We start from the raw sequence: 115,343 nt of genomic DNA, 5'->3' as shown, positions 1-115,343 counted from the left end.
GCATCAGCTACCTTAACGACCACCTGGTGCAGGTGCGTGAAGCGATTGATGACGGCGTTGAGGTGATGGGGTATACCAGCTGGGGGCCAATCGACCTGGTGAGCGCGTCTAAAGCTGAACTCTCCAAGCGCTACGGCTTTATTTACGTCGATCGCGATGACAGCGGTAACGGCACGCTGGCGCGCAGCCGTAAGAAAAGTTTCTACTGGTATAAAGAGGTGATTGCCACGAAAGGGGCTTCGCTGAAAGCCTGATATTAATGACGTTGCCCGGCTCTGAGCCGGGCAAATAGATTAGAAAATCATCTTGAATACGCCGGTAACCACTAAGAGCCCTATCAGAAATATAATTAAAATAGCCCACAGTAATATTTTCATTCCTTTCTCCCGCTCATGTATGTCCTGAATAAGTGTAGCAGCGTATTTATATTTGGCGTGAATGCATTGAATTTAATCATTCTCTTCGGGAATAAATTTCCGGGTATTAAAATGTATGACAATTTGCGGATTGCCACGCGTTACTAAAAAAATGAACGATATCGAGCGTAACGTGCGCCTTTATTTTTTGAGTGTATGGCGTCATGAAACGTTCTCTTATTTTATCTCTGAGCGCACCCTTCGCTTTTATTCTGGCAGCCTGTGCGCCTGAACATGCCACGGTGTCTCCCATTAAAACGCAAACCGCTGCGGCGTCGGTGAATACGGTTCTGAATCATCAGGACTGGCCGAAGAATGAGTGGTGGAAAGCGTATAACGATCCCCAGCTTAACGGGCTGATTGCGAAAGCGTTGAGCGATGCGCCGGATATGCAGATTGCCCGTCAGCGCATTACGCTTGCCGAAGCCCAGGCCAAAGCCGCAATGGCCGCTGACGGTCCGCAGATTGATTTTTCCGCCGATGCGGAACGCCAGAAAATGTCCGCCGAAGGGCTGATGGGGCCTTTCGCCCTTACCGACCCGGCTGCAGGCACCACCGGGCCGTGGTACACCAACGGCACCTTTGGGCTGACCGCAGTCTGGGATCTCGATCTGTGGGGAAAAAATCGCGCCCGGGTCGAGGCCCGGATTGGCAAAGTGAATGCGCAAAAAGCGGAGCTGGAGCAGACCCGCCAGCTGCTGGCCAGCAGCGTGGCGCGGCTCTACTGGGAGTGGCAAACTCAGGCCGCAGCGGGGGAGCTTCTCGCGCAGATCAAACATGAGCAGGACAACATAATCGGCGCCGACCGCGAGCTGTATCAGCACGGGATCACCTCGTCCGTTGAAGGGGTGGAAACCGATATCGACGCCAGCAAAACCGAAGAACAGCTGGCAGAAGTCAACGGGAAGATGAAAGCCGTTGAGGCGCGTCTGGTCGCGCTGACGAATTCTTCCTCCGTAACGCTTACGCAGCATGCGCTGCCGACGGTTGACGCCGCGTTACCGCCGACGCTCGGTTATGAGCTGCTGGCACGCCGTCCTGATCTCCAGGAGGCGCACTGGTATATCGAAGCCTCCATGAGCGAGGTGGAGGCCGCCAGAGCGGCTTTCTATCCTGATGTGAACCTGATGGCGTTCTTACAGCAGGATGCCCTCCATCTGAGCGATCTGTTTCGCGCTTCAGCGCAGCAGATGGGCGTGACCGCCGGGCTGACGCTGCCGATCTTCGACAGCGGCAGGCTGAACGCCAGCCTGGATATCGCCCAGGCGCAGAACAATCTCTCGGTCTCGAACTACAACAAAGCGGTGGTCGAAGCGGTCAATCAGGTGGCGCGCACGGCCAGCGAAGTCGAAACGCTGACGGCGAAGAACCGCCATCAGCAGCAGGTCGAAAAAGATGCGGCGCGGGTTGTGGCGCTGGCGCAGGCGCGTTTCAGCGCGGGGATTGTTGCGGGCTCGCGGGTCAGTGAAGCCAGGATCCCGGCCCTCAGGGAAGACCTCGCCGGATTGTTGCTGAAAGGCCAGTATGTCGACGCCACGCTGCAGCTGACGTCGGCGCTGGGCGGCGGCTATCATCATGGCTAAAAATGGTCATTATCTATACTTACCTCTTTGCAGTTTTTCAGGAGGTGAGTATGACCAGAGTAGCGATAGTGACCGCATCGGATTCCGGGATTGGTAAAACCACGGCGCTGATGCTCGCAGAGCGCGGGTTTGATATTGGCGTCACCTGGCACTCGGATGAAAAAGGGGCGCTGGAAACCTGCCGCGAAGTCGAAGCGCAGGGGCAGCGCGCAGAGGCTATCCATCTTGATTTAAGCACGCTGCCGGATGGCGCAAACGCTATTGAAACGCTGATTGCGCGTTTCGGGCGGCTGGACGTGCTGGTCAATAATGCGGGTGCGATGACCAAAGCGCCGTTCCTTGAGATGCCGTTTGACGACTGGCGGAACATTTTCACCGTCGACGTGGACGGCGCGTTTCTCTGTTCACAAATTGCCGCCCGGCAGATGGTGAAGCAGGGGAAAGGGGGGCGGATTGTGAATATCACCTCGGTGCATGAGCACACGCCGCTGCCAGAGGCCAGCGCCTACACGGCGGCAAAACATGCGCTCGGCGGGTTAACCAAATCCATGGCGATGGAACTGGTTAAGCACAACATTCTGGTGAACGCCGTCGCGCCGGGCGCCATTGCCACACCGATGAACGACATGGACGACAGCGAAGTGAAGGAAGGCTCAATGCCGGAAATCCCGCTGGCAAGACCGGGCCACACCAGAGAGATTGCCAGCCTGGTGGCATGGCTGTGCGACAGCGACGCCAGCTACACGACGGGGCAATCGTTTATTGTCGACGGGGGCTTTATGCTGGCGAACCCACAGTTTAAGCCGGAGGGGTAGTTTTCCCTCACCCTAACCCTCTCCCAAAGGGAGAGGGAACTAAAAACACCCTCTCCCTTTGGAAGAGGGCCGGGGTGAGGGGAGGAGACCGCACTCACTCCTTATCCCGCGTCTTATCCCGGTGCTTCAGCCATAGCCTGACCCCGATCACCGCCGCAACCACCAGAATCAACCACGCCCAGTGCTTCAGGTGCTGGTCGAGATTATGCAGCCACGGGCCAATCACTTCGCCCCCGACGTAGCCGAGCGTCGTAAAGATCAGCGCCCAGGCTATCGCACCAAGAACATTGAGCGGCAGGAAAATTTTTGGCGGCAGATGGCTGGCGCCAATCAGTATCGGCCCGATAATGCGAAAGCCATACATAAAGCGCGTGCCGATGACGAACAGATAGGGATGACGCTGAATGAGTCGTTGAGCACGACGGATTTTCTTCTGATGCTTTGCGAAACGCTTAAGCAGCGTTGGCCCGAAGCGCAGCCCGAGAAAGTAGAGCAGCTGATCGCCAATCATTCCGCCGAGCGCGACCGCTGCGACGACCAGCGGGAATTTCAGTAAGCCCTGATGCGCGGCGACGCCGCCTAACAGCGTGATGGTTTCACCTTCTGCCACGCTACCGACGACCAGCGCGGCATATCCATATTGTTCAATAAGTGCGTTAATATCCATTACGTAAATGTTATCTCCCTCAGCGTACCTCGTTTAATCATATACCCCATGAATCAACAGCGGGGAAATCAACGGAAATTTCCCACTGTACATAAAATAATCTAAAGCCTGCATTATACTTAAGGTATCGCTGACGGGCCGACAACAAGGGGGCGCTATGAACCATGTCTGGGGACTTTTCTCCCATCCCGATCGTGAGATGCATGTCATTAAAAGTGAGAACGAAACGGTCTCGCATCATTACACGCACCACGTGCTGCTGATGGCTGCGGTGCCGGTAATATGCGCTTTTATCGGAACAACACAAATCGGCTGGAACTTCGGTGACGGCACCGTGGTTCAGCTTTCCTGGTTTACCGGACTCTATCTGGCCATCGTTTTTTATGGCCTGATGCTGGCGGGTGTGGCGGTAATGGGGCGCGTCATTCACTGGATGGCGCGTAACTACCCGCAACGTCCATCGCTGGCGCACTGTATGGTCTTTGCCGGATATGTCGCGACCCCGCTGTTCTTAAGCGGTATTGTTGCGCTCTATCCACTGGTCTGGCTGTGCGCGCTGATCGGTACCATTGCCCTCTTTTACACCGGATATCTGCTGTATCTGGGGGTTCCAACCTTCCTGAATATCAATAAAGAAGAAGGCCTGAGTTTTTCCAGTTCAACACTCGCCATCGGGGTGCTGGTGCTGGAGGCGCTACTGGCGCTGACGGTTATTCTTTGGGGTTACGGATACCGTCTCTTCTGAGTTCACTGCATTGCTGGCGTAAATGCCAGCAATGCAGCATCTGTTCACGATTATCCGCTGGCGACAACGCCCGGTGACCGCTATGATGCCGAAGCCAGCCTGTGTTTATCCGTTGATACAGGCGGTGTACGTCATGACGTGCGTGAATAATTATCAGAAGTCTCACCATGCTGAAATTCCGAGTCTCTTTACTTAGTCTGGCGCTGCTGCTGGGCGCGTCCGCTGCCGTGCCGGCCGTCGCTAAAACGCCCGCGGTGACCGCCGCTGCTGCTCAGCCGCAAATTGCGTCCGGCAGCGCGATGATTGTCGATCTCAACACCAATAAGGTGATCTACGCCAGCCATCCGGACCTGGTGCGCCCGATCGCCTCGATTACCAAATTAATGACCGCGATGGTGGTGCTTGATGCACATCTGCCGCTGGACGAAAAATTGAAAGTGGACATCAGCCACACGCCGGAGATGAAGGGGATCTACTCCCGCGTGCGGCTGAACAGTGAAATCAGCCGTAAAAATATGCTGCTGCTGGCGCTGATGTCGTCTGAAAACCGTGCGGCGGCGAGCCTGGCGCACCACTATCCGGGCGGCTATGACGCCTTTATCCGCGCGATGAACGCGAAAGCCAAAGCGCTGGGGATGACCAATACGCATTATGTTGAACCGACGGGACTGTCGATCAACAACGTCTCCACGGCCCGCGATCTGACGAAACTGCTGATTGCCAGCAAACAGTATCCGCTGATTGGTCAGCTCAGCACCACCCGTGAAGAGATGGCGACCTTTGCGAACCCGGCCTATACGCTGCCGTTCCGCAACACTAACCATCTGGTATACCGCGATAACTGGAATATTCAGTTAACCAAAACCGGCTTTACCAACGCGGCAGGACACTGTCTGGTGATGCGCACCGTGTTTAACGGTAAGCCGGTGGCGCTGGTGGTGATGGATGCTTTCGGCAAATATACCCACTTCGCGGACGCGAGCCGCCTGCGTACCTGGATTGAAACCGGGAAAGTGCAGCCCGTTCCGGCCGCAGCATTGACGTATAAAAAGCAGAAAGCGGAACAGATGGCGACGGCGCAGAACGACTGAGTCGTTTGTGCGCGCTGATGCCCTCACCCCGACCCTCTCCCTGTGGGAGAGGGGAAAAACACTAAAAACGGTAACCCAGGTTACCGTTTTGCGTTTATTCCGGCAGCGTCCAGTCCCCATCGTTGAGCGAGCGCTGCATAATCACCGTATCCCGCCAGTCGCCTTTCTTATACCCCACGCTGCGCAGCTGACCGACAATATCGAAGCCGTGCTTTTTATGCAGCCGCAGCGAGCCGGCATTATTGTTGCCATCGCCTACAACGGCAATCATCTGCCGCCACGGGCCTTGCTCGCAGCGGGCGATCAGCGCATCCATTAATGCCGAACCAAAACCGCGCCCGGTAATGCTGGCATCCACGTAAATCGACTCTTCCAGGGTATAGCGGTAGGCGTGTCGCGGGCGGTAAGGCGTGGCGTAGCAGTAGCCCACCACGATGCCGCGATACAGCGCGATAAGCCACGGCAAACCGCTCTCAGCCACGCTTTTCATACGCTGACGCATTTCGTCGATGGTAGGGGGGACTTCTTCAAATGACGCGCGCCCGTGCAGCACATGCCATGCATAGATGGCGGCGATGGCATGCACATCATCGGGAAGGGCATCGCGCACTTCCAGTTCGGTCTCGGATAAAACATCAACAGCCGACATGATGTGCCTGCTCCTCGTTATAGAAAGCCGGAGAAACGTTCCTCCGGCGTCAGACGGTTACTCTATTACGATTAAGGCGCGCTAAACAATCTCTCAAATTTGGCTATAGGAATTAATCAGACGCTTGCGTTACGCGCTGCTCCGCGTCCGCGCTCTCTTTCCAGTATTTCTTCCGCGTTGTTTTACCAATGCCGGGATTCATGCTGTTTGTAGGGTCATTCTCGCGATAAAACTGCTTAAGTGCGTCAGGGGCTTTATAAAGATGCCCGACGTTATGTTCCGCAGGATATTGTGCGCCGCGTTCACGCAGCAGGGCGAGCATCTGCTCCTTCAGTTCGTGCGGATCGACCCCTTTTTTGACGATGTAATCCTGATGGAAGACATAACACATAAAGTGGCCGTAATAGAGCTTATGCACCAGCTTGCTGTCGATTTCCGGCGGGAGGTGCTCAAACCACTCGGTATCATTACGTCGCAGGGCGATATCCAGCGCCAGAATGTCTTCCACCTCTTCGGAATGCACCGCCTGATAACGGATGGCGGCGCCCGCGGCGGCAAAACGGTGCAGGAACGCTTTGCTGCCCTCTTCAGGCGTACAGGCAAAGAAATCCCCTTCGGCGGTTTTGAAGAATTCGGTCAGCCAGGACCGCGCTTCGGTAATTCCGTCTCCGGCCATTTTCAGCAGCAGGTGGTGCTCATACTTATCGCGCCAGGTTTTCATTCGCTCCGGTAAGTGCGCCGGGAAAACGTTGCCCAGCTTCTGCATAAAGCGGTCGGTGAAGTGGGGTTTGAACAGCGACACTTTCTCCAGCATCGCGTCGGTGCGGCCCTTCATGGTGAAGAAGAACGGCATTTTGTCGGTGCCGAGCTTGTCGATCATCAGGAACGTATCTTTGCCGTAACGCTCGGCGATGTCGTAAATGTCCCGGTGCATGTACTCGCCCGCCACCGGCAGATGGGTGAATTCGCCCAGAATATGACGACGAATTTCGGTCAGAACCTCAGGCTGATTGGTACCAATGTAAAACACCTGCTGCTTTTTCTCCGCCGGGAAGGTATCCAGACGTACGGCAAACACGGCCAGCTTCCCGGCGCAGCCGGAGGATTCAAACAGGCGGTCCGGGTCGGCGTTGTAGCGCGCCGGCGTATCGGCGTCGATATCCCGCACGCGGGTGACGTAGTCGTGATCGTGCGCATGACGACCGTCGTGCTGAACGTCTTCGTCCTTCACGCGATCGTCGTCGAGCTTGCTGAGGATCTGTTCCGGCGTTACGCCGAGATCGATACCCAGATGGTTCACCAGCGTCAGCTTGCCGTTTTCGTCAATACGGGCAAACAGCGACATCTCGGTGTAGGCCGGGCCGCGCTGCACCAGCGAACCGCCGGAGTTGTTGCAGATCCCACCGACCACCGAGGCGCCAATGCAGGAGGAGCCAATCACCGAGTGCGGCTCACGGCCCAGCGGCTTAAGCGCTTTTTCCAGGGAGTAGAGCGTCGTGCCGGGGAACGCGAGCACCTGCTCGCCTTTATCCAGCAGGTGCAGTTTGTCGAGGCGCAGGGTGCTGATAATCACGATGTCGCGATCGTAATCGTTGCCGTTCGGCGTGGAGCCTTCGGTCAGGCCGGTATTGGCGGCCTGCATTAAAATAATCTTGTCGGCGGCGACGCATGCGCTCAGCACGCGCCACAGCTCCAGCAGCGTGCCGGGGAAGACCACCGCCAGCGCCTCGCCCTGACCGGAGCGGAAACCTTTGCGGTAGCGGGCGGTTTTGGCCGGGTCGGTAAGCAGGTGAGAGGAGCCAACCAGGCGCGACAGTTCGTTAATAAAAGTCGTGTTATCGTTTGTTCGAACAGAAGTCATCTTCCACTCCTTGTGGTGGGGCAAATTTCTCGCTGTAAAGCATAGCGCGATTAACTGTTAAGCGGTCGAGTATTCACGAGAAAAATCAGAGAATAACCCTGCAACGTTTCGAGGGTTTGTGGCACACTGCGCTTTTCGCACGGTATGGCCGAGATCGTCCGGCGGTTATTGATGAGAGAGTAAAACGACATGAAATGGCTATGTTCTGTAGGTGTCGCCGTCAGCCTGGCGCTGCAACCTGCGCTGGCAGAGGATTTGTTTGGTAATCACCCGCTCACGCCTGAAGCACGGGACGCGTTTGTCACGGAATTGCTCAAGAAAATGACGGTTGATGAGAAAATCGGCCAGCTGCGTCTTATCAGCGTCGGTCCGGATAACCCGAAAGAGGCCATTCGCGAGATGATCAAAGACGGGCAGGTAGGGGCCATCTTTAATACCGTCACCCGCCAGGATATCCGTAAGATGCAGGATCAGGTGATGGATCTCAGCCGCCTGAAAATTCCGCTGTTCTTCGCCTATGACGTGGTGCACGGCCAGCGTACCGTTTTCCCGATTAGCCTCGGTTTAGCCTCCTCCTTTAACCTCGACGCGGTGAAAACCGTCGGGCGCGTGTCGGCTTATGAAGCGGCGGACGACGGCCTGAACATGACCTGGGCACCAATGGTGGACGTCTCGCGCGATCCGCGCTGGGGCCGCGGTTCGGAAGGCTTTGGTGAAGACACCTATTTAACCTCCACGATGGGGAAAACCATGGTGGAAGCGATGCAGGGCAAAAGCCCGGCGGATCGCTACTCGGTGATGACCAGCGTCAAACACTTCGCGGCCTATGGCGCGGTTGAAGGCGGGAAAGAGTACAACACCGTCGACATGAGCCCGCAGCGCCTGTTCAACGACTACATGCCGCCGTACAAGGCAGGGCTGGATGCGGGCAGCGGCGCGGTGATGGTGGCGCTGAACTCGCTGAACGGCACGCCTGCGACGTCCGATTCCTGGCTGCTGAAAGACGTGCTGCGCGACCAGTGGGGCTTTAAGGGCATCACCGTTTCTGACCACGGCGCGATTAAAGAGCTGATTAAGCACGGTACCGCCTCCGATCCGGAAGACGCGGTGCGCGTGGCGCTCAAGTCGGGCATCAACATGAGCATGAGCGACGAGTACTACAGCAAATACCTGCCGGGGCTGGTGAAGAGCGGCAAGGTCACGATGGCGGAGCTGGACGATGCCGCGCGCCACGTGCTGAACGTGAAATACGACATGGGTCTGTTTAACGATCCGTACAGTCATCTTGGGCCGAAGGATTCTGACCCGGCAGATACCAACGCCGAAAGCCGTCTGCACCGCAAAGAAGCGCGTGACGTGGCGCGCGAAAGCGTGGTGCTGCTGAAAAACCGCCTCGACACGCTGCCGCTGAAAAAATCCGGCACCATTGCCGTAGTGGGCCCGCTGGCCGACAGCAAGCGCGACGTGATGGGCAGCTGGTCTGCGGCAGGCGTAGCCGATCAGTCCGTGACCGTGCTGACCGGGATTAAGAGTGCCGTGGGTGATAACGCGAAAGTGGTGTACGCCAAAGGGGCGAACGTCACCAACGATAAAGACATCGTCACCTTCCTCAACCAGTACGAGGAAGCGGTGAAGGTCGATCCGCGCACGCCGAAGGAGATGATCGACGAGGCGGTGAATACCGCGAAACAGTCTGACGTGGTTGTCGCGGTCGTGGGCGAAGCGCAGGGTATGGCGCACGAGGCCTCCAGCCGTACCGACATCACCATTCCGCAGAGCCAGCGCGATCTGATCGCCGCCCTGAAAGCCACCGGCAAGCCGCTGGTGCTGGTGCTGATGAACGGTCGTCCGCTGGCGCTGGTGAAAGAGGACCAGCAGGCTGACGCCATTCTGGAAACCTGGTTCGCTGGTACCGAAGGCGGTAACGCCATCGCCGACGTGCTGTTTGGTGATTACAACCCGTCGGGCAAGCTGCCGATGTCCTTCCCGCGCTCCGTCGGGCAGATCCCGGTCTACTACAGCCACCTGAACACCGGTCGCCCGTATAACGCCGACAAGCCGAACAAGTACACGTCCCGTTACTTCGACGAAGCTAACGGCCCGCTGTATCCGTTTGGTTACGGTCTGAGCTACACCACCTTCAAGGTTTCTGACGTGAAAATGTCGGCACCGACCCTGAAGCGTGACGGCAAAGTTACCGCCAGCGTCGAGGTGACCAACACCGGCAAGCGCGAAGGGGCAACGGTGATTCAGATGTACGTTCAGGATGTCACCGCCTCGATGAGCCGTCCTGTTAAGCAGCTGCGCGGCTTCGAGAAGGTCAACCTGAAGCCTGGCGAAACCCAAACCATCAGCTTCCCGATTGATGTGGATGCGCTGAAGTTCTGGAACCAGCAGATGAAATACGATGCGGAACCAGGCAAGTTTAACGTCTTTATCGGGGTGGATTCCGCCCGCGTGAATAAAGGCGAGTTCGAGCTGCTGTAACCTTCCTTCCTTTGCATCCCCCGGCTTCCGGGGGATGCGTCTTACGTTATGCTAAAAAGGCATTTTGCCGGGTAAATCCGCTGTTTTAAGCTACGCTTTTCTCTCAAGCCTCTGAAAAAGGCGATAAAAAAATGAGGATAGCGGAATGACGATTGCAAAGGGGATGTTGGGATCTGCGGTGCTGCTGGCGGCGCTAAGCCTGCCGTTACAGGCGGCGGAGCCGGTAAAAGTGGGCTCAAAGATCGATACCGAAGGCGCGCTGCTCGGCAATATTATTTTGCAGGTGCTGGAAAGCCACGGCGTGAAAACCGTCAATAAAGTTCAGCTGGGCACCACGCCCGTCGTGCGCGGGGCGATCACCTCCGGCGAGCTGGATATCTATCCGGAATACACCGGCAACGGGGCATTCTTCTTCAAAGATGAAAACGATCCGGCATGGAAAAACGCCAAAGCCGGGTATGAGAAAGTCAAAAAACTCGACGCGGAACAGAACAAGCTGGTCTGGCTGACGCCGGCCCCGGCCAACAACACCTGGACTATCGCCGTGCGCAAGGACGTGGCGGAGAAAGGTAAGCTGACTACGCTTGCGGATCTCAGCCGCTATCTGAAAGAGAAGGGCGACTTTAAGCTGGCAGCGTCCGCGGAGTTTATCGAGCGTCCTGACGCGCTCCCGGCGTTCGAAAAAGCCTACGACTTCAAGCTCGACCAGGCGCAGCTGCTCTCGCTGGCGGGCGGGGATACGGCGGTAACCATTAAGGCGGCGGCGCAGCAAACTTCTGGCGTTAACGCGGCAATGGCCTACGGCACCGACGGCCCGGTGGCGGCGCTCGGCCTGCAAACCCTGACCGATCCTAAAGGCGTACAGCCGATTTACGCCCCGACCCCGGTCGTGCGTGAGGCGGTGCTGAAAGCCTATCCGGAGATTGCCGACTGGCTCAAACCGGTCTTCGAAAAACTGGATGAAAAAACGCTGCAACAGCTGAATGCCAGCATTGCCGTCGAGGGGCTGGATGCCAAAAAAGTGGCCGCCGACTTCCTGAAACAACAAGGGCTTGTGAAGTAACGGGAAAGGGCTGTGCCAATAAAATGTCATAACCGCGTACTGCTGCTGTTGGCCTGCGTGGCCATCGCGGCAGTCGCGCTGCCGTTTGTGAATGTCGCCCCTAACCGCCTGATGTCAGGGGAAGGGCGCTCTCTCTGGGACGTCTGGTCCTTTACGCCGTGGTGGCTGACGGCGGCGCTGGGCGCGTGGGTTGCGCTTTCGCTCTGGCAAGGGCGCACGGCGCAGTGGCTGACGCTGCTCCTCTCTGAAGGGCTCTTCATCGTGCTGTTCTGGAGCGCCGGGCTGGCGGCGACCCATATGGCGTCGGCGGAAAGCCCGCTGGCGAGAACCACGGTGGGCAGCGGCCTCTGGCTGTGGCTGGCGCTGTGTCTGCTGGCCAGCAGCGACGCCATTCGTCGACTCATCACCAGCGCCGTCTGGCGCTGGGTGCTCAACGCGCAGATATGGTGCATTCCCTTGTTCCTGCTGTTCAGCGGTGAGCTGAACAATCTCTCGCTGCTGAAAGAGTACGCCAACCGTCAGGAGGTGTTTGATGATGCCCTGGCGCAACACCTGACGATCCTTTTTGGCACGCTGATCCCGGCTCTACTGATCGGGATACCGCTCGGCATGTGGTGCTATCGTCATCCTTCACGCCAGGGTGGGGTGTTTGCCGTGCTCAACGTGATCCAGACCATCCCTTCCGTCGCGCTGTTTGGCCTGCTGATTGCCCCGCTGGCGGGGCTGGTGAAGTCATTTCCGGTGCTGGGTACGCTCGGCATAGCCGGAACGGGGTTAACGCCCGCGCTTATCGCGCTGGTGCTGTATGCGCTGCTGCCGCTGGTGCGCGGCGTGGTCGCGGGGCTGGGTCAGGTCGCGCCGGATGTGCTTGAAAGCGCCCATGCGATGGGGATGAGCGCGCGGCAGTGTTTCTGGAAAATTCAGCTGCCGCTGGCGCTGCCCCTGCTGCTGCGCAGCCTGCGGGTGGTGGCGGTACAAACCGTCGGCATGGCGGTGATAGCGGCGCTGATTGGTGCGGGCGGCTTTGGCGCGCTGGTGTTTCAGGGGCTGCTCAGCAGTGCCCTCGATCTGGTGTTACTGGGCGTGGTGCCCACGATTGCGCTGGCGGTTGTCGTCGACGCGCTGTTTGCCTTATGGCTCGCGCTGCTCAGGAGAAGAGCCAATGATTGAATTTCATGATGTCAGTAAAACCTTTGCCGGTCGCCCGGCGGCGAGCCACCTGAATCTGAACTTTGCCGAGGGAGCGTTTTCCGTGCTGATTGGCACCTCGGGCTCGGGAAAATCCACCACCCTGAAGATGATCAACCGCCTGGTTGAGCACGACAGCGGGCTGATCCGCTTTGCCGGGGAAGAGATCCGCAGCCTGCCGGTGCTGGAGCTGCGCCGCCGTATGGGCTATGCCATTCAGTCTATCGGCCTGTTTCCGCACTGGACGGTGGCGCAGAACATCGCCACCGTGCTGCAGCTGGAGAAATGGTCGCGGGCAAAAATCGCTGACCGGGTGGATGAACTCATGTCGCTCCTGGGGCTGGAGCCCGCGCTGCGCGACCGCTATCCGCACCAGCTTTCCGGAGGCCAGCAGCAGCGCGTGGGCGTGGCGCGCGCGCTGGCGGCTAACCCGCAGGTACTGCTGATGGATGAACCCTTCGGCGCGCTGGATCCGGTCACGCGCGGGGCGCTGCAGGCGGAGATGACCCGCATTCACCGCATTCTCGGACGCACGATCGTTCTCGTGACGCACGATATTGATGAAGCTCTGCGCCTGGCCGACCATCTGGTGCTGATGGATCATGGCGAAGTGGTGCAGCAGGGCTCGCCGCTTGAGCTATTAACATGGCCGAAGAACGACTTTGTGCGCGAGTTTTTTGGCCGCAGCGAGCTGGGCGTGAGGCTGCTCTCCCTGCGGACGGTCAGCGACTATATGCGTCGGGAGGAGGTACCGGTGAGCGGCGAACCTCTACAGGCGCAGATGAGCCTGCGGGATGCCCTCTCGGCGTTTGTCGCGCGCCAGTGCGAGGTATTGCCCGTCTCGGACTCGCGCGGTACGCCGTGCGGAACCTTACATTTTCGCGATCTGCTGGCCGGGGAGGTGACGCGTGAAGGCACTGCGTGATCCGCTCCTCTGGCTGGTAGCGCTCTTTGTCGCCTTACTGTTTCTGATGCCCCACAGCGCGGCGCTGTTTAACGCTCTTTTCCCGGGGCTGCCGCGGCCGGTTTATCAGCAGGAAAGCTTTATTAATCTCGCCCTGGCGCATCTCTGGCTGGTGGCGCTCTCAAGCGTCATCGCGGTTGTGTTGGGGGTTGGGGCAGGCATCGCGGTCACGCGGCCTGCGGGCAAAGAATTTCGTCCGCTGGTGGAGACGATAGCGGCGATTGGCCAGACGTTTCCCCCGGTGGCGGTGCTGGCGATAGCGGTGCCGGTGATGGGCTTTGGTCAGCAGCCCGCCATTATTGCGCTGATTTTATACGGCGTATTGCCGGTGCTGCAGGGCACGCTGGCGGGCCTCGCGGCGGTACCGGCGTCGGTGCTGAGCGTGGCAGAAGGGATGGGGATGAGTCGCGGTCAGCGGCTGCGCAAGGTTGAACTGCCGCTTGCGGCACCAGTGATTATTGCCGGGATCCGTACCTCGGTGATTATTAACATCGGGACGGCGACCATTGCGTCTACGGTCGGTGCCAATACGCTGGGAACGCCGATTATTATCGGCCTGAGCGGGTTTAATACGGCTTACATTGTGCAGGGGGCGGTGCTGGTCGCGCTGGCGGCAATCGTCGTCGATCGCCTTTTTGAGCGGCTGGCGCTGTACCTCAGCCGACACCGCCGCGAACAATAAACGAGTATCCTGCCAGCATCACGCCGCCGATACCGCTCACGGCCATCAGGACAAAAAGGGTAATAATGGCCAGTTTGGTTGCCTTCATCATGTGCTCCTGTTGTTAACGGAACAATTATACGGTGAAGCGCAGCTGTTAATGAACCATTAAATGCCGTTATGGCTCATCCGGGCCAAGGGAATAAACCGGGTAACCATTCTCTCGCCATTCCGTCAGCAGCTGCTGCTGCGTGGCGGACGGCACTTCTCCACACCAGACTAGCAGGGTCTGACCGTCGAAAAACTCGGGCTTAAGCTGCGCCAGCGAGTGCGCCAGGACATCCACGCGCCAGCCCTTCTGGGTCGCAATCCACGCTTCCAGCCACAGGCGGGTGGTATCGTGCACGTTCCAGCCGACCACCAGCGCATCTTTTCCGGCTTTGTTCTTCGCTGAGGCAAGGCAGACGGCAATATAGTTGATCAGTACCCCGTCGAGCATGCTCAGCAGCGCCTGCAGGGTGGACTGCTGGCATTGCAGACGTCGACGGAGCGGAATGAAAAGATGGCTGATCAGCGTCTGTGCCGGATAGTCGCGGCCCTGCTCTTTTATCCATGCGCGCAGGCGCTGAAGATTTCCCGCCTGTAGAAGCCGCAGCAGGGTTTCCTGTTGTTCGCGCCAGAGGTGTTGCGTGTCCGGGTCATCATGGCTCAGCAGGGACTTCACTTTGCCGACCTGCACTCCGTTGTCGATCCAGCTTTTAATTTCGCGGATGCGGTCGATATCGGCCTCATTGAAAAGGCGATGCCCACCGTCGGTCCTCTGCGGTTTAAGCAATCCATACCGTCGCTGCCACGCCCGTAGGGTAACGGGATTGATATCACAAAGGAGTGCCACTTCACCTATCGTGTAAAGCGCCATATTCGCCCCCTGGCTTACGCGTTCCCAGCTTAACTGTAGACCCACTTTGGCGAACCAGGAAGGATTGATTGATTTTTGAACAAACAATGCGAAGCATGCGCGATATTCAGAAAAAGGTGTGATAACGGACACGATTTTGCGCTTTTTTGGGATGCTTCAAAGAAAGTAAACCCGCATCAGTGTATGTTACGCGTTTTTAGCGTGTGCGGTTTTGAGTATGTACGAGTTTAATCTGGTGCTGCTGTTGCTTCAGCAGATGTGCGTGTTTCTTGTCATTGCCTGGCTGATGAGCAAAACGCGCCTGTTTATCCCGCTGATGCAGGTTACCGTACGTCTGCCGCATAAGCTGCTCTGCTACGTTACCTTCTCTATTTTCTGCATTATGGGGACCTATTTTGGCCTCCATATCGAAGACTCTATTGCCAACACGCGCGCTATCGGCGCGGTGATGGGCGGGCTGCTGGGTGGTCCCGTCGTCGGTGGGCTTGTCGGCTTAACCGGGGGGCTGCATCGCTATTCCATGGGCGGGATGACGGCGCTCAGCTGTATGATCTCAACGATCGTGGAAGGGCTGCTCGGCGGCCTGGTGCACAGCTACATGATCAAACGCGGCCGCCCGGATAAAGTCTTTAGCCCGCTTACCGCCGGTGCCATTACCTTTGTGGCCGAAGTGGCGCAGATGGCGATCATTCTGCTCATTGCCCGTCCGTTTGAAGATGCGCTGCACCTGGTCAGCAGTATTGCCGCTCCGATGATGGTCACCAACACCGTAGGCGCGGCGCTGTTTATGCGCATTCTGCTCGACAAGCGCGCCATGTTTGAGAAGTACACCTCGGCGTTTTCCGCCACGGCGCTGAAGGTCGCCGCCTCAACCGAAGGGATCCTGCGCCAGGGGTTTAACGAAGAGAACAGCATGAAGGTCGCGCAGGTGCTCTACAAGGAGCTGGATATCGGCGCGGTGGCCATAACCGACCGCGAGCGGCTGCTGGCCTTTACCGGCACCGGGGACGATCACCATCTGCCGGGTAAACCGATCTCCTCAGCCTATACGCTGCGCGCCATTGAAACCGGTGAGGTGGTGTATGCCGACGGTAACGAAGTGCCTTACCGCTGTTCGCTGCATCCGCAGTGCAAGTTGGGCTCCACGCTGGTGATTCCGCTGCGCGGGGAAAATCAGCGGGTGATGGGGACCATCAAGCTGTATGAGGCCAAAAACCGTCTGTTCAGCTCCATCAACCGAACGCTGGGGGAGGGGATAGCCCAGCTGCTGTCCGCGCAAATCCTCGCCGGGCAGTATGAGCGGCAGAAAGCCCTGCTGACGCAGTCCGAAATTAAGCTGCTGCATGCTCAGGTCAACCCGCATTTCCTGTTTAATGCCCTCAACACGCTCAAAGCGGTGATCCGCCGCGACAGCGATCAGGCCGCGCAGCTGGTGCAGTTTCTGTCGACCTTTTTCCGTAAGAACCTGAAACGGCCGTCTGAGATCGTGACCCTCGCCGATGAGATTGAGCACGTGAATGCCTATCTCCAGATCGAGCAGGCGCGTTTCCAGTCGCGCCTGCAGGTGTCGCTCTCCGTTCCGGACGAGCTGGCGTATCAGCATCTCCCGGCCTTTACCCTGCAGCCTATTGTCGAAAACGCCATTAAACACGGCACGTCACAGCTTCTGGGAACGGGGGAGATAACCATTGCCGCCAGCCGTTTCAACCACCATCTGGTGCTGGATATTGAAGATAATGCCGGGCTTTACCAGCCTTCCGCCTCGGGCGGTTTAGGGATGAGCCTGGTGGATAAACGCCTGCGCGCTCATTTTGGCGACGACTGCGGCATTACCGTCGCCTGTGAGCCAGACCGATTTACCCGTATTACCGTACGACTGCCGCTGGAGGAAAACGCATGTTAAGAGTGCTGATTGTGGATGACGAGCCGCTGGCACGAGAAAACCTGCGCGTTCTGCTGCAGGAGCAGCCTGATATTGAGATTGTGGGGGAGTGCGCGAACGCCATTGAGGCCATCGGCGCGGTGCACAAGCTGCGCCCGGACGTGCTGTTCCTCGACATTCAAATGCCCCGCATCAGCGGGCTGGAGATGGTCGGCATGCTCGATCCGGCGCATCGCCCCTATATCGTGTTTCTGACGGCGTTCGACGAATATGCCGTTAAGGCTTTTGAGGAGCACGCGTTTGACTATTTACTCAAGCCGATTGAAGAGAAGCGTCTGGAAAAAACGCTCACCCGTTTACGCCAGGAGCGAACCGTACAGGACGTCACGCTGCTGCCGGAAAACCAGCAGCCGCTGAAGTTTATCCCCTGCACCGGGCACAGCCGAATTTATCTTCTGCAGATGGATGATGTGGCGTTTGTCAGCAGCCGCCTGAGCGGGGTGTTTGTCACCAGCGCGGAAGGGAACGAAGGGTTTACCGAGCTGACCCTGCGCACGCTGGAGAGCCGCACGCCGCTGATCCGCTGCCACCGCCAGTATCTGGTGAACATGGCGCACCTGAAGGAGATCCGCCTGGAAGATAACGGCCAGGCCGAGCTGGTGCTGCGTGCCGGGCAAACGGTACCCGTCAGCCGTCGCTATCTCAAGAGTTTGAAAGAGGCGATTGGCCTGTAAAACTGGTACACTGCGCGCCATTGCATCATCGACATTCGAAGGCTCTATGCTAAGTAACGACATTCTTCGTAGCCTGCGCTACACCCTGAAAGCAAACAACAACGACATGGTGCGCATTCTTGCGCTGTCGGACATGGAATCCACGTCTGCCGGTTTCGATACCTGGATGACCAAAGAAGATGAAGAGGGCTTCGTTCGCTGTCCGGACATTATTCTGTCGGGTTTCCTGAACGGCCTGATTTACGATAAGCGTGGCAAAGATCCGGCCGCGCCGGAGCTGGCACTGGAGCGTCGCGTGAACAACAACACGGTACTGAAAAAGCTGCGCATCGCGTTCTCGCTGAAAACGGACGATATCGTGGCGATCATGACGGAGCAAAAATACCGCGTATCCGTGCCGGAAGTGACCGCCATGATGCGCGCGCCGGACCACAAAAACTACCGCGAGTGCGGCGACCAGTTCCTGCGTAATTTCCTGCGCGGGCTGACCCACCGGGTGCATCACCCGAAGGCGTGATTGCGGAATGGGTGCGGCCTGATGCCCTCACCCCGACCCTCTCCCACAGGGAGAGGGAGAAAACAAAATGCCATAAAAAAAGCCGGAGATTATCTCCGGCTTTTTTGTTATTTCACCTGCTGGCCAGGCTTCGCGCCTTCATCAGGGCTTAACAGGAAGATATCTTTCCCGCCAGGGCCTGCGGCCATCACCATCCCTTCAGAGATGCCGAAGCGCATTTTGCGCGGCGCCAGGTTCGCCACCATCACGGTCTGACGACCGATCAGCACCTGCGGGTCCGGGTAGGCTGAACGGATGCCGGAGAAGACGTTACGCTTCTCGCCGCCCAGATCCAGCGTCAGGCGCAGCAGCTTGTCAGAACCTTCCACGAATTCCGCGTTTTCGATCAGCGCCACGCGCAGGTCGACTTTGGCGAAATCGTCAAAGGTAATGGTTTCCTGAATCGGATCGTCTGCCAGCGGGCCGGTCACCGGTGCCGCAGCCGCTTTAACCTCTTCTTTAGACGCTTCCACCAGGGCTTCAACCTGCTTCATCTCGATGCGGTTGTACAGCGCCTTGAAGGTGTTCACCTTGTGGCCGAGCAGCGGCTGCGCCATGGCATCCCAGGTCAGTTCGGTGTTCAGGAACGCTTCAGCGCGGGCTGCCAGCTGCGGCAGAACCGGCTTCAGGTACGTCATCAGCACGCGGAACAGGTTGATGCCCATGGAGCAGATGGCCTGCAGATCGGCATCACGACCTTCCTGTTTCGCGACAACCCACGGTGCCTGTTCGTCCACATAGCGGTTTGCCAGGTCGGCCAGGGCCATGATTTCGCGCACGGCTTTACCGAACTCGCGCGCTTCCCACGCGTCGCCAATGGTGGCTGCCGCGTCGGTAAAGGTTTTGTACAGGGCAGGATCAGCCAGTTCAGCCGCCATCACGCCGTCAAAACGTTTGGCAATAAAGCCCGCGTTACGGGAGGCCAGGTTCACCACCTTGTTGACGATGTCCGCGTTCACGCGCTGCACGAAATCTTCCAGGTTCAGGTCGATATCGTCGATGCGGGAAGAGAGCTTCGCGGTGTAGTAGTAGCGCAGGCTGTCCGCGTCGAAGTGGTTCAGCCAGGTGCTGGCCTTAATGAACGTCCCGCGAGACTTGGACATCTTCGCGCCGTTCACCGTCACGTAGCCGTGTACGAAAAGGTTGGTTGGCTTGCGGAAGTTGCTGCCTTCCAGCATCGCCGGCCAGAACAGGCTGTGGAAATAAACGATGTCTTTACCGATAAAGTGATACAGCTCTGCCGTGGAATCTTTCTTCCAGTATTCGTCGAAGCTGACGGTGTCGCCACGCTTGTCGCACAGGTTCTTGAAGGAGCCCATGTAGCCGATTGGCGCGTCCAGCCAGACGTAGAAGTATTTGCCCGGCGCGTTCGGGATTTCAAAGCCGAAGTACGGCGCATCGCGGGAGATATCCCACTGCTGCAGGCCGGATTCGAACCACTCCTGCATTTTGTTCGCCACCTGCTCCTGCAGCGCGCCGCTGCGGGTCCACGCCTGCAGCATTTCGCTGAAGGACGGCAGGTCGAAGAAGAAGTGCTCGGAGTCACGCATCACAGGCGTGGCACCGGATACCACGGATTTCGGCTCGATAAGCTCGGTCGGGCTGTAGGTCGCGCCGCACACTTCGCAGTTATCGCCGTACTGGTCCGGGGATTTACATTTCGGACAGGTGCCTTTGACGAAACGGTCCGGCAGGAACATGCCTTTTTCCGGATCGTACAGCTGAGAGATAGTGCGGTTTTTGATAAAACCGTTCTCTTTCAGGCGGGTGTAGATCAGCTCCGACAGCTCGCGGTTTTCGTCGCTGTGCGTGGAGTGATAGTTGTCATAGCTGATGTCAAAGCCAGCAAAATCAGTCTGATGCTCCTGACTCATTTCGGCAATCATCTGCTCCGGGGAGATCCCCAGCTGCTGTGCTTTCAGCATGATCGGCGTGCCGTGAGCATCGTCCGCACAGATGAAGTTAACCTCGTGGCCGCGCATTCGCTGGTAACGGACCCAGACATCAGCCTGGATATGCTCCAGCATGTGGCCGAGGTGGATTGAGCCGTTGGCGTACGGCAGTGCGCACGTTACCAGAATTTTCTTCGCGACTTGAGTCATAGTAGGCATTACTTCTTTTAACTGTGAAAAGGGTTTTCGATATTACCAAAAGGGGCATTATTAAGTAAGCACAAACCACGGCCTTTCAGGTAAACTTGTTCATCTAAGGTCTTATTCACAAGAACAAAGGAGTCGGGATGAGTTCTCAATCCCAGGCCAAATCACCGGAAGCCTTACGAGCAATGGTCGCCGGGACGCTGGCTAACTTTCAGCATCCAACCCTGAAGCACAACCTCACTACGCTGAAAGCGTTACACCACGTTGCCTGGCTGGACGATACCCTGCACATTGAGCTGCAGATGCCGTTCGTCTGGACCAGCGCCTTTGACGCGCTGAAAGAGCAGACCAGTTCTGAGCTACTGCGCATTACCGGTGCGAAGGCGATTGACTGGAAGCTGAGCCACAGCATCGCCACGCTGAAGCGCGTGAAAAACCAGCCTGGCGTGAACGGCGTGAAAAATATCATTGCCGTCAGTTCGGGCAAGGGCGGAGTAGGGAAATCCTCTACCGCCGTTAACCTGGCGCTCGCGCTGGCAGCGGAAGGGGCAAAGGTCGGCATTCTGGATGCGGATATCTACGGTCCGTCTATTCCTAACATGCTGGGCGCGGAAAACCAGCGCCCAACCTCGCCGGACGGGACCCACATGGCGCCAATTATGGCTCACGGTCTGGCGACCAACTCCATCGGTTACCTGGTGACCGACGATAACGCCATGGTCTGGCGCGGCCCTATGGCCAGCAAAGCGCTGCTGCAGATGCTGCAGGAGACGATGTGGCCGGATCTGGATTATCTGGTGCTGGACATGCCGCCGGGCACCGGTGACATTCAGCTGACGCTGGCGCAGAACATTCCGGTCACGGGGGCGGTCGTCGTGACTACGCCGCAGGATATCGCGCTGATCGACGCCAAAAAAGGCATCGTGATGTTCGAGAAGGTGGAAGTGCCGGTGCTCGGTATCGTCGAGAACATGAGCATGCACATCTGCAGCAACTGCGGTCACCACGAACCTATCTTCGGTACGGGTGGCGCAGAAAAACTGGCCGCGAAGTATCACACCCAGCTGCTGGGACAGATGCCGCTGCACATTACCCTGCGTGAAGATCTGGACAGCGGAAAGCCAACGGTGGTCAGCCGTCCGGACAGCGAATTTGCGGAAATGTATCGCCAGCTGGCGGGACGCGTTGCGGCGCAGCTCTACTGGCAGGGCGAAATCATCCCGGGGGAAATCGCGTTCCGCGCGGTGTAATTCCTCAGCTCCTAATTGCCGGGTGGCGCTTCGCTTACCCGGCCTACAAATGGGCACCATCACGTAGGTCGGGTAAGGCGAAGCCGCCACCCGACTTTAACTCAACCGATAGTGCATCAAATAATACTCTCCGTCCGGAGAATTACCCGTCGCCTCTATGTGCCAGCCGTGTCGCTGGTAAAACGCAATAGCCCGCGCATTCTTCACCAGGCACTTAAGTGAACCCGTACTGGTAAACGTCTTCTGTACGTGTTCAAGCAACTCATGCCCGACGCCCAGGCTCTGATACTGCGGATCGACAAACAGGTTGTGCAGGAAATTATCGTTCGTCCAGACGGAGGCAAAACCCAGGCGATGACCGTTCTGAACAGCAACCCAAATCACTTCGTCGCAGGTTGCCGCGTCAAAGTCTTCAAGCTGCCAGTCCGCGCTGTCCAGCCATGGCCAGGCTTCACGCCGGGCGTGGAGGTAGAGCGTGCGCAGGAAAGGGCGGTCGCTTTCCTGCCAGGGGCGAATCAGAATTGCGTTAGCGGTGATAGAAAATATCTCCATTGTAGGCTTTGTAGATCTTGCCATCAGCATCGCCGATCAGTACGTAGTTCTCACCCATGTAGGTCCAGTGGGTTCCGGCATCCGGAGCCGGCAGGTTACGCAGCTGGTACTGTTTGATGGTGTACTCCGGCGTTTGGTACTGCGCCGGCGCCGTGTCGCCAATCTTGAATTTCGTAAAGTCAGCGATGAACTCTTGTTCTTCATAGGCCTTGATGCCCGATGGCGCAGCGGCCGTTTGCGGGGCAGCGAATGCGGATCCCGCCAGAGACAGTAATACACCCAGAAGCAGCAATTTACGCTTAGCCATTTTTTCTCCAGTGATATCGTTACAGATACTTTTCGTCTGCAGGTCGTGCAAAGCGGAGCAGACAGTCCATTTTAAGTATCAACGCAGGGTATGTTTGAGAAAAAATGTAACAAAAGTGGACGGTTTTGTGTAGTCAAACTGGATGATGTTTATCATTGTGGTGAATATTTTCTGTGTAATGTATTTTTAATATTTATTATTTCATTCATCAATTCTAAAAATAACTTTCTAAGTCAAAATTGGACTTCTATACGAATGCTTTCTCACTCAACAAGATTTAATATCGTCGTCGGGTGAAACGTACTCACTTACTTTTTAGAAGACTGAGTATTCTCATTGTTTTTACTAGAGAGCTGATGGGTTGCGGTTAATTATGCCATAAACTCATGTTAAGGAAAATAAATAATTAAATTTCATGGTGTTAGCTCGAATCTCTTTGCAGGTTTAACAATAAACATAACGTTAAAAAACTAATATTTATATAAATGAAAAATATAACTGCATTTTCTCTTTTATTTCTTACTGTTAGTCAGTTGGCAGGGTGTGTTTTTTCCTCAGGTCAGAACTTAAGCGTATCCGGGAAAAAAGTCATTTCTGTGGAAGAGAACAATTATCAGCTTGATAAGCGCGTGGAGATTTTTCCACTGACGCCGGGATTAATTGAAAAACTACTTCCGACCGTGTCGAAATCTCAGGCAAATCCTAATCTGGATGAGCAGATCAAAAACTGGGAATACCGTATTGGCACAGGCGACATCCTGACGGTCACCGTCTGGGATCACCCTGAATTAACGACGCCCGCGGGACAATATCGTAGTGCGAGCGATGCCGGCAACTGGGTCAACGCCGATGGTACGCTCTTTTATCCCTACGTCGGTAAGCTGCGGGTGGCGGGAAAAACGGTTTCACAGGTACGTGAAGAGATTACATCTCGACTGGATAAAGTCATTGAGAGCCCGCAGGTGGACGTCAGCGTTGCCGCCTTCCGTTCCCAAAAAGCCTATGTCACCGGAGAGGTCGAAAAATCAGGCCAGCAACCCATAACCAATATTCCGCTGACGGTGATGGATGCGGTTAACGCCGCTGGCGGTCTTTCTGCGGATGCCGACTGGCGTAACGTCGTGCTGACGCATGATGGCAAGGACTCCCGCCTTTCGCTCTATGCACTGATGCAGCATGGCGATTTGATGCAAAATAAGCTGCTTTATTCAGGCGATATCCTGTTTATTCCCCGAAACGACGCGCTGAAAGTGTTCGTGATGGGCGAGGTGGTTAAACAGAGCACGCTTAAGATGGATCGTAGCGGCATGACGCTGGCCGAAGCCCTGGGCAATGCGGGGGGGCTTAACCAAAATATGGCTGATGCAACCGGCATTTTTGTTATCAGGCAGGTAACGGAAAAAGTCGACACGGGCAAAATTGCCAACATCTATCAACTCAATGCGGAAGATGCCTCAGCCATGGTGCTGGGTACGGAATTCCAGCTGGAACCGTATGACATTGTCTACGTCACCACGGCACCGTTATCACGCTGGAATCGCGTGATCTCCCAGCTGGTGCCTACCATCAGCGGCGTTCATGACCTGACCGAAACCGTTCGTTACATCAGATCGTGGCCGCAGTAATGTTCCAGTCAATCTTAGTGGTCTGCACCGGCAATATTTGCCGTTCACCGATTGGTGAGCGGCTGTTGCGACAGCAATTACCCGGCAAGCAGGTGAACTCGGCAGGTATTTTGGGGCTTGAGGGGCATCCGGCGGATGCGGCTGCGCAGGCTGTGGCCCGGCGTCATGGCGTTTCGCTGGAGGGGCATATTGCCCGCAAGGTGACGCGTAACCTGTTGCAACAAGCCGATTTGATCCTGGTGATGGGGCCGGAACACCTCCGTTTCATTGCCACAATGGCCCCGGAGAACCGGGGAAAATCGCTGCTCTTTGGACAATGGCTGGACATCAGGGACATTCCCGACCCTTACAACAAAAGTCGTGAAGCCTATGAATATGTTTTCGAGCAATTGGGAAAAGCCAGTCAGGAATGGGCTCGTCGTTTGAGTCAATAAGGAATGATGCCGTTATGTCGTCTTCTAAATCAGAGAAATATAAGGCTGCGACACCGCAGAATAATGAGATCGATCTTCTTCAGTTGCTTGCTGAGATGTTTGATCACCGGGTGACGATCGCGTGTGTCACGCTCCTGCTCACGGTATGTGCGGGGATATATGCGTTCAGCGCCACGCCAGTTTATCAGGCTGATGCCCTGATACAGGTTGAAGCGAAGCAGAATAACTCACTGCTCAAGAACCTGACTCCGTTCGGGCCCGATCTCTCACCTGACGTCGCGCCGGAACTTTTACTCCTTAAATCACGGATGATCCTGGGAGAAACCATCGATCAATTAGGGTTGACGTACTACGTCAGGCGGCGCGTGTTTCCCGTCATCGGGCCTTTGTTAGAATACGTGCAGGGACGTAAATCCGCTGAAATAACGATTGGCGCGCTGACTATTCCCCTTCTGGAAGGTAAGCCACAAACGCTTTTACTCACCGTACGGGAAAAAGGGCGATATCGTCTTGAGGGAAAAACGCTTGAAGCAGACGGCATCGTGGGGAAAACGCTGCTTAAAAATGGATTATCGCTTCTGGTGACATCCCTCAGCGCAGAACCAGGCACCCAATTTACCCTCGAAACCGTCTCAAGGCTTGACGCCATCAACGCCATTCAGAACAGGCTTACGGTTGTTGAGTCGGCGAAACAAAGCGGTATGATCTTATTAACGTTAATGGGTGAAGACCCCGCCAGGATCGCCACGGTACTTAATACCATTACTGAAAATTTTCTCAGCCAGAATATTGCGCGCCAGGAAGCGAAAGATTCCCGCAGCCTCACGTTCTTACAGGAGCAATTACCTAAGATCAGCCGGGAGCTGGATGAAGCCGAAGCGAGACTGAATGCCTACAGAGAGCAACGCGATTCTGTCGACTTATCTCTGGAGGCTAAGTCAGTGCTTGATCAGGTGGTTAACGTGGAAAACCAGCTTAACGAGCTGACGTTTCGCGAAGCAGAGGTTTCCCAGCTTTTCAAAAAGGACCATCCCACTTACCGTGCCTTGCGGGAGAAGAAACAAACGCTTGAGCGGGAGCGTGCGCGCCTGAATAACCGCGTCTCATCCATGCCTTCCACGCAGCAGGAAATCTTGCGCCTGAGTCGTGACGTTGAATCCGGGCGTACCATATATCTGCAGCTGCTGACGCGTCAGCAAGAGCTGAGTATCTCGCGCTCCAGCGCTATCGGGAACGTGCGGATTATTGACCCGGCCGTTACGAAGCCAGATCCGATCAAACCGCACAAAGCGCTAATTATCGTACTGGGTATGCTGATGGGGTTGATGCTCTCTGCCGGCATGGTTTTAATGCGCTCAGCCTTTAATCGGGGCATTACCTCGTCTGAACAACTGGAAGTGCAGGGGATACCGCTTCTGGCGACGCTTCCGCGCTCGGTATGGCTCTGGAAAAAAACGCACCTGCGCAGGAAAACCCTGTTTGCTTCCCGATGGAAGCACAGGACGTCGAATGTTCCTTTTTTGCCCGTTGACCGCCCGGCAGATATGTTTGTCGAGGCGGTGCGCGGGCTGCGCACCAGTCTGCATTTTACCATGATGGATGCCACAAACCGGATCGTCGTAGTGTCTGGCCCCACGCAGGACTGCGGAAAGACGCTGGTCAGTACTTCAATGGCGTCGATTGCCGCTCAGGCCGGACAGCGAGTGCTGTTTATTGACGCTGATATGCGCAAGGGATATGTCCACAATGTTTTCCAACTGCACAATCATCGTGGATTATCCTGCGTGCTCGGAGGAGCCGTTGAGTGGCAGGAGGCGGTTCAACGCGTCGAGAAAGGCGGTTTTGATGTATTGACCTGCGGACCCCAACCTTCACATCCCGTTGAGCTGCTCATGAGTGAACGCTTCCAGGCCGTAATGTCGCAGATAGACAAACTGTATGACATCGTGATTGTCGACACCCCACCCGTGCTTGCCGTAACGGATGCCTTGCTGATAGCCAGAGCAGCGGCGACCACGCTTCTGGTCGCCCGCTTTGGTAAAACCAGCGTCAAGGAGATCGAGAACTGCCTGAAGCGTCTGCAGCAGATGGGTGTGCAGGTGAATGGCGCGATCCTCAATGATATCGTGAAATCGGCTGCGCTCTATTACAACTCGGGATATAGCCATTACGACTACGGTTATACCCAGGAGTAAACCTGACGCGACATTTCTTTACAGCGTGATGGCGTATTGCCCGTTAAGATGACCTTCGTTGAAACATGAGGTCACAATGGATAACCGCAAAATCAGTCGACTGCGCCGCTGGGCGCGGGAAGGGATCATACTCGTTCTGCTGACGCTGGCCGTAGTGTGGGGTTTTGATCGGTACCGAAAACCGACACTCCCCGCCAGTTTTAGTGCAACCCCGATGCAGAGCATCGACGGCAATATTCACGATATCGCGGCGCTGAGCCAGGAACGCCCGCTGCTGATTTACGTCTGGGCCACCTGGTGCAGTATATGCCGTTACACGACGCCTTCGGTCAATAAACTGGCGAAAGAGGGGGGCAACGTCGTAAGCATTGCCATGCGTTCCGGCGATAACGCAAAGCTTGCGCGCTGGGTTGAAAAGAAACAGCTGAAAATGCCGGTGATTAACGATGAAAACGGTGCGTTGTCGCAGCAGTGGCAGGTGAGCGTCACGCCGACGCTGGTCATTGTGTCGAAGGGTAATGTGGTCAGCACCACGACGGGCTGGACGAGCTACTGGGGTTTAAAATTAAGGATGTGGTGGGTAGGCGTATAAAAATAACCCCTCTCCCGGCGGAAGAGGGGTGCTGTATTACTTAGCCAGAACTTCCTGCGCGGTGCGCTCCACCAGAGACAGCAGGATTTTAATATCTTCCAGCGTCACGGTTGGGTTCAGCAGCGTCAGCTTCAGGCAGGTGACGCCGTTGTGCTCGGTCACACCAACGTTCGCACGGCCGGATTCCAGCAGCGCATCACCAATTTTCTGGTTCAGCAGGGCGATGCCCGCGTCATCCATCTGAACCTGTCCGCGGAAGCGGAACAGAACGCTTGCCAGCTGTGGCTGCATAACCAGTTCCAGAGCAGGCTGCTCTTTCACGTAGGCCGCAACCTGCTGCGCCAGGGTCACGCCGTGATCGATGATCGCCGCGTATTGCTCCTGCCCCAGCGCTTCCAGGCTCATCCACAGCTTCAGCGCGTCAAAACGACGGGTGGTCTGCAGAGATTTTGACACCAGGTTAGGCACGCCGGCTTCTTCGTCGAACTCGGAGTTCAGGTAGGCCGCCTGATAGCGCATCAGCTCATAGTGACGCGCTTCTTTCAGCAGGAACGCGCCGCAGCTGATGGTCTGGAAGAACTGCTTGTGGAAGTCCAGAGTGACGGAATCCACCAGCTCGATGCCGTCCAGGTAGTGACGATACTGCTCAGACATCAGCAGCGCGCCGCCCCAGGCCGCATCAACGTGTACCCAGATGTTCTGCTTCGCGGCCAACTCTGCAATCGCACGCAGCGGGTCGATAGCACCGGCATCGGTGGTACCTGCCGTTGCGACGATCGCCAGAATCTGCTCGCCGTTCGCGTTGCACTGTTCGATTTTCGCCGCCAGATCGGTCAGATCCATGCGGGAGAATTCGTCCGTTTTCACCTGCACGACGGACTGGTAGCCCAGACCCATCAGCGCCATGTTTTTCTGCACGGAGAAGTGTGCGTTTTCAGAGCACAGTACGCGAATTTTGCGCAGATCGCCGACCAGGCCGTCCTGCTGAACGGAGTGACCCTGACGCGCGAAGAACGCATCGCGAGCCAGCATCAGGCCCATCAGGTTGCTCTGGGTGCCGCCGCTGGTGAAGACACCTGCGTCGCCGGCCTGATAACCCACGCGGGTACGCAGCCACTCGATCAGCTTGATCTCGATAATGGTTGCGGACGGGCTTTGATCCCAGGAGTCCATACTCTGGTTAGTGGCGTTGATCAGCACTTCCGCCGCCTGGCTTACGACCAGGCTTGGGCAGTGCAGGTGCGCCACACACTGCGGGTGATGAACGGACAAGCTGTCTTTCAGGAAGAACTCCACGGCGCGTTCAATCGCCGCTTCGTTGCCCAGCCCTTTCGGGTTGAAATCCAGCTTAATACGGTCGCGCAGCTCTGCGACCGTTTTGCCCTGGTACATCTCAGGCTGTTTCAGCCACTGCATCACAGCCTGAGTGCTTTGTTCGATCGCCTGCTGGTAAGCTTCAATGCTCTGCGCAGAGGAGAACAAAATTGGGTTTGAATCAGACATCGTAATCAATAACTCCGGTTACGCCGGGCGAACGCCCGCAGCAAGCAGTGCCTGCTCAAATTTATCCAGGAAGATTTTCAGCTCTTCGTCGCTGATCAGCAGAGACGGCAGCAGACGCAGAACGATACCGTTACGGCCGCCGCGCTCCAGAATCAGACCGGCTTCGAAGCACTTCTTCTGAATCAGTGCAGACAGCTCGCCGTCGCCCGGGAAGCAGCCCATGTGGTCAGCGGCTTCGTGTGGCTTAACGATCTCAATACCGATCATCATGCCCAGACCGCGCACGTGGCCGATAACAGGATAGCGTTTCGCCATCTCTTTCAGCTGGCCTTTCAGCCATTCGCCCTGAGCGGCAACTTTGCCCGCGATGTTCTGATCTTTCAGGATTTTCAGCGTGGTCAGGCCGGTCGCCATCGCCAGCTGGTTGCCGCGGAAGGTACCGGTGTGGTGACCTGGTGCCCATGCGTCAAACTGCTTTTTAATACCGAGAACGGCCAGCGGCAGACCGCCACCTACGGCTTTAGACATCACGATGATGTCTGGCTCAATGCCTGCGTGTTCGAAGGCGAAGAATTTACCGGTACGGGCAAAGCCAGCCTGAACTTCGTCGAGGATCAGCAGAATGCCGTGTTCCTGAGTCACTTTACGGATGCGCTGCAGCCACTCAGCCGGAGCCGGGTTCACGCCGCCTTCGCCCTGAACGGCTTCCAGAATCACCGCAGCAGGTTTACGCACGCCGCTTTCAACGTCGTTGATCAGGTTATCGAAGTAGTACGTCAGCGCTTTCACGCCCGCTTCACCACCGATACCCAGCGGGCAACGGTACTCGTGCGGGTAAGGCATGAACTGCACTTCTGGCATCATACCGTCAACCGCTTCTTTCGGAGACAGGTTGCCGGTCACGGACAGCGCGCCGTGGGTCATACCGTGGTAACCACCAGAGAAGCTGATGATACCGCTACGACCGGTCACTTTTTTCGCCAGCTTCAGCGCCGCTTCAACGGCGTCAGCACCGGATGGCCCGGTGAACTGCAGGCAGTACTCTTTGCCCTGACCAGGCAGCAGAGAGAGCAGGTATTCAGAAAACGCGTCTTTAAGAGGCGTAGTCAGATCCAGGGTATGTAACGGCAAGCCGCTGGTAATGACATTTTGGATGCTTTTCAGCACATCAGGATGGTTATGGCCAAGCGCAAGGGTCCCCGCGCCTGCTAAACAGTCAAGGTATTCTTTATTATCTGCATCGGTGATCCACACGCCTTCTGCTTTAGTGATGGCTAAAGGCAGTTTGCGCGGATAACTCCTGACGTTAGATTCAAACTCGGCCTGACGGGCCAGATAGGTTTCGTTGCTTTTGTGGGCATCTACGGTGTCAATACGGACTTTATCCGTCATCATATCACTCCTACAACCGCCGCTTCGTTATGAGCCACGATTGAATAAAAAGTTAAAAAACAGATGGGGGCCTGAAAAAAACGCCGCCAATATAGAGCCTTTTGCCACGGGGCTCAATGGTTAATTTGTTTACTGTTTTGTGACATGGCGCTCAGGGGAGGGGATATCCCCTTTTTAAGAAAGAAAATTGCACTTTATGGTAAAGAAAAACAGAATGTTACGTGTGTTCTGCCCTGACTGTAAATTCATAAAAAAGAGTGTGACAAATCGTGCCATTCGCTGACCGAAAAGGAGGCAGACTGCCTCCTTGTTCGCTTTATTTCTGCGACACCTGCAAAATGCCGTGGTTACGCCCCGTCGTCTTATTCCAGGACGCCGCCGTAATGCCGTTCTCATCAATGCTTAGCGATATAACAAAACCATTACCGTGGATCTCATAGAAATGAGCATTCAGACGCTTAACGGTGGCCTTTTTGCCGTTAATGGTGGCGTTAAAAAAGCCATTTGAAATCGTGGCGTTAACCGCATCCGATGTAAAAGTGGCTTCACGCAAAGGGTCGTGGCCCGCAGCTGTTGCGTGCTGCGCCGCATTTTGGGCTTTTGTTTTGTGGATATCACAAGAGCCGTCATTCGCGTTCATCTCAGTACATCCTGAACGTTCTAATTGAGCACGATAGTGCGCGTTAATCGCATGAGCCGGTGTTGTCGCTACCGTTAACATCAGTGCAATCCATATTAATTGAGTTTTCATGGCTAAACTTTTGTTCACCTTATAAAACGTACAGATAATAGGAGACGTACATCATGCCGATCCAAATACCGACGCCAATGAGCATCAGATACAGGGTCGCTGAAATAATGATATGTCTGAGCATGTTTTTTCTGTCATCGCTATTCTTGCCGGAGGCAAGGGGGTTATTAACGTAATGGCGCCGGTTAATAATGCTTAAGTTCTATATCGTTAAAAGCCCATTCCGACGCCAACTGACGCTCCCATATTATTGGCGGTATCATCAGAGAAGCTCACTTTCGCGATCACATGTGAACTAAAGTTAACGGATGCCCCAACGGCAAGGGCGCTTTCACTATTGTATGTGGCTCCGCCAGCAGAGAACATAACATGCTGATTCGTTTGTACCTGCGGTAATCCTGCCATCGCCATGGCACCTGAAATGCCGGCGTTGGCTTGCTTCTTATTATTATCTACTTCATCGTGCAGTGATTTAAATTGCTGGTTGGTATTGTTATTCATTGCCTGTAACGTCTGTTTCGTTGCCAGCAGATCCTGTGCGGTGGCGGTAACTGCCTGGGTATTATTAGCCACTTTAGTTTGTGTTGCTGCGTCTACCTGCATGTGCGTCACGGTGGTCGTCACGCCATCTTTACCATCTTTGCCATCTACGCCGTTAGTGGGTTTAGGGGCATTTTCCAGGCTATCAAGACGGTTATCTTGCACTTTGTTAACGTTTTCCATATTGATAATTTCTGTGCCGTTCGTCATAACGCCCTGTAAAGCCGCATCGCTTTTTTGATTGGCGGTATCTGCAAGCGCACCAGCAAGCAAGGCTTTTTGGTAAGCGTCATTTGTGGCTTGCTCAATAACCAAAACACCTAATTTAGTGGATTGAAGGTCGCTATCCACCTGCGTTAAGCGATTTTCAGTTGAGAGATCGCGAGCAATGCTATCGACCCTGTTTTGCGTAATTTGGTCTTGATGGTCATTCACAATATCTGTGATTGATGCGTCATCCCAAACGGCAGCAGCAGCGTTGGTAATATTCATGGCGCTACCGGCGACCACCCCAAATATAAAAACAGAAATAACAGATTTATTGAAAAGTTTCATTCGAAGGACTCACTTCATTAACGTATTAAAAAAACAAATTTAAGCAGAACAGTTTTGGCTTTAGTGAGCATGAAGATGTCTGTATTTTTGTATCTCAATACAGGACATTCATTGCCCAGACCTTTTTTAATCGCGTGAATAAACTATCAATTAAACTCAAATTTATGATTTTGATCTAAATCATAAATGATATGAATAAATGAAAGGGCAGGGTGCTGTATCGAGGAGGTATATTTAATGTATACATTAACTTATGGATTGTGCGATAAATCAAGGGAAGCGTTAAGCTATTGATGAAAGTACAAATGTTTAATAGAGTTAAATAAATTAATACTTTCTTATTCTTTCATGCGAAAGAAGTTTATCTATCTTATAAAAGCGGAATGAGCACGTAATAAAAAATAAAAATAATAGTCTCAGCAAAAGTACGTAATAAAGTTTTTCAATAACGTATTAACAATTACTGAACCAGAATTAACTAAAGCGTAATAAATATAGGCAAATGACGGGAAAGAGCGCCTGGAGATTTCCGCGGTGACAACGGCGTGATAAATCGAAACTTCTTGCGCCTGGCCTGGGGCCGCGGTTACACTACATAACGTTAATGAGTTTCATAACTCGCTGTTTTAAAAGTATTTTGACTCGGGGTGCCCTTCTTTGTGAAGGCTGAGAAATACCCGTATTACCTGATCTGGATAATGCCAGCGTAGTCCTGGCGATTATCCAAGATATAAATCAAAGAGTTGCGCGGTTTTTTCTCTTCATTTTGTTATGTTGTCACTCACAGAGACAAACAAAATGGCACACACACCGATCAATCACACCATCATCCGTAACGGGATCTACTACGTCAGCTTTCGCCTGTCGGGTCATAAATATTTCCGTCGGTCGTTAGAGACAGATAGCCACAGCCACGCGCAACTCTTGATGTCATTTGCATCTCCAGCCATTCCATTAGTCAAACGTGGAACCATTCACCCAGATCAGTTTGGTCAACGTCTTTCTGATTTCGGCAACCGCTTAAAGCAACAGAATGAACAATGGCTGGTTCAACAATTTCTCAGTGATGAACGGCACAATCTTCAGCCGATAGTTGTTCAGGAATACCGCGAGGTTGTTGCGACTTCAGAAGATGAGGAAGAACAAACAGAAGCACAGTCAAAGGATGTGTTAACACTGGCTGGCGCTTGGAATATGTACAAAAAGGAAAAAGCCCAAAACTGGACGAAGGCTATCTCACAAGCCAATGAGCGCTTTATGGAAGTGCTGTTAATTGTCCTTGGTACAACAACCGATGTCACGACCATCACCAAACAGGACATTAAGCAGGTGATGGAAGTTGTTGAAAACTTGCCTAAGCGTGTTGTTCAGCCTTACCGTTCGATGACTGTCCAGCAATTGATCGAGTGTGATGATATACCGCCTGAAGATTTGGTTGGCGCAGAGTCAATCCATAAGCATCTGAAGATTTACAAATCGCTGTTCAAAACCTTCCTGACCGATAACAAGGATATTCTGGAGAAGTCTCCGACTGATGGCGTTGTTGCTGCGCCATCTAAGGCGAGGTTTGGCGCATATAGTGCAGCAGAAATGAAAAAATTTGTTGGTTGGGCGCTCAAGCAGCCTGACGGCTGGGAGAAGTGGATCACCTTGTTGTTGGCATACACCGGAGCCAGAAGGGGAGAGATCGCCAAACTGGAGAAGTCACAGATCAAATATGACGAAGACAGCCAGCGACACTATCTGCTGATTGCAGAGGGAGGACAGGGAAAAACCGAGAACGCAACAAGACAGGTGGCGATCCATCCCAAACTGATCGAGTGGGGGTTCCTCGATTTTGTAAATCGCCAATGGAAAGAGAAAATCTTCTCGCCTGTGTCGGGTAAGAACATGCCCAAGATCGGCAAAGTGTTAGCTGACGTTCGCGATCAACTTGGTATTCCGTACCTTGATGATTATGGGCAGCGGCGGTTAGTTCACAGTTTCCGGCATACCATGATTTCAACCTGTTTAGCTGGCTGGGTTGGTAATCTGGCACACCTGCAACAGGTGGTAGGCCATGAGAAAAGCGGCTCAGGGATCACTAGACGCTACCTACACACGTTCCCTTTATCAACGATCTGTTATGTGATTGATGGGTTGGGTTGGGAATAGCTGTTTATTAATAAAAGAAAAGCACTAGAAATATTTCCTTTAGTAAGTTTTGGGTATCATTCGCCCCGTAATGGGGCGAAATCAAAACTAGCTATTCGGAAGTGACTTGGCTTTGCTTTTTTATCGTTCTGGTTTTCAACATTTCAATCTGGCCAGCTTCGGTTAATGACCAGAAAGTATTCATGCTGCCATTGGTGGTTTTTAAATATTCAATTTTTATCAAACCATATGCCCTAAATTGCACTCCTATCGTTTTAAGGTCTTGAGAAGACACTTTTGCTGATGTGCCTCCCTTGCCTGCGACCTTTTGAGCGCTTTTGGCAATTGTGTATGATACGCTTGATTCAGTATAATATTGAGTGAGATAGGGGGATATTGAGTGAAAAATATCCTTCCATTTCATTTTCACGGACCAGTGTTTTGTTCCACCGGGATCATACCCGATTCGAGGAAAGGTGGACTCACATCTAAATTCAAAATCATCATCAAAGTCAGCCAGATCCAGATCAAGTGTTTGATTAAGATTACTTGTGGCCTTGGCTAGTTCACTTTTTAACCATTCATTCTCTTTTTGTAAATCAACCATAGCACGTAAATCAGTTTCAGAAGACGTTAGGTTGGCTCTTACCCATCCGATTGCAGGATAAGTTTTCATCGTTTTACTCATACTTAAAGCAACCAACCCGGGTAAATCTTTGGCTGTTGCCCATGTTTTCCTGAGACGATTGGTTGAGGCCTTCTCTATGAATGCAGCTAGCTTCTCTCTGAGTTCAGAATCTTTTTCAGATTTGGCTAAAGGTAGATTTTCCGGATTCTCATGTACCAAAACAACGACGCGTAAACCTTTTGAAACTGCGTAATCAAATTCCTTTTCGGTGTAACTTAAACCATCTTCCGCGACAGAGCCATAACGACCACCAATGATCAGCAGATAATAATCACAGTCATCGATTACTTTTTTTATGAACTCCCATTGGCCTTCATCGATTGCTGGGAACAACTCCATGCCTGCTGGAATGCAATCCATTTCCATCAGAGTTTGTATGACGTGTTTTCGTTCTTCTTCTAAATCCGTAAAAGTTGAACTTACGAAAACCTGGTAACGTTTATCCATTTTTATCCCTTGAAAGAGGAAGGGGCATAAGCCCCTTCATTCAACATTAACCAGCGTGACGGTAGGATTCACGCACACCATCACGATAACCATCAGCAAACGCTGCTTGAGGACTTTTGTGGCGAACGGTACCCGCCTGGCTATCAGGTAAGGCGGCTAAGTCTACCCAAACCTGACCTGTGCGAGCCAAGCCAGCGCGGTAACCCTGATCGTAAGCGCAGCCACAACATTTATGGCGACCTTCACCACCTTGATCGTGAGGTAAGCTAATGAAAAGAGTGTTGTAACGGTGTGATTGTTTACAAATAGTCATGCATTGCTCCTTATGAGCGTCATTTTAAGGTTTACATGATCCTCTTTGCCTGGCACAATCAAGCCGTGAAAAATGAAGGCAAGGCTAAGATTCATACGAGTTTGGCGACTCGTATTGGTCATGCTTTGTGAGCCGGGTTCATGCAAATGAATCCGGTTTTTTTTACGCCTAAAATTCAGGCGCGGCACTACATGTGGGGGTGGTCAATCAATAGCGGCCCCACATAGTCGATATTCTAGTGATGATTCTTTTCTGCACAAGGGTTGATTTTGACGTTAAATTGAGGTTGTGAAAGGGTAAAAATGCAAAACCCTACACAGCATAAGGCCTGGAAGACATGTCAATGATTAAGAAAAAAAAATCAAAATTTGATCGAGTGCTGATTTCTTCAACGGGAGGGCAGAATTGCGCAACATGATATCGCGCAATCTTTATAAGAATAATGAATGTTGTCGGTGGTTTTGATAGTTGCGTGCAACATATAGATAACATATATATGTGCGTAAGGATGGAACTAAGAATGTACTCATAAGAGTTGGTGATCTGCTAGACCGCCAGCCTAGGCCCTCCCCAAAAGACGCTGATCTTCACCAAATATCTTAAGGATGTCTCATCCAGCCATGTGCTTAATCTTTCCGTGCTTAGCTTCACCAGCAAGAGAAAACTTGCTGTTACAAGGTTTTTTTCTGCTTAATTTTTGCTCCATTTAACATATGATCCATAAAGTGTACTTGACTGGAATGGTCAGGTATTGCTTTTCGGAACGTTGACGCGAAGCTGGGTACACAACAGCGATTTCACCAACAGAAGGAAAGCATTCAGGAGGATTCGAGGTGAGTTCTCTTGTTCAAGGATTTTGGATGAGTTTGCCTGGTCACCACACAATTTCAGGTTTCAGGCCTTTGAGGCTGCCAGTGTGTCAAACGCCATAAAAGCACTTTTTTCTGTTTACCAGCAGACACAAAGCCACTACACCGACGTTACCACAACGGGCTGAAGGTCTGCCATCACCTGGTGATATTCACCGAGCCTGACCGCCACTGTTTCGTACCATTTCCCACAACGATGTAAACAGCCAACCCACCAATCCCTCCTACGCTCAACCAGAAGCCCGTAGCGGCGTAATCTCTACACAATCGTGACTGACATACCGATAATCCACGACATCCCACAGCGCGATACAGCAGCCACCAGAGGGCATCTGTTTTAGTTTTAATGTGTCTTTTTTATTTTTTATAAAAAGATGGTTCAGAAAGGGTGTGAGGTTTAGCACCAACATGAGCGGCAGAATTGACGCACTCAGTATTGACGAGGCTTCGCTGCATACCTTACACCAGAGTGATCACAACATCTGCACACTGTCCAACACACCAGGCGGGGTATTACGAGGCATTTTCTATGATTTAACAGGCACTTAATTGCGATTAACACGATTTATTCACAACAGGTATTGACTTCCTTTCTGGAAAGTGTATCTTGGCGGTCCTTTTCTTTCTTCTTCAAACGCGAGGTAAACTCTAGATCCTCTATGGATCACCACATAACCGCTGTTAGAACTGCGGATGAGTCGATGACCATGATGATATTCATTTATCGTGAGGTTATCGGATTGAGTGTGGTCAGGAGTTTATCATCGATGCCGCAGTTTCTGCCGTCCCCTGAACTCCTCACCATACAATACTATGCCACAACTCTATCAGCGTCGGTTTAACTGTTACGGGAGAATGCAGGGTGTCTTCTGTCAGAGGGGAGGGGGGGTATGGTCACAGTGAACCCAGGGTAGGGTCTGTATGAACTGGTGGTGGGTCCACGGTGAACCCAGGGTAGGGTCTGTATGAACTGCAATAAGAACACCATAAAACCAACAATAAAAACACTCATAAAATCTTTAAAACAAAGGTCAAGGTCTGGAATAGACATGCGTCTATTTTGTTGGGGGTGTTAAAGGAGTGATGTCTTATCGCTCCGCTCTGAATGGCTCTGCCACTTCAGATATCTGTGTGGGTAATAGGTTATAGCGATAGCGTAAACTGACACGCCACCGCATACCCTATAACCCTCGTTAGCCCATCGCTTACGCTCTGTGACTCGGGTACCCGACAGGCTACGCCAACAGCGTTACACGCTGCTATGTGTGGGAGACAAGCGCGAGCGCGTCAGTACAATGTGAACGGAGCCGATTGGCGGCAGGGACAAGCTTGTTTACCCGATCTACTCCAGGACGGCGCGAGCATTCATTGATATCGTTCATTAACGGCCCTGTAGTGCTCTCTGTCGCGTTCTGAGCGTCTTTCTCCTGTTGCTGGTGACTTTGTGCCGCTTCGCTTGCAGCGTTGAAACTGGAGCCTCTGACGGCGTTTTATGATAAAGGAATTGACAAATAGAATCGTCCCATGTAAGGTTGCTGGGTGTTGACATATAACACTGCCATTAATGCGCCTTTAAAATGATAAATGATATTGACAATTATTCTCATTTGGTATAAAATATACATTATCGATTGAGGTGACTCAATGCAATGAACTGATTTTAACTACAAAAGGAGAACAAATGGGAAAACCTGCCAAATTTGATTATACACAGGATGCACAATCTATCGCATGGGCCGTATTAAACGGCGTTACATCTATCCAAAACCTTCACGCTTTTCGTAATCGTGTACCCGGCGGCGCAAGGCAGGCCGACAGGATTTATCCGGAGACGCGCGAAGCACTTCGATTAATTGGTGAGGAGCGTAAAAAGGCGCGTGATTGTAAAGCCTTCAAGGATCTTATCCGTCCGTTTTCCCAGAAATACGCCGCAGGGGAAACACTGACAGAGATTTTAGCCCCCGTGCTGAAGGGCTATCGCCAGATGTATCTTGAAAAGCTGGGTCTCGACCTTACTTATGAGCAGATAACCTTGTTGCTAATCGCTACGGATGGTGTGGAACAACTCGAAAAGTACGGTTATAGCGTAATCGGTGATTTTCCAACCGCTACAACTACCCGCCACTAATACCAATTCGGCGCGTCGCCGAACAGACCAGATAGCCGCAAACACGGCAAACCATACGAATAAATGCAGGCACAAAGCCAGCCAGAACCCTGATCGTTAATCCACGATTGCAGGGGCGTATTCCCATATCTGACAGACAGGAGAAAAGATGCATGAACATTTCGTTCCCGGATGAGACCTACCGCGCATTGCTGAAAGAGGCGAACCGGCGCGACATGCCAATGGCGAAATTATGCAGCGAATTGCTGCAAACGGCAGCAAAAATAATTGAAAAGAGCAAAACAGATAACCAGCGAGGATATAATGACGACCGAGAACGTAGAAACTAAAATTTACAAATCACTACCGCAGCCGAACGAAGACAAACCAATCACGGTTGATACATTTTCCCCCTGTCCGGTTCTACTTTCTCGAATCCGTGAATTTAATGGGGTAAAAATCGACATTAATATTGTCGCAGTATACGGCTACCTTCTGGGGTGGAAGAAAACCACTGGGCGAGTAACGGTATCAATCCCTCGGATCAGTGATGATTGCGCGGGGATCTCAGAATCTACGGTGAAACGTGCTCGTAAAGCACTTAAAAAAATGGGATGGATAGATTGGAAAACAATCCCTGACGAGGGCAAGAGCAACACTTCTCACTGTATCTATACCGTCAAAGATCCCGATGACATACTGGCTGAACTCAACGCTGGATTGTCACAGCAGGGTGATGCAGTAGTTACCATCGCAAAAAAACAAAAAGTTAAAACCGAAGAGAGCGGTAAGAGTGAGCAGAAACGTGATGTGGAATCTTTCGTGGTGGAATCTGCCGCGCCTGTTGCTGGAAAACCAGACGGTGTACCTGCTGTGGATATTCCTGTCGATGTTGATTTATCCGGTAGTGATGATCCATTACTGAGTGATTCAACCGGGAGAAATGTCGTTGAGTTCCCACGAAATGGTAGACCCAAACCTAGTTTTAAATCTGTATCCCCAGATGATGACGACCACGAGGAAATCCATCAGGGGCAGGAAACCTTTATTGAGCCAGTGGTTTGCTACGAACCACCGCCGGAAGAAATTGACGCTGCGGTAGCTAGCCTTTAATGGAGGAAAATTGTGTAATGCCACTAACAGCCTGACGGCTGAAACCCTTACGGTGCGAAGCACTTTACCAGAGGTAAACACCTCCGGTGCTGAACCCCCCGATTTGTCCCGTTTTTACAAATCCCGCTCTCGTGATACCTCGTTGATCGAGACTGCTAAAAAAATGCTCGTTCACGGTTACACCCCAGGCAAAACGGCGCTGCTCCTACGCTTGCCGTATGACCTGGTAAAAGGCCTTTACGATAACTCGTGGAATCCTCGCTGTCGCAAGATAAGCAATACAAGTCAGTACGCTACTAAGCGAATGGCCCGAATGTACTACGAATCCGGCGCAATGCTGGCAAAAATCTGTGCTGACCTTCAACTGCCTCTATTCACTGTGGTAACGCTGCTCAAGCGTGAAGGAATCACTGAAAAAGAAATGGCATCTCGAATGCCGGATCATACTGATCCGTTGTTTGTGGCCTATCGTGAAACAGTCGCCAGAAAACAGAAGAACCCACAGCGACGTTCACCACGCCTGCACTACTAACACCCTGAAAGGGTTAACAGCAAATGCCTTCAGCACTGAAGGTGTCTCGCTGCTGCGAGAGTGCTCCGCACCGTTAGCTGTTAATCGCCTTGCGATGCACTGACCCAACCCCAGCCGGGGAAACTTGACCCTATTTGAATATTTATCCTTTCTGCCGTTAGCGGTAGCCGGTTTTCTATGGCTCCGTGACGGCCTGGACCTCTACAGGAAACATAACAATATGAATAACATTGAAGCAATCCGCGCCAGTATCTGGGAAGCAATGACCGCAGGAACAGACGAACCGGAAGATCTGAACAAATCCGCTGAAGAAGCATTGGCGGAGGCGGTGCAGAGTTACCTGTCCGCTTCGACTACAACAGCCAGCGAGCCAGCCCCAAAAAGTGGCAAAACCATCAAGGAAAAAGGGATCGCTCTGTGCCACCAGGCCCAAGGTTATAGCGCTAATCTGCGTCCGGTAAGTCTCATGATGAAGGCAAGTCTTGATGAGCTAACACCTGAACAACGCGCTGCGCTTGAGCGTTTGGGCTACGTTATCAATCAGGGGGTGTAATGGCTAATGGCAACATTATTGTAACATCCACGATCAACCGTGTTAGCTGGCAGGTCGATCAAAACTCCTTCACCCGCGCCCGCAACAAAATCAAGAGCCTGAAAAAATTCGCGGAATCCGCAGGAAAATCATTCGACCAGGCGACACGAAAGCTACAGCAAGCCAACGGCAAGACCCAGCTACAGCAGGCGCGAGCAGAAACGCAGAGATTGAAGCTCAATCAGCGGTTAATCGCTGAAGCTCAGAAACAAAGTGCTATAAATGCACGTATGGCGACCAACGAACAGCGCCGCGCTCAACGTATGGCTGCGATTGCAGCACGTAACCCAGCGGCGGGCGGTCTTATTCCAAAAAGTGTCCGTGGTCTCAGTGAGGCAATCAAAGCACAGCGTGAACAGGCCGACCTAGAGAAACGCACTCAGCAGATCCGCACCAAAGGTATTCGCTTTAGCACTGCCACCAATGGTTACAACCTGACTCCGCGCCAGCGAGCACAAGCAATCAGCGACTTCGCTCAATTAACGAAACAATTTCATGCTGGTTCAATGGCGCTGGGCGAGTACAACGCCAGAGTAAGCAAGCTACAACAGCGGTTGAGGCAGCAGGGCGGGTTAATTAAAAAGCCGGTAACCATTCCCGTTAAAGCTAAAGTGACGGGCCTTGATACATCCCTTCTTGATCATGCTGGCACAGCGATCACCATTGGGGCCACTATTGGGATCGGCAAAACCATCATGCAGACCGGGCAAGACTTCGAATCAATGGCCTCTGGTCTCCAGGCGGTGACAGGCGACAGTCAGAAAGCCACTCAGGAAATGGCGTATCTCCAGAAACAGGCGCTTTCCCTTGGTCTTGACCTTCAACAGACCAGCAAGGACTACGTGAAGTTTTATGCTTCAGCCGCTGGCAAGGCCACAGACAGCCAAATCAAAAACCTCTTTGAAGGTGTCAGCCAGTACGGAACCGTATTAGGGGCCACTGGAGAGGAGCAGAGCCGCGCCTTGCTCGCGCTTAATCAGATGTACGCTAAAGGCACTGTGCAGGCTGAGGAGTTGAAGGGGCAGCTCGGGGACGCTTTACCAAACGCAGTCGGGATCTTCGTCAAGGCATTGAATCAGCTAAAAGGCCGGACAGACCTTACCGAAAAAGACCTCATGGCAATGATGAAAAACGGTGAACTGCTGGCGAAGGATATTCTTCCCCTTGTTGGTGATGAGTTCAAAGCGGCAGCACAGAAGGGCGGAGCTTTCGAGAAGTCACTGAAATCTAACCGTGTTGCTATGATGCGCTTGCGCACAACGATGCAGCTTGCACAGAAGAATTTCTTTGAATCGGGCTTCGGCAGTCAGCTTACCGATACGTTTAACGGTCTGACAGATGCAATTGACAGCAACCAGGATGCATTTAAGACGCTGGGAGCCATTGCAGGCAATGTGATTAAAGGTTTCACTGATGCGGGGTACACGGTCTATAACAGCTTCATTCTCATTGAAGCGCTGATCAAGAAGTATGCTCCCCAATTGTCCAAGACCTTCGAGGGATTCGGCAATACAGCAGCATATGCGGCAGGAATTGCGATCTTCACTGGGGCGATCTTCAAGTTAGCTGGCGCGTTGAGGTGGCTTGTCAGCTTCGCGAATCCGTTGAAAGGTCTGCTTGGTACGCTTGCCGGGATCGGCTCTCTTGGTGGTATTGCAACACCTGGAACAGACAACACCAAACCGGGAAAAGATGGCAAACCATCCAAAGGCGGGAGAGGTGGCGGCTTCTCAATCGGTCTTCCTGCAATCATTGCTGGTGTAAGCCTCAACAGTCATCTCGATGAGATTCAGGCTAATCCTGAGGCCTTTATGAAGAGGGTGCAGGCCAACAACGACAGGCCTACCCTTTGGACTGACATCAAAAACTTCTTTGCTGACCATGCTCAAGGTTTCACCAATGCGTTTGCGGGCATGAATACCTTACCCGGAATTCAACCAGCTACCGCAGGCATGGCACAACTACCGGGCATTGATAATCTTGCTTATGGTATGAACCTTGGCAAGCCATTCAGTATTGAAGGTAAGGCCGATCTGACTGTGACCAACGAGGTTAAACTCAGCATTGACGATAGCAAATTCAGCGATGCAATTAAGGCCGAAGTACAAGAGCAGGATAGGAGAAATACCAATCTTATCTTGGGAGTTACCCAGTAAATTATCGTTCCGTCAAAATGACGCAGCAAATTGGCCCACACGAGAGAGGGCCGTTAAATTCGCCATGTTATTGTTTTTGTTGTTGCAAATGATAATCATTTGTGTTAAAATAATTGCATAGGGTGATGATTTAAATTGTATGTGCGTACAAAAGCCGTTGTCATTCTTTCTCCTTACTTAAAGTGCCTGTGTGAACACCGTGCGGGCCTTTTCTCATACAGCCAATATCCGCACCCTCTCACGGTAAGGTTAGGCCATTGCCGCTGGCTGTATCAGAAAAGAATTTTCTCCGACCCTGGATCGGGGATTTGCCAAAGCCTTTCATCCTCGGAAGGCCGTCTTGCCAGACGAAAACTGGCATTGAGTGCGGCAGCGAAGATATGAGGTCTCCCGCTGCTGTGCTCCCTCATTCCTGAAGCGTGACCCACCGATCACGCTTTCCAAATATCTCCATCAGAAAACACCATCGTGAAGCGATTAGCAACGCATGTTGCTAACCCGTAAACGGGTGAAATTCATCTCTCCGATGATCTACCAACCGGGGCAGGCGCTTTCCTGCCTCCGGCTCTTTTTCTGTTGGGAACACGAATAGAAGAATGCCGTCCGATGGACGGTATTTTTTCAACTCTACCCGGCATATTCGCCGGATTATAAAAAATGTATGGAGATACAAAGTATGGCATTCGAATACGAAAGCAAAACCCCACAGGATGTATTGGTTTATACCCAAGATCCTGTATTTCACAAACGAGAAGTGATCCTTGATCTGGATGCTGACGTGACTTGTGGTGATGTGATTAACCCGACCACTGGCGCGGCATACGTTGCTGCCGATGCTGATAACTGTGCTGTAGCTCTGCAAAACCAAATTGCAGGTGATGCCCGTAGCCTGGTCATTTCAGACCGTGGCTGTGTGTTCAATCCATCTGGTCTGGTTGTCGCTGCTGCTGCAAAAGATGCAGCTTACGCTGCCCTTGTTAAGCAAGGCAACCGCATTGCTGACGCAAACACCGCAATCTAATCAAGGAGAGATAACAATATGAAATTAAGTGATTTTACTAACCTTTCCGGTCAGTTCGTGAAGCCAAGCGGCGAGGGGTTCATCTTGTCCAGCCTGGGGATCTTTACCAGCCGTCCAAGTGACACACAAATCATCGCGCTCGACACACTGGAGGACGTACAGAGAGAAATTACACAGAGCCAAGCTAGGTACGGTAGCGGCATGTCGGCGCTGAACTTCCCTAAAGCGGCTAACGTGACTGTTCAGGCCCCGCTCCATGTCTATAGTTCGACCATCAGCAGCCAGGATTGGCAGGGGAAACGTCAACCGGGAACAAACCGTCAAATGACCGCTGAAGATGTTGTTGCTAATCATGCCCTGAAGCACTACCTGCAAACCCGCCGTGACGTAGAATTCCAGATGGCGCAGAGTCTTCTGCATAACGTGACTGAAGCCACGCATTTACGCGAAGGCCCAACCATCCTTTGGAATGAGTTCTGGGGAATTGAGCAGCCGTCTACTGTGGTGAAAACTGGCACCAGTGCCAACGTCATTACTGAGATGCAGAACGCTGTCACGCTGCTGAAGAAAAATCTGGGTGGCTGGTCTTCCAGCATCAAGCAGGTTTATCTGCTAGCGAGTCCGAGTCTTTTCACCGCCATTCAAGGTAACCCAACCGCATATCAGGCCGCATTATTTGGAGCGACTTCCCGTGACATCATTTTCCCTGACACTTTGGGTGCATATGATCGATATAACATCGGGCGTGTAACAGTGGTGCAGGTTGACGATCCGCTATATGGCATTGCAGATGGTGAAGGCTACATGCTGGCGACGTTCTCCAATGTTGTTGAAGGCGACCTTTCACCTTATATGACTTACCAGACTCCGGCGAGCCGTCATGCTGAAGTTGCTAATGGTCCGGTTTATCCGTCTTACCATTACGTTCTGCGTGATAAGTTCATGAATTATGAGGTGGTCAGCGAGCTATCCCAGATTCAAATCCCAATGCGTCCTGACTTCGTTCTGAAGGTCACTATGGATGACGCAGCGTAAGACAGCGGATTTTGGGGGCGCATTGCCCCCGCTGCTGGCGAGGCAAAGAAGAGGAGATATACGGATACCCGTTACCGGGTTTGCCTGTGGCAAATCTCCAAAGGAGATACATATGAAATTAGCTTTGATCGGTACTGGCAACATGCCGCTGATGCAGTGGATTCTAGATGGCAAAGGCGATGATGCGATCATCAACATGTCAGCGTTAGCACGCAAGCTTGAGTGTAGTCGTTCCAGTCTACTTGATCGCATCCACACGCATGGATTCGATAGCGCGGTGAGGTACTACCTCAGCGAACAGCGACAACGAAAACTGAAAACATGAGAGCCGGGTTAATCCCGGCTTTTTTTATTGACTTCGTTAAAGTTAAAAAAATCGTCAAATTTTACAGTTTCCATTTCCGCGATAGCGTGATTAACGCTTTTCATTTTTTCACCATGTTTATCGTAAGCGTTTCTTATTTCCTCGAATTCTTCCGGTGTTATCTGTTCTTTAAGCAAAGCCTGCATGATCAAAGTCATTAATTCTGAAATGGCAATCTGCGTTTCACCAGCGGAGCGTAGAAGGGTGTTGAACGACTCCCAGGCTGTATCTTTAATCAAAACATTATAATGGCCCGCTTTGATGAAGGAGCTACCAATGCGAAAGGTATTTTCCGTCATATCTTTCAAGGATTCTTGAATATGATAATAGCTTTCTTCGTCGGCTCTTTGTCCTGATTTCGCCAGTGTGTCGAGAAAAGTCATAATGCGGTTTAAGTCAAAGCGCATACGATTGTAACGGCTTCTGGTGCCATCAATTTCTTCTTTAAGAGTGATTGCTGAATCTATTGCCCGCTCCATTTTTCTCGTCTTCACAATCTCCTGAAGTTTAACCCCTCCGAAGATGACGCCGCCAACCACACTCAACGCTGTTACAGCATTCGAAGCGATAGAGATAATGTTATCCCATGCTTGTAAATCCATCATGACCTCTTTTTTTATGCGGTAGTTGACGACTTAAGAGCATTCTACATGGCACACATTGTGTCACTCAACCTGTCACACGTAGACCAAAAGGGCCGCTTTTACCGTTTACAAGACTTCCCGCTGGCATTACTATCCTGATCAGGGATTAATGAGGAGCATTAATCGCAATCTTTTGATTTTGTAGTACATGACTCGGGGTGCCCTTCTTTGTGAAGGCTGAGAAATACCCGTATTACCTGATCTGGATAATGCCAGCGTAGGGAAGTCAGATGCCTTCCCGGTCATCGCTTCTTCACGCAAGGCAGGAGCGAACCCATGCAGCCTGACCTGCTCGATTTACACGTTTTACACCACTTCCGAACCCGTTCTCCACTGACCCACTGTATGACCAACGATGTCGTACAGACCTTCACGGCCAACGTTTTGCTGGCGCTTGGCGCCTCACCCGCGATGGTGATTGAGGCCGAAGAGGCTGAACAGTTCGCCGCCATCGCCGATGCGCTGCTGATTAACGTTGGCACGCTGACCTCACCGCGCGCCCAGGCGATGCGTCGGGCAATAGAAAGCGCGGTGGCGGCAGGCAAGCCCTGGACGCTGGACCCGGTTGCTGCGGGCGCCCTGACGTTCCGCACCCGTTTTTGCCATCAAATCCTTGCCCTGAAACCGGCCGCCATTCGCGGCAATGCCTCTGAGATTCTGGCCCTTGCCGGAATGAGCGCGGGCGGGCGCGGCGTCGATACAACCGATACCGCAGCCAGCGCGGTGCCCGCTGCACAGGCGCTGGCGCGCCAGACCAATGCCGTTGTGGTCGTCACCGGCGAGGTGGATTACATCACCGACGGGCAACGCACCCGCACGGTAACGGGCGGCGATCCGTTGATGACGCGCGTAGTGGGAACGGGATGCGCGCTTTCTGCCGTTGTGGCGGCGAGCTGCTCGCTGCCGGGCGACCGGATGGATAACGTCGCTGCTGCCTGCGGATGGATGAAGCGGGCCGGAACGGTGGCCGTTGCGCAGTCACGTGGGCCTGGCAGTTTTGCCAGCGCGTTTCTGGATGCGCTCTATACGCTGGAGGAGCAGGCATGAAACGGATTAACGCCCTGACCATTGCCGGCACCGATCCCAGCGGCGGCGCGGGTATCCAGGCCGATCTCAAAACCTTCTCGGCCCTTGGCGCGTACGGCTGCTCGGTCATTACCGCGCTGGTGGCGCAAAACACGCGCGGCGTGCAGTCGGTCTACCGTATCGAGCCGGATTTTGTTGCCGCGCAGCTGGATTCAGTGTTCAGCGATGTGCGCATCGATACCACCAAGATCGGCATGCTGGCCGAGACGGATATTGTGGAGGCGGTGGCCGAGCGGCTTAAACGCTATCAGGTGCAAAACGTGGTGCTGGATACCGTCATGCTGGCAAAAAGCGGCGACCCGCTGCTCTCCGTCTCCGCCGTGGAGACGCTGCGCAATAAGCTGTTACCGCAGGTGGCGCTCATTACGCCCAATCTGCCGGAAGCCGCCGCGCTGTTAGGCACATCGCATGCGCAAACTGAACGCGAGATGAAAGCGCAGGGAAACGCGCTGCTGGCGATGGGCTGCGGGGCGGTGCTGATGAAGGGCGGTCATCTGGATGACGCTGAAAGCCCGGACTGGCTCTTTACCCGCGACGGCGAAGTACGCTTTACCGCGCCGCGCGTGCAGACCAAAAACACCCACGGCACGGGCTGCACGCTCTCCGCCGCGCTGGCGGCGCTGCGCCCGCGGCATGAAGGCTGGGCCGATACGGTGTGCGAAGCGAAAACCTGGCTCTCGGCGGCGCTGGCAAAAGCCGATACTCTGGAAGTGGGTCACGGTATTGGGCCGGTTCATCATTTTCATGCATGGTGGTAACCCAGTATACTGGCAGGAAACACCACGCCTGAGAAAACAGAGATGGAACAAGCGCATACCCGGTTAATCGCTCAACTGAATGAACGGATCGCCGCGCCTGACAACACGCCGCTATACCTGAAATTTGCCGAAACGGTAAAAAACGCGGTGCGCAGCGGGGTGCTGGAGCACGGGAATATTTTGCCCGGCGAGCGCGATCTGAGCCAGTTAACCGGGGTGTCGCGCATCACCGTACGAAAGGCGATGCAGGCGCTGGAGGAAGAGGGCGTAGTTACGCGCTCTCGTGGCTACGGCACGCAAATCAACAATATCTTTGAATATTCGCTGAAAGAGGCGCGCGGTTTTTCCCAGCAGGTAGTGCTGCGCGGCCAAAAGCCTAATACGCTATGGGTCAACAAGCGGGTGGTGAAATGCCCGGAAGAGGTCGCAAACCATCTGTCGGTCCCTCCGGACAGCGAGGTCTTTTTGCTCAAGCGCATTCGCTATGTGGATGACGATGCTGTGTCGATTGAAGAGTCCTGGGTGCCGGTCGGGCTCATTCCCGATCCGGATGCGATTGGCATTTCGCTGTATGACTACTTCCGCAGTCAGAATATTTTCCCGCAGCGCACCCGTTCACGGGTTAGCGCCCGCATGCCGGACAGCGAGTTTCAGGCGCACATTAAGATGGACGAAAAAATACCGGTGCTGGTGATCAAGCAGGTTGCGCTTGACCAACAGCACCGGCCGATTGAGTACAGCATCAGCTACTGCCGCAGCGATCTATACGTCTTTGTGTGCGAGGAATAATTCGTCGCGAGTCGGGGCGCAGTCCCCGCCGCGGTGGCTGACCACCCAGGACGCCACGGCATTCCCCAGCAGAACGGCGTCTGCCAGCGTCCATCCCGCCGCCAGCCCGGCAAGCGTGCCGCCCGCGTGGCTGTCGCCAGCGCCAATGGTGTCCACAACCGTCGCCGGGAACGCCGGAACAACGCCCGCATCGTCGCCGTCATACCACGCGGCACCGTCTTTATCATGACGCACAATCAGCGCGGCGCCGAAGCGCTGCTGCCACTCCGCACCCAGGTTGTCAGCCGCTACGCCCAGTCGTTCGGCTGCGATCTCTGCTTCCTGACGATTAAGCGACACGATTGGCCTGCAGGCCATAATCCGCGCCATCAGCGCGTCGGGAATATCCGCGATGCGGGGGCCGAAATCGATAAAGACCGTCACGTCCTGTAATCCCTCCAGCCAGCGTGTCAGCAGCTCGCCGCACGGTGAGGCCAGCTGATAGCCGGATAAATAGACCAGGCTGTTCGACGGGATGTTAAGCACATCAAGCCAGCGCTGCTGCCACTGGTTCTCCACGCCGCTAAAGGACATAAAGGTGCGCTCGCCGTCTGGCTCCACCAGCGCCAGGCACCAGCCGTTGTCGCCGGTTTCGGCCTCAATGGCGCTGTGCAGATCCTGCTTCGCCATCGCGTTGCGGATAATATCCGCCCAGACGCCGTGGCCGACGGGCAGGGCGTTTTGCGACGCAATGCCGAGCCGTTTCAGGGCGATGGCAATGTTTAGCGCGCAGCCGCCAATATTCACGCCCTGCTGTTTGAGCTCGATATCGCACCCGCGCCAGGGCAGGGCGTAGGCGTCGGCGATGACGTCAATCACCGCCGCGCCCAGCACCGTTACCGGCCGCGCGGCGTGCAGGGTGTCGAGACGTTGGGCAAATGAATTCATACGCCCTCCCTTTGCTCCCGGTAGTGCAGTAGTTTCTCGCAATAGTGGCCGAAATCGAGCCGGTTAACGGCGTCGAGCTCGGCCTTCAGCGCCGGGTCAATGGCCTGGACGCCGTGGAGCGCGCCGCAGATGGCCGTCGCCATCGCGCCAATGGTGTCGGTATCGCCGCCCAGGTTGGCGCATAAAATGGCGCAGCGGTTTGGGTCGGTTCCCGCCAGTTCGACCATCGCAATGGCCGCCGGAACGGACTCAATGGTGCTGGTTCCGGCCCCCACGAGCTGGTACACCTGCTCGCTGGCGGACTCAACCCCGTTGGCTTCCCGCACGGTCTTAAGCGCCAGCTCAATACGTGCCGCCAGCGATGCGCTGAAGGTGGTGGTTTTCGCCTCCTGCGCATAGCGGGCGATCCCCGGCAGCGCATCGACGATGTTCTGCCAGCTTTCGCCGTCTACGGCGCGGGAAACCGCCCAGGCAATCACCACCGCGCCGGCAATGGCAAGGTCCGATTTATGGGTCGGGCTGGAGGCCAGCGCCACCTGCTCAACAAAGTGTTCCAGACGCGTGGCCGGGAGCAGGCAGCCCAGCGGGGAGGCGCGCATCGCTGCCCCGTTAGTCACGCCGTTGTTGTCCAGTTCGCTAACCGGCTTGCCGTCGCGAATCGCGTTAAGCGCGATTTTTGAGGTCGGGCCGAGCACGTTCTTATTAAACGCGTCGAAATCGAGCGCCCAGCGCAGAATATGCTTGCCGATAACGTCCGCGTTAATCTCCCCGTCGCACTCGATGAGCGCGTCCGCCAGGCACAGCGCCATTGAGGTATCGTCGGTGAACTCTGCCTGTTTGAAATAGCAGGCCGCATTGTTCTCTGCCGGGCCGGGTAAAAAACGGTCGATCCAGCCGAAATGCGCCTTGACGCGCTTTCTCGGCCACAGCTCCGACGGCATACCCATCGCATCCCCTAACGCCTGCCCGTAAAGGGCACCGAGAACACGTTCTTGTTTCATTTAACTTCCCCTTGTGTCAGCGCGGCATCGCCATCAACCACCGCAATTGCAGCGATCTCTTTATCCGATTCGCGGAAAAACAGCATAAACAGCACGGCAATCACGGCAATCATGATTGCACCAAACGTCCACATTCCGGCCCAGTTGAAGGTCAGCCCATTCACAGGCTCTTTGTATGCGAACATTTTTTCCATCATCACGCCGCCCAGGCGGTAACCCAGCAGGCTCCCAAAGCCCTGACAGCACAGCGTAATCAGGCCCTGCGCGGCGGTGCGCATGTGCACCGGCGCTTTTTTGTCCACGTAGATGTACGCGGTGACGTAATAGAAGTCGTAGCTCACGCCGTGCAGCAGAATGCCGAGGAACAGCAGGGCGTAGGTGAAGTACTGTTCCGCTCCACCGTAAACAAAGAAGCCGTAGCGGATGGCGGCGGTAATCAGGCCCAGCAGTAAGACCTTCTTAATACCAAAGCGTTTGGTAAAGAACGGCAGGGCAAGCATAAAGAAGATTTCGGAGAACTGGCCGAGCGTCATCCAGCCGGTGGCGTTTTTCATCCCCACTTCGGTGAGATAGCCGTTGGCGAAGATGTAATAGAAGGCCAGCGGCATGGCGAACAGGAACGAGCAGAAGAAGAACACCAGGAAGTTTCTGTCGCGCAGCAGGATCAGCGCGTCCAGCCCGAGCATCACTTTGAAATCCAGCTTGCCGGTACTTTTCGGCGGCGTATTCGGCAGGAACAGGGCAAACACGCCGAGCAGGGCGGAGCTGGCTGCCGTCATCAGCAGCGGGATGTTGGTGTCGGAAATATCGCTGTAGCCCAGCATCTGCGGCAGGAAACCGCACGCCAGCCCGGAGGCGATCCAGCCGATGGTACCCATCACGCGGATGCGCGGGAAATCGGCCTCAACGTCGTCCACGTTGGCAAAGGCGATACTGTTGGTCAGCGCGATGGTCGGCATATAGGTCAGGGAGTAAACCAGCAGCAGCGGGAAGAAGGTGCTGAACTGGGTTTGCTGCGCGGCGAAGTACATCAGAATGGCTCCGGCGAACATCAGCACTGACAGCACTTTCTGCGCGGCGAAGAAGCGGTCCGTCAGCGAGCCGACCAGAATCGGCGAGAGGATCGCGGCAATAGCGGTACAGGCGTAAGACCAGCCGATTTCCCCGGCGGTAAAACCGCTTTTGCTCAGCCACAGCCACAGCGGCACAAACCACGCGCCCCAGATAAACCATTCAATAAACATCATGAATGACAGTTGGACTTTCGTTTTCATTTTTTAATCCTGCATGTCAGAGAGGGTACGCCTTTAACATACCACTCAATAATACCTTTTAAATACCTTTGTGGCGATTGTTTGATCAATGTAACAGTTTTGTTGTACACGAATCGAGCCAGCAGATTGTGCTGAAAAAAAAAGCAAAGAGTGGAAAATCTGTTAAGTCGGTACCAGGCTTAGTCTGCCCATAAAAGATGGGACTGGATAAACACACACCGACACGACGTCGGACTTACGGGAGTATCACATGACTGATATTGCGCAGTTGCTTGGCAAAGACGCCGACAGCCTTTTACAGCATCGTTGTATGACCATTCCAGCCGACCAGCTGTATCTGCCTGGTCACGACTACGTTGACCGCGTGATGATCGATAACAACCGTCCGCCTGCGGTCCTGCGAAATATGCAGACGCTCTACAACACCGGGCGGCTCGGCGGCACCGGGTATCTCTCTATTCTGCCGGTGGACCAGGGCGTGGAGCACTCTGCGGGCGCCTCTTTTGCGGCGAATCCGCTCTATTTCGATCCGAAGAACATTGTTGAGCTGGCGATTGAAGCGGGCTGTAACTGCGTGGCGTCTACCTACGGCGTGCTGGCCTCGGTTTCGCGTCGCTATGCCCACCGCATTCCGTTCCTTGTGAAGCTGAACCATAACGAAACTCTTAGCTACCCAACCGAATATGACCAGACCCTCTACGCCAGCGTCGAGCAGGCGTTCAACATGGGCGCGGTGGCGGTAGGGGCGACGATTTACTTCGGCTCCGAACAGTCCCGCCGTCAGATTGAAGAGATCTCCGCGGCGTTTGAGCGCGCGCACGAGCTGGGCATGGTCACCGTACTGTGGGCATATCTGCGCAACAACGCGTTCAAGAAAGACGGCGTGGATTACCACGTGTCGGCCGACCTGACCGGGCAGGCGAACCACCTGGCGGCGACCATCGGCGCGGATATCGTGAAGCAGAAAATGGCCGAGAATAACGGCGGCTACAAAGCGGTGAACTTTGGCTACACCGACGATCGCGTTTACAGCAAGCTGACCAGCGATAACCCGATCGACCTGGTGCGCTACCAGCTGGCGAACTGCTACATGGGCCGCGCGGGGCTGATCAACTCCGGCGGCGCGGCGGGCGGTGATACCGATCTGTCAGATGCGGTGCGTACGGCGGTGATCAACAAACGCGCGCGCGGCATGGGGCTGATCCTTGGCCGCAAGGCGTTTAAGAAATCGATGGCCGACGGCGTGAAGCTGATCAATGCGGTTCAGGACGTCTATCTGGACAGCAAAGTCACGATTGCCTGACGGCTCCATCTCCCTCTCCCCGGTGGGAGAGGGTTGGGTGAGGGCATCATTGCTCACCGTGTGATACATCAGCGCAAAAGCACGCAGTCCGGCGGTAGCCGGCACTGCAGCGCGCCGGGCAACACCTCAATGCGAAACTGCGTTCCGCTCAGCGGCTCTCCGTCGAGGTTAAAGGTCATCCCGTGCGGCGCATTCACTTCAAACCACGCCGATTTCCCGGCGATGATATTCGGACTCTCTTCCGGCTGCGTCAGCGTGGTAAACAGCGCGGGCAGCAGGCCGTCGCCCGTGAAAATACGCAGCTGGAGCTGACCGTCATTAATCAGCGCCTCCGGGCAGAGCTGCTGTCCGCCGCCCGCCTGACGCCCGTTGCCAATCCCAATTACCAGCGCATCACCCTGCCACTGAAAATCCTCGCCGCGAATTTCGCAGCGGTCAGGCTTGAGGGTGTCCATGCGCATCAGGCCGTGGATCAGGTACGACACGCCGCCCAGCGCCGCCTTCAGCTTTTCCGGCGTTTCGCTGGTGATGCGCGTGCCAAACCCGCCCGTCGCCATATTGATAAAGCAGGTTTTATCATTCACCTGCGCAATATCCACAGCGGTGGCCTTGCCGAGGATCGCCAGCTGGAGCGCTTTCTCCAGCTCCTCCGGGATCCCGGCGCTGGTGGCAAAATCATTGGCGGTGCCGAGCGGTAAAATACCCATCACCGGCCGGTTTGCCGGGGACAGGTCGATAAGCGCTGACGCAATCTCATTGATGGTGCCATCGCCGCCGCCGGAAATGATGGTGCTGACGCCAAGCCCGAGGGCTTCATTGATATAGCGTGCCGCGTCGCCTTTTTCCCACGTCACCCTGACGTGAATGCGCGCGCCGTCATCGCGCAAACCCTGAATTGCCTGACGCAACAGATCGTTGCCCGCGCTTTTGCCATTGAGAATCAATAAACTGTCTGGATAGGTTGCCATCCGCGCTGCTCCCTTTTTTAGCGTTAGTAAGAGTGTATAGCAGAGAGGTAAAAAGCGGGTAAGAACAGGATGAAAGGAACAAAATATGCCCGAAAGCGCGTTACACTCCAGCGATGGTAGTAACGTAATCACAGGAAAGTGATGATGAATAAAATTTTGGTAAGCGCGTGCCTTATGGGCTTTAAGGTTCGTTATAACGGAAGTGAAAAAGCGCGAATGAACGAGCTGCTCGCTCGCTGGCAGCAGGAACAACGTCTGGTTATCCACTGCCCTGAACTTGCGGCCGGGATGCCTGTCCCTCGTCCTCCGGCAGAGATTATGTCCGCTGATGGCAAAGACGTAATGCACGGGCAAGCCAGAATTACTGAAAATACAGGGCAGGATGTGACTGAGCAGTATCAGCTTGCAGCCTGGCTCGCGCTACGCGGTGCTCAGGAGTCGGGGTGTAGCGCAGCGCTATTAACCGATGGCAGCCCCACGTGCGGCAGTCAGTTTATTTATGACGGATCTTTTCGCGGGATCCATAAAGCGGGGAGGGGTGTGGCTGCATCGTTGCTCGCAGAGCATGGGATAGCCGTATTCTCTGAGGGGCAAATCGACGAGCTTATTGCCTGGGTTGAGGAGAGAGAAGGCAAAAAATAAGCCCGCGTAAGGGAGATTACGCAGGCTAAGGAGGTGGTTCCTGGTACAGCTAGCATTTATGGGTTATGTTTTTCAGCGGGGGGATAATACCCGTATTGAACGAAGCGGTATGTGATCCGATTCTAAGAATTATCCCAGCGCGAAAAAATTTCCCTAATTAACTATTTGCCGTGTGGGTTTCGGGTGCTTTCACCGTTGAAGTTACGCATCAGCAGCGCAAACTTCAGCTCCACCTCTTCCGGAACCGGCAGCCAGACGGTATGCCCGTCGCCCGGCGCCACGTCAATCGCCTCGCCTTTGCCGTTTTCCAGATGCTCCAGCGTAAAGTTCATGTTGCCCTGCGGGGTCATCAGCTCCAGGCTGTCGCCTTTGGTGAATTTGTTTTTCACCGCGACGGCCGCCAGCGCGCCTTTGCGCTCGCCGGTAAAGTCACCGACAAACTGCTGGCGCTCGGAAACGGAGTAGCCGTGCTCGTAGTTCTGGTAGTCATCGTGAGTATGACGACGCAGGAAGCCCTCGGTATAGCCGCGGTGCGCCAGGCCTTCCAGGGTTTCCAGCAGGCTGGTATCGAACGGTTTACCTGCCGCCGCGTCGTCGATGGCTTTGCGGTACACCTGTGCGGTACGCGCGCAGTAGTAATAGGATTTGGTGCGGCCTTCGATCTTCAGGGAGTGCACGCCCATCTGGGTCAGACGCTCAACATGGGCGATGGCGCGCAGATCTTTCGAGTTCATGATGTAGGTGCCGTGCTCGTCTTCAAAGGCGGTCATGTACTCGCCCGGACGTTTGGCTTCTTCAATCATAAACACGCTGTCGGTTGGCGCGCCGATGCCCAGCGTCGGCTCAACGTTGGTTACCGGAATAGGCTCGTGCTTGTGCACGATATTACCGACGTCATCCTCTTTGCCTTCCTGGACGTTATATTCCCAGCGGCAGGCGTTGGTGCAGGTGCCCTGGTTCGGGTCGCGCTTGTTGATATAGCCGGAGAGCAGGCAGCGGCCGGAGTAGGCCATGCACAGCGCGCCGTGAACGAAGATTTCGATTTCCATATCCGGCACCTGGGTGCGGATCTCTTCGATCTCTTCCAGAGACAGTTCGCGGGACAGGATGACGCGGGTCAGCCCCATCTGCTTCCAGAACTTCACCGTCGCCCAGTTGACGGCGTTAGCCTGGACGGAGAGGTGAATATCCATCTCCGGGAAGTTCTCCCGAACCAGCATGATTAAACCCGGGTCCGACATGATCAGCGCGTCCGGCCCCATATCCACCACCGGCTTCAGGTCACGGATGAACGTTTTCAGCTTGGCGTTGTGCGGCGCGATGTTCACGACCACGTAGAATTTTTTGCCCAGGGCATGCGCTTCGTTGATGCCGAGCTGCAGGTTCTCGTGGTTGAATTCGTTGTTGCGCACGCGCAGCGAGTAGCGCGGCTGGCCCGCATAAACGGCGTCGGCACCATAGGCGAAAGCGTAACGCATATTTTGCAGCGTTCCCGCCGGGGAAAGGAGTTCCGGTTTAAACATGTTTGTTCTCGTTCTGATGACAGGTCAGATCCGCGTGCACCAGGTGCAGCGGTAAGGGGAGATCCCCCACTTTAAGGGCGGGCATTGTAGCGCCGCGGGGCAGGGAGGTAAAGCGTCGAGTCGTATCACCGCCCATCCGGCGTGTACGCATATTTTTAGGTATTGTCTTTACCATCTGGCTTGAAAGACCGAGGCAATGCCGTTTCCCGCTTTCAGTACAAGCGTGGACTGAACGTCATTGCTTTTGCTTAATTCGAATCAACCAGATACAGGAAAACTAACTGATATTGAGATCGTGTATAACTTTTGAGCGTCATCAAGTCGTCTGTTCAGGAACCTATCTGAATACGTAGCTTGATTAATGAAGAGAAAAAGACGGAATCTGTTTATGAACCGTTACCATTTGTCAGGGGAAGAGTATGGCGAGGCTGGATTTCTGTGAACTTGCTTCTGCAAGCGCAGATACTGCAGATAGCGACCAATTTGAGAAGTTCGCAAAAATATTCATGGAAAAAATTTTGGGAGGGATTGTAACTAAAGGCCCAAGCCGGGGGGCGGATGGTGGCATAGATATACGGGTTGAGTTTGATATTGCCGGATGTCGAATTGCCAAACTTGTTAGCTGCAAACACTACGCTCCTTCTAAAAAGTCCGTTGGTCGCAGTGATGAAGAGGACATTCAGGACAGACTTGCTGAATTTGAATGTGATGAGTTTGTTGGATTTTATTCCACCATTGCATCGTCCGGACTTGAGCAAAAACTGGAGCGACTGAAAGCTAAAAAAGGGATTTTGTACCAGATTTATAATTCAGAGGATATTGAAACCTTATTACTGGAAAATCATGCGGGCTTTCAGTTAGCAAAGCGTTTTTTTCCTCGTTCAGTACAAAATATATTACCACAATTTATTGCTCTACTGCCCACCTTCACATCCTGTGACGCAGTGCGTCATTCTTCAGGTTGGATAGTCCCGGATGTTTATAGTGACTACGAGCCACGGGTCTACGCCTGTAATGCTAATTTAGCTGCACAGTATGCAAATGAGAAGGCGATGAATGATATCCATGAACCCATGTTCTTGCAGGCATGGAAAGATGCCGTCCATATGTTTTCAGATTATTTCATTATCCCTGCTGCCGGTATTAACAGTGTAAGCAATATTAATGAATTACCACCGGACTGGGATACTTCAGACGATATAATAAATTTATCCGCCGGGAAACGATGGGCACTTTTGGCTATCTGGAGTTTTTTTGATGATAAAAAGGTTAATGCTATTTTGAAGAAAATGCATAAACATCCTTCTCAGCAAGATTTGAACGTTATTAGCTTCGCTTTCCTGGCGATGATAACTGGCACCGAGCGTCGCGATGTATTAGCGCGACTTTTTGCTTATGCTACACCTTTTCGTTCCTGGTAAGGCCACAGTTTTAATGTCTGGAGTCTCTGCCCCGCAGTGCTGCGGGGCAATATTCTCACATTATCCTGCACGCATCCGCTTCCCAGCGATACCCTACGCCATACACCGCGCGGATAAACGACTGCTCGGCGTCCAGCGCCTCCAGCTTGCGGCGCAGGTTTTTGATGTGGCTGTCGATGGTGCGGTCGGTCACGACGCGGTAATCGTCATACAGGTGGTTCAGCAGCTGCTCGCGGGAGAACACTTTTCCCGGCTCGTGGGAGAGGGTTTTCAGCAGGCGGAACTCCGCAGGCGTCAGGTCCAGCAGCTTGCTGCGCCAGCTCGCCTGGAAGCGGCTTTCGTCGACAATCAGCGGGCTTTCGGCATCGAGCACCTGAAGCTCGCGCTGCGGCCTGCAGCGGCGCAGAATGGTTTTCACGCGGGCGACCACTTCACGCGGGCTGTAGGGCTTGCAGATGTAATCGTCCGCGCCAATTTCGAGCCCCAGCAGGCGGTCAATCTCTTCAATTTTGGCGGTGACCATGACGATCGGCACGTCGGAGAAGCGACGAATTTCCCGGCACAGGGTCAGTCCGTCAACGCCCGGCAGCATTAAATCCAGCAGGATCAGATCCGGCGGGGTCTGACGCACGTATGGCAGCACCTGGTCGCCGTGGCTGATCAGCGACGGGGCGTAGCTGGCCGCGCGTAAATAGTCGATCAGCAGCTGCCCAAGCTTGGGCTCGTCTTCCACAATCAAAATGCGCGGCGTGTTTTCGTCAATCGGTAACTCGGTCATACTTCTCTCGATAAATCCCGTTCCAGAGGTAACTCTACTGTAATGCTAACCCCGCCAAAAGGCGAATGGGCGGCGCGGATCGTGCCATTATGCGCCTCGACGATGTTAACGCAAATCGCCAGCCCCAGTCCGGAACCGCCGCTGGCGCGGTTACGGGAGCCTTCGGTACGGTAGAAACGTTCAAACAGTTTTTCCAGCTGCGCGTCCTGCACGCCGGGGGCTGAGTCCGCGAAGGTGAGGGCAAAGCGCCCGTTTTCCTGCCTGCCGGAGATATGCAGCCCGCCGCCGCTGTCGGTGTAGCGCAGGCTGTTTTCCAGCAGGTTATTGAACAGCTGCATCAGCCGGTCTTTGTCGCCGAATACCACCGCGCTGTCCGGCAGGGAGAGGTCGATTTTCAGGTTGCGGCTGGCAAAGCGCTCGCGGAAGGCGCCGCTGATCACTTCCAGAATGTTAATCACGTCCACCGGCGCTTTCTGGTAGGCCAGCGCGCCTTCGTCGGACATGGAGAGCTGGTGGAGATCGTCCACCAGCTTGGTGAGCGTGCCCACCTCCGCCTGCAGAGAGGCCACCGATTCAGGCGTAAACTGGCGCACGCCGTCCTGGATGGCCTCCAGCTCGCCGCGCAGCACCGCCAGAGGGGTGCGCAGCTCGTGAGAAATATCGGCCATAAAGTCGCGGCGCATCTGCTGGTTCTTCTCCAGCGTGCTGGCGAGCTGGTTAAAATCCTGCGCCAGCTTGCCCAGTTCGTCCTGGCTGCGGGTATCGACGCGGGTGGTAAAATCCCCGGCGGCCAGCTTGTGCGTGCCTTCCACCAGTCTTTTCACCGGGGCGAGCAGACCGCGCGCCAGCGGGAAGGTGGCGAGCGCGGCGAGCAGGGTGGAGAGGGCGACAATCAGCCAGCTTGTCCGGCGCTGCTGACGGTCAAAGTTGATGTCGGTGTTGCGCGTCAGGCGCTCCACCGGAGAGGCGATAACCCAGCCGACCGTCGCGTTGTTGACTTTGATCGCCCGACGGGTGCCGTCCGGCGGTATCGGCGCGCGCGGACCCACCAGCGTGCGCATGTCCTGGTCAATCACCCAGAACTGGGTGCGCCAGCCGTGCGGCGGCATGCCCGGCCCCGGGCGATCGTCACCGGTATCGTGCTCCAGCGAGCGCAGGATCTGGAAAATAAAGCGGTCGTTATTGCGCAGAAAACGCCAGTTGCCGTGCTGGGCGTACTGTTCACTCAGCGCATCGCTTAAGCCCTGTAAACGCTGTTCATTGCCATGTTTGATGTAATCAATAAAACCGCGCTCAAAGCTGATCCGCACCGCCCAGTGCATGGTGATCAGCAGGACGATACAGGTGGCAAATATCGCCACGAAGAGCTTGCCGGTAATGCCCGGACGCCAGAATTTCATGAGCCACTCCTTTTGCCGCGCCTAATCACGACGTTCTTGCTGGTATCATCCGGCACTCTGGCGAAGATGAAAGCGGGCAGGGCGATGATGACCGCCATGCTTAAATAGGTATACAAAAAGACCTGATGCGCCACCGGCGTGTCGACGCTGAGGTGGTGCTGGCCGTACATGCCGAGCAGTAATCCGGCGATTGTGACCCCGACGCTCATTGAGAGTTGCATGATCATCGACAGCAGGCTGTTGCCGCTGCTCGCCAGATCGTCCGGCAGGTCCTTCAGCGTCAGGGTATTCATCGACGAGAAGCGCATGGAGTTGACGATCCCCTGGCAGAACAGCACCAGCGGCAGAACGTAGTACCAGCCCATCAGCGCCACGGCCATAAACAGCAGGCTGACCAGCGCCAGCCCCAGCGTGGCGGTTACCAGCACGTGACGGTAGCCAAAGCGGTTCACCACCTGCACCACGATGCGCTTCATTCCCATGCTGCCGAGCACCATCGGGATCATCATCAGGCCCGCGTGGAACGGCGAAAATCCCATTCCGATTTGCAGGAAAACGGGCGTCATAAACGGCAGCATGCCGCTGCCGACGCGCCCGGCGAAGCTGCCAAACAGGCCAAGGCGATAGGTGGGGTTTTTAAACAAGCTCAGGCTGAACAGCGCCTTATCGTTACCTCTGGCATGCCGCAGATACCACAGAATGGCGGTGATGCCGATAACGACCAGCATCCCCAGCGTCAGGGGCGAAATGCCGAGCCCCTTTTGCCCGTCGAGCGCCAGGGTCAGCGTGGCCATGCCCGCCGCCAGCATGATAAAGCCGAAGAAATCAAAGCGCCGCGTCTGCATTTTGTAGTTCGGCATCAGCGTCATGGTGGCGATGGCGCCGATGATGCCAACCGGGAGGTTGATTAAGAAGATCCAGTGCCAGGAGGCGTACTCCACCAGAATGCCGCCGAGCGCCGGGCCCAGCAGCGGCCCCACCTGACCGGGCAACGTCACAAAGGTCATCGCCGCCATGTACTGCTCGCGCGGCACGATCTTCATAACCGTTAGCCGCCCGACGGGCACCATCATCGCCCCGCCGACGCCCTGCAGCACGCGCGCCATCACCAGCTGGTCGAGGGTGCTGGCCTGGGCGCAAAACAGCGAGCCGGTGGTAAACAGCACGATGGCGGTAAAGAAGATATTGCGCACGCCCACTTTGTCCGCCAGCCAGCCGCTGGCTGGCAGCATGATGGCCACCGTCAGCACGTAGGAGACAATCACCATATGCATATGCAGCGGGCTCTCCCCCAGGCTTTTCGCCATTGAGGGGAGGGCGGTGTTGACGATGGTCGTATCCAGCGACTGCATAAAGAAGCCGAAAGCGACTATCCAAAGCTGCCAGCGAACGTTAGCGGGAAGATCGGTCATTTACTCGGTCACCGTGGTTCTGTTTTTACGCGAAAAGCGCAGCCGCAGGCGGTCGAAGAACAGATAGACCACCGGCGTGGTGTACAGCGTCAGCAGCTGGCTCATGACCAGGCCGCCGACGATGGTGATCCCCAGCGGCTGGCGCAGCTCCGAGCCGTCGCCGCCCGAAATAACCAGCGGCAGCGCGCCAAACAGCGCCGCCAGAGTGGTCATCATGATCGGACGAAAACGCAGCAGGCAGGCCTGGAAGATGGCCTCTTCCGGCGACAGATTGCCGTTGCGCTGGGCGTCCAGGGCGAAATCCACCATCATGATCGCGTTTTTCTTCACGATGCCGATCAACAGCATGATCCCGATGAGCGCGATCAGGCTGAACGGCGCGCCAAACAGCTCCAGCGCCAGCAGCGCCCCCACGCCCGCCGACGGCAGCGTCGAGAGAATGGTCAGCGGGTGAACGTAGCTCTCGTACAGCACGCCCAGCACAATATAGACCGTGGCGATGGCGGCCAGAATCAAAATCACCTGCGAGTTCATCGTCTCCTGGAACACCTGCGCGGTGCCGGCAAAGCTGCCGCGCACGGTGGACGGCACGCCAAGCTGCGTCATCGCGCGGTTGATTGCGTCGCTGGCTTCAGAAAGCGACGAACCGGCGGGCAGGTTAAAGGAGATGGTCGACGCCGCCGAAAGGCCCTGATGGTTCACCGACAGCGGCGCGTTGGCAGGCTGCCAGCTGGCAAAGTAGGAGAGCGGAATCGCCTTGCCGTCGTTGTTAATCACAAACATTTTGTCCAGGGCGCTGATGTCCTGGGTGTAGCGCGGGTCAACCTCCATCACCACCTTATACTGGTTCATCGGCTGGTAGATGGTGGAGATCTCGCGCTGGCCGAAGGCGTTGTTCAGCAGGCTGTTGGCGGCTTCAACGTTAATGCCCAGACGCGACATGGTTTCGCGGTCGTAGGTCAGGGCCATCTCGGCGCCGTTGTCCTGCTGATCGGAGTTGACGTCCGCCAGCTCCGGCAGGGCGGCCAGCGCCTTGCGGATCTTCGGCTCCCACTCGCGCAGGGCGGCTAAATCGTCCGAGAGCAACGTGTACTGATAGCTGGCGTTCGCCTGACGGCCGCCGACGCGGATATCCTGAACGGCCATCAAAAACAGGTTTGCCCCCGGCTCTTTGGCGAGCTTCACCCGCAGGCGGTCAATCACCTGCTGGGCGGTTTCGTTGCGCTCGCCGCGCGGTTTCAGGGTAATAAACATCATCCCGCTGTTAACGCGTGACCCGCCGGTAAAGCCGGTGACGTTATCCACGGCTTTATCTTCACGAATGATCTTCATAAAGTCCTGCAGCTTGCCGCGCATCGCCTGGAACGAAATGCTCTGGTCCGCCTGAATCCCCCCCATCAGCACGCCGGTGTCCTGCTCCGGGAAGAAGGTTTTCGGGATGGTGATGTACATCCAGACGTTCAGCCCAATGGTGGCGATAAGCACCAGGCCGACCAGCCGGGTATGGTTCAGCACCCACTTCAGCGATTTGCCGTAGCCTTCCTGCATCGCCATCAGGAGGCGACCAAAGCCTTTGCGGCGCGGCTGCGAATGCGGTTTGCTGCGCTTGAGCATCCAGCCGCACATCATTGGCGTCAGCGTTAAGGAGATCGCCAGCGAAATGCCGATGGCGACGGAGAGGGTGACGGCGAACTCGCGCAGCAGCCGGCCCGGCAGCCCGCCCATCAGCAGCAGCGGCAGGAATACCGCCACCAGCGACAGGCTCATGGAGAGCACCGTAAAGCCCACCTCGCGCGTGCCCTGCAGCGCGGCCTGGAGCGGCTTCACGCCCGCTTCCAGGTGGCGGGAAATGTTTTCCAGCACCACGATGGCGTCATCCACCACGAATCCCGTCGCTATCGTCAGGGCCATCAGCGACAGGTTGTTGAGGCTAAACCCGCACAGGTACATGGCGGCAAAGGTACCGATCAGCGAGACCGGCACGGCCACCGCCGGAATAAGCGTCGCGCGGCCGGATCGCAGGAACAGGAAGACCACCAGGATCACCAGGGCGACGGAGATAATCAGCGTTTGCTCCACCTCTTCAAGCGAGGCGCGAATGGTCGGGGAGCGATCCTGGGCAATTTGCAGATCGATCGCTGCCGGGATGGTCTCCTGCAGGTCCGGAAGACGGGCGCGAATGCTGTTCACCGTCTCAATAATGTTCGCTTCCGGCAGCTTGCGGATCATCAGCAGAATGGCCGGCTTAGCGTTGGTCATCCCGGCGTTGCGCACGTCCTGCACCGAGTCGGTGACGCTGGCAACGTCGCTTAAGCGCACCGCCGCGCCGTTGTTGTAGTGAATAATGAGCGGCTGATATTCCGCGGCGGTTTTCAGCTCGTCGTTGGTGTGGATCTGCCAGCGGTGGCTACCGTCCTCAATCGCCCCTTGCGGCTTGCGGACGTTGGCCGTGCTGATGGCGGAGCGCACGTCATCCAGCGACACGCCCTGGTTGAACAGCGCCTGCGGGTTTAGGCCCACGCGCACGGCGGGCAGAGAGCTCCCGCCGACGCTCACGTCACCGACGCCGTTAATTTGTGAGATTGTCTGCGCCAGCTGGGTAGACGCAAAGTCGTAAAGCTGCCCCTGAGAATACGTGTCCGAGGTCAGCGTCAGGATCATGATCGGCGCATCGGACGGGTTGGCCTTGCGGTAGGTTGGGCGGCTCGGCATCCCGCTCGGCAGCAGGCTTTGCGCGGCGTTGATGGCCGCCTGCACGTCGCGCGCCGCACCGTTAATATCCCGGTCGAAGCTGAACTCCAGAATGATGCGCGTGCTGCCCAGCGAGCTGCTGGAGGTCATCTCGTTGACCCCCGCAATCCGCCCGAGCGAGCGCTCCAGCGGCGTGGCAACCGACGAGGCCATGGTCTCCGGTGACGCGCCCGGCAGCGAGGCGCTGACCATGATCACCGGGAAATCCACCTGCGGCAGAGGCGCTACCGGCAGCAGCCGGAAGCCCAGCACGCCGCAGAGGGTAATGGCGAGCGAGATTAAAATCGTCGCCACCGGGCGATAAATGAAGAGGGCGAAAAACTTCACTTATGCCTCCTCTTCACGTTTCGGGAAGCGGTTTTTGGTCCACAGCGCCAGGCGGTCAAACAGCAGGTAGATAACCGGCGTAGTGAAGAGCGTGAGCACCTGGCTTACCAGCAGACCGCCGACCATGCCGATACCCAGCGGACGGCGCAGCTCCGCGCCGACGCCGGTGCTGAGCATCAGCGGCAGCGCGCCCAGCAGGGCGGCCAGCGTGGTCATCAGGATCGGACGGAAACGCAGCAGACAGGCCTGGAAGATGGCGTCGCGCGGCGACATGCCCTGCTCGCGCTCGGCGGCCAGGGCGAAGTCGATCATCATGATGGCGTTTTTCTTCACGATCCCGATAAGCAGGATAATGCCGATGATGGCAATGACGTCCAGCTCGCTGCCCGCCAGCATCAGTGCCAGCAGCGCCCCCACGCCCGCCGTCGGCAGGGTAGAGAGGATGGTGATCGGGTGGATAAAGCTTTCGTATAGCACGCCGAGCACGATGTACATCGCCACGACCGCCGCGACGATAAGCCAGATGGTGTTACCCAGCGCGGCCTGAAACGCCAGCGTGCTGCCCTGGAACTGGGTCTGAATATCGGACGGGAAGCTGAGCTCTTTTTCAGCAGCCTGAATGGCCTCCACCGCTTCGCCGAGAGAATAATTGTCCGGCACGTTGAAGGAGATGGTGGTGGACGGGAACTGATCCAGATGGTTAATCGACAGCGGGGTATAGCGTTCTTCCACCGTGGCGATAGCGCTCAGCGGCACAATGCCGCCGTCTTTGCTGGTCAGGCGCACCGAGTCCAGCCCCGCCAGTCCTGGCGTGTTCTCTGTGTTGTGCTCCAGCACCACGCGATACTGGTTGGCCTGGGTGTAGATGGTGGAGATCAGGCGCTGACCGAAGGCGTTGTATAGGGCGTTGTCCACATCCGACATGGTAATGCCCAGACGGCTGGCGGTATCGCGGTTGACGTTCACGTATGCCGCCAGCCCTTTGTCCTGCCAGTCGCTGCTGACGTCGGCGAGCTGCGGCAGGGTGTTTAGCTTATTCACCAGCTGCGGTACCCAGGTGCTGAGCGCGTCCAGCGAGGTGGCCTGCAGCGTGAACTGGTACTGCGTGCGGCTGACCTGGGTATCAATGGTCAAATCCTGAATCGGCTGCAGGTAAAGCTCAACGCCCGGCACGCGTGCGACGGCGTTTTGCAGACGCTCAATGACGGCGTTGACGCGATCGTCGCGTTCATCCAGCGGCTTGAGGTTGATCTGCAGACGCGCGCTGTTGAGCGACGGGTTGGTGCCGTCGACGCCCACGTAGGAGGTCAGGCTCTCGACCGCCGGATCCTTCATGATGATTTCAGACACCTGCTGCTGGCGCTGGGCCATACTGGCGAAGGAGACCGACTGCGGGGCCTGAAGAGTGCCCTGAATAATGCCGTTGTCCTGAATCGGGAAGAAGCCTTTCGGAATGAAAATCCACAGCATCACGCTGAGCGCCAGGGTTCCCAGCGCCACGCCGAGCGTGGCCCACGGATGGTTCAGAACTTTCGCCAGCACGCGGCCGTAGGCGGCAATAATCCGCTCGAACATGCGCTCGGAGGCGCGCGAGAAGCGGTTTTGCTTGCGCAGGGACTCGTGGCTCAGCATGCGGGCGCACATCATCGGCGTCAGGGTCAGCGACACCACGGCGGAGATCAAAATGGCGACCGCCAGCGTCACGGCAAACTCGCGGAACAGACGCCCGACGATATCGCCCATAAACAGCAGCGGGATCAGCACCGCAATCAGCGAGAAGGTCAGCGAGATAATGGTAAAGCCGATTTCGCCCGCGCCCTTCAGCGCCGCCGCCAGCGGCTTTTCGCCTTTCTCGATATAGCGCGAAATGTTCTCAATAACGACGATGGCGTCGTCCACCACGAACCCGGTGGCGATGGTGAGCGCCATCAGCGTCAGGTTGTTAATCGAAAAGTCGAGGAACACCATCACCGCAAAGGTTCCGACCAGCGAGAGCGGCACGGCGACGGCGGGAATAATGGTTGCCGGGACGTTACGCAGGAACAGATAGATGATCATAACGACCAGCGCAATCGCCAGCATCAGCTCAAACTGGGTGTCGGTGACCGACGCGCGAATGTTGGTGGTACGGTCGGAAAGCACCTTCACGCTGACCGATTTCGGCAGGCTTTCGATCAGCTGCGGCAGCATGGTGCGGATGCTGTCGGCGGTTTCGATGATGTTGGCGCCCGGCTGGCGCTGCACGTTCATCACGATCGCCTGCTGCCTGTTGGCCCAGGCGCCGAGCCAGCTGTTTTCAGCACCTTGTTCCACGGTCGCCACGTCGCCCAGACGCACCGGGGCGCCGTTCTGGTAAGCAATAATCAGCTGACGGTATTCATCGGCGGACTGCATCTGATCGTTGGCAGAGAGCGTCACGGCGCGGGTGGGACCGTCCAGCGAGCCTTTTGCCGAGTTAACGTTGGCACTGCTGATGGCGGTGCGGATGGTTTCGCTGGTCAGACCCAGCGCGGCAATTGCCTGCGCGTTCAGCTTAACGCGCACGGCGGGACGCTGGCCGCCCGCGAGGGTGACGAGGCCGACGCCGGAGACCTGTGAAATTTTCTGCGCCACGCGCGTTTCGACCATATCCTCTACCTGGGTCATCGGCATGGCGGAGGAGGTGACGGCAAGCGTCATGATCGGCGGATCGGCCGGGTTCACCTTGCTGTAGACCGGCGGGTTAGGCAGGTCCGAAGGCAGCAGGTTGGTGGCGGCGTTGATGGCGGCCTGTACCTCCTGCTCGGCGACGTCCAGCGACAGCGTCAGCTGGAACTGCAGCGTCACGACGGATGCCCCGCCGGAACTCTGGGAGGACATCTGTTTTAGCCCGGACATCTGGCCGAACTGGCGCTCCAGCGGAGCGGTAATGGCGGACGTCACCACGTCCGGGCTGGCGCCGGGATAGAGTGTGACAACCTGAATCGTTGGGTAATCCACCTCCGGCAGCGCCGACACGGGCAGGAAGCGATAGCCGATAATCCCGGCGAGCAGGATCGCCACCATCAGCAGCGTGGTGGCGACAGGACGGAGGATAAACAGGCGTGACGGCCCGCCTGTAGAGCCTGGAGGCATCACCTGCATCAGGATTTCGCTCCCTGTTTCGCAGGTTCAACCACTTCCACTTTAGCCCCTTCGGTCAGACGGTCAATGCCGTCGGTGACCACGCGGTCGCCTGCGGAAAGGCCTGCGGCGATGACCACCGTCTGGCTGTCCTGGATACCGGTTTTCACCAGGTGCTTGCTGACCTTATTGTCGCTGTTAAGTACCCAGACGAAATTACCTTCGTTACCCATCTGCAGCGCAGCGGTGGGGATCACCACCGCGTTCTCTTCGGTGGCGACCAGCATACGCGCGTTGACGAACTGGTTCGGGAAGAGGGCATCGTCCTGATTAGAAAAGCGCGCCTTCAGCTTGATGGTGCCGGTGGTGGTGTCGATCTGGTTATCCAGGCTGAGCAGAGAACCTTCGCTCAGCTTCTGCCTGTTGCTGCGGTCCCAGGCTTCCACCACCAGCCCCTTTCCGGCTTTTTGCGCCTGCACCACGGTCGCAATTTCGCTTTCCGGTAGGGTAAAGACTAAATCAATCGGGTGAGTCTGGGTGATCACCACGATGCCCGTGGTGTCGCCGCTGGAGATCTGGTTGCCGATATCGACCTGCTTCAGGCCCACGCGCCCGTCAATCGGCGCGGTGATGCGGCTCCAGTCCAGCTGCAGCTGTGCGCTGGCCACGGCGGCTTCGTCGGCTTTGATGGTGCCCTGCGTTTCGCTGACCAGCGACTGCTGGGTATCCAGCTCCTGACGAGACACGAGGTTGGTTTTCACCAGCTGCTGGAAGCGGGCCAAATCGCGGCGAGCGTTGGCGAGCGTGGCTTTGTCCTTCGCGAGCTGCCCCTGCGCCTGGGCGAGGGCGACCTTAAACTGGCTCGGGTCGATTTCCGCCAGCAGATCGCCCGCTTTGACCTGCTGACCTTCCTGGAAGTGAATGGCCATCAGCTGACCGTCGACGCGGCTGCGCACCGTCACGGTGTTGGCGGCGGTAATGGTCCCAAGGCCCGTTAGATAGCGAGGAACGGCTTTATTCACTGCCGTCGCCGCCTGTACCGGCGCCAGCGCGCCGCCGCGCATGCCGTGACGCCCTCCGCCTGCCGGGCGCTGTGCCTGACTATTGGCACCGGCGGGGGCTGCGGTGTTCGCGGATTGACTGTGCCAGTACCAGGCGGCGGCAAGGACCACCACAATGATGCCAGCGGCGATTGCCCAGCGGGATTTGTTACTGCCTTTCATCGTTGTACGTTCTCATCCTGAAGACTTCGGGGAATGATACTAGTTTAGTCAGCTAACACAGCGGAAAAATGGAGGAAATATGGAAGACTGTCAGGAATGGTCTGAATGGAGGTAAACGCAAAACGGCAACATCCGTTGCCGTTTTTGGTGTTTTCTCCCTCTCCCTGTGGGAGAGGGCACCAGACCGCACCGCAACAACGCTAGCTAAACATCACCTGCGCCCAGCGCGCCAGACCAGCGGTAACGGAGCCAAAGTCATCGCCACCGGCAATCGGAATGCCCGGCAGCTGTTCCGCCAGTGCTTTCTTGATCAGCGGCGAACGGGCGCTACCCCCGGTCAGGTAGATAACGTCCGGCTTCTCTTTACCGTTCTCCAGCGCCAGCTGCACCTGCTCCAGAATACGCTGCAGCGGCTGCGCGAGCGCCGCCTCCAGCCCGTCCTGCGAAATCGCGGTGGCCAGTTCGTCGCTGATAAACGGCAAGGAAACCGCATGCTCAGCGCGGTCGGAAAGGGCAATTTTGCTCTCTTCGGCAGTCCGCACCACGCGATAGCTCAGGCGCTGACGCCACACTTTATACAGCAGGGCGACTTTTTCGGCGTCCTGCGCGTCGCGCACCAGATCGTTCAGGAAGCGGCCGTTCGCGGTGCTGTAAAAATCACTCTGCGCAGGTACGTCGTTAATGGCAATCGCATTCCACCACGGCAGGATCGGCAGGGCGATGCCTTTTTCCGTCTGACCGCCCATGCCGAGCAGCGGCATCAGGCTCTTGAATGCCAGCGCGATATCGAGATCGTTACCGCCTACGCGGCAGCCGCTGTGCCCGAGCAGGCTATTTTCGCGATCGCGACGGTTATGCCACTGCGGTCCCATCAGCAGCAGCGAGCAGTCCGTTGTGCCGCCGCCGATATCCACGACTAATACGCGCTTCTCTTCCGTCAGCGTGGCTTCAAAATCCAGCCCCGCGGCAACCGGCTCGTACTGGAACACCACGTCGCGGAAGCCTGCCCGGTGCGCCGCGCGTTCAAGGATCCCCTGCGCCTGCTGGTTAGCCTCATAGCCGCCCAGCCCCTGGAAGTTGATCGGGCGGCCAATGACCGCCTGGGTAATCGCATCGGAGACCTGCGTCTGCGCCTGAGTGCGAATATGCAGCATCATCGCGCACACCAGGTCTTCGAACATCGCCACCTGCTGCGGCTTCAGGCCGCTGGCGCCGAGGAAGGATTTTGGCGACTTAACGAAGTAAACTTCTTCAGGATCTTCAATGTAGTGCCCGAGCGAAGAGAGGCCGAACTGCACGCTGGAGGGCGTAACGTCGATGTCTTCCTCGCGGTTAAAGCTGACCGCCCGGCGCAGCAGCTCCTGGGTCTCCGCCGCCGTGGCCGGAACCTGATGGTGGCGGAACAGCCATTCGCTTACCGCTTCACGCGTCGGCGCGCAGAGCATTGACGGCAGCAGCGTGCTCTCTTTTTCCATTTTCAGAAGCTGTGGCTGCCCGTCTTGCATAACCGCAACCGAGCAGTTTGCCGTACCGTAGTCGAATCCAATAAACACGATTAATCCCCATGCCAGTGAGAAGGGGCGAGACTTTAACGAAATGTCCGCATGGCGACAACAGGAATATGAAAGCAAGGCAATACAAGGTCTTTCCGTTTATGCTGATATACCCGTCATACTTCAAGTTGCAGGTGTGTTGGCTGCGCTCGCTCACCCCAGTCACATAGTTATCTATGCTCCTGGGGATTCGCTCTCTTGCCGCCTTCCTGCAACTCGAATTATTTAGGGTATAAGAATGAAAAAGGAGCAACGATGTACACCCTGAACTGGCAACCCCCTTACGACTGGCAGTGGATGTTTGGCTTTCTCGGCGCGCGTGCGGTGACGGGCATTGAAACCGTCACCCACGACTACTACGAGCGCAGTTTTGCCTGCGAAGGGCATCAGGGAATATTTCGCGTAACGCCGGATATCGCCACCCATACGCTGACCGTGACGCTCACTCCGGGGTTAGTTCCGGTTGCGCAGACGTGCCTTGAACGCATCGAGCGCCTGTTCGATCTCGCCTGCAACCCGCAGCACATCGCGGAAACGCTGGGCGATCTCGGTGCTGCCCGGCCGGGCTTGCGTTTGCCGGGGGCGATGGACGCGTACGAGCAGGGCGTCCGGGCGATCCTCGGGCAGCTGGTGAGCGTGGCGATGGCGGCGAAACTGACGTCGCGCGTGGTGGCGCTGTGCGGTGAGCCGATCGCGGATTGTCCGGGCTATCTCTGTTTCCCCACGCCGGACGCGCTGGCGGCAGCGGACGCGCTAGCGCTGAAAGCGTTGGGCATGCCGGTAAAACGCGCGGAGTCGTTAATTCATCTGGCGCAGTCGGTCATCGACGGGACGTTTCCGCTTTTCCCACCCGAGAATATTGAGGCCGGGATGAAGGCGCTACAGCAGCGGCCGGGGATAGGGCGCTGGACGGCAAACTACCTGGCCCTGCGCGGCTGGCAGGCGAAAGATGTCTTTCTGCCTGATGATTATCTGATTAAGCAACGCTTTGCCGGGATGACGCCCGCGCAGATTCGGCGTTATGCCGAACGCTGGCAGCCGTGGCGCTCTTACGCGCTGCTGCACATCTGGTATACCGACGGCTGGACGCCGTCAGTTGATGGCGAAATAGCTGGTGTTGAGCAGTAGATCCAGCGGCTGCGGCTCGGCTATGGTGTCGCCATAGATAAAATCAATGCCGATGCCGGAGAGCGTATCCATCATGATGGGCTGATTGCACGGACCCGCGATGGTTTTCATCCCCAGACGCTGGGCGTGGCCCTGAACAATGGTCACCATCATCTCATCCATCAGGTTGCCATACACGTTGCTTACCACCTCTGCGTCCAGCATCAGATAGTCGGCCATATTGGCGGTCAGGTGGGTGAAGACGTTCATGTCGCGGCCCACCTGGCTGAAGATCACGCGGCAGCCCGCCTGGCGAAGCTTTTGCAGACTCCGCTGCAGGTTTTTATCCGGGCTGCACACCACGTCGGCAGAGATAACCAGATGCAGCAGACGACCCGGCATAGGGCTTTTATCCAGCAGGTCGAGAAGCTCATCGACCAGCGTTACGCTGGCTAAACCGGCCTCAGAAAGCGGCAGCGCCACCCCCATACCTTTACTGGCGACCTGTGCGGCAGAGGCGCGGAAAAACTCATTAAAAATACGTCTGTCGAGGGCGTGCAAAAGCTCAGGCTCGGCCAGACCCGAGCGGAAGGCATGCTCTTCCTGGACTTCGCCCTGGCTGGTCCACAGGCGTAACGACAGCAGCCAGAAATTACTGCTTTCCGGGATGCGCGGGGAGGCGACGCTACGGGCAATCATCATCAGGTGATTGTCTTTAATCATGTGCCACTGTTCATCAAGCGACATCATGCTGCGCGTGTTGTGATCCCGCTCCTGCTGGGGTTCGTAAACCGTCACCATGCCGCGCCCGCTGTTTTTCGAGGCATAACAGGCTATATCGGCCTGCGACATCACCTCCGACGCCTGATGGTTATTTTCATCAATCAGCGTGATGCCTGCGCTGGCGCCGATCCGGTGCAGGCGGCCTTCCCACATAAAGTGATAGTCATTGATCGTGTGGATCAGGCGCCCGGCGATATAGCGCGCGCTTTCAATATTGCAGTCCGGCAGCAGTAACCCGAACTCATCTCCGCCCAGTCGCGCCAGCACGTCGCTGGAGCGGAGCATGGTCAACATCAGGGAGGAGAGCTCCCGCAGCAGGGCATCCCCCGCCGCATGGCCTGCCGTATCGTTGACGGCTTTAAAGCGATCGAGATCGATAAAGACCAGAGCATGACGCTGGTGCGTTTCGCGAACGGTCTGCAGGAGGCGTTTAAGATGATTTTCGAAGCTGACCCGGTTTGCCAGATGGGTCAGGGCATCGTGGGAGGCGCTGTAGCTCAGCTGACGCAGCATTTTGCGCGACTCGGTCACGTCCTGAATCACGATAACCGAGCCAATATTCTGCCCGTCCAGCGTGCTGAGCGGCGTAATGCTGTAGTGAATATCAAAATTCCCGCCGGTCCGGCAGTTCAGCACCACGTCCTGATCGATATCGGAACGGGACATATCGCCGCTGTGAATATTCTCCATCAGCGGCCCTTTTTCACCAAAGGTGATGTGCAACACCTTGAGGATCGGCTGGCCGATAGCCTCGGTCTGCAGCCAGCCGCTCATTTTCTCGGCCACCGGGTTCATGAAGGTGACATTCATGTTGATATCGGTGCACAGCACCGCTTCACCGATGGAGTCGAGGGTGATGTGCAGACGCTCTTTTTCCTGGAAGAGGGCCTCGTTGAGCTGCTTCACCTCGGTCATGTCCATGTTGATCCCGAGCAGCCGTTCGACTTCACCCTGCTTATTGAGCACCCGGTTCGCCAGGGAGCGAATGTGGCGCACGCCTTCCTTCACGCGAATGCGGAATTCCAGCTTAAACGGCAGACGGGAAATCAGCGAGTCCCGCAGCACCTGCTCAGCGTGGGCACGATCTTCCGGCAGCATCGTGTCATGCCAGAGCTGCCAGGTAGGCTTGATGTGCGGCGGAATTTCATACAGCTCAAACATCCGCTTGTCCCAGCTGATAATATCTGGCTCCAGATCCCACTCCCAGATGCCGATGCCGCCCGCTTCGTTAGCCAGCGTAATGCGCTCCATCAGGCGTTTGTTGACCCACTCGGTCTGCTTCAGGTCGTTAATATCTTCAATCTGGGCGATAAAATAGAGCGGCGAGCCGTCGGCATGGCGCACGACGGAGACGGCAAGGAGTGCCCAGACCACTTCCCCGTCGCGAGTGTAATAGCGCTTCTCAAGGGTATAGGTATTGATGTCGCCGTTGACCAGCTGTTCGAGCTGTTCCAGGTCGGTGTGCAGATCTTCCGGCCAGGTGAGCTGCTGGAAGGTCAGCGACTGGAGCTCCGTCTGGCTGTAACCGAGGAAATTGCACAGCGCCTTGTTAGCCTGCAGCCATTTGCCCTCAATGCTGACCAGCGCCATACCGATGGCGGAATACTCCATCGCATTGCGGAAACGCTCCTCGCTTTCGGTGATGTGTTTGCGCTCAGCGCGGAAGGCGTACATCACCATGGTCATCACGTTGGCAGGCAGGAGCAGCATCAGGAACGGCAGCCAGGGGGCGTTCAGCATCGCCCCGACGTGCTGGGTTGTCAGCGCCACAGGATTTCGGGCAATCATCAGCGACACAACCATCACGGTAACCAGAAACACCAGGAACGCTTCCATTCGCGGCAAGCGCACGGCGCTCCACATAAGCAAAACGATAACGCAGGTGAAAGGCCACGGCAGCCAGGTGATGGCTGCCCAGCTGAGGGCCAGCGTTACGGCCAGCGTGGTCAGGGTTTCCAGCAGCAGTCTCGGGTCACGGTGGCGCAGCAGATAATGCGGTTTAAACAACAGCCCCAACGGTACCACCGCCAGCGCGCCGATGGCTTCGGACAGCACCCAGACGAAGAAATTACGCAGGGGTTCAGGGCCGGGAGCCAGCAGGGATACCAGCAAGCCGCCCACCAGCGGCGGGATCACCGCGCTGCCGATGGCCACGCGGATCCAGTCATTCAGATTCTGCAGCGGGTTGTACCACGGGAGCAATTTGCGCAGCAATAGCGCACCGGTAAAGGCTTCAACCACGTTAATCGAGGTGTAGGTGAGGCTTATCGATCCCCACGAAAACAGCATCCAGGTGGCCAGAATATTGCCGAACGAACAGGCCAGGGCAATTCCCGGCCACATTTTTCCTGCATGGCGATAAAACGCCACCATCATAATGGCGGTGGGGAACCAGAGCGGGGCCAGCAGGGTGCCGAACCGGGTAAGCTCCAGGGAAAATAAGGTAAAGATAAAGGTGACCAGGCCCAGACAGACAAGTCGTATTAAAGGATGTGGGGTGGTAACCAAAACCCGCTGGTATTGTTTATTCATTACCGCTTTATCCAGAGACGCCATGCCGTCAGGGAAGATGTCCGAACGCGTGAATTTGATAATTTGGTTTATGCTAGTACAAACAATTTACAATTCATATGGTGACCGCTCAGAATTTGACACCACAGACTTATTAAATAGAGGCTCCGTGAAAAAAAACGGTTAAACGCTGAAAAAACGTTCATTTAAATTTCACTCAGGGAATAAGACGTCACTTTTCGGCCAGTCTCGCAGAACCTGTGCTTTCGACTGGTATCACGCCCGCGAAATCCCTATAATTGCCGCGTTTGACGCTCCGGCGTCGTCCTTCCTTAACATCCAGGTTAATCAGGTCGCTAAATTTATGACTGATAAGTCTCATCAATGCGTCATTATAGGCATCGCCGGCGCATCGGCTTCAGGTAAAAGTCTAATTGCCAGTACGCTTTATCGCGAACTGCGTGAACAAGTAGGTGATGAGCATATCGGCGTCATTCCCGAAGACAGCTATTACAAAGATCAATCCCATCTGTCGATGGAAGAGCGCGTCAAAACCAACTATGACCACCCAAATGCAATGGATCACAGCTTGCTGTTCCAGCATTTAGAAGCGCTTAAGAGCGGCCAGGCGATTGAACTGCCCGTTTACAGTTACGTAGAACACACCCGCACCCGGGAAACCATCCGCATCGAGCCGAAAAAGGTCATTATCCTTGAAGGCATCCTGTTGCTGACCGACGCCCGCCTGCGTGAATCCATGAACTTCTCGATTTTCGTCGATACCCCGCTGGATATCTGCCTGATGCGCCGCATCAAGCGTGACGTGAATGAACGCGGCCGTTCGATGGACTCCGTCATGGCGCAATATCAGAAAACGGTCCGCCCGATGTTCCTGCAGTTTATTGAGCCATCCAAACAATACGCCGATATCATCGTGCCGCGCGGGGGGAAAAACCGCATTGCTATTGATATCTTAAAAGCGAAAATCAGCCAGTTTTTTGAATAACCCGCGTGAATTGTGTACCGTTCAGAGATAACCTGGTTTTACCCTGAGCGCTTACCGCCTCAGGGTACGATGCATGAAAGGAGAAAGTGGCATGCGTCTTTGCGATCGCGATATTGAAGCCTGGCTGGATGAAGGCCGTTTGTCTATTACCCCGCGCCCACCCGTTGAGCGTATCAATGGCGTGACCGTTGATGTCCGCCTGGGGAATAAATTCCGCACCTTTAGTGGCCACACTGCGCCGTTCATTGACCTCAGCGGGCCGAAGGACGAAGTCAGCGCCGCGCTCGATCGCGTGATGAGTGACGAAATCGTAATCGACGAGGGCGAAGCTTTTTATCTGCATCCGGGTGAACTGGCCCTGGCGGTGACGTTTGAATCCGTCACCTTACCTCCGGACCTGGTCGGCTGGCTTGATGGTCGTTCTTCGCTGGCGCGACTGGGGCTGATGGTTCACGTGACCGCGCACCGTATCGATCCAGGCTGGTCGGGGCGTATCGTGCTGGAATTCTTCAATGCCGGTAAATTGCCGCTGGCGCTGCGTCCGGGCATGATGATCGGCGCGTTGAGCTTTGAACCGCTGTCAGGCCCGGCAGATCGTCCTTATAACCGTCGGCAGGACGCAAAATATCGCGACCAGCAGGGCGCGGTTGCCAGCCGTATTGATAAAGACTGATCGTTAGTCCATTGAGGATGCCATGAGAAGAGTTCTGACGACGCTGATGATTTTGCTGGTGGTGCTGGTGGCTGGCCTTTCGGCGTTGGTTCTGCTGGTTAACCCCAACGATTTCCGCGCTTACATGGTGCGGCAGGTCGAGGCGCGCAGTGGTTATCAACTGAAGCTTGACGGGCCGCTGCGCTGGCACGTCTGGCCGCAGCTCAGCATTCTCTCTGGCCGCATGTCGCTCACGGCACCGGGGGCGTCCCAGCCGCTGGTGTCCGCAGACAACATGCGCCTCGATGTGGCGCTGATCCCGCTCATTTCCCATCAGCTGCAGGTTAAGCAGGTGATGCTGAAAGGCGCGGTGATTCAGCTCACCCCGCAAACCGAAGCCGTGCGTGATGCCAGTGCGCCGGTTGCGCCGCGCGAAAATACTCTGCCCGATGAACCGTCCGATACCGGCTGGTCCTTTGATATCGGCAAGCTGAAAGTTGCCGACAGCGTGTTGGTTTTCCAGCATGAGCACCAGGAGCAGGTGACCATTCGCAACATCAACCTGCAGATGGAACAGGATGCTCACCATCTTGCGTCGCTGGAATTTAGCGGGCGCGTGAACCGCGATCAGCGCGATTTGACCCTGTCGCTGAATGCTAATGTGAACGCCTCGGACTACCCGCATCAGCTCACGGCCGACATCCAGCAGCTGAACTGGCAGCTGACGGGTGCCGATCTCCCCTCCCAGGGAATAACCGGGCAGGGAACGCTGCAGGCCGTGTGGCGCGAAGAGCAAAAGCAGCTCGAGCTGGATAATCTCAACCTACAGGCAAATGACAGTAGCCTGAAGGGGCAGGCGAGCGTCACGCTCGAAGAGAAGCCGAAGTGGGTGCTGAATCTGCAGTTTGACAAGCTCAATCTGGAAAACCTGCTGCCGCCTCTGCCGGCCAGCGCCACGGACAACGATGCCACCCAGACGGGGCAAAGCCAGGCACCGGCATCACGTCCGGTTATCTCGTCTAATCTCGATCAGCCTGACTATAACGCGCTGCGCGGATTCACGGCGGATATTCTGCTGAAAGCCAATAGCCTGCGCTGGCGCGGCATTGATTTTACCGACGTGAGCAGCCAGATGTTTAACCATAACGGTTTGCTGGTGATCTCCGAACTGAGCGGGAAGATGGGCGCAGGAAACCTCTCGCTGCCCGGCACGCTGGATGTCCGTAAAGACGTTGCCAGCGCCGAATTCCAGCCGCGTCTCGACAACGTTGAGATAGGCACCATCCTGAACGCGTTCAACTATCCGATATCCCTGACGGGGCAGTTGACGCTCGCGGGTGACTTCTCAGGCACGAAAATTGATGCCGATGCTTTCCGCCGCGAGTGGCAGGGGCAGGCGCATCTAGATCTGAAGAATTCCCGTATGGAAGGGCTTAACTTCCAGCAGCTGGTGCAACAGGCGGTTGAGCGCAGCAGCGATGTAAAAGCCCAGGATAACTACGACAGCGCCACGCGCCTCGACAGCTTCACCGCGGACCTGACGCTGGACAACGGACAACTTACTCTCGACGGAATGCAGGGCGCCTCTTCACTTTTATCAATGACCGGTGAAGGTAAGCTGGATCTGGTGAAAGAGACGGCGGACACGCGCTTTAACGTGCGGGTACTTTCCGGCTGGCAGGGTGAAAGCAAGCTCATCGACTTCCTGAAAGAGACGCCGGTCCCGCTGACCGTATACGGCAAATGGCAGGCCCTGAATTACAGCCTGCAGGTGGATCAGATCCTGCGCAAGCATCTGCAGGATGAAGCGAAACGTCGGCTTAGCGGCTGGGCGGATCGTAATAAAGATTCACAGGACGGTAAGGATGTGAAGAAGCTGCTGGATAAGCTTTGATGTCCGTTGCGCCGGGTGGCGTTGCGGCCTGATGCCCTCACCCCGGCCCTCTCCCACGGGAGAGGGCGCAAACACTAAAAACGGCAACCGGGTTGCCGTTTTGTTTTACCTAAACCTCAAAATCCAGCTCTTCCTCATCCCGCAGCGGAATGAGCTGAACCTTTTGCACGCGATGGTTTTCAATCTGCAGCGTTTTGAGCAGATAGTCGCCCACCTGAACCTCTTCTCCCGGCTGCGGGATACGCTGCAAATACTCCATCAGCAGGCCGGCAATCGTGTGATATTCCCGTTTTTCATCCAGCGGCAGCGGCACGTATTGCACCAGGTCTTCCAGCGGCATGTGGCCGTTAGCCGTCCAAGACCCGTCTGCGTTTTTCTGAATGTCATGGCGGGCGTCAATCTCATCCACCTCGTTAGGCAGATTACCGGCAATGGTTTCCATGACGTCGCTGAGCGTGACCAGCCCTTCCACCGAACCAAACTCATCCACCACAAAGGCAAAGTGCGTTCGCGCGTTACGGAATTGCTCAAGGGCGGAAAGCAGCGGTAGCCCCTCAGGGAAGACCAGCGGCTGGCGCACCAGAACGCGCAGGTTGAGCGCCTCGCCGTGAAGCTGCTGCTGGAGCAGGTCAATAACGTACACCACGCCCAGCAGCTCCTCTTCCTCTTCACCGCCGGTCACCACCACGCGGGTGTGCTGGTTTTTATCCAGCAGGGCGCGAATGTGCTCTTCCGGTGCCGTCAGGTCGATATGCTCAATGTCGTGCCGCGAGGTCATGATGCTGCTGACCGTCCGCTGATTCAGATTAAGCACCCGCTCGATCATACGTCGTTCCTGCGGGTCGAAGATCGGCCCGTCGCTGCGATCGGCCAGCATGGCGGAGGATTCGGCATCCAGCTCCGCATCCTCTTTCTTACCGCTTAGCAGGCGCATAACCGTGTCGGCCGTGCGCTGACGCAGGGTCTGATTCGCGGACAGGAAGCGGCGGCGGTTAAATATCGCCAGCTGGTTGAGCGCTTCAATCATGACGGAGAAGCCGATGGCGGCGTACAGGTAGCCTTTCGGAATATGGAAGCCAAAACCATCGGCCACCAGGCTAAAGCCAATCATCAGCAGGAAGCTCAGGCAGAGGATCACGATGGTCGGGTGACTGTTCACAAAGCGGGTCAGCGCCTTGCTGGCCATCACCATCAGCGTGATGGCAATGATCACCGCGGCCATCATCACCGCAAGGTGGTCGACCATCCCGACGGCGGTGATCACCGAGTCGAGGGAGAAGACCGCATCCAGCACCACGATTTGCGCCACCACCGGCCAGAATTTCGCCCCGCGGCGCTGGGTTGGGTTCTCGCTGTCTTTGCCCTCCAGCCGCTCGTTGAGCTCCACCGTGGCTTTGAACAGCAGGAACAACCCGCCGAAGAGCATGATCAGATCGCGGGCGCTAAAACTCAGGCCGTGAACGGAGAACAGAGGCTGAGTTAGCGTCACCAGCCAGGAGATAGAGGCCAGCAGCAGTAAACGCATCACCATCGCCAGCAGCAGACCCGTCACGCGCGCGCGGTCGCGCTGGGAAGGGGGCAGTTTTTCAGCGAGGATGGCGATAAAGACCAGATTATCAATCCCGAGCACCAGCTCGATGACGACCAGCGTAACCAGCCCGGCCCAGATTGAGGGATCGGCAATCCATTCCATAGTAATAGCAATACCTTCTGTTATATGACGAATGTCACACTTCGATCATGGATAAAGCTGGGGGAAATTGCAATGCCGGGCTGAGATTTCTCTTAATACGACGGGTAAAAAAGAGAGCATTCTCAATAGGGTGTAAATAAGCGAAATACGTATATTTAATTACAAGGAATGCATTTTAGGATATATCGCAGGTGATGATTTTTACTCTCATTTTGTCAATATAAAGAAATTCCTAAAAGGTCAAAAATTTGCTCTTAATATTAATCTTAAAAACCGATATTAGGACAGTTGTCTCCTTGCCTGCTATTAGGTTAGCTGCAACAATTCTCCCAGCATCAAATGTTAAATCTCGGTGTTGCTATTAATGTTCGGTCTTCAGGGATGGTTATTCATTATCCGTCGGGTTTCTCAAGCGACTGATATATTTCCAGAAGACCTTACTCAAGAGGGTGTCTATCCATAACACATTGTTTAGTCAGTGGATTGGTAACTGAAAGCCAAGGGCGGTAGCGTGCCTGAAAGCGTGTGAATCAGCCTCGATTATTCTGTCAATAGCCAATGGATGAATAAGCTTTTTTTAGGACTGATGCCAGTTATATTTCTATTTGATTAACTGCATGCTGAAACCCAATACGACTCGAGCTTATTTAAATTGCACAGGATAATTACTCTGCCAAAGTGATAAATAATCAATGATGAAATCCAAAATGAAATTGATGCCATTATTGGTGTCTGTGACCTTGATGAGTGGTTGCACGGTCTTTCCCGGCAGCAATATGTCAACAATGGGTAAGGATGTGATCAAGCAACAGGATGCCGATTTTGATCTCGACAAAATGGTGAATGTTTATCCACTTACGCCTCGTCTGGTCGAACAATTACGTCCACGTCCGAATGTTGCCCAGCCGAATATGTCGCTGGACCAGGAAATTGCGTCCTACCAGTACCGCGTGGGGCCGGGTGACGTGATCAACGTGACCGTCTGGGACCACCCTGAACTGACCACGCCAGCGGGCCAGTACCGTAGCTCAAGCGATACCGGTAACTGGGTGCAGTCAGATGGCACCATGTTCTATCCCTACATTGGTAAAGTCCATGTTGCAGGCAAAACGCTTGCCGAGATCCGTAGTGATATTACCGGCCGCTTAGCGCAGTACATCGCCGATCCGCAGGTGGACGTTAATATCGCCGCATTCCGCTCGCAAAAAGCCTATATCTCCGGCCAGGTGAACAAATCCGGCCAGCAGGCCATCACCAACGTTCCTCTGACCGTACTGGATGCCATCAACGCCGCAGGCGGGTTAACCGACGGCGCCGACTGGCGCAACGTCGTGCTCACCCACAACGGGAAGGAGCAGCGCATTTCGCTGCAGGCGCTGATGCAAAACGGCGATCTGACCCAGAACCGCCTGCTCTATCCGGGCGACATTCTCTACGTGCCGCGCAATGACGATCTGAAAGTCTTCGTGATGGGTGAAGTGAAGAAACAGAGCACCCTCAAAATGGACTTCAGCGGTATGACGCTGACCGAAGCGCTGGGCAATGCTGAGGGTATCGATCTGACGACCTCTAACGCGACCGGTATCTTCGTTATCCGTCCGCTGAAAGGTGAGGGCAGTGCGAAAGGCAAGATTGCCAACATCTACCAGCTGGATATGTCCGATGCGACCTCTCTGGTGATGGCAACGGAGTTCCGTCTCCAGCCATACGATGTGGTGTATGTCACCACCGCGCCGGTTGCCCGCTGGAACCGTCTGATCAACCAGTTGCTGCCAACCATCAGTGGCGTTCGCTACATGACGGATACGGCGCGCGACATTCATACCTGGTAATCCGCGATGTTTAACAAAATTCTGGTGGTATGCGTGGGGAACATTTGCCGTTCCCCTACGGCTGAACGGTTGTTGAAACACTACCAGCCCGAACTGACCGTTGATTCGGCAGGGCTGGGTGCACTGGTCGGTAAAGGTGCCGATGAACGCGCAACGAGCGTGGCGCGGGATCATCACCTCTCTCTCGACGGCCACGTGGCCCGCCAGGTCACTGGCCGCATGTGCCGGGAGTATGACCTGATCCTGACGATGGAAAAACGCCATATTCATGCGCTGTGCGATATCGCTCCGGAGATGCGCGGCAAGGTGATGCTGTTTGGTCACTGGGACAATGAACGTGAAATCCCCGATCCGTATCGCAAAAGCCATGAGGCCTTTGAGGCGGTTTACACCTTACTTGACCAGTCTGCCCAACAGTGGGCGCAGGCACTGAAAGTTCAGCAGGGATAACAATGACAGAAAAAACAAGACCTTCTGCCGCCCCGACTTCGGGCAGTGATGAAATTGATATTGGGCGCCTGGTCGGCACTGTTGTAGAGGCAAAGTGGTGGGTGCTTGGCATTACCGCCGTGTTCGCCGCGGCGGCCGTCGTCTATACGCTGTTCGCCACCCCTATCTACAGCGCCGATGCGCTGGTGCAGATCGAGCAGAATACCGGCAACTCGCTGGTGCAGGACATTGGTTCCGCGCTGGCGAACAAGCCGCCGGCATCCGACGCCGAAATTCAGCTCATCCAGTCACGCCTGGTGCTGGGTAAAACGGTTCACGACCTCGGGCTCGATATCTCCGTCACCAAAAATACCTTCCCAGTCTTTGGTGCCGGCTGGGATCGGCTGATGGGGCGCAACAACGACACGGTGAAAGTCACTGACTTCGTGCTGCCGAAAGGGGCGGCCGATCAGACGTTTACCCTGACGGTGCTAGGCCCGAAACAGTACCAGCTAACCAGCGACGCAGGTTTTAGCGCCCGCGGCGAAGTGGGGCAGATGTTGACCAAAGACGGCGTCAGCATGATGGTCAGCGCCATCAACGCTCAGGAGGGCGGCGAATTCACCGTCACCAAATTCTCCACCCTGGGGATGATCAACAATCTGCAAAACAACCTGACCGTCACTGAAAACGGAAAGGACACCGGCGTGCTGAGCATGACCTTTACTGGTGAAGATAAGGATCAAATCCGCGACATCCTGAACAGCATTACCCGCAACTATCTTGAGCAGAACGTTGAGCGTAAGTCGGCGGAAGCGGCGAAAAGCCTGGCTTTCCTCGCGAAACAGCTCCCGGAAGTGCGCGCCCATCTGGATGATGCCGAGAACAAGCTGAACGCCTATCGTCAGGATAAAGACTCCGTTGACCTGCCGCTGGAGGCGAAATCGGTCCTCGATTCGATGGTCAACATTGATGCGCAGCTCAACGAGCTGACCTTCAAAGAGGCGGAGATTTCCAAGCTTTATACCAAACGTCACCCGGCCTACCGCACGCTGCTGGAGAAACGCCGTACCCTGGAAGAAGAGAAGGCGAAGCTCAATGACCGTGTGACCGCGATGCCGAAAACGCAGCAGGAGATCGTGCGTCTGACACGCGACGTGGAGTCCGGACAGCAGGTTTACATGCAGCTGCTGAACAAGCAGCAGGAGCTGAAAATCACCGAAGCCAGTACCGTCGGTGACGTACGCATCGTCGACCCGGCCATTACCCAGCCTGGCGTGCTGAAGCCGAAGAAAGCGCTGATTATTCTCGGCAGCATTATTCTCGGCCTGATGCTCTCCATCGTCGGCGTGCTGCTGCGTTCCCTGTTCAACCGCGGTATCGAAAGCCCGCAGGTGCTGGAAGAGAGCGGTATCAACGTCTATGCCAGCATTCCGCTGTCCGAGTGGCAAAAATCCCGCGACAGCGTCAAAACCATCAAGGGCGTCAAGCGTTACAAACAGAGCCAGCTTCTGGCGGTGGGTAACCCGACCGACCTCGCCATCGAAGCGATCCGTAGCCTGCGTACCAGTCTGCACTTCGCCATGATGCAGGCCAAAAACAACGTCCTGATGTTAACCGGCGTGAGCCCGTCAATCGGTAAAACCTTCGTCTGCGCCAACCTGGCGGCGGTGGTCAGCCAGACCAACAAGCGCGTGCTGCTGATCGACTGCGATATGCGTAAGGGCTACACCCACGAACTGCTGGGCACCAACAACGTGAACGGTCTGTCGGAAATCCTGCTCGGCAAAGGTGACATCAGCCAGAGCGCGAAACCCACAACGGTGCCGAAATTTGACCTGATCCCACGCGGTCAGGTACCGCCTAACCCGTCCGAGCTGCTGATGAGCGAACGCTTCACCCAGCTGATCGAGTGGGCGAGCAAAAACTACGACCTGGTGCTGATCGATACGCCGCCAATTCTGGCCGTAACCGACGCAGCGGTTGTTGGCCGCCACGCTGGCACCACGCTGATGGTGGCGCGTTACGCGGTGAACACCCTGAAAGAGGTGGAAACCAGCCTGAGCCGCTTCGAGCAGAACGGGATTGAGGTGAAAGGGGTGATCCTGAACTCCATCTTCCGCCGCGCGACCGGGTACCAGGATTACGGTTATTACGAGTACGAATATAAATCTGACAGCAAATAAAAATCCCCCTCACCCTAACCCTCTCCCCAGAGGGGAGAGCAACTTTCTCCCTCTCCCTCCGGGAGAGGGGCGGGGTGAGGGATAAGGGGAAGACCATGACCACACAACGCCCTTTAGTTTCAATCTATATGCCGACATGGAATCGTCAGCAGCTGGCGATCCGCGCAATCAAGTCGGTGTTACGTCAGGATTACGATAACTGGGAGCTGATCATCGTTGATGACTGCTCTTCCTCGTATGAACAGCTGCAAAAGTTTGTGACTGACCTCAACGACCCGCGGGTGGTCTATACGCATAACGCCATTAACTCCGGCGCGTGCGCGGTGCGTAATCAGGCGATTATGCAGGCCAAAGGGCAGTTTCTGACCGGGATCGACGACGATGACGAATGGACGCCGAACCGCCTGTCTATCTTCCTGTCGCATAAAGAACAGCTGGTCACGCACGCTTTCCTGTATGCCAACGACTATGTTTGCCAGGGCGAGGTTTATTCGCAGCCCGCGAGTCTGCCGCTGTACCCGAAATCGCCGTATTCTCGCCGCCTGTTCTACAAGCGCAACATTATTGGTAACCAGGTCTTCACCTGGGCGTGGCGCTTCAAAGAGTGCCTGTTCGATACCGAACTTAAGGCCGCGCAGGATTACGATATCTTCCTGCGCATGGTGGTGGAGTATGGCGAGCCGTGGAAAGTGGAAGAGGCCACCCAGATCCTGCACATCAACCACGGGGAGATGCAAATCACCTCCTCGCCGAAGAAGTTCTCCGGCTACTTCCATTTTTACCGCAAGCACAAGGACAAGTTTGACCGTGCCAGCCGTAAATATCAGCTCTTTACCCTCTATCAGATCCGCAATAAGCGCATGAACTGGCGCACGCTGCTGACGCTGCTGTCCGTGCGTAACGGCAAGCGCCTGGCTGACGGGCTTCGGGGGAAATAATGTTTCTGGAAGATTGCCGCGCTAACAGCTGGAGCCTGCGTCCGTGCTGCATGGTTCTGGCGTACCGCATCGCGCACTTTTGCTCTGTGTGGCGCAAGAAAAACGTGCTGAACAATATCTGGGCGGCGCCCGTGCTGGTGCTGTACCGCATCATCACCGAATGCTTTTTTGGCTATGAAATTCAGGCCGCTGCGACCATTGGCCGCCGCTTTACCATCCATCACGGCTATGCGGTGGTGATCAACAAGTTTGTGGTCGCCGGCGATGATTTCACCATTCGTCATGCGGTCACCATTGGCAACCGCGGGCCTGACAGCCTGGCCTGCCCGGTCATCGGCAATAACGTCGAGCTGGGGGCGAACGTGGTGATCGTCGGTGACATTACGATTGGTAATAACGTCACGATTGGTGCTGGCAGCGTGGTGCTGGACAGCATTCCGGATAACGCGCTGGTGGTGGGAGAAAAAGCCCGCGTGAAGGTGATTAAATGAACATTCTGCAATTTAACGTACGCCTCGCAGAAGGCGGAGCGGCAGGCGTGGCGCTGGATCTGCACCAGCGCGCGCTGCAAAAAGGACTTCAGTCTCGGTTTATTTACGGCTACGGCAAAGGCGGCAAGAAAAGCGTCAGCCACGATAACTTCCCTCAGGTGCACAAGCACACGCCGCGTCTGACCTCGATGGCCAACATTGCGCTGTTCCGTCTGTTTAACCGCGACCTGTTTGGCAACCTGAACACGCTGTATCGCACGGTTACCCGCACCGCGGGCCCGGTTGTGCTGCATTTTCACGTGCTGCACAGCTACTGGCTGAATCTGGAAGAGGTGGTGGCGTTTTGCCAGAAGGTGCAGGCCCACAAGCCCGACACCCGCTTTGTCTGGACGCTGCACGATCACTGGAGCGTGACCGGACGCTGCGCGTTTACCGACGGCTGCGAAGGCTGGAAAGATAACTGCCAGAAGTGCCCGACGTTAAGCAACTACCCGCCGGTGAAGGTGGATCGCGCGCATCAGCTGGTGGCCGGAAAGCGTCAGCTGTTCCGCGACATGCTCTCGCTCGGCTGTACGTTTATCTCTCCGAGCCAGCACGTGGCCGATGCCTTCAACAGCCTGTACGGGGCAGGGCGCTGTCAGATTATCAACAACGGCATCGACGTGGCGACGGAAGCCATTCTTGCCGAGCTGACCCCGGTGGCGGAAACCGCGGGCAAACCGAAAATCGCTATCGTTGCGCATGACCTGCGTTACGACGGTAAAACCAACCAGCAGCTGGTGCGCGACATGATGGCGCTGGGTGACAAGATAGAGCTTCACACCTTCGGCAAGTTTTCGCCGTTCGAAGGGGCCAACGTGGTGAACCACGGGTTTGAAACCGACAAGCGCAAGCTGATGAGCGCGCTGAATGAAATGGACGCGCTGGTGTTCAGCTCCCGCGTGGATAACTACCCGCTGATCCTCTGCGAGGCGCTCTCTATCGGCGTGCCGGTGATCGCCACCCACAGCGATGCGGCGCGCGAAGTGCTGGAAAAGTCCGGCGGGAAAACCTTCACGGAGCAGGAGGTCCTGCCGCTGGTACAGCTGCCGAAGGCGCAGATTGCTGAGATCGTTTTTGGCACGGACCTGGAATCGTTCCGCAACCGCAGCCGCAAGGCCTACAGTGGACAACAGATGCTGGAGGAATATGTCTCGTTCTATCAGAATCTGTAGTTATCTGCTGCTGCCGCTGATCTACCTGCTGGTCAACGTCAAAATTGCCCAGCTCGGCGAAAGCTTCCCGATAACCATCGTAACCTTCCTGCCCGTTCTGCTTCTGCTGTATGTCGATAAAATCAACCTCAAGAAGCTGATGATTGCCTTAGGGCTGGGCACGGGCCTGACGCTGTTTAACTACATCTTTGGCCAGTCGCTGGATGCAAGTAAATACGTCACCTCGACCATGCTGTTTGTTTATATTGTCATTATTATCGGAATGGTCTGGAGTATTCGGTTTAAAACTATTTCTCCGCACAATTATCGGAAAATCCTTAGGTTCTTTTATATTGCCGTAGCGTTAATTGTTATGCTTGCCGCGCTGGAGATGGCGCAAATTATTCTGACCGGCGGCAGCAGCCTGATGGAGATAATTTCGAAATATCTCATTTACAGTAACAGCTATGTATTGAACTTCATCAAGTTTGGCGGGAAGCGTACTACGGCCCTCTATTTTGAACCGGCGTTTTTCGCTCTGGCGTTAATCTCAATTTGGCTCAGCATCAAACAGTTTGGTATCAAAACGCCTAAGACCGATGCTATGATTCTTGCAGGAATTGTTCTGTCTGGATCGTTCTCAGGCGTAATGACATTTATCCTGTTTTACCTGCTGGAGTGGGCGTTCCAGTACCTGAACAAAGATGCGATTAAGAAAAAACTGCCGCTGGCGATTATCTCCCTGACGGTATTTATGGTAGGCGTGATATTTGCCTTCCCGTACATCTCAGAACGTCTGGGAGATTTGGGAACGGAAGGGTCTTCATCCTATTATCGCATCATTGGGCCACTGGTGATGGTGGGTTATTCCTTAACCCATATTGATGGGGTAGTAAGATTCGGCTCACTTTACGAATATGTTGCATCATTCGGAATCTTTAACGGTGCGGATGTCGGTAAAACCATAGACAATGGTCTGTATCTGTTAATTATTTATTTTTCGTGGTTTGCCGTACTGTTGACCCTGTGGTATCTGTTTAAAGTTTTCAAAATGATGATTAACGCGTTTGGTGATAACCAGAACTTTCGCGTTCAGCTTTATCTGTTTACTCCGGTGTCGCTGTTTTTTACCGGGTCAATATTTAGCCCGGAATATGCTTTCTTGATTGTCTGTCCGTTTATTCTGCGCAAGGCGCTTAATATTACGAACGTATGACGAAATGAGGTGATTTATGTTTCTTAGCGTCATTACTGTCGCTTTTCGTAATTACGAAGGGGTGGTAAAAACCTGGCGCTCGCTGCGCAACCTGGCGCGCGATCCAAGCCTCACCTTTGAGTGGATTGTGGTCGATGGCGGCTCGAACGATGGCACGGCGGAGTTTCTGGAAAAACTCAACGGTGAGTTCAACTTACGCTACATCAGCGAGAAAGATAAAGGCATCTACGATGCGATGAATAAAGGCATCAACATGGCGCAAGGCCGTTATGCCATCTTCCTGAACTCGGGCGACATTTTCCATGATGACGTGGCGCTGTTTGCCCGTCAGCTGGCTCGCCAGAAAGAGGACGCCATGTATATTGGCGATGCGCTGCTCGATTTTGGCGACGGACATAAAGTGTGCCGCAGCGCGAAGCCAGGCTGGTATATCTACCACAGCCTGCCGGCCAGCCATCAGGCCATTTTCTTCCCGGTAAAAGGTCTGAAAAAACAGCCTTACGATTTGCAGTATAAAGTGTCTTCCGATTATGCGCTGGCAGCCAGCCTGTATAAATCAGGTTACCCGTTCCGTCGAATTAAAGGGCTGGTGTCTGAATTTTCCATGGGCGGCGTGTCAACGTCTAATAATCTGGAATTGTGCCAGGATGCCAAAAACGTGCAGCGTAAAATATTACGCGTGCCGGGGTTCTGGGCGGAATTATCTTATTTATTACGCCTGCGTACCACAGGCAAAACGAAAACCTTATATAACAAAGCCTGAATATAAGGAAACGAAATGCAGGATTTAAAAGGTTTCTCCGTGCCGAAAGGTTTTCGGGGCGGGAACGGTATTAAGGTACAGCTGTGGTGGGCCGTTCAGGCAACGTTATTTGCCTGGTCGCCGCAAATAATGTACCGCTGGCGAGCTTTTCTATTGCGCCTGTTTGGCGCAAAAATCGGAAAAAACGTAGTCATCCGACCTTCTGTAAAAATTACCTATCCGTGGAAATTAACGCTTGGGGATTACGCATGGGTTGGGGATGACGCGGTGTTATATACCCTGGGCGAAATTACGATTGGCGCAAATTCGGTGGTTTCACAGAAATGTTATTTGTGCACCGGCAGCCACGATTTTATGAGTCAGCATTTTGATATTACCGCTTCGCCTGTTGTGATTGGCGAAAAATGCTGGCTGGCAACGGATGTTTTTGTTGCACCGGGTGTTTCTGTTGGCGATGGCACGGTAGTCAGTGCCCGCAGCAGCGTTTTTAAATCGCTACCGGCAAATAAAGTTTGCCGTGGCAACCCCGCAGTGGTGATACGCGAACGCGTTGAAACGAAGAGCCTTGTTAAGTAGGCGTAATCGTTGCAGGCAGTTTGAACGCGGACTGCGCGGAGAAACCGGAACGTACTTAGGTACGTGAGGATTTCGAGCACAGCCCACGTTCAAAATGACAAAAAAGATAGCCTACTTAACGGCTCTGATTAAATTCATAAGTAGAGGAATAAAACATGTCTAAAGTCGCTCTCATCACCGGCGTTACCGGGCAGGATGGTTCTTACCTGGCAGAGTTCCTGCTGGAAAAAGGGTATGAAGTACACGGTATTAAACGTCGTGCGTCTTCTTTCAACACCGAACGTGTGGATCATATTTATCAGGATCCTCACGCGGCGAACCCGAAATTCCATCTGCACTACGGCGACCTGACCGATACCTCCAACCTGACCCGTATCCTGCAGGAAGTACAGCCGGATGAAGTCTACAACCTGGGCGCGATGAGCCACGTAGCGGTCTCCTTCGAATCCCCGGAATACACCGCCGACGTTGATGCCATGGGTACGCTGCGTCTGCTGGAAGCAATCCGCTTCCTCGGCCTTGAGAAGAAAACTCGCTTCTACCAGGCATCCACCTCCGAGCTGTACGGCCTGGTGCAGGAAATCCCACAGAAAGAGACCACGCCGTTCTACCCGCGCTCTCCGTATGCGGTAGCAAAACTGTACGCCTACTGGATCACCGTGAACTACCGTGAATCCTACGGCATGTACGCCTGTAACGGCATCCTGTTCAACCACGAATCTCCGCGTCGCGGCGAAACCTTCGTGACCCGCAAAATCACCCGCGCTATCGCCAACATCGCGCAGGGTCTGGAGTCTTGCCTGCACCTCGGCAACATGGATTCCCTGCGTGACTGGGGCCATGCCAAAGACTACGTGAAAATGCAGTGGATGATGCTGCAGCAGGAACAGCCAGAAGACTTCGTGATTGCGACCGGCGTGCAGTACTCCGTTCGTCAGTTCGTTGAAATGGCCGCGGCACAGCTGGGCATCAAGCTGCGCTTCGAAGGTACCGGCGTGGAAGAGAAAGGTATCGTGGTTTCCGTGACCGGCCACGACGCTCCGGGCGTGAAGCCAGGCGACGTGATTGTCCAGGTTGACCCGCGCTACTTCCGTCCTGCTGAAGTGGAAACCCTGCTGGGCGACCCAACCAAAGCGCACGAGAAGTTGGGCTGGAAACCAGAAATCACTCTGCAGGAAATGGTTTCCGAGATGGTAGCCAAAGATCTTGAAGCAGCGAAAAAACACTCCCTGCTCAAGTCTCATGGCTACGAGGTTGCCATCGCGCTGGAGTCCTGAGAATGACAAAACAACGTATTTTTGTCGCCGGTCATCGCGGAATGGTGGGTTCCGCGATTGTTCGCCAGCTCGAACAGCGCGGTGACGTGGAAGTGGTTGTCCGCACGCGCGACGAGCTGAACCTGCTCGACAGCCGCGCGGTACAGGACTTCTTTGCTAACGAACGCATTGACCAGGTGTATCTGGCGGCGGCGAAGGTGGGCGGCATTGTCGCTAACAACACCTACCCGGCGGATTTCATCTACGAAAACATGATGATCGAGAGCAACATCATTCACGCCGCGCATCTGCACAACGTGAATAAGCTGCTGTTCCTCGGATCGTCCTGTATTTACCCGAAAATGGCGAAACAGCCGATCGCCGAGAGCGAACTGCTGCAGGGCACGCTTGAAGCGACCAACGAGCCGTACGCGATTGCCAAGATTGCCGGGATCAAGCTGTGCGAGTCCTACAACCGTCAGTACAACCGCGACTATCGTTCGGTGATGCCGACCAACCTGTACGGACCGCACGACAACTTCCACCCGAGCAACTCGCACGTGATCCCGGCGCTGCTGCGCCGCTTCCACGAGGCGACCGCCGAGAACGCGCCGGACGTAGTGGTGTGGGGCAGCGGTACGCCGATGCGTGAATTCCTGCACGTGGACGACATGGCTGCCGCCAGCATTCACGTGATGGAGCTGGATCGCGAGGTGTGGCAGGAGAACACCGAGCCGATGCTGTCGCACATCAACGTCGGTACCGGCGTGGACTGCACCATTCGCGAGCTGGCGCAAACCATCGCGCAGGTAGTGGGCTACAAAGGCCGCGTGGTGTTTGACGCGACGAAACCGGACGGCACGCCGCGCAAGCTGCTGGACGTGACCCGTCTGCATCAGCTGGGCTGGTATCACGAGGTGTCACTGGAGCAGGGGCTGGCCAGTACCTACCAGTGGTTCCTGGAAAACCAGCACCGCTTCCGGGGGTAACGATGTTTTTAAGTCAGGAAGATTTTGCCACGGTAGTGCGTTCGACTCCGCTCATCTCAATTGATTTGATCGTGGAGAACGAACGCGGCGAGTTCTTGCTGGGGAAACGAACCAACCGTCCTGCACAGGGCTTCTGGTTCGTGCCCGGCGGGCGCGTGCAGAAGGATGAGCGGCTCAGCGATGCGTTTGAGCGTCTCACTCTGGCGGAACTGGGCCTGCAGCTGCCTATGGCAGCGGGCCAGTTTTACGGGGTCTGGCAGCACTTCTATGACGATAACTTTTCAGGCACCGGGTTCACCACGCACTACATCGTGCTGGGGTTCCGCCTGAAGGTGAGTGAGGCAGACCTGCGTCTGCCTGACTCTCAGCATGACGACTACCGCTGGCAGACGCCAGAGGCGCTGCTTGCCAGCGACAATGTGCATGACAACAGTCGTGCCTATTTCCTGGCCGATCGTCAGTCCGGAGTGCCGGGCTTATGAAAATTTTAGTGTACGGAATCAACTACTCGCCGGAGCTAACCGGCATCGGAAAATACACCGGCGAGATGGTCGAATGGATGGCGAGCCAGGGACATGACGTGCGGGTCATTACCGCGCCGCCGTACTACCCGGAGTGGAAAGTCGGGGAGCGCTACTCAAGCTGGCGCTACCGTCGCGAAGAGGGCGCAGCGACCGTCTGGCGCTGCCCGCTGTATGTGCCTAAGCAGCCCTCGACGCTGAAGCGGTTAATTCATCTGGGCAGCTTTGCCCTGAGCAGTTTCTTCCCGCTGATGGCGCAGCGTCGCTGGAAGCCGGATCGCATCATCGGCGTGGTGCCAACGCTGTTTTGCACGCCGGGCATGCGCCTGCTGGGCAAACTCTCCGGCGCGCGCACCCTGCTGCACATTCAGGATTACGAAGTTGACGCCATGCTGGGCCTGGGGATGGCAGGCAAAAGCAAGGGCGGCAAGGTGGCGAAGCTCGCCAGCGCGTTTGAGCGCAGCGGCCTGCACAACGTGGATTACGTCTCGACTATCTCGCGCTCGATGATGAACAAGGCGCAGGAAAAGGGCGTTCCGGCAGAGAAGGTGATCTTCTTCCCGAACTGGTCCGAAGTGGCGCGTTTTCGCGATGTAACTGAGCAAGACGCTCAGGCCCTGCGCGCGCAGCTCGGTTTGCCTGAAGATCAAAAAATCATTCTTTACTCAGGCAACATCGGCGAAAAGCAGGGGCTGGAAAGCGTGATTGAAGCGGCCCAGCTGCTGAGTGAACATCCGTGGACGTTTGTGATTGTCGGGCAGGGCGGTGGAAAGGCGCGGCTGGAAAAAATGGCCGGGGAACGTGGCCTGACCAACGTGAAATTTTTCCCGCTTCAGTCTTACGAGGCATTGCCTGCGCTGCTGAAGATGGGCGACTGCCATCTGGTGGTGCAAAAACGCGGCGCCGCGGACGCGGTGCTGCCGTCCAAGCTGACCAACATTCTGGCAGTGGGCGGTAACGCGGTGATCACGGCAGAAGCCGAAACAGAATTAGGCCAGCTGTGCGACAGCTATCCGGGGATTGCCGTGTGCGTGGAGCCGGAATCGGTCCCGGCGCTGGTAACCGGAATTGAGAAGGCACTTGCCATGCCAAAAGTGAACACGGTGGCACGTGAATATGCCGAACGCACGCTCGAGAAAGAGAACGTGCTGAGCCAATTTATTGCAGATATACGGGGATAAATCATGAGTCAAACCACTTTGTATCCGGTTGTGATGGCTGGTGGCTCTGGTAGCCGGTTGTGGCCGCTGTCCCGCGTGCTCTATCCAAAACAGTTCCTCTGCCTGAAAGGGGATCTCACCATGCTGCAGACGACGGTAAACCGTCTGCACGGCGTGGAGTGTGAAAGCCCGGTGGTGATTTGTAACGAACAGCACCGCTTTATTGTTGCCGAGCAGCTGCGCCAGCTGAATAAGCTCACCGAAAACATCATCCTGGAGCCTGCCGGACGCAATACCGCGCCCGCGATCGCTCTGGCGGCGCTGGCAGCAAAACGCAGCAGCCCGGACTGTGACCCGCTGATGCTGGTCCTGGCGGCAGACCACGTTATCCAGCAGGAAGACGCGTTCCGCGACGCGGTGCGTGCGGCGATCCCTTACGCCGAGAGCGGCAAGCTGGTGACCTTCGGCATCGTGCCGGATCTGCCGGAAACCGGCTATGGCTATATTCGTCGCGGCAGCGTGACGCCGGGTGAAGGCGACAGCGTGGCGTTTGACGTGGCGCAGTTTGTTGAAAAACCGAATCTGGAAACCGCGCAGGCGTATGTCGCCAGCGGTGAGTATTACTGGAACAGCGGGATGTTCCTGTTCCGCGCCGGACGCTATCTGGAAGAGCTGCGCAAATACCGCCCGGATATTCTTGACGCCTGCGAGAAAGCGATGGCGGTGGTGGACCCGGATCTCGACTTCATCCGCGTGGATGAAGAGGCGTTCCTCGCCTGCCCGGAAGAGTCCATTGACTATGCGGTGATGGAACGTACGGCGGACGCCGTCGTGGTACCGATGGATGCGGGCTGGAGCGATGTCGGCTCCTGGTCCTCCCTGTGGGAGATCAGCGCCCATACCCCGGAGGGTAACGTCCACCACGGCGATGTTATTAGCCACAAAACGGAAAACAGCTACGTCTACGCCGAATCCGGCCTGGTGACCACGGTCGGGGTGAAGGATCTGGTGGTTGTCCAGACCAAGGACGCCGTGCTGATTGCCGACCGTAACGCCGTGCAGGACGTTAAAAAAGTGGTGGAGCAGATCAAGGCCGATGGCCGTCACGAGCACCATATTCACCGCGAAGTCTACCGTCCGTGGGGGGAATATGACTCCATTGACTCCGGTGATCGCTACCAGGTGAAACGCATCACCGTGAAGCCGGGCGAGGGGCTGTCGGTGCAGATGCACCATCACCGCGCCGAGCACTGGGTGGTGGTCGCGGGTACCGCTAAAGTCACTATCGACGGTGAAGTCAAACTGCTGGGCGAAAACGAGTCCATTTATATTCCGCTGGGGGCGACGCACTGTCTGGAGAACCCGGGGAAAATTCCTCTCGACTTAATTGAGGTGCGCTCCGGCTCGTATCTGGAAGAGGACGATATCGTGCGCTTCCAGGACCGCTACGGGCGGGTATAGCTCTCTGCATTATGCCCGGTGGCGCTGCGCTTACCGGGCCTGCGAATGACAAAAAAATCAATTTGGCCATTACATGGTCAGGGCCGACTGTTGCCTGAAAAAGGGGTCATCATGGAAAAATTAACCTGTTTTAAAGCCTACGATATTCGCGGCAAGCTGGGCGAAGAGCTGAATGAAGACATCGCGTGGCGCATTGGCCGCGCGTACGGCGAATATTTAAAACCGCAGACCATCGTGCTGGGCGGCGACGTGCGTCTGACCAGTGAATCCCTCAAGCTGGCCCTGGCGAAAGGGCTGCAGGACGCGGGCGTGGACGTGCTGGATATCGGCCTTTCCGGGACCGAGGAAATTTACTTTGCCACCTTCCACCTGGGCGTGGACGGCGGTATCGAAGTGACGGCCAGCCACAACCCGATGGACTACAACGGGATGAAACTGGTGCGCAAGGGCGCCCGTCCTATCAGCGGCGACACCGGCCTGCGCGACGTGCAGCGCCTGGCGGAAGCCAACGACTTCCCGCCGGTGAACGACGCGAAGCGCGGCAGCTACAAAAAAATCAACCTGCAGAAAGAGTACATCGACCACCTGCTGGGCTACATCAACGTGGCGAACCTCAAGCCGCTGAAGCTGGTCATCAACTCCGGTAACGGCGCGGCCGGCCCGGTGGTGGACGCGCTGGAAGCCCGCTTTAAGGCGCTGAACGTGCCGGTGACCTTCGTCAAGGTGCACAACACCCCGGACGGCAACTTCCCGAACGGTATTCCTAACCCGCTGCTGCCGGAGTGCCGCGACGACACCCGCAACGCGGTGATAGAGCACGGCGCGGACATGGGCATCGCCTTTGACGGCGACTTCGACCGCTGCTTCCTGTTCGACGAGAAAGGGCAATTCATCGAGGGCTACTACATTGTCGGCCTGCTGGCGGAAGCGTTCCTTGAGAAAAACCCGGGTGCGAAAATCATTCATGACCCGCGCCTTTCCTGGAACACCGTCGACGTGGTCTCCGCGGCGGGCGGCACGCCGGTGATGTCCAAAACCGGCCATGCCTTCATCAAAGAGCGCATGCGCGAAGAAGACGCCATCTACGGCGGCGAGATGAGCGCCCACCACTACTTCCGTGATTTTGCCTACTGCGACAGCGGGATGATCCCGTGGCTGCTGGTGACCGAGCTGTTGTGCCTGAAGGGGCAGACGCTGGGCGAGCTGGTGCGCGACCGCATGGCGGCGTTCCCGGCGAGCGGGGAGATCAACAGCAAGCTGGCGCAGCCGGCCGAGGCCATTGCCCGCGTGGAGCAGCACTTTGCGATCCACGCGCTGGAAATTGACCGTACGGACGGCATCAGCATGGCGTTCCCGCAGTGGCGCTTTAACCTGCGCTCGTCCAACACCGAGCCGGTGGTGCGCCTGAACGTGGAGTCCCGTGCTGACACGGCGCTGATGGAAGCCCGAACGAAGGACATTCTGGCGCTGTTGAATCAGTAACAATTGCCCCTCCCGGCGGGAGGGGGAACCGAATACAGGAACAACGATGACGAATCTAAAAAAACGCGAACGAGCGAGAACGAATGCATCGTTAATCTCTATGGTGCAGCGTTTTTCTGATATCACCATCATGGTCGGTGGATTGTGGGCGGTGTGTCGGATCGGCGGGCTGCCGTTCTTATATATGCATCTGCTGATGGCACTCATTGCGCTGGTCGTGTTTCAGATGATCGGCGGGATGACCGATTTCTACCGCTCGTGGCGCGGCGTGAAAATGACCACCGAACTGATGCTGTTGCTGCAGAACTGGACCCTGAGTCTGATCTTCAGCGCAGGCCTGGTGGCCTTCAGCCATGATTTTGATAATCGCCTCGTCACCTATCTCTGCTGGTATTTGATCACCAGCGTCGGCATGGTGGTGTGCCGTTCCCTGATCCGCTTCGGCGCGGGCTGGCTGCGTAACCGCGGTTATAACCGTCGCTTCGTTGCGGTAGCGGGCGATCTTCCGGTTGGTAAGGTTCTGCTCGACAGCTTCCGCAAAGAGCCGTGGTTAGGGTTTGAAGTGGTCGGGATTTACCACGACGCGAAGCCGGGCGGCGTGCCGTCGGACTGGGCGGGCAATTACGAACAGCTTATTGAAGACGCGAAAGCCGGTAAAATTCACAACGTCTACATCGCCATGCAGATGAGAGACGAATCCCGCATTAAGCAACTGATGCGCGAGCTGGCGGACACCACCTGTTCGGTGATCCTGATCCCGGACGTCTTTACCTTCAACATCCTTCATTCACGCATTGAAGAAGTGAACGGCGTGCCGGTGGTACCGCTGTACGACACCCCGCTGTCGGGCATTAACCGCGTGCTGAAGCGCGCGGAAGATATCGTGCTCTCTTCGCTGATTTTACTGCTCATCTCCCCGGTGCTGTGCTGCATTGCCCTCGCGGTGAAGCTGAGCTCTCCCGGCCCGGTTATCTTCCGCCAGACCCGCTACGGTATGGACGGTAAGCCGATTATGGTGTGGAAATTCCGCTCCATGAAGGTGATGGAAAACGACAAGGTGGTGACCCAGGCAACGCAGAACGATCCGCGCGTCACCCGCGTGGGGAACTTCCTGCGCCGCACCTCGCTGGACGAGCTGCCGCAGTTTATCAACGTCTTCACCGGCGGCATGTCGATTGTTGGCCCGCGTCCGCACGCGGTGGCGCACAACGAGCAGTACCGCTCGCTGATTGAAGGCTACATGCTGCGCCATAAGGTGAAGCCGGGCATTACCGGCTGGGCGCAGATCAACGGCTGGCGCGGCGAAACCGACACGCTGGAAAAAATGGAAAAACGTATCGAATTCGATCTGGAGTACATCCGTGAATGGAGTATCTGGTTCGATATCAAGATTGTTTTTCTGACCATCTTCAAAGGTTTCGTGAACAAAGCGGCGTACTAAGATGAGCTTACGTGAAAAAACCATCAGCGGGGCGAAGTGGTCAGCGATGGCGACCATCGTCATCATTGGCCTCGGTCTGGTCCAGATGACCGTGCTGGCGCGCATTATTGATAATCACCAGTTCGGCCTGCTGACCGTCTCGCTGGTGATTATCGCGCTGGCCGATACGCTGTCTGATTTTGGTATCGCCAACTCGATTATCCAGCGCAAAGAGATCAGCCATCTTGAGCTGACTACGCTCTACTGGCTGAACGTGGGGCTGGGAATTTTCGTGTTCGTGCTGGTGTTCCTGCTGAGCGATACCATCGCCAGCGTGCTGCATAACCCGGATCTGGCTCCACTGATGCGCACGCTGTCGTTTGCTTTCGTGGTGATCCCGCACGGGCAGCAGTTCCGCGCGCTGATGCAGAAAGAGCTGGAGTTCAACAAGATCGGCATGATCGAGACCAGCGCGGTGCTGGCGGGCTTTACCTTCACCGTGGTGAGCGCCCATTTCTGGCCGCTGGCGATGACCGCTATCCTCGGATACCTGGTTAACTCTGCCGTGCGTACGCTGCTGTTCGGCTACTTTGGCCGCAAGATCTACCGTCCCGGGCTGCATTTCTCTCTCGCGTCCGTTTCGTCCAACCTGCGCTTTGGCGCGTGGCTGACGGCGGACAGCATCATCAACTATGTGAATACCAACCTGTCGACGCTGGTGCTGGCGCGCATTCTTGGCGCGAGCGTGGCGGGGGGCTACAACCTGGCCTACAACGTCGCGGTGGTGCCGCCGATGAAGCTAAACCCTATCATCACCCGCGTCCTGTTCCCGGCGTTCGCCAAGATTCAGGACGACACCGAGAAGCTGCGCGTTAACTTCTACAAGCTGCTTTCCGTGGTGGGGATCATCAACTTCCCGGTGCTGCTTGGGCTGATGGTGGTTTCCAGCAACTTCGTGCCGCTGGTGTTTGGCGAGAAGTGGAACGGCATCATCCCGATCCTGCAGCTGCTGTGCGTGGTGGGGCTGCTGCGCTCCGTGGGGAATCCGATTGGTTCCCTGCTGATGGCAAAAGCGCGCGTCGACATTAGCTTTAAGTTCAACGTGTTCAAAACTTTCCTGTTTATTCCGGCGATTATCGTCGGCGGGCATATGGCAGGCGCCATCGGCGTCACGCTGGGCTTCCTGCTGGTGCAGATAATCAATACCGTTCTGAGCTACTTCATCATGATCAAGCCGGTGCTGGGCTCCAGCTACCGTCAGTACATCCTGAGCCTGTGGCTGCCGTTCTATCTCTCGTTGCCGACCCTGGCGGTGAGCTACGGCCTGGGCATCATCCTCAGCGGTCACCTGCCGCTGGCCGCGCTGCTGGCGGTACAGGTTGCCGCGGGCGCGCTGGCATTTGGCGTGATGATTGTGCTGTCACGCAATGCGCTGGTGGTGGAGATGAAGCGCCAGTTTTGCCGTAACGAAAAAATGAAAACGCTGCTTCGCGCAGGCTAGTTATTTAAGAGGCCATTATGAAATTATTAATTCTTGGCAACCATACCTGCGGCAACCGTGGCGACAGCGCCATCCTGCGCGGTTTACTGGATGCAATTAACACCCTTAAGCCTGAGACTGAAGTGGACGTGATGAGCCGTTATCCGGTCAGCTCATCCTGGTTACTGAACCGCCCGGTGATGGGCGACCCGCTCTACAGCCAGATGAAACAGCATAACAACGCCGCGGGCGTGATGGGCCGCGTGAAGAAAGTGCTGCGCCGTCGCTACCAGCACCAGGTGCTGCTTTCCCGCGTGACCGATACCGGCAAGCTGCGCAACATCGCTATCGCGCAGGGCTTTACCGATTTTGTTCGTCTGCTGTCCGGCTACGACGCCATTATCCAGGTCGGCGGTTCGTTCTTCGTCGATCTCTACGGCGTGCCGCAGTTTGAGCATGCGCTTTGCACCTTTATGGCGAAAAAGCCGCTGTTTATGATTGGCCACAGCGTCGGGCCATTCCAGGATCCGCAGTTTAACCAGCTCGCAAACTACGTGTTCGGCCACTGCGACGCGCTGATCCTGCGCGAGTCGGTCAGCCTCGACATGATGAAGCGCAGCGAAATTGACACCTCAAAAGTTGAGCACGGCGTGGACACCGCGTGGCTGGTGGATCACCAGGACGACAGCTTCCAGCCGAGCTACGCGGTGCAGCACTGGCTCGACGTGGCGGCGAAACAGAAAACCGTCGCGATTACCCTGCGCGAGCTGGCGCCCTTCGATAAGCGTTTAGGTACGACCCAGGCGGCGTATGAGAAAGCCTTCGCCGACGTGGTGAACCGCGTGCTGGACAGCGGGTACCAGGTGCTGGCGCTCTCAACCTGCACCGGCATCGACAGCTACAACAAAGACGACCGTATGGTGGCGCTGAACCTGCGCAGCCTGGTGAACGATCCGTCCCGCTACCACGTGGTGATGGACGAACTGAACGATCTGGAGATGGGCAAGCTGCTCTCCGCCTGCGACCTGACCGTCGGCACGCGCCTGCACTCCGCCATTATCTCCATGAACTTTGGCACGCCGGCCATTGCCATCAACTACGAACACAAATCAGCAGGCATCATGCAGCAGCTCGGTATGCCGGAAATGGCCGTGGATATCCGTCATCTGCTCGATGGTTCGCTCGGTGCGATGGTGGGCGACACGCTCGGCCAGTTGCCTGCGATCAATGAACGCCTGGCGGTGGCGGTGAAAGCCGAGCGCGAGAAGGGCATTGGGATGGTGAAATCGGTACTTGACCGCGTACGGGAGGGGAAATGAAGGTTGGTTTCTTCTTACTGAAATTTCCGCTGTCGTCTGAAACGTTTGTCCTGAACCAAATCACCGCGTTTATCGATATGGGATATGACGTGGAGATTATCGCCCTGCAAAAGGGCGATACCAAAAATACCCATGCGGCGTATACCCAGTATGGGCTGGAGGCGAAAACCCGCTGGCTGCAGGATGAGCCGTCCGGGAGACTGAGCAAGCTGCGGCACCGGGCCAGCCAGACCTTGCGCGGGATCCACCGCGCGTCGACCTGGCGGGCTCTGAATGTTTCCCGCTATGGGGCCGAATCCCGCAATCTAATCCTGTCGGCCATCTGCGGGCAAACCGCGCAGCCGTATCGTGCCGACGTGTTTATCGCCCACTTTGGCCCGGCGGGCGTCACCGCCGCGAAGCTGCGCGAACTGGGCGTGATTGACGGCAAAATTGCGACCATCTTCCACGGTATTGATATCTCCAGCCGCGAAGTGCTGAACCACTACACGCCGGAGTATCAGCAGCTGTTCAGGCGCGGCGACATGATGCTGCCTATCAGCGACCTGTGGGCCGGACGCCTGAAAAACATGGGCTGCCCGGGAGAGAAAATTGCCGTTTCGCGTATGGGCGTGGACTTAACGCGCTTCACTCGCCGTCCTGTCAAGGTGCCGGGAAAACCGCTGCAGATCATCTCCGTTGCTCGCCTGACCGAGAAGAAAGGCCTGCATGTGGCTATTGAAGCCTGCCGCCAGCTGAAAGCGCGCGGGGTGGATTTCCACTATCGCATTCTCGGCATTGGGCCGTGGGAGCGTCGTCTGCGCACGCTTATCGAACAGTATCAGCTGGAAGATGTCGTAGAGATGCCGGGCTTCAAGCCGAGCCACGAGGTCAAGACCATGCTCGACGAGGCGGATGTCTTTCTGCTGCCTTCCGTAACGGGCGCCGATGGCGATATGGAAGGCATTCCGGTGGCGCTGATGGAGGCGATGGCCGTAGGTATTCCGGTGGTATCAACCCTGCACAGCGGGATCCCGGAGCTGATTAAGTCTGACCATTCCGGCTGGCTGGTGCCGGAGAATAACGCGATGGCCCTTGCGGACCGATTAGCAGCCTTCAGCGATATTGACCAGCAGGCGCTGGAGCCCGTGCTCCAGAACGCCCGACAAAAAGTGGAAACCGATTTTAACCAGCAGGTGATTAACCGCCAGTTAGCGAGCCTGCTGCAAACGTTGTAACGCCGAGGATGTATGCTGAAAAAGATTACCCGACGCACCTTTGTCTCTTCTCTCTCCGTTCTGGCGGCCACGCCGCTGCTGTCGTCACGCATCGCGCGGGCGGCAAGCGGCAGAACGGTCTTTGTTAATCAGTACAATAACAACGACTGGATCGCCGCTTTTAAGCAGGCGTTCAATGACGGCGACACCGTCGTGGTCCCTGCCGGGCTTACCTGCGAAAACATCAATACCGGCATTTTCATTCCCGACGGTAAAACGCTGCTGATCCGCGGGGCGTTAACCGGCAACGGGCGCGGCCGCTTTGTTCTGCAGGAAGGCAGCAAAGTGATAGGCGAAGGTGCTGGCCGCACGGAGAACATCACGCTCGACGTTCGCGGCTCTGACTGCGTTATCAAAGGGCTGGCCATGAGCGGTTTTGGCCCGGTGACGCAGATCTACATCGGCGGCAAGAAACCGAGCGTAATGCGCAATTTGCTGATTGATAACATTAGCGTGAGCCAGGCCAACTACGCCATTCTGCGCCAGGGTTTCCATAACCAGGTGGACGGCGCCCGCATCACCAACAGCAAATTTAGCCATCTCCAGGGGGATGCGATCGAGTGGAACGTTGCCATCAACGATCGCAATATCCTGATCTCTGACCATGTCATCGACAACATCAACTGCACCAACGGCAAGATCAACTGGGGCATCGGCATTGGCCTCGCCGGCAGCACCTACGATAACGACTATCCGGAGAAGCAAACCGTCAAGAACTTCGTGGTGGCAAACATCACCGGCAGCAACTGTCGCCAGCTGGTGCACGTTGAAAACGGTAAGCATTTTGTTATCCGCAATATTAAGGCCAAAAATATTACCCCCGACTTCAGTAAAAAGGCGGGAATAGACAACGCCACGGTGGCCATTTATGGCTGTGATAATTTCATTATTGATAATGTCGACATGGTGAACAGTGCCGGAATGTTAATCGGCTATGGGGTGATAAAAGGCGATTATTTGTCCATCCCGCAGAACTTCAAGCTCAACAATATTCATCTCGATAATCGTCAGCTTGCGTATAAATTGCGTGGAATACAGATTTCATCCGGTAACGCCACCTCGTTTGTGGCGATAACCAACGTGGAAATGCAGCGTGCAACGCTTGAGCTGCACAACAAGCCGCAACATCTTTTTTTACGCAATATCAATGTGATGCAGGAAGCCGCTGTGGGGCCCGCCCTGAAAATCAACTTCGACCTGCGCAAGGATGTGCGGGGTAAATTCATGGCGAAAGACGAGACGTTGCTGTCGCTGGCGAACATAAAAGCAGTGAATGAGAAGGGGCAAAGCTCGGTCGATATTGACCGGGTCGACCAGCAGGTAGTGAATGTGGAAAGGCTTAACTTTGCGCTTCCGCACAGATAATCGACAATCAGCAGTTTTGAGACTATTCCTGGCATAAAAGCGCGATCTAATCAGATTACAACTACAGAAATTTGTGATGCTAAGGCGTAACATTGCCCAAGGATTACGGCAAATCATGCTGGCGAAAACAGGTTTAAGAGCTATAATTCGTCAACCATTTTAAGGTGGAAGAAATAATGATTAATTTGAAAGCAGTCATTCCGGTAGCAGGCCTGGGCATGCATATGCTGCCAGCCACAAAAGCCATTCCTAAAGAGATGCTGCCGATCGTCGACAAGCCAATGATTCAGTACATTGTCGATGAGATTGTTGCTGCAGGGATCAAAGAAATCGTCCTGGTTACGCACTCCTCCAAGAATGCGGTAGAAAACCACTTCGACACCTCTTACGAACTCGAAGCGTTGCTTGAGCAGCGCGTCAAACGCCAGCTGCTGGCGGAAGTGCAGTCTATTTGCCCGCCGGGCGTGACCATCATGAACGTGCGTCAGGCGCAGCCGCTGGGCCTGGGCCACTCTATCCTGTGTGCTCGTCCGGTTGTGGGTGATAACCCATTCATTGTTGTTCTTCCGGACATCATCATCGATACCGCTTCTGCCGATCCGCTGCGTTACAACCTGGCGGCAATGGTGGCGCGTTTCAATGAAACCGGCCGTAGCCAGGTGCTGGCGAAACGCATGAAGGGCGATCTCTCCGAGTACTCCGTTATCCAGACTAAAGAACCGCTGGAAACGGAAGGGCAGGTGAGCCGCATCGTTGAGTTCATCGAAAAACCGGATCAGCCACAGACACTGGACTCAGACCTGATGGCGGTTGGCCGTTATGTTCTGAACGCCGATATCTGGGCAGAGCTGGAAAAAACTGAGCCAGGCGCCTGGGATCGTATTCAGCTGACCGACGCGATTGCCGAACTGGCGAAAAAACAGTCCGTTGACGCGATGCTGATGACCGGCGACAGCTATGACTGCGGTAAGAAAATGGGGTATATGCAGGCGTTCGTGAACTATGGACTGCGTAACCTGAAGGAAGGGGCGAAGTTCCGTAAGAAAATTGAAAAACTTCTCGAAGAGTAAATTTTCGAACCTGTGTTTGCCTAAGTTGATGAGAAAACGACAGATGATTCTTGGGGCACATTTTAAAGTGTCCCTCGTATCCTCTGTCGTTTTGTTTTTAGCAAGTAACCCGAAGTGTTGGACGTCTTACGGTTTTGAATACCAAACGGTTGGTTTTTCTTGTTTTGGTCTGTAATTAATACCACAATACTGGATTCGCTGTGGCTGCTATGGACGCTGCAGTCTGAGTAACAAAATATAAAATTCAACGTCTCATGCAGACTTAGTGCACTGGTAGCTATTGAGCCAGGGGCGGTAGCGTGGTCAAACATGAACCTCCAGCGTTGAGATGTATATATGCGACTTGAAGAGGTATGCATGATCGGTTTACTCAATCGTTTGCTATTAAAGTTGAAGTTAGCAACAAAATTCCGAAATAAAATTCAAGTGGGTGATAATGTATTCATTCATAAGAACCCCACCTTCATTGTGAGATCGAATGAAGATCGCAACGGTATCTTTATCCATGATGGGGTTTATATCGGCAGAGATGTAAACATTCATACAGCCTCTAAGATTGTGATATCAAAAAATTGCGTTATTAGTGATTATGTTTATATAAGCACGCTAGCTCATGGTATAGATCCTGAACTGGGGCCTATCCTCACCCAGAAGGATATTGACAAAGGGCAGATAGTTCTCGGTGAGAACGTTTTTCTTGGTTTCAATACTAAAATCTTGCCAGGAGTAACACTCGGAGAATGGACCATCGTAGGGGCGGGGGCTGTTGTCACGAAATCCTTCCCAGGCTTTTGCGTAGTAGCAGGTAACCCAGCCCGCATTATCAAGATGTACAATCATAGTTCACATGAGTGGGAAGCAGTAAATGTTGCTAAATAAAATAGTGAATGCCTTCCATTTATTTGTTTCACAGGTTAAGTATAAAACCTGTATGAAATCTTTTGGGCATCGTAGTAGGATTATCTCGCCCTTACTCATTGCAAATCCAAAATATATTGAGGTTGGGCAGCGAGTTTTAATAAGAAACGGTTTAAGGCTAGAAGTTGTTGACCCTCAAAATGAGGTTGTCATCAGTATTGGTGATAATGTAAATATTGAACAGAATTGTCATATTATTGGTCGTGTAAAAGTAGCTATTGGCAACAATGTAACTATTACCGGGAATTGTTCCATTGTTGATGTGAGCCATCCCTTCGAAAATATTCATGATACAACAAAAATTGGTGACCGAATTTCAAATATTCAACGGCCAGTTACCATAGGTGATGGTTCTTTTATTGGTTTTGGATCGCATATTTCTCCCGGTGTTACGATTGGAAAAAATTGCGTCATTGGTGCTGGTTCAGTAGTGACTAAATCAATACCTGATTATTCGGTTGTCGCAGGTGTTCCAGCCAAGATTATAAAGTATTATTCATTTGAAGAGAATAAATGGGTCAGCGTACGAAGTTGATATCAGTACTTTAAAACCCTTGGCTTCAATTATATAAAAGAGATCGTGATGAAAATATTAGTTACTGGGGCTGCCGGATTCATCGGTTCGGCATTAGCGCGTTATATTATTAATTCAACAACTGATTCTGTGGTAAATGTTGATAAGTTAACCTATGCAGGTAACCTTCAATCTTTAAAAGATATTGAAAACAGCGATCGTTATGCTTTCGTTCATGCTGATATTTGCGATGCACAGGTATTAGACGCAATTTTTTCAACTCATAAACCTGATGCAGTAATGCATCTGGCAGCAGAAAGTCACGTTGACCGTTCAATCACCGGTCCGGCTGCGTTTATTGAAACGAATATTGTTGGAACCTACGTCTTGCTTGAAGCAGCCAGAAAATACTGGCAAAACCTGGAAGGTGAAAAGAAACAGGGATTTCGTTTCCATCATATTTCAACCGATGAAGTGTATGGGGACCTACCTCATCCTGATGAATGGGATAATAACAAAAGTCTTCCATTGTTTACTGAGCATACCGCCTATGCTCCAAGCAGCCCGTACTCTGCCTCTAAAGCATCAAGCGATCATTTAGTACGCGCGTGGCATCGGACTTATAATTTCCCAACTATTGTGACTAACTGTTCAAACAATTATGGACCTTACCATTTCCCAGAAAAGTTAATCCCGTTGGTAATTCTCAATGCATTACAAGGTAAACCGTTGCCTATTTATGGCAAAGGTGATCAGATCCGTGACTGGTTGTACGTTGAGGATCATGCCCGTGCACTCTATACCGTTATTACGGAAGGTATCGTAGGTGAAACCTACAATATCGGCGGTTATAATGAGAAAAAGAATATTGAAGTAGTACAAACTATCTGCAATATTCTTGACGAAATAAAACCGAAGAATACCTCGTATAGTCAACAAATCACTTATGTTGCCGATCGTCCAGGCCACGATCGACGCTATGCAATCGATGCCAGTAAAATCACTCTGGAACTCGGCTGGAAACCTCAAGAGACCTTTGAATCTGGTATTAAGAAAACGATTCATTGGTATCTTGATAACCAGGATTGGGTCCAAAATATTATGAGTGGTGCCTATCAGGACTGGATCAATAAAAATTACGAGCAACGCTAATCTTTTCAACCCCGTCATAAGAAGCATTGAACATGTCAAAAAGAAAAGGAATTATTTTAGCCGGTGGTTCAGGTACTCGCCTTTACCCTGTGACGATGGCGGTTAGTAAACAGCTGCTGCCAATCTATGATAAGCCGATGATTTATTATCCGTTAAGCACGCTGATGCTTGCGGGTATTCGGGATATTCTCATCATCAGCACACCTCAGGATACCCCGCGCTTTGAGCAATTACTGGGTAACGGTAAAAAATGGGGACTGAACATTGAATATAAAGTCCAGGAAAGTCCTGATGGTCTTGCTCAGGCATTTATCATTGGTGAAGAGTTTATCGGTAACGATTCTTGTGCTTTAGTCCTTGGAGACAATGTTTTCTATGGTCACGATTTGCCAAAAGAACTTGAAATGGCAATGAATCAGGAAAAAGGAGCTACAGTCTTTGCCTATCATGTGAAAGACCCTGAACGTTATGGCGTGGTAGATTTCGATGAGAATGGCAAAGCGCTTTCTTTAGAAGAGAAACCACTGAAGCCAAAAAGTAATTACGCTGTGACTGGTCTCTATTTTTATGATAATGACGTCATTGAGATGGCTAAACAGCTGAAACCGTCAGCGCGTGGTGAATTAGAGATCACTGATATTAACCGACTCTACCTGGAAAAAAATTCGCTCTCAGTTGCTATTATGGGGCGTGGATATGCCTGGCTTGATACAGGAACGCATGAGAGTCTAATTGAGGCAGGTAACTTTATTCAGACGATCGAATCACGTCAAGGTCTCAAAGTTTCTTGCCCGGAAGAGATTGCTTATCGCAAAGGTTTCATTGATAAGAAACAGTTAGCAAAATTAGCCAAAGAACTCAATAAAAATGACTATGGCAAATATTTGCAGCATTTAGCTAAAGACTGAAAATCCAACATAAAGTACTAAAAAGTATGAAAATTATTGAAACGCCTTTAAAAGATGCTGTAATTATTGAACCTAAAGTTTTTGGTGACGAACGTGGCTATTTCTTCGAAGTATATCAGAAAAAACGTTACCAGGAATTAGGATTTGGTCTGGACTTTGTTCAGGATAATCGTTCTAAATCGACGAAAAATGTTCTGCGCGGGCTTCATTTTCAGAAAACAAAGCCTCAGGGTAAGTTAGTCTCAGTAACCCAGGGTTCTGTTTTTGATGTGGCCGTTGATCTCCGCCCAGAATCACCAACATTTGGTCAGCATCATTCAGTCATTCTATCCGAAGATAATTTTCTTCAGTTTTATATTCCTCCTGGTTTCGCTCATGGTTTCTGCGTATTAAGTGATACTGCTAGTTTCCAGTACAAATGCACAGATTATTATGATCCAACCGATGAAGGTGGTCTTATCTGGAACGATCCAGATCTGGGTATAGAATGGCCAGTTTCTAATCCTGTAGTTTCTGCTAAAGATTGTATTTTACCTTCACTTGCAAGTATCAAAGAACAGATTCTTAAAGGCTGGACAAATGGCTAAGTATACAGTTATTGGGGGTAACGGTTTTATTGGTTCACATATCGTTACATTGCTTAAAGAGCAAGGGCATGATGTCGTTGTTCCTGATCGCAACAGCTGCAATTCTCTCAATGGTGAGTTGGGCAAAGTCATTTATTGTGCTGGTAATGGTGATTGTGCCAAAAGCTATTTTTCTGTGCTGGAAGCAAATACAGTTTTGTTGGCAAAGTTACTGCAGGATGCACAGTTTGAAAAGCTGGTATATATATCCTCAACTCGAGTTTATATGAACCATCATAGCGCGAATGAAACTGACGATCTGGTAGTAACTGCGGATGATAACAGGAAGCTGTTTAATCTGACCAAACTGGTAGCAGAAGAATTGTGCCTTAAGAGCGAACGTGATGTTACTGTAGTTCGACCTAGCAATGTCTATGGTTTAGCGCTCAATAGTACATTATTCCTGCCGTCCATTATTCGTCATGCCATTAATAATGGTGAAATCAACATGTTTGTTGCGCCTGAATATGCTAAGGACTATGTTTCGGTCAATGATGTCGCTAAAGCATGTGTGTGGTTGGCTGAAAACCAAAACACTAATAAAGAAATATACAATGTCGCATCTGGATTTAACGTAACAGCTAAGCAAATCGCTGATGTCATTGAAAAAGAGACGGCTTGTAAAGTTAACTGGCATGACGGTAATTTTCCTCGTGAAGAGTTCCCCGTAACCAGCATAAATAAGTTATCTACTGAAATTCCGGATTATAAACCACAACATGTGCTTGATGATTTGAAAATTATGATAGCTAGTTATAAAGAAGAACTGGCGAGATAAATATGAGTGGCTTTAAGCGGTTACTTAAAAACTCTTTATCTAACATAATAAATGGCTTCTCAAATGTAATACTTGGAATAGTTATCTCTCCAGTTTTACTACACAATCTTTCAAAGGTAGATTTTTCGATTTGGTCCCTTACTCTTCAGGTCGGGGTTTTGATCGGAATTTTTGGAATTGGTCTTCAGGTGACGGTAGGGCGTTTTGTCGCCCTTCATTTAAATAACCCACAGAAACTTCAAAAGGCAATGCATCAGTCATTGCTTTTTGCGTTACTGCTCAACATGGTATGTTTGGTTGGAATATTTATTTTAGCAAAATTCTTTTTCTCATTTTTCCCTGAAGTTTCAGAAACCAACGCTAATGCTAAACTAATTCTTATATTAATTGGCAGTTCATTTGTCATTAATAACGTATTCTCACCCTTTGTTGGTTATTTTACTGGTATAGAGCGCAATGATATTACCGCTGGCATAAATATATTTTTTAAAGTGATTCTGGGTACGTCGATTCTGTTGCTTGTTCACCATGGTCTCGATGTTATTTCATGGGTTTATTTTGCAATAAACAGTTTTAATCAAATTGCATTTTATATTTTATATAAATTAAAAAATACATCGCAAAGAACAAAGTTATCGTTGGATAAGAATTTATTTCAAACAATAGTTGTCTTTTTCAGTGGGCTCTTAGTATGGAATATAGCCCAGTTCTTAATTTCCGGTATAGGCACCTTTACCGTCGGTAAATACTCATTTCAGGAACTAGCTGGTTTTGCCGTATTAATGACGCTTGTTAATGCTGGGGTGGGAATTTTGGGAGCCATGATTAATCCTATAATTCAACCTATGATAAGGATGCACAATCACGGGAATAACCAGCATGTTGAACTTTTGGTTAACAAACTTATCTTCATTTTCTCGATGATTGTCTTTATCGGTGTCTTTATTGCCTGGTTTGCTTCTGTGCATATCCTTGGCGTCTGGTTGGGCTATCAGCAAGCGACGAACCTGCACGTAATGTTTTCTTTGCTGCTTGCGGCTTATCTTATCCGAATGATTGCAGCGCCCTACGGGCTTATGTTAGTCGCCTACGGCAAACAATTATCAATCGCCTGGCTGCCGGTGCTCGAAGGACTATTGAACTTTGCGTTGTCGATTTTCTTTGTTCGTATCTATGGCGCGATTGGAATTGCCTATTCGACGTTTATTTCAGGCGTATTAATCATGGCGGTTTACGCATGCAAGTATCGGGCTGAAGCTGAGTATAAGTCAAAGCTGATATTTGTCTCGTTTCTGGTAATACCTGTGATGATAGCCATCTGCCTGGTCAGTCTGGTGATGACTCAGTCGGTAACTATCCATTGTGTTATTTATGGCATCCAGGTAGCTTTTATAGTTGTATTTACTGTCTTCATAATAAAACAAGTAAAAAGCATCAAGAATCTGTTAAATCAATACTAATATTGCTTAGGTGAAAGTGTGAAAAAAGTTGGGCTCGTTACTGTTTTGTTCAATTCTCCAGGTGTGCTGCCTGACTTTTATTCGAGTGTTGAAAAACAAAAATATCAGAACAAGCATCTTTATATTGTGGATAACAGTACAAATCAGGATTCTTTTAACTTAACGCAAGAAATTCTCTTGAGGAAAGACATAGAGTATACCTATATTAATAATGACGGAAACAATGTTGGGGTTGCGCAGGCCAACAACCAAGGCATTGAAGAAGCTTTAAAGGATGGGTGTGAGTATATATTACTCACTAATAACGACCTACTTTTTGAACAGGAAGATACCCTCAGCAAAATGATGAGTGTTGCTGAGGAGGGACAATACAAACTTGTTTCACCTGTAATATTCAGTTATCCAGAAAAAAAAGTCTGGTACGCAGGCGCTTTTTTTAATAAGAAAAAAGCTATTGCCCCTCATCTTTTTGAGGGAGCCGACTACGATGAAATTTACGCTAATATTCCAGAAGAGTGCGATTATGCACCAACATGTTTTTTACTTGTACATGCTTCGATGTTTGCCACTATAGGTATGATGGATGCTCGTTACTTTGCTTATTACGATGATACTGATTTTCTCTATCGTGCAAACATAGCTGGCAGCCGAGTTAGAATTATTAATGAACCTCTAGTGTTTCATAAGGTTAGTACTTCTACTGGGGGGGGGTTAAGTCTATTTGGTGCATATTATTTGACAAGGAACCGTATATTTTTCGCCAGAAAAAATATTGAAGCTCCTTATTATATTGTTAGCGTTTTCTTTACCATTGTTACCCGGTTGGTCTATCCACTTTGTCGCAAAACGCCATATAAAGTTTATAAGGCTTTTGTCAGGGGGATTATCGACGGACTAATGTTAAAAAAATAAATGACTAAGAGGTTAAGGTGAGCGAAATTTCCAGTAGCACACTTGTCAATAACTATAATTTATCTACAACTTTTATTGTCAAATCACTTGTTGGACTGTTATTAATTAATTCGCTTTTTAGTGGTGTTGACTTTTCTCAGATTGGGTTGATGAAAGGCCTTTCAAGTATTGCTGATTTTGGCCTGAAGATCATCCTTGTAATCGTATTGCTCCTACTTTTCAGGATTCGCAGTCTTAACCTTGCAAAGATACTCTTTTCTGCCTTTATCCTTCTCTTAGGTGCTGCGCTTGGTGCATTCTATCATGGTGCTGAATATGATAAAATCTTCGCACTTTTACTAAATATGCTCTTATGGTTTGTTATATTTAGTTATGCTAAAGAACTTGAAAGTAACTTTAATATATATCGTTTTAGTGTCAAGATATCAAGTTTATTTCTTGGCGTGGCGCTGATACTTTACATCATGGCGAAGTTTGGTTTTCATGTTAAAGTATTAGGTGGAGCTTGGTTATATGATGAAAACTTTCGATTTGCAGGCACTTTTGCAGAGCCAAGTTTAAATGGCTATTTTTATGGCCTAATGTTCTTGATGGTGATGTTGTCTAATCAAAAGTACAGACTAATCCTTGCGTGTATGTTTGCCATTACCACCTATATTTCAGGTGCTAAATTTTCATTCCTGATAATTCCAGTACTCCTTGGGCTAGTCTATTTTTTCAAGGTGAAGGGATTTTATAATTATACATACCAACTCATTCCGTTATCTTTTATTGTTCTTTTTGTCAGTCTTGCATTCATATATTATGACCTTTTTGCACTCATTGCAGCGAATTTGTCAAATTCTGCAACGATGACGTATGTAACTCGTCTAGGTTTCCCTATTGTCAGCATATGGCATCTTAGTGATTATCCACTTGGCAGTGGCGTATATGGTTTCAAGAGCACGCTATCACCTTTTATACATGACTATTGTCAGGCTCTTTCTGGTTTGGACGTAAACTGTAATGAGATGAGATCTTATTTATCTTCGTCGGATCCCAGTGCCTATGAAAGTTTTGCACCAAAAGATGTCTTAAGTTTTATTATTTTAAGTTTCGGCCTGCCGGGCTTGCTCATATTTGTCCTGGGTATATGTTTGTTGTCAGCCAGACTTAAAGCAAATAAGAATCACTTTATCATTCTAATGTATATTGTTGCTTCGATGCTCTTTACATTACCTTTTAGATTTATTCTATTTTATTCCTTCTTTATGTTTCAGTGTTACATCTATAGAATGCCGAGTAATAAATGATCTATATTAATGCGAGATTTTTGACTCAACGTAAAACTGGTGTACAGCAATATGCATTGGTACTATGTCGGGAACTCGTTAAACACGTTCCTGATATCTGTTTTTTGACACCGAAAACGGACCTCATTGATGAGAAATGGAGGAAGGAATTTAATATCCTTCAAATAGGAAATCGTAACGGTCACTTCTGGGAACAAATCGAATTACCTCGTTATCTAAGAAGCGTCGGTAGCCCGTTACTGCTCTGCTTCACTGGGTTATCACCTGCGTTTTACAAGAACTGTTACTTTACTATCCATGATATGTCATTGTACGCATATCCAAAGTGGTTTCGTTTCTTATACCGTGCTGTATACAAGGTTAACTATGCCATTCAGTCGAAAATTGCGAGAGGTATCTTTACGGTTAGTGACTTTTCAAAATCAGAGATAGAGAAATATCTGGCGGTTGATCCAGATAAGATCACTGTATTGCCAAACTCCGTAGATACATCTATTAACCTCAAGAATCATATTGCAAGCGAAGCGGTTAAGCATAAAGAGATTTTATTGGTTGGTACCTTAGAGCCGAGAAAAAATATCGAGTTTGTTATTAATGCTTTTTTGAATTCAAAAATCGAAGATTATAAACTCATCGTGGTGGGAGGGTTAGGGACAGCTTTCTCAAAAGTGACGTTTTCACAGCATGAGAACATTGTATTCTGTGGATATCTATCAGATGACGATTTAGAGTTAAAATACAGAGATGCTTCTATTTTTGTCTATCCGTCATTATATGAAGGTTTCGGACTTCCTCCTCTGGAAGCAATGCAACGCGGTTGTCCTGTAATGGCTTCTGACCGCGCAAGTATCCCTGAAGTTTGTGGCGATGCGGCATATTATTTTAATCCAGAGGACTCATTAGATTTTAGTTCTAAGTTACGTGAATTGATTGAAAATTATGATGAGCTCAGTCCTGTATTGATTCGCAATGGATATCATAGGTTAGAAAAATTTGACGTACGTGATGTTGCATCGAAACTTATGGATGTGATCTCTCAAAGGAATATTTGAATGAAGGTTTTACAGTTTAGCAAATTTTACCCTCCAGTACATGGTGGAATCGAACAGGTAGCATTCGATATAAGTGAAGGTATCGCAAAAAGTAATGACCAACCTGTTGATGTACTCTGTGTTGATCCAATTGGAGAAAGAAAAAATGACGACAAACTCCGTTATAAAGTTTACCGTCAGAAATTGTTTGCACAGCTTTTTTCGACACCGCTATCATTTTCCTTAATATCCCGATGGAGAGCAATAAGAAATAATTATGATGTTATCCATGTCCATCTTCCAAATCCACTGGCTGTTTTGGCACTCTTTTTATTCCCGCCCAAAGGTAAGATAGTTCTCCATTGGCACAGCGATATTGTTAAGCAAAAAAAATTATTGATGCTTTTTGCTCCGCTACAAAAATGGATTTTAGATAAGTGTACCAGCATTATCGTTACTAGCCCTGTGTATGGGCAGTCTTCTCCAACTTTACAGCCTTATCAGGATAAAATTGTTTGTATCCCAATTGGGGTTGATACCCGTGTTATGCCATTGAATGAGGAGCTTGAAAAAAGTATCAAGCAACGTTATCAAAATAAAAAGATAATTTTTTCTTTGGGGCGTCTTGTTTATTATAAGGGTATGGAATACCTGATTGATGCTGCGAAAGAACTTCCTGAAGATTACATTGTTCTTATTGGCGGTACTGGCCCATTGATTGATTCATTAATGCAAAAAATTGCTAATGATGGATTGTCAGATAAAGTAATTCTTCTTGGTAGTATCAATTATTCGGATTTGGCTTCTTATTATAAAGCATGTGACGTTTTTTGTCTGCCATCTATTCATGAATCTGAAGCTTTTGGTGTGGTTCAGTTAGAAGCTATGAGTTTCTCCAGACCGCTTGTGTCGACAAATATTCCACGAAGTGGTGTGGCCTGGGTTAATCAGCATAACGAGACTGGCATTGTTGTTGAGCCGAATGATGCTAAAGCACTTGCTAAAGGAATTGTTTCTGTTATTCAAAGCAGTGAGACATATAGTAAAGGCGCGAAAGCCAGATTTGATACTATGTTTACTAAAGAGTTGATGGTTAAGAATATAATTAATTTATATTCATCATTAAAGTGAGTTCAATCATGTCATTATTTCCTGTTGTTATGGCCGGGGGCTCCGGTAGTCGTTTATGGCCGCTTTCTCGTGTTCTCTATCCAAAACAATTTCTCTGTCTGGAAGGTGAACTGACAATGTTACAAGCGACAATTAACCGATTACAGGGCATTGAATGCGAAAGTCCCGTCGTCATTTGTAACGAACAGCACCGCTTTATCGTTGCCGAGCAATTGCGCCAGATGAATAAACTCACTGAGAATAT

100 protein-coding genes and 2 riboswitches (2 of these 102 cut by a window edge) are annotated in these 115,343 nt (G+C 53.9%); of the genes, 71 read left to right on the top strand and 29 right to left on the bottom strand.

Features of this window, described 5'->3' with window-relative positions; genetic code table 11:
• On the top strand, positions 1-254 hold the end of the coding sequence (locus HB664_RS18035; protein WP_219939939.1) for a glycoside hydrolase family 1 protein. 1,141 nt of this gene lie to the left of the window's left edge; the window shows 254 of its 1,395 coding nt (coding positions 1,142-1,395); its start codon lies beyond the left edge, outside the window; its stop codon occupies positions 252-254.
• A gap of 39 nt (positions 255-293) precedes the next feature.
• Here HB664_RS18035 and yohP read toward each other — a convergent pair whose 3' ends face one another.
• Positions 294-377: a small membrane protein YohP gene (yohP, locus tag HB664_RS18030; RefSeq protein WP_000698460.1), complete on the bottom strand. Its 84-nt coding sequence runs from the start codon at positions 375-377 to the stop codon at positions 294-296.
• Positions 378-580: 203 nt separating this feature from the next.
• Between yohP and mdtQ the strand changes: the two genes are divergently transcribed.
• Both mdtQ and HB664_RS18020 read left to right on the top strand, forming a co-directional pair.
• Complete coding sequence (mdtQ, locus tag HB664_RS18025; RefSeq protein ID WP_219939938.1) at positions 581-1,999, top strand: multidrug resistance outer membrane protein MdtQ; 1,419 nt, start codon at positions 581-583, stop codon at positions 1,997-1,999.
• 50 nt (positions 2,000-2,049) lie between these two features.
• Positions 2,050-2,814, top strand: coding sequence for an SDR family oxidoreductase (locus HB664_RS18020; protein ID WP_219939937.1), 765 nt, complete (start codon positions 2,050-2,052; stop codon positions 2,812-2,814).
• A 94-nt stretch (positions 2,815-2,908) separates the two neighbouring features.
• On the opposite strand, the gene HB664_RS18015 is transcribed toward HB664_RS18020, so the two are convergent.
• Positions 2,909-3,481: a DedA family protein gene (locus tag HB664_RS18015; protein WP_219939936.1), complete on the bottom strand. Its 573-nt coding sequence runs from the start codon at positions 3,479-3,481 to the stop codon at positions 2,909-2,911.
• A gap of 157 nt (positions 3,482-3,638) precedes the next feature.
• On the opposite strand from HB664_RS18015, the gene HB664_RS18010 reads away from it, so the two are divergent.
• Together HB664_RS18010 and pbpG are read left to right on the top strand one after the other, a co-directional pair.
• The gene (locus HB664_RS18010) at positions 3,639-4,226 is read left to right on the top strand and encodes a Yip1 family protein (RefSeq protein WP_023312454.1); all 588 of its coding nucleotides are present in this window, start codon (positions 3,639-3,641) and stop codon (positions 4,224-4,226) included.
• A gap of 167 nt (positions 4,227-4,393) precedes the next feature.
• Positions 4,394-5,317, top strand: coding sequence for a D-alanyl-D-alanine endopeptidase (pbpG, locus tag HB664_RS18005; RefSeq protein WP_023312453.1), 924 nt, complete (start codon positions 4,394-4,396; stop codon positions 5,315-5,317).
• A 94-nt stretch (positions 5,318-5,411) separates the two neighbouring features.
• On the opposite strand, the gene HB664_RS18000 is transcribed toward pbpG, so the two are convergent.
• Together HB664_RS18000 and dld are read right to left on the bottom strand one after the other, a co-directional pair.
• The gene (locus HB664_RS18000) at positions 5,412-5,966 is read right to left on the bottom strand and encodes a GNAT family N-acetyltransferase (protein ID WP_143346740.1); all 555 of its coding nucleotides are present in this window, start codon (positions 5,964-5,966) and stop codon (positions 5,412-5,414) included.
• Between the two features lie 112 nt (positions 5,967-6,078).
• Positions 6,079-7,827, bottom strand: coding sequence for a D-lactate dehydrogenase (gene dld, locus HB664_RS17995; RefSeq protein WP_219939935.1), 1,749 nt, complete (start codon positions 7,825-7,827; stop codon positions 6,079-6,081).
• 189 nt (positions 7,828-8,016) lie between these two features.
• Here dld and bglX point away from each other — a divergent pair, with 189 nt between their 5' ends.
• From bglX to HB664_RS17970, 5 genes are all read left to right on the top strand, one after another.
• Entirely contained in the window at positions 8,017-10,314 is a 2,298-nt protein-coding gene (gene bglX / locus HB664_RS17990) for a beta-glucosidase BglX (protein ID WP_219939934.1), read from the top strand.
• Positions 10,315-10,459: 145 nt separating this feature from the next.
• Positions 10,460-11,377 carry an ABC transporter substrate-binding protein gene (locus HB664_RS17985; protein ID WP_194304614.1) on the top strand — a complete coding sequence of 306 codons (918 nt, stop codon included), beginning with the start codon at positions 10,460-10,462 and terminating at the stop codon, positions 11,375-11,377.
• A gap of 12 nt (positions 11,378-11,389) precedes the next feature.
• Positions 11,390-12,547, top strand: coding sequence for an ABC transporter permease (locus tag HB664_RS17980; protein WP_219939933.1), 1,158 nt, complete (start codon positions 11,390-11,392; stop codon positions 12,545-12,547).
• Positions 12,540-13,490 (top strand): ABC transporter ATP-binding protein, encoded by a 951-nt coding sequence (locus HB664_RS17975; protein WP_039263145.1) that lies wholly within the window; start codon positions 12,540-12,542, stop codon positions 13,488-13,490. The genes HB664_RS17980 and HB664_RS17975 overlap by 8 nt, the downstream gene beginning before the upstream one ends.
• The gene (locus HB664_RS17970; RefSeq protein ID WP_064672827.1) at positions 13,474-14,211 is read left to right on the top strand and encodes an ABC transporter permease; all 738 of its coding nucleotides are present in this window, start codon (positions 13,474-13,476) and stop codon (positions 14,209-14,211) included. Before HB664_RS17975 ends, HB664_RS17970 begins: the two co-directional genes overlap by 17 nt.
• Here the strand turns inward: HB664_RS17970 and HB664_RS17965 are convergent.
• Positions 14,186-14,299, bottom strand: a complete 114-nt coding sequence (locus HB664_RS17965) for a protein YohO (RefSeq protein ID WP_008500895.1) — start codon at positions 14,297-14,299, stop codon at positions 14,186-14,188. The genes HB664_RS17970 and HB664_RS17965 overlap by 26 nt on opposite strands.
• Before the next feature lie 69 nt (positions 14,300-14,368).
• The gene (mlrA, locus tag HB664_RS17960) at positions 14,369-15,109 is read right to left on the bottom strand and encodes an HTH-type transcriptional regulator MlrA (RefSeq protein WP_033146010.1); all 741 of its coding nucleotides are present in this window, start codon (positions 15,107-15,109) and stop codon (positions 14,369-14,371) included.
• Between the two features lie 217 nt (positions 15,110-15,326).
• On the opposite strand from mlrA, the gene HB664_RS17955 reads away from it, so the two are divergent.
• From HB664_RS17955 to HB664_RS17945, 3 genes are read left to right on the top strand one after another with little or no spacing between them, the layout of a single operon-like run.
• A complete protein-coding gene (locus tag HB664_RS17955; RefSeq protein WP_023312444.1) occupies positions 15,327-17,012 on the top strand; it encodes a sensor histidine kinase in 1,686 nt (561 codons plus the stop codon).
• A complete protein-coding gene (gene btsR, locus HB664_RS17950) occupies positions 17,006-17,725 on the top strand; it encodes a two-component system response regulator BtsR (protein WP_023312443.1) in 720 nt (239 codons plus the stop codon). Before HB664_RS17955 ends, btsR begins: the two co-directional genes overlap by 7 nt.
• 46 nt (positions 17,726-17,771) lie before the next feature.
• On the top strand, positions 17,772-18,242 hold the full coding sequence (locus HB664_RS17945; RefSeq protein ID WP_023312442.1) for a DUF1456 family protein: 471 nt from the start codon (positions 17,772-17,774) through the stop codon (positions 18,240-18,242).
• Positions 18,243-18,349: 107 nt separating this feature from the next.
• On the opposite strand, the gene metG is transcribed toward HB664_RS17945, so the two are convergent.
• Complete coding sequence (gene metG / locus HB664_RS17940; protein WP_217071568.1) at positions 18,350-20,383, bottom strand: methionine--tRNA ligase; 2,034 nt, start codon at positions 20,381-20,383, stop codon at positions 18,350-18,352.
• A 137-nt stretch (positions 20,384-20,520) separates the two neighbouring features.
• Between metG and apbC the strand changes: the two genes are divergently transcribed.
• Positions 20,521-21,630 carry an iron-sulfur cluster carrier protein ApbC gene (gene apbC / locus HB664_RS17935; protein WP_029740176.1) on the top strand — a complete coding sequence of 370 codons (1,110 nt, stop codon included), beginning with the start codon at positions 20,521-20,523 and terminating at the stop codon, positions 21,628-21,630.
• Between the two features lie 96 nt (positions 21,631-21,726).
• Here the strand turns inward: apbC and HB664_RS17930 are convergent, their stop codons facing one another.
• Both HB664_RS17930 and HB664_RS17925 read right to left on the bottom strand, forming a co-directional pair.
• Positions 21,727-22,206 (bottom strand): GNAT family N-acetyltransferase, encoded by a 480-nt coding sequence (locus HB664_RS17930; RefSeq protein ID WP_033146561.1) that lies wholly within the window; start codon positions 22,204-22,206, stop codon positions 21,727-21,729.
• A complete protein-coding gene (locus HB664_RS17925) occupies positions 22,157-22,489 on the bottom strand; it encodes an RcnB family protein (protein ID WP_023336316.1) in 333 nt (110 codons plus the stop codon). Before HB664_RS17925 ends, HB664_RS17930 begins: the two co-directional genes overlap by 50 nt.
• 485 nt (positions 22,490-22,974) lie before the next feature.
• Between HB664_RS17925 and HB664_RS17920 the strand changes: the two genes are divergently transcribed.
• The 4 genes from HB664_RS17920 to HB664_RS17905 all read left to right on the top strand — a co-directional run bounded on the left by HB664_RS17920 (position 22,975) and on the right by HB664_RS17905 (position 27,335).
• Positions 22,975-24,114 carry a polysaccharide export protein gene (locus HB664_RS17920; protein ID WP_219939932.1) on the top strand — a complete coding sequence of 380 codons (1,140 nt, stop codon included), beginning with the start codon at positions 22,975-22,977 and terminating at the stop codon, positions 24,112-24,114.
• Entirely contained in the window at positions 24,114-24,548 is a 435-nt protein-coding gene (locus HB664_RS17915) for a protein-tyrosine-phosphatase (protein WP_033146006.1), read from the top strand. Before HB664_RS17920 ends, HB664_RS17915 begins: the two co-directional genes overlap by 1 nt.
• Before the next feature lie 14 nt (positions 24,549-24,562).
• Positions 24,563-26,743: a polysaccharide biosynthesis tyrosine autokinase gene (locus HB664_RS17910; RefSeq protein WP_219939931.1), complete on the top strand. Its 2,181-nt coding sequence runs from the start codon at positions 24,563-24,565 to the stop codon at positions 26,741-26,743.
• Between the two features lie 76 nt (positions 26,744-26,819).
• Complete coding sequence (locus HB664_RS17905) at positions 26,820-27,335, top strand: protein disulfide oxidoreductase (RefSeq protein ID WP_219939930.1); 516 nt, start codon at positions 26,820-26,822, stop codon at positions 27,333-27,335.
• Between the two features lie 36 nt (positions 27,336-27,371).
• On the opposite strand, the gene HB664_RS17900 is transcribed toward HB664_RS17905, so the two are convergent.
• The 4 genes from HB664_RS17900 to HB664_RS22860 all read right to left on the bottom strand — a co-directional run bounded on the left by HB664_RS17900 (position 27,372) and on the right by HB664_RS22860 (position 32,076).
• On the bottom strand, positions 27,372-28,838 hold the full coding sequence (locus HB664_RS17900) for an aspartate aminotransferase family protein (RefSeq protein ID WP_023312433.1): 1,467 nt from the start codon (positions 28,836-28,838) through the stop codon (positions 27,372-27,374).
• Between the two features lie 18 nt (positions 28,839-28,856).
• Positions 28,857-30,233 (bottom strand): diaminobutyrate--2-oxoglutarate transaminase, encoded by a 1,377-nt coding sequence (locus HB664_RS17895; RefSeq protein ID WP_014884533.1) that lies wholly within the window; start codon positions 30,231-30,233, stop codon positions 28,857-28,859.
• Between the two features lie 313 nt (positions 30,234-30,546).
• Entirely contained in the window at positions 30,547-30,981 is a 435-nt protein-coding gene (locus HB664_RS17890) for a hypothetical protein (protein WP_143346747.1), read from the bottom strand.
• Between the two features lie 210 nt (positions 30,982-31,191).
• Positions 31,192-32,076 carry a YadA C-terminal domain-containing protein gene (locus HB664_RS22860; protein WP_258235823.1) on the bottom strand — a complete coding sequence of 295 codons (885 nt, stop codon included), beginning with the start codon at positions 32,074-32,076 and terminating at the stop codon, positions 31,192-31,194.
• 633 nt (positions 32,077-32,709) lie between these two features.
• A riboswitch (TPP riboswitch) is annotated at positions 32,710-32,806 on the top strand.
• A 68-nt stretch (positions 32,807-32,874) separates the two neighbouring features.
• On the opposite strand from HB664_RS22860, the gene HB664_RS17880 reads away from it, so the two are divergent.
• Positions 32,875-34,230, top strand: coding sequence for an integrase (locus tag HB664_RS17880; protein WP_219939929.1), 1,356 nt, complete (start codon positions 32,875-32,877; stop codon positions 34,228-34,230).
• Between the two features lie 91 nt (positions 34,231-34,321).
• On the opposite strand, the gene HB664_RS17875 is transcribed toward HB664_RS17880, so the two are convergent.
• Entirely contained in the window at positions 34,322-35,344 is a 1,023-nt protein-coding gene (locus HB664_RS17875; protein ID WP_219939928.1) for a DUF4062 domain-containing protein, read from the bottom strand.
• A 2,863-nt stretch (positions 35,345-38,207) separates the two neighbouring features.
• On the opposite strand from HB664_RS17875, the gene HB664_RS17870 reads away from it, so the two are divergent.
• From HB664_RS17870 to HB664_RS17830, 9 genes are all read left to right on the top strand, one after another.
• Complete coding sequence (locus HB664_RS17870; protein ID WP_219939927.1) at positions 38,208-38,654, top strand: hypothetical protein; 447 nt, start codon at positions 38,208-38,210, stop codon at positions 38,652-38,654.
• 152 nt (positions 38,655-38,806) lie between these two features.
• Positions 38,807-38,983 carry a hypothetical protein gene (locus tag HB664_RS17865; protein ID WP_219939926.1) on the top strand — a complete coding sequence of 59 codons (177 nt, stop codon included), beginning with the start codon at positions 38,807-38,809 and terminating at the stop codon, positions 38,981-38,983.
• Entirely contained in the window at positions 38,958-39,746 is a 789-nt protein-coding gene (locus HB664_RS22850) for a helix-turn-helix domain-containing protein (RefSeq protein WP_258235822.1), read from the top strand. Before HB664_RS17865 ends, HB664_RS22850 begins: the two co-directional genes overlap by 26 nt.
• A gap of 10 nt (positions 39,747-39,756) precedes the next feature.
• On the top strand, positions 39,757-40,278 hold the full coding sequence (locus tag HB664_RS17855) for a hypothetical protein (RefSeq protein ID WP_219939925.1): 522 nt from the start codon (positions 39,757-39,759) through the stop codon (positions 40,276-40,278).
• Between the two features lie 220 nt (positions 40,279-40,498).
• Complete coding sequence (locus tag HB664_RS17850) at positions 40,499-40,831, top strand: hypothetical protein (protein ID WP_213313732.1); 333 nt, start codon at positions 40,499-40,501, stop codon at positions 40,829-40,831.
• On the top strand, positions 40,831-43,026 hold the full coding sequence (locus HB664_RS17845; RefSeq protein WP_219939924.1) for a tape measure protein: 2,196 nt from the start codon (positions 40,831-40,833) through the stop codon (positions 43,024-43,026). The genes HB664_RS17850 and HB664_RS17845 overlap by 1 nt, the downstream gene beginning before the upstream one ends.
• Positions 43,027-43,702: 676 nt before the next feature.
• Positions 43,703-44,047, top strand: a complete 345-nt coding sequence (locus tag HB664_RS17840; protein WP_219939923.1) for a hypothetical protein — start codon at positions 43,703-43,705, stop codon at positions 44,045-44,047.
• Positions 44,048-44,065: 18 nt separating this feature from the next.
• Positions 44,066-45,082, top strand: a complete 1,017-nt coding sequence (locus tag HB664_RS17835) for a major capsid protein (protein ID WP_219939922.1) — start codon at positions 44,066-44,068, stop codon at positions 45,080-45,082.
• Positions 45,083-45,194: 112 nt separating this feature from the next.
• Positions 45,195-45,407 carry a hypothetical protein gene (locus tag HB664_RS17830; RefSeq protein ID WP_219939921.1) on the top strand — a complete coding sequence of 71 codons (213 nt, stop codon included), beginning with the start codon at positions 45,195-45,197 and terminating at the stop codon, positions 45,405-45,407.
• Positions 45,408-45,415: 8 nt separating this feature from the next.
• Here HB664_RS17830 and HB664_RS17825 read toward each other — a convergent pair whose 3' ends face one another.
• On the bottom strand, positions 45,416-46,051 hold the full coding sequence (locus tag HB664_RS17825) for a hypothetical protein (RefSeq protein ID WP_258235821.1): 636 nt from the start codon (positions 46,049-46,051) through the stop codon (positions 45,416-45,418).
• Between the two features lie 183 nt (positions 46,052-46,234).
• A riboswitch (TPP riboswitch) is annotated at positions 46,235-46,331 on the top strand.
• Positions 46,332-46,366: 35 nt separating this feature from the next.
• Between HB664_RS17825 and thiM the strand changes: the two genes are divergently transcribed.
• Genes thiM through HB664_RS17810 form a run of 3 tightly spaced genes read left to right on the top strand, consistent with a single transcriptional unit; the run spans position 46,367 to position 48,723 of the window.
• Positions 46,367-47,137: a hydroxyethylthiazole kinase gene (gene thiM / locus HB664_RS17820; protein WP_219939920.1), complete on the top strand. Its 771-nt coding sequence runs from the start codon at positions 46,367-46,369 to the stop codon at positions 47,135-47,137.
• Complete coding sequence (gene thiD, locus HB664_RS17815) at positions 47,134-47,934, top strand: bifunctional hydroxymethylpyrimidine kinase/phosphomethylpyrimidine kinase (RefSeq protein ID WP_219939919.1); 801 nt, start codon at positions 47,134-47,136, stop codon at positions 47,932-47,934. Before thiM ends, thiD begins: the two co-directional genes overlap by 4 nt.
• 42 nt (positions 47,935-47,976) lie before the next feature.
• Positions 47,977-48,723 carry a GntR family transcriptional regulator gene (locus HB664_RS17810; RefSeq protein WP_033146000.1) on the top strand — a complete coding sequence of 249 codons (747 nt, stop codon included), beginning with the start codon at positions 47,977-47,979 and terminating at the stop codon, positions 48,721-48,723.
• Here the strand turns inward: HB664_RS17810 and HB664_RS17805 are convergent.
• The 3 genes from HB664_RS17805 to HB664_RS17795 are packed head-to-tail and all read right to left on the bottom strand — an operon-like array spanning position 48,697 to position 51,925.
• On the bottom strand, positions 48,697-49,650 hold the full coding sequence (locus tag HB664_RS17805) for a PfkB family carbohydrate kinase (RefSeq protein WP_219939918.1): 954 nt from the start codon (positions 49,648-49,650) through the stop codon (positions 48,697-48,699). The genes HB664_RS17810 and HB664_RS17805 overlap by 27 nt on opposite strands.
• A complete protein-coding gene (locus tag HB664_RS17800) occupies positions 49,647-50,651 on the bottom strand; it encodes an ADP-ribosylglycohydrolase family protein (protein WP_219939917.1) in 1,005 nt (334 codons plus the stop codon). Before HB664_RS17800 ends, HB664_RS17805 begins: the two co-directional genes overlap by 4 nt.
• A complete protein-coding gene (locus HB664_RS17795) occupies positions 50,648-51,925 on the bottom strand; it encodes a nucleoside permease (RefSeq protein ID WP_219939916.1) in 1,278 nt (425 codons plus the stop codon). Before HB664_RS17795 ends, HB664_RS17800 begins: the two co-directional genes overlap by 4 nt.
• 250 nt (positions 51,926-52,175) lie before the next feature.
• Between HB664_RS17795 and fbaB the strand changes: the two genes are divergently transcribed.
• Positions 52,176-53,228, top strand: coding sequence for a class I fructose-bisphosphate aldolase (gene fbaB, locus HB664_RS17790; protein ID WP_219939915.1), 1,053 nt, complete (start codon positions 52,176-52,178; stop codon positions 53,226-53,228).
• 68 nt (positions 53,229-53,296) lie between these two features.
• Here the strand turns inward: fbaB and yegS are convergent, their stop codons facing one another.
• A complete protein-coding gene (yegS, locus tag HB664_RS17785) occupies positions 53,297-54,196 on the bottom strand; it encodes a lipid kinase YegS (protein WP_039263120.1) in 900 nt (299 codons plus the stop codon).
• A 141-nt stretch (positions 54,197-54,337) separates the two neighbouring features.
• On the opposite strand from yegS, the gene HB664_RS17780 reads away from it, so the two are divergent.
• The gene (locus HB664_RS17780; RefSeq protein WP_219939914.1) at positions 54,338-54,838 is read left to right on the top strand and encodes a DUF523 domain-containing protein; all 501 of its coding nucleotides are present in this window, start codon (positions 54,338-54,340) and stop codon (positions 54,836-54,838) included.
• 161 nt (positions 54,839-54,999) lie between these two features.
• On the opposite strand, the gene yegQ is transcribed toward HB664_RS17780, so the two are convergent.
• Positions 55,000-56,361, bottom strand: a complete 1,362-nt coding sequence (gene yegQ / locus HB664_RS17775) for a tRNA 5-hydroxyuridine modification protein YegQ (protein WP_023312421.1) — start codon at positions 56,359-56,361, stop codon at positions 55,000-55,002.
• A gap of 419 nt (positions 56,362-56,780) precedes the next feature.
• On the opposite strand from yegQ, the gene HB664_RS17770 reads away from it, so the two are divergent.
• A complete protein-coding gene (locus tag HB664_RS17770) occupies positions 56,781-57,782 on the top strand; it encodes a hypothetical protein (RefSeq protein WP_048976170.1) in 1,002 nt (333 codons plus the stop codon).
• Between the two features lie 55 nt (positions 57,783-57,837).
• Here HB664_RS17770 and baeR read toward each other — a convergent pair whose 3' ends face one another.
• From baeR to yegD, 7 genes are all read right to left on the bottom strand, one after another.
• A complete protein-coding gene (gene baeR, locus HB664_RS17765; RefSeq protein ID WP_023312418.1) occupies positions 57,838-58,560 on the bottom strand; it encodes a two-component system response regulator BaeR in 723 nt (240 codons plus the stop codon).
• Positions 58,557-59,960 carry a two-component system sensor histidine kinase BaeS gene (gene baeS / locus HB664_RS17760; RefSeq protein ID WP_023312417.1) on the bottom strand — a complete coding sequence of 468 codons (1,404 nt, stop codon included), beginning with the start codon at positions 59,958-59,960 and terminating at the stop codon, positions 58,557-58,559. Before baeS ends, baeR begins: the two co-directional genes overlap by 4 nt.
• Entirely contained in the window at positions 59,957-61,372 is a 1,416-nt protein-coding gene (locus HB664_RS17755; protein WP_219939913.1) for an MFS transporter, read from the bottom strand. Before HB664_RS17755 ends, baeS begins: the two co-directional genes overlap by 4 nt.
• Positions 61,373-64,450, bottom strand: a complete 3,078-nt coding sequence (gene mdtC / locus HB664_RS17750) for a multidrug efflux RND transporter permease subunit MdtC (protein WP_047060484.1) — start codon at positions 64,448-64,450, stop codon at positions 61,373-61,375.
• Entirely contained in the window at positions 64,451-67,573 is a 3,123-nt protein-coding gene (locus HB664_RS17745) for an MdtB/MuxB family multidrug efflux RND transporter permease subunit (RefSeq protein ID WP_219939912.1), read from the bottom strand.
• Positions 67,573-68,775 (bottom strand): MdtA/MuxA family multidrug efflux RND transporter periplasmic adaptor subunit, encoded by a 1,203-nt coding sequence (locus tag HB664_RS17740; RefSeq protein WP_219939911.1) that lies wholly within the window; start codon positions 68,773-68,775, stop codon positions 67,573-67,575. The genes HB664_RS17745 and HB664_RS17740 overlap by 1 nt, the downstream gene beginning before the upstream one ends.
• Positions 68,776-68,975: 200 nt before the next feature.
• Complete coding sequence (yegD, locus tag HB664_RS17735) at positions 68,976-70,328, bottom strand: molecular chaperone (RefSeq protein ID WP_219939910.1); 1,353 nt, start codon at positions 70,326-70,328, stop codon at positions 68,976-68,978.
• A 255-nt stretch (positions 70,329-70,583) separates the two neighbouring features.
• Between yegD and alkA the strand changes: the two genes are divergently transcribed.
• A complete protein-coding gene (gene alkA, locus HB664_RS17730) occupies positions 70,584-71,456 on the top strand; it encodes a DNA-3-methyladenine glycosylase 2 (RefSeq protein WP_219939909.1) in 873 nt (290 codons plus the stop codon).
• On the opposite strand, the gene HB664_RS17725 is transcribed toward alkA, so the two are convergent.
• Positions 71,421-74,750 (bottom strand): diguanylate cyclase, encoded by a 3,330-nt coding sequence (locus HB664_RS17725; protein WP_219939908.1) that lies wholly within the window; start codon positions 74,748-74,750, stop codon positions 71,421-71,423. The two genes, alkA and HB664_RS17725, sit on opposite strands and share 36 nt — an antisense overlap.
• 343 nt (positions 74,751-75,093) lie before the next feature.
• Between HB664_RS17725 and udk the strand changes: the two genes are divergently transcribed.
• The 3 genes from udk to asmA all read left to right on the top strand — a co-directional run bounded on the left by udk (position 75,094) and on the right by asmA (position 78,281).
• Complete coding sequence (udk, locus tag HB664_RS17720) at positions 75,094-75,735, top strand: uridine kinase (RefSeq protein WP_033145985.1); 642 nt, start codon at positions 75,094-75,096, stop codon at positions 75,733-75,735.
• A 91-nt stretch (positions 75,736-75,826) separates the two neighbouring features.
• Positions 75,827-76,408, top strand: a complete 582-nt coding sequence (gene dcd, locus HB664_RS17715; protein ID WP_023312408.1) for a dCTP deaminase — start codon at positions 75,827-75,829, stop codon at positions 76,406-76,408.
• 22 nt (positions 76,409-76,430) lie between these two features.
• Entirely contained in the window at positions 76,431-78,281 is a 1,851-nt protein-coding gene (gene asmA, locus HB664_RS17710) for an outer membrane assembly protein AsmA (RefSeq protein ID WP_193139653.1), read from the top strand.
• A gap of 109 nt (positions 78,282-78,390) precedes the next feature.
• Here the strand turns inward: asmA and HB664_RS17705 are convergent, their stop codons facing one another.
• Positions 78,391-79,974, bottom strand: a complete 1,584-nt coding sequence (locus HB664_RS17705) for a TerC family protein (RefSeq protein WP_219939907.1) — start codon at positions 79,972-79,974, stop codon at positions 78,391-78,393.
• Positions 79,975-80,666: 692 nt separating this feature from the next.
• Between HB664_RS17705 and HB664_RS17700 the strand changes: the two genes are divergently transcribed.
• The 33 genes from HB664_RS17700 to cpsB (HB664_RS17540) all read left to right on the top strand — a co-directional run.
• Complete coding sequence (locus HB664_RS17700) at positions 80,667-81,806, top strand: polysaccharide export protein (RefSeq protein WP_014170829.1); 1,140 nt, start codon at positions 80,667-80,669, stop codon at positions 81,804-81,806.
• A gap of 6 nt (positions 81,807-81,812) precedes the next feature.
• Positions 81,813-82,256 carry a low molecular weight protein-tyrosine-phosphatase Wzb gene (gene wzb / locus HB664_RS17695; RefSeq protein WP_023312405.1) on the top strand — a complete coding sequence of 148 codons (444 nt, stop codon included), beginning with the start codon at positions 81,813-81,815 and terminating at the stop codon, positions 82,254-82,256.
• 2 nt (positions 82,257-82,258) lie between these two features.
• Positions 82,259-84,421, top strand: coding sequence for a tyrosine-protein kinase Wzc (wzc, locus tag HB664_RS17690; protein ID WP_217071541.1), 2,163 nt, complete (start codon positions 82,259-82,261; stop codon positions 84,419-84,421).
• A 95-nt stretch (positions 84,422-84,516) separates the two neighbouring features.
• A complete protein-coding gene (gene wcaA, locus HB664_RS17685) occupies positions 84,517-85,359 on the top strand; it encodes a colanic acid biosynthesis glycosyltransferase WcaA (RefSeq protein ID WP_182072683.1) in 843 nt (280 codons plus the stop codon).
• Positions 85,359-85,850, top strand: coding sequence for a colanic acid biosynthesis acetyltransferase WcaB (wcaB, locus tag HB664_RS17680; RefSeq protein WP_032642828.1), 492 nt, complete (start codon positions 85,359-85,361; stop codon positions 85,848-85,850). Before wcaA ends, wcaB begins: the two co-directional genes overlap by 1 nt.
• Positions 85,847-87,064: a colanic acid biosynthesis glycosyltransferase WcaC gene (wcaC, locus tag HB664_RS17675; protein ID WP_219939906.1), complete on the top strand. Its 1,218-nt coding sequence runs from the start codon at positions 85,847-85,849 to the stop codon at positions 87,062-87,064. Before wcaB ends, wcaC begins: the two co-directional genes overlap by 4 nt.
• Positions 87,039-88,259 carry a colanic acid polymerase WcaD gene (wcaD, locus tag HB664_RS17670; RefSeq protein ID WP_029742034.1) on the top strand — a complete coding sequence of 407 codons (1,221 nt, stop codon included), beginning with the start codon at positions 87,039-87,041 and terminating at the stop codon, positions 88,257-88,259. The genes wcaC and wcaD overlap by 26 nt, the downstream gene beginning before the upstream one ends.
• 16 nt (positions 88,260-88,275) lie before the next feature.
• A complete protein-coding gene (gene wcaE / locus HB664_RS17665; protein ID WP_039263104.1) occupies positions 88,276-89,022 on the top strand; it encodes a colanic acid biosynthesis glycosyltransferase WcaE in 747 nt (248 codons plus the stop codon).
• Positions 89,023-89,037: 15 nt separating this feature from the next.
• Positions 89,038-89,598 (top strand): colanic acid biosynthesis acetyltransferase WcaF, encoded by a 561-nt coding sequence (gene wcaF, locus HB664_RS17660; protein ID WP_219939905.1) that lies wholly within the window; start codon positions 89,038-89,040, stop codon positions 89,596-89,598.
• Positions 89,599-89,753: 155 nt separating this feature from the next.
• Positions 89,754-90,875 (top strand): GDP-mannose 4,6-dehydratase, encoded by a 1,122-nt coding sequence (gene gmd, locus HB664_RS17655; RefSeq protein WP_014884502.1) that lies wholly within the window; start codon positions 89,754-89,756, stop codon positions 90,873-90,875.
• Between the two features lie 2 nt (positions 90,876-90,877).
• Entirely contained in the window at positions 90,878-91,843 is a 966-nt protein-coding gene (locus tag HB664_RS17650; protein ID WP_013097874.1) for a GDP-L-fucose synthase, read from the top strand.
• Positions 91,844-91,845: 2 nt separating this feature from the next.
• Positions 91,846-92,325 carry a GDP-mannose mannosyl hydrolase gene (locus HB664_RS17645; RefSeq protein ID WP_033145977.1) on the top strand — a complete coding sequence of 160 codons (480 nt, stop codon included), beginning with the start codon at positions 91,846-91,848 and terminating at the stop codon, positions 92,323-92,325.
• Positions 92,322-93,545, top strand: coding sequence for a colanic acid biosynthesis fucosyltransferase WcaI (gene wcaI, locus HB664_RS17640; protein WP_143346764.1), 1,224 nt, complete (start codon positions 92,322-92,324; stop codon positions 93,543-93,545). The genes HB664_RS17645 and wcaI overlap by 4 nt, the downstream gene beginning before the upstream one ends.
• Before the next feature lie 3 nt (positions 93,546-93,548).
• Positions 93,549-94,985 (top strand): mannose-1-phosphate guanyltransferase, encoded by a 1,437-nt coding sequence (cpsB, locus tag HB664_RS17635; RefSeq protein ID WP_219939904.1) that lies wholly within the window; start codon positions 93,549-93,551, stop codon positions 94,983-94,985.
• Positions 94,986-95,096: 111 nt separating this feature from the next.
• On the top strand, positions 95,097-96,467 hold the full coding sequence (cpsG, locus tag HB664_RS17630) for a colanic acid biosynthesis phosphomannomutase CpsG (protein WP_023312395.1): 1,371 nt from the start codon (positions 95,097-95,099) through the stop codon (positions 96,465-96,467).
• Positions 96,468-96,513: 46 nt separating this feature from the next.
• Entirely contained in the window at positions 96,514-97,908 is a 1,395-nt protein-coding gene (gene wcaJ, locus HB664_RS17625) for an undecaprenyl-phosphate glucose phosphotransferase (RefSeq protein ID WP_033145973.1), read from the top strand.
• 1 nt (position 97,909) lies between these two features.
• A complete protein-coding gene (gene wzxC / locus HB664_RS17620) occupies positions 97,910-99,388 on the top strand; it encodes a colanic acid undecaprenyl disphosphate flippase WzxC (RefSeq protein ID WP_039262643.1) in 1,479 nt (492 codons plus the stop codon).
• A gap of 17 nt (positions 99,389-99,405) precedes the next feature.
• Positions 99,406-100,686 (top strand): colanic acid biosynthesis pyruvyl transferase WcaK, encoded by a 1,281-nt coding sequence (wcaK, locus tag HB664_RS17615; protein WP_033145972.1) that lies wholly within the window; start codon positions 99,406-99,408, stop codon positions 100,684-100,686.
• Positions 100,683-101,903, top strand: a complete 1,221-nt coding sequence (gene wcaL, locus HB664_RS17610; protein ID WP_219939903.1) for a colanic acid biosynthesis glycosyltransferase WcaL — start codon at positions 100,683-100,685, stop codon at positions 101,901-101,903. Before wcaK ends, wcaL begins: the two co-directional genes overlap by 4 nt.
• A gap of 12 nt (positions 101,904-101,915) precedes the next feature.
• Complete coding sequence (wcaM, locus tag HB664_RS17605; RefSeq protein ID WP_182073004.1) at positions 101,916-103,307, top strand: colanic acid biosynthesis protein WcaM; 1,392 nt, start codon at positions 101,916-101,918, stop codon at positions 103,305-103,307.
• 176 nt (positions 103,308-103,483) lie between these two features.
• On the top strand, positions 103,484-104,377 hold the full coding sequence (gene galF, locus HB664_RS17600; RefSeq protein ID WP_143346768.1) for a GalU regulator GalF: 894 nt from the start codon (positions 103,484-103,486) through the stop codon (positions 104,375-104,377).
• Between the two features lie 357 nt (positions 104,378-104,734).
• A complete protein-coding gene (locus tag HB664_RS17595) occupies positions 104,735-105,256 on the top strand; it encodes a DapH/DapD/GlmU-related protein (RefSeq protein ID WP_219939902.1) in 522 nt (173 codons plus the stop codon).
• A complete protein-coding gene (locus HB664_RS22965) occupies positions 105,243-105,830 on the top strand; it encodes an acyltransferase (RefSeq protein WP_219939901.1) in 588 nt (195 codons plus the stop codon). The genes HB664_RS17595 and HB664_RS22965 overlap by 14 nt, the downstream gene beginning before the upstream one ends.
• A gap of 48 nt (positions 105,831-105,878) precedes the next feature.
• Positions 105,879-106,961, top strand: coding sequence for a dTDP-glucose 4,6-dehydratase (gene rfbB / locus HB664_RS17585; RefSeq protein ID WP_219939900.1), 1,083 nt, complete (start codon positions 105,879-105,881; stop codon positions 106,959-106,961).
• Positions 106,962-106,993: 32 nt separating this feature from the next.
• Positions 106,994-107,869: a glucose-1-phosphate thymidylyltransferase RfbA gene (gene rfbA, locus HB664_RS17580; RefSeq protein WP_039262639.1), complete on the top strand. Its 876-nt coding sequence runs from the start codon at positions 106,994-106,996 to the stop codon at positions 107,867-107,869.
• Between the two features lie 26 nt (positions 107,870-107,895).
• Positions 107,896-108,456 (top strand): dTDP-4-dehydrorhamnose 3,5-epimerase, encoded by a 561-nt coding sequence (gene rfbC, locus HB664_RS17575; protein ID WP_039262638.1) that lies wholly within the window; start codon positions 107,896-107,898, stop codon positions 108,454-108,456.
• Entirely contained in the window at positions 108,449-109,273 is an 825-nt protein-coding gene (locus tag HB664_RS17570) for an NAD(P)-dependent oxidoreductase (RefSeq protein WP_039262637.1), read from the top strand. Before rfbC ends, HB664_RS17570 begins: the two co-directional genes overlap by 8 nt.
• Positions 109,274-109,275: 2 nt before the next feature.
• Positions 109,276-110,733: a flippase gene (locus HB664_RS17565; RefSeq protein WP_219939899.1), complete on the top strand. Its 1,458-nt coding sequence runs from the start codon at positions 109,276-109,278 to the stop codon at positions 110,731-110,733.
• An 18-nt stretch (positions 110,734-110,751) separates the two neighbouring features.
• On the top strand, positions 110,752-111,645 hold the full coding sequence (locus HB664_RS17560) for a glycosyltransferase family 2 protein (protein WP_039262635.1): 894 nt from the start codon (positions 110,752-110,754) through the stop codon (positions 111,643-111,645).
• A 17-nt stretch (positions 111,646-111,662) separates the two neighbouring features.
• Positions 111,663-112,937 carry an oligosaccharide repeat unit polymerase gene (locus HB664_RS17555; protein ID WP_143346776.1) on the top strand — a complete coding sequence of 425 codons (1,275 nt, stop codon included), beginning with the start codon at positions 111,663-111,665 and terminating at the stop codon, positions 112,935-112,937.
• Positions 112,934-113,989: a glycosyltransferase family 1 protein gene (locus HB664_RS17550; protein ID WP_039262632.1), complete on the top strand. Its 1,056-nt coding sequence runs from the start codon at positions 112,934-112,936 to the stop codon at positions 113,987-113,989. Before HB664_RS17555 ends, HB664_RS17550 begins: the two co-directional genes overlap by 4 nt.
• Positions 113,990-115,099: a glycosyltransferase gene (locus HB664_RS17545; protein ID WP_143346777.1), complete on the top strand. Its 1,110-nt coding sequence runs from the start codon at positions 113,990-113,992 to the stop codon at positions 115,097-115,099.
• Between the two features lie 8 nt (positions 115,100-115,107).
• A protein-coding gene (gene cpsB / locus HB664_RS17540) for a mannose-1-phosphate guanyltransferase (RefSeq protein ID WP_039262644.1) crosses the window boundary here: on the top strand, positions 115,108-115,343 show its start. The gene runs 1,192 nt beyond the window's last position; the window shows 236 of its 1,428 coding nt (coding positions 1-236); it begins with the start codon at positions 115,108-115,110; its stop codon lies beyond the right edge, outside the window.

The organism is Enterobacter sp. DNB-S2, from assembly GCF_019443845.1.
Taxonomy (GTDB): domain Bacteria; phylum Pseudomonadota; class Gammaproteobacteria; order Enterobacterales; family Enterobacteriaceae; genus Enterobacter; species Enterobacter asburiae_B.
The sequence above is the reverse complement of the archived record's forward strand: the minus strand, read 5'-3'. Positions and strand labels throughout refer to the sequence as shown.

Excerpts from the sequence above, each read along its gene's own strand:
- HB664_RS17650 (WP_013097874.1), top strand. The coding sequence starts at position 90,878 with ATGACAAAACAACGTATTTTTGTCGCCGGTCATCGCGGAATGGTGGGT.
- HB664_RS17805 (WP_219939918.1), bottom strand. The coding sequence starts at position 49,650 with ATGAATTCATTTGCCCAACGTCTCGACACCCTGCACGCCGCGCGGCCG.
- HB664_RS17545 (WP_143346777.1), top strand. The coding sequence starts at position 113,990 with ATGAAGGTTTTACAGTTTAGCAAATTTTACCCTCCAGTACATGGTGGA.
- HB664_RS17835 (WP_219939922.1), top strand. The coding sequence starts at position 44,066 with ATGAAATTAAGTGATTTTACTAACCTTTCCGGTCAGTTCGTGAAGCCA.
- HB664_RS17925 (WP_023336316.1), bottom strand. The coding sequence starts at position 22,489 with ATGGCTAAGCGTAAATTGCTGCTTCTGGGTGTATTACTGTCTCTGGCG.
- HB664_RS17770 (WP_048976170.1), top strand. The coding sequence starts at position 56,781 with ATGGCGAGGCTGGATTTCTGTGAACTTGCTTCTGCAAGCGCAGATACT.
- mdtQ (WP_219939938.1), top strand. The coding sequence starts at position 581 with ATGAAACGTTCTCTTATTTTATCTCTGAGCGCACCCTTCGCTTTTATT.
- HB664_RS17985 (WP_194304614.1), top strand. The coding sequence starts at position 10,460 with ATGACGATTGCAAAGGGGATGTTGGGATCTGCGGTGCTGCTGGCGGCG.
- HB664_RS17910 (WP_219939931.1), top strand. The coding sequence starts at position 24,563 with ATGTCGTCTTCTAAATCAGAGAAATATAAGGCTGCGACACCGCAGAAT.
- HB664_RS17825 (WP_258235821.1), bottom strand. The coding sequence starts at position 46,051 with ATGATGGATTTACAAGCATGGGATAACATTATCTCTATCGCTTCGAAT.
- cpsG (WP_023312395.1), top strand. The coding sequence starts at position 95,097 with ATGGAAAAATTAACCTGTTTTAAAGCCTACGATATTCGCGGCAAGCTG.
- HB664_RS17900 (WP_023312433.1), bottom strand. The coding sequence starts at position 28,838 with ATGTCTGATTCAAACCCAATTTTGTTCTCCTCTGCGCAGAGCATTGAA.
- HB664_RS17895 (WP_014884533.1), bottom strand. The coding sequence starts at position 30,233 with ATGATGACGGATAAAGTCCGTATTGACACCGTAGATGCCCACAAAAGC.
- bglX (WP_219939934.1), top strand. The coding sequence starts at position 8,017 with ATGAAATGGCTATGTTCTGTAGGTGTCGCCGTCAGCCTGGCGCTGCAA.
- rfbA (WP_039262639.1), top strand. The coding sequence starts at position 106,994 with ATGTCAAAAAGAAAAGGAATTATTTTAGCCGGTGGTTCAGGTACTCGC.
- HB664_RS17850 (WP_213313732.1), top strand. The coding sequence starts at position 40,499 with ATGAATAACATTGAAGCAATCCGCGCCAGTATCTGGGAAGCAATGACC.
- wcaE (WP_039263104.1), top strand. The coding sequence starts at position 88,276 with ATGTTTCTTAGCGTCATTACTGTCGCTTTTCGTAATTACGAAGGGGTG.
- HB664_RS17570 (WP_039262637.1), top strand. The coding sequence starts at position 108,449 with ATGGCTAAGTATACAGTTATTGGGGGTAACGGTTTTATTGGTTCACAT.
- wcaM (WP_182073004.1), top strand. The coding sequence starts at position 101,916 with ATGCTGAAAAAGATTACCCGACGCACCTTTGTCTCTTCTCTCTCCGTT.
- HB664_RS17915 (WP_033146006.1), top strand. The coding sequence starts at position 24,114 with ATGTTCCAGTCAATCTTAGTGGTCTGCACCGGCAATATTTGCCGTTCA.
- pbpG (WP_023312453.1), top strand. The coding sequence starts at position 4,394 with ATGCTGAAATTCCGAGTCTCTTTACTTAGTCTGGCGCTGCTGCTGGGC.
- HB664_RS17780 (WP_219939914.1), top strand. The coding sequence starts at position 54,338 with ATGATGAATAAAATTTTGGTAAGCGCGTGCCTTATGGGCTTTAAGGTT.
- wcaF (WP_219939905.1), top strand. The coding sequence starts at position 89,038 with ATGCAGGATTTAAAAGGTTTCTCCGTGCCGAAAGGTTTTCGGGGCGGG.
- yegQ (WP_023312421.1), bottom strand. The coding sequence starts at position 56,361 with ATGTTTAAACCGGAACTCCTTTCCCCGGCGGGAACGCTGCAAAATATG.
- wcaJ (WP_033145973.1), top strand. The coding sequence starts at position 96,514 with ATGACGAATCTAAAAAAACGCGAACGAGCGAGAACGAATGCATCGTTA.
- HB664_RS18020 (WP_219939937.1), top strand. The coding sequence starts at position 2,050 with ATGACCAGAGTAGCGATAGTGACCGCATCGGATTCCGGGATTGGTAAA.
- alkA (WP_219939909.1), top strand. The coding sequence starts at position 70,584 with ATGTACACCCTGAACTGGCAACCCCCTTACGACTGGCAGTGGATGTTT.
- HB664_RS17700 (WP_014170829.1), top strand. The coding sequence starts at position 80,667 with ATGATGAAATCCAAAATGAAATTGATGCCATTATTGGTGTCTGTGACC.
- HB664_RS17920 (WP_219939932.1), top strand. The coding sequence starts at position 22,975 with ATGAAAAATATAACTGCATTTTCTCTTTTATTTCTTACTGTTAGTCAG.
- mlrA (WP_033146010.1), bottom strand. The coding sequence starts at position 15,109 with ATGGCGCTTTACACGATAGGTGAAGTGGCACTCCTTTGTGATATCAAT.
- HB664_RS17905 (WP_219939930.1), top strand. The coding sequence starts at position 26,820 with ATGGATAACCGCAAAATCAGTCGACTGCGCCGCTGGGCGCGGGAAGGG.
- wcaA (WP_182072683.1), top strand. The coding sequence starts at position 84,517 with ATGACCACACAACGCCCTTTAGTTTCAATCTATATGCCGACATGGAAT.
- udk (WP_033145985.1), top strand. The coding sequence starts at position 75,094 with ATGACTGATAAGTCTCATCAATGCGTCATTATAGGCATCGCCGGCGCA.
- HB664_RS17755 (WP_219939913.1), bottom strand. The coding sequence starts at position 61,372 with ATGACCGATCTTCCCGCTAACGTTCGCTGGCAGCTTTGGATAGTCGCT.
- gmd (WP_014884502.1), top strand. The coding sequence starts at position 89,754 with ATGTCTAAAGTCGCTCTCATCACCGGCGTTACCGGGCAGGATGGTTCT.
- HB664_RS17725 (WP_219939908.1), bottom strand. The coding sequence starts at position 74,750 with ATGAATAAACAATACCAGCGGGTTTTGGTTACCACCCCACATCCTTTA.
- wcaK (WP_033145972.1), top strand. The coding sequence starts at position 99,406 with ATGAAATTATTAATTCTTGGCAACCATACCTGCGGCAACCGTGGCGAC.
- fbaB (WP_219939915.1), top strand. The coding sequence starts at position 52,176 with ATGACTGATATTGCGCAGTTGCTTGGCAAAGACGCCGACAGCCTTTTA.
- yegS (WP_039263120.1), bottom strand. The coding sequence starts at position 54,196 with ATGGCAACCTATCCAGACAGTTTATTGATTCTCAATGGCAAAAGCGCG.
- galF (WP_143346768.1), top strand. The coding sequence starts at position 103,484 with ATGATTAATTTGAAAGCAGTCATTCCGGTAGCAGGCCTGGGCATGCAT.
- rfbB (WP_219939900.1), top strand. The coding sequence starts at position 105,879 with ATGAAAATATTAGTTACTGGGGCTGCCGGATTCATCGGTTCGGCATTA.
- dcd (WP_023312408.1), top strand. The coding sequence starts at position 75,827 with ATGCGTCTTTGCGATCGCGATATTGAAGCCTGGCTGGATGAAGGCCGT.
- HB664_RS22965 (WP_219939901.1), top strand. The coding sequence starts at position 105,243 with ATGTTGCTAAATAAAATAGTGAATGCCTTCCATTTATTTGTTTCACAG.
- wzb (WP_023312405.1), top strand. The coding sequence starts at position 81,813 with ATGTTTAACAAAATTCTGGTGGTATGCGTGGGGAACATTTGCCGTTCC.
- HB664_RS17865 (WP_219939926.1), top strand. The coding sequence starts at position 38,807 with ATGAACATTTCGTTCCCGGATGAGACCTACCGCGCATTGCTGAAAGAG.
- apbC (WP_029740176.1), top strand. The coding sequence starts at position 20,521 with ATGAGTTCTCAATCCCAGGCCAAATCACCGGAAGCCTTACGAGCAATG.
- HB664_RS17645 (WP_033145977.1), top strand. The coding sequence starts at position 91,846 with ATGTTTTTAAGTCAGGAAGATTTTGCCACGGTAGTGCGTTCGACTCCG.
- baeR (WP_023312418.1), bottom strand. The coding sequence starts at position 58,560 with ATGACCGAGTTACCGATTGACGAAAACACGCCGCGCATTTTGATTGTG.
- asmA (WP_193139653.1), top strand. The coding sequence starts at position 76,431 with ATGAGAAGAGTTCTGACGACGCTGATGATTTTGCTGGTGGTGCTGGTG.
- thiM (WP_219939920.1), top strand. The coding sequence starts at position 46,367 with ATGCAGCCTGACCTGCTCGATTTACACGTTTTACACCACTTCCGAACC.
- HB664_RS18000 (WP_143346740.1), bottom strand. The coding sequence starts at position 5,966 with ATGTCGGCTGTTGATGTTTTATCCGAGACCGAACTGGAAGTGCGCGAT.
- dld (WP_219939935.1), bottom strand. The coding sequence starts at position 7,827 with ATGACTTCTGTTCGAACAAACGATAACACGACTTTTATTAACGAACTG.
- HB664_RS17870 (WP_219939927.1), top strand. The coding sequence starts at position 38,208 with ATGGGAAAACCTGCCAAATTTGATTATACACAGGATGCACAATCTATC.
- HB664_RS22860 (WP_258235823.1), bottom strand. The coding sequence starts at position 32,076 with ATGAAACTTTTCAATAAATCTGTTATTTCTGTTTTTATATTTGGGGTG.
- cpsB (WP_219939904.1), top strand. The coding sequence starts at position 93,549 with ATGAGTCAAACCACTTTGTATCCGGTTGTGATGGCTGGTGGCTCTGGT.
- HB664_RS17840 (WP_219939923.1), top strand. The coding sequence starts at position 43,703 with ATGGCATTCGAATACGAAAGCAAAACCCCACAGGATGTATTGGTTTAT.
- yohP (WP_000698460.1), bottom strand. The coding sequence starts at position 377 with ATGAAAATATTACTGTGGGCTATTTTAATTATATTTCTGATAGGGCTC.
- baeS (WP_023312417.1), bottom strand. The coding sequence starts at position 59,960 with ATGAAATTCTGGCGTCCGGGCATTACCGGCAAGCTCTTCGTGGCGATA.
- HB664_RS17745 (WP_219939912.1), bottom strand. The coding sequence starts at position 67,573 with ATGCAGGTGATGCCTCCAGGCTCTACAGGCGGGCCGTCACGCCTGTTT.
- HB664_RS17800 (WP_219939917.1), bottom strand. The coding sequence starts at position 50,651 with ATGAAACAAGAACGTGTTCTCGGTGCCCTTTACGGGCAGGCGTTAGGG.
- HB664_RS17795 (WP_219939916.1), bottom strand. The coding sequence starts at position 51,925 with ATGAAAACGAAAGTCCAACTGTCATTCATGATGTTTATTGAATGGTTT.
- HB664_RS17890 (WP_143346747.1), bottom strand. The coding sequence starts at position 30,981 with ATGAAAACTCAATTAATATGGATTGCACTGATGTTAACGGTAGCGACA.
- wcaC (WP_219939906.1), top strand. The coding sequence starts at position 85,847 with ATGAACATTCTGCAATTTAACGTACGCCTCGCAGAAGGCGGAGCGGCA.
- wzc (WP_217071541.1), top strand. The coding sequence starts at position 82,259 with ATGACAGAAAAAACAAGACCTTCTGCCGCCCCGACTTCGGGCAGTGAT.
- HB664_RS17955 (WP_023312444.1), top strand. The coding sequence starts at position 15,327 with ATGTACGAGTTTAATCTGGTGCTGCTGTTGCTTCAGCAGATGTGCGTG.
- HB664_RS17875 (WP_219939928.1), bottom strand. The coding sequence starts at position 35,344 with ATGGATAAACGTTACCAGGTTTTCGTAAGTTCAACTTTTACGGATTTA.
- HB664_RS17595 (WP_219939902.1), top strand. The coding sequence starts at position 104,735 with ATGATCGGTTTACTCAATCGTTTGCTATTAAAGTTGAAGTTAGCAACA.
- HB664_RS17705 (WP_219939907.1), bottom strand. The coding sequence starts at position 79,974 with ATGGAATGGATTGCCGATCCCTCAATCTGGGCCGGGCTGGTTACGCTG.
- wcaL (WP_219939903.1), top strand. The coding sequence starts at position 100,683 with ATGAAGGTTGGTTTCTTCTTACTGAAATTTCCGCTGTCGTCTGAAACG.
- wcaB (WP_032642828.1), top strand. The coding sequence starts at position 85,359 with ATGTTTCTGGAAGATTGCCGCGCTAACAGCTGGAGCCTGCGTCCGTGC.
- HB664_RS18010 (WP_023312454.1), top strand. The coding sequence starts at position 3,639 with ATGAACCATGTCTGGGGACTTTTCTCCCATCCCGATCGTGAGATGCAT.
- HB664_RS18015 (WP_219939936.1), bottom strand. The coding sequence starts at position 3,481 with ATGGATATTAACGCACTTATTGAACAATATGGATATGCCGCGCTGGTC.
- HB664_RS17945 (WP_023312442.1), top strand. The coding sequence starts at position 17,772 with ATGCTAAGTAACGACATTCTTCGTAGCCTGCGCTACACCCTGAAAGCA.
- btsR (WP_023312443.1), top strand. The coding sequence starts at position 17,006 with ATGTTAAGAGTGCTGATTGTGGATGACGAGCCGCTGGCACGAGAAAAC.
- HB664_RS17845 (WP_219939924.1), top strand. The coding sequence starts at position 40,831 with ATGGCTAATGGCAACATTATTGTAACATCCACGATCAACCGTGTTAGC.
- HB664_RS17880 (WP_219939929.1), top strand. The coding sequence starts at position 32,875 with ATGGCACACACACCGATCAATCACACCATCATCCGTAACGGGATCTAC.
- wcaD (WP_029742034.1), top strand. The coding sequence starts at position 87,039 with ATGTCTCGTTCTATCAGAATCTGTAGTTATCTGCTGCTGCCGCTGATC.
- HB664_RS17830 (WP_219939921.1), top strand. The coding sequence starts at position 45,195 with ATGAAATTAGCTTTGATCGGTACTGGCAACATGCCGCTGATGCAGTGG.
- HB664_RS17565 (WP_219939899.1), top strand. The coding sequence starts at position 109,276 with ATGAGTGGCTTTAAGCGGTTACTTAAAAACTCTTTATCTAACATAATA.
- metG (WP_217071568.1), bottom strand. The coding sequence starts at position 20,383 with ATGACTCAAGTCGCGAAGAAAATTCTGGTAACGTGCGCACTGCCGTAC.
- wzxC (WP_039262643.1), top strand. The coding sequence starts at position 97,910 with ATGAGCTTACGTGAAAAAACCATCAGCGGGGCGAAGTGGTCAGCGATG.
- HB664_RS17740 (WP_219939911.1), bottom strand. The coding sequence starts at position 68,775 with ATGAAAGGCAGTAACAAATCCCGCTGGGCAATCGCCGCTGGCATCATT.
- thiD (WP_219939919.1), top strand. The coding sequence starts at position 47,134 with ATGAAACGGATTAACGCCCTGACCATTGCCGGCACCGATCCCAGCGGC.
- rfbC (WP_039262638.1), top strand. The coding sequence starts at position 107,896 with ATGAAAATTATTGAAACGCCTTTAAAAGATGCTGTAATTATTGAACCT.
- HB664_RS17810 (WP_033146000.1), top strand. The coding sequence starts at position 47,977 with ATGGAACAAGCGCATACCCGGTTAATCGCTCAACTGAATGAACGGATC.
- HB664_RS17550 (WP_039262632.1), top strand. The coding sequence starts at position 112,934 with ATGATCTATATTAATGCGAGATTTTTGACTCAACGTAAAACTGGTGTA.
- HB664_RS17975 (WP_039263145.1), top strand. The coding sequence starts at position 12,540 with ATGATTGAATTTCATGATGTCAGTAAAACCTTTGCCGGTCGCCCGGCG.
- HB664_RS17965 (WP_008500895.1), bottom strand. The coding sequence starts at position 14,299 with ATGAAGGCAACCAAACTGGCCATTATTACCCTTTTTGTCCTGATGGCC.
- HB664_RS22850 (WP_258235822.1), top strand. The coding sequence starts at position 38,958 with ATGACGACCGAGAACGTAGAAACTAAAATTTACAAATCACTACCGCAG.
- wcaI (WP_143346764.1), top strand. The coding sequence starts at position 92,322 with ATGAAAATTTTAGTGTACGGAATCAACTACTCGCCGGAGCTAACCGGC.
- HB664_RS17930 (WP_033146561.1), bottom strand. The coding sequence starts at position 22,206 with ATGGCAAGATCTACAAAGCCTACAATGGAGATATTTTCTATCACCGCT.